Consider the following 105,314-nt stretch of genomic DNA (forward strand, 5'->3'; position numbering starts at 1 on the left):
TTACCTGGAGCTGTAAACTAAGGTCGGAAAGGCGTTTTACTTCCTCCTGAACAAAACTCAGGTGGCCTTCGCGTTCCAGCGCTTCCTCCTTCATTTGAGCAATTATGACCGAGTACCACTCGGTCAATTCCGCTTTTCCTTCCGCATTTAAGCTTTCTTCGGGGATATTCTTTACCACATGGTTCTCAATCTTTTGAATATCGAACTCAAAATTTCGAACCAACATTTCGGTTTGGTACATGTAAACGATGTATTCCGATAGGTTCTGTCTCTTTTTCTTGTCTGCCAATAACATAGTGCAAAATTAATGGTTATCCCCACAAAGCAAATGCATCATAATTTTCTATTTTTGCACTTCTTTTAAAAACTATGGAGAGAATCAGGAATTTCTGTATTATCGCACACATCGACCACGGTAAGAGTACTTTGGCCGATCGTCTACTTCAGTTCACTGGAACGGTTGGCGATCGCGACATGCAGAATCAGTTGTTGGACAACATGGACTTGGAACGTGAACGTGGTATTACTATCAAGAGTCACGCTATCCAAATGAAATATATGCATAAGGGCGAGGAATATACCCTCAACCTTATCGACACCCCCGGACACGTGGATTTTTCATATGAAGTATCTCGATCAATTGCTGCCTGCGAAGGCGCATTGCTAATTGTAGATGCTTCTCAGGGTGTGGAGGCGCAAACCATTTCTAACCTTTATTTGGCTTTGAATCACGACCTGGAAATTATTCCAGTGCTCAATAAAATAGATTTGCCGGGCGCTATGCCGGAAGAAATGACGGATCAGGTGGTAGAACTAATCGGCTGCGACCCTGAAGACGTTATTAGAGCCAGTGGAAAAGAAGGGTTGGGTATTGAAGATATTCTAACGGCCATTTGTGAGAAAATTCCAGCGCCAAAAGGTGATCCTACAGCACCTTTGAGAGCGATGATCTTCGATTCAGTGTTCAACTCTTTTAGGGGTATCGAAGTAATTTTCCGTGTGTTTGATGGTACCATCAAAAAGGGAGATAAGATTAAATTCGTAAATACGGATAGGGTTTATAATGCTGATGAAATTGGTATTCTGAAGCTGAAACAACAACCCGAAAAAGAAATTAGCGCAGGAAATGTGGGTTACCTCATTTCAGGAATTAAAGTGGCCAAAGAGGTGAAAGTGGGTGATACCATTACACACCCAGATCGACCAACCACCAATATCATTAAAGGTTTTGAAGATGTAAAGCCAATGGTTTTTGCAGGTATTTATCCTGTAGAAACTTCTGAATTCGAAGAGTTGAGGGCTTCTATGGAGAAACTTCAATTGAATGATGCTTCATTAGTTTGGGAACCTGAAACTTCTGCCGCTTTGGGCTTTGGCTTCCGTTGTGGTTTCTTGGGAATGCTCCATTTAGAGATTATTCAAGAAAGATTGGAGCGTGAATTTGACATGACGGTAATTACTACCGTTCCTTCGGTTCAGTTTCACGCAGTAAGAACAGATGGGTCTATTCTTAAAATTAATGCTCCGTCTGAAATGCCTGACCCTTCTTCTATTTCGCATTTAGAAGAGCCGTTTATTCGCGCTCAAATTATTTCTAAGTCGGAGTATGTAGGCGGAATTATTGGCCTGTGTATGGATAAGCGTGGAATCATCAAAAACCAAGTTTACCTCACAAGCGACAGAGTAGAACTAACTTTCGAAATGCCTTTGGCTGAAATCGTTTTCGATTTCTTTGATAAGCTAAAGACCATTTCTCGTGGTTATGCATCGCTCGATTATGAGTTGATTGGCTTCCGTCAGTCTACCATGGTGAAATTAGATATTCAATTGAATGGTGAAAAAGTAGATGCACTTTCGGCCATCGTTCACCGTGATAAAGCCTACGAATGGGGAAAGAGGCTGTGCGAGAAATTGCAGGAGCTTATTCCACGTCAAATGTTTGAAATCGCTATTCAGGCATCAATCGGTACTAAAATTATTGCCAGAGAAACCGTGAAAGCTTTGCGTAAAAACGTTTTGGCGAAATGTTATGGTGGTGATATTTCGAGAAAAAGAAAATTACTCGAAAAGCAGAAAAAAGGTAAGAAAAGAATGCGTCAGGTAGGTAATGTGGAAATTCCACAAGAGGCCTTTATGGCGGTTCTTAAGTTAGACTAGTAGTTTATAGTTTATAGTGCTCGGTGCTCAGTTATGGGGAATGAGAACAGACAATATTATGATTTAGATGTTTGGAAAGAAGCTCGAAAGCTTGTTTCTGTTATCTATGATTTGTCTAGGCTATTTCCTGATGAAGAAAAGTATGCACTGACTTCGCAAATAAGAAGAGCGGCAATATCCGTTCCTTCTAATATAGCCGAAGGGATTGGAAGACAACATACAACCGAGCGAATTCAATATATGTATATTTCTCGTGGCTCATTATATGAGATAGAAACACAGTTGTTTCTGGCACTAGATCAAAATTATATTGTTCAACAAGATTTGGATACATTGATAACTCAAATCACAAGTTGTAAGAAGCTTATACAAGGCTACATTAATTATTTGAAGAAGTAAACCGTGCACTGAGCACAAAAAACCATTTACCAGATGCAATTATTGGATGGAAAAGGCACAGCTCAATCCATAAAAGATGAGTTGAAAAATAAAGTAGCACAGATAAAAGCTGAAGGAGGGAAAACCCCTCATTTGGCTGCTGTTTTGGTGGGTAATGATGGCGCAAGCCAAACTTACGTGAACGCCAAAGTAAAAGCCTGCGAGCAAATTGGCTTTGGCTCTACTTTGATTCATCTACCTGAAGAAACTTCTGAAGTTGAGGTGTTGGCCACTGTTCAGAAATTGAATGAAGACCCTGAAATTGATGGCTTTATCGTTCAAGTGCCACTTCCAAAACAAATTGATGAGCAAAAAGTAGTGGAGGCTATTCTTCCAAATAAAGATGTGGATGGATTCCACCCGGTGAATTTGGGTAAAATGCTTTTGGGTTTACCAACACTTTTGCCTGCCACACCAAAAGGAATGATGCTTTTGCTAGAACGCAACGGCATTGAAACTTCTGGTAAACATTGCGTTGTCATTGGCCGAAGCAATACTGTGGGTACGCCTATCAGCGTATTGATGTCTAGAAACGGCAACCCGGGAAATGCAACAGTAACCCTCTGCCACAGCCGAACCAAAAACTTAGCTGAAATCACTAAGCAAGCCGATATTCTTATCGTTGCTATTGGTAAGGAAGGTTTTGTTTCTGCCGATATGGTAAAAGAAGGAGCAACCGTAATTGATGTTGGAATTCATAGAGTTCCGTCTGATCAAACCAAGTCGGGCTTTAAATTAAAGGGTGATGTAAAGTTTGATGAAGTAGCACCAAAGTGTGAGTTCATTACACCAGTACCAGGTGGTGTTGGTCCAATGACCATCGCGTCATTACTTTGGAACACTTACCTTACTTCACAAAAATTAGTTTAACCGCTTTAAGTCATCCTGTCCCGAGTGTTCGGGTTCAGGATCTGTCAAATAGGCTCGCAGTTTCAACACCCTGCTTTAAAAAATTGAGATGTCAAAAACGATGAAAACCACACAGTTTCCTGTAATGGAAGCTTTTTATACCATTCAAGGAGAAGGTCATTTCTCTGGTAATTCAGCATATTTTATTCGATTGGGCGGCTGCGATGTCGGTTGCGTTTGGTGCGATGTGAAAGACTCTTGGGATGCCAGCCAATGGCCAAAAGAATCGGTCGAGGAAATTGTTGCTAAAGCTTCGGTTCATCCGGGGCGTTTGGCCGTGGTGACAGGCGGTGAGCCTTTGATGTACGATATGACCGACCTAACGAATCAACTTCACGCAGCAGGGTTTCAAACGAATATTGAAACTTCTGGTGCACATCCGCTTTCAGGCAATTGGGATTGGTTGTGTTTTTCGCCCAAGAAATTTAAAGCTCCAAAAGAAGAGTTTTATGCTGCTGCTGATGAGCTCAAAGTCATTATTTACAATAAAAGCGACTTTAAATGGGCCGAAGCACATGCTGCAAAAATGAGTGAAAATAGTTTGCTATACATGCAGCCAGAATGGGATCAGTCGGAAAAAATGCTGCCCGAAATCATTGAGTATGTAAAAAATAACCCCAAGTGGAAAATATCCTTACAAACTCATAAGTTTATGAATATACCGTAGTTTAGCTATTTGAGGTTTTTCATTACCATATCCCTACTGTTTTGTGTTCTTCTGGCCAACGGCCAAGAAGTAGATAAACTTCATACCCGAAACAAAAAAGCCATTGAGCTGTACAAAGAGGCACAATCGCTAGATCACGTTGGCAATTACTATAAATCTTATAATCTCTTACTCGATGCCTTAAAGCGTGATGATAGTTTTGACGAAGCCATTTTGCTGACACATCAGATTTTGATTAAGAGGGGAGAGCTTGAGAAAGCGCTTCAACTTTACGATGAATATGTGGAAGAGGTGGATCAACAGTTCAAAAACAGAATGTTGGCCGATGCCGCTTATGCCTTATTTTCTGAAGGAAAATATGAGCAAGCCAAAAACCTGAAAGATCAAATCGAAGGGCGTGTTGTGGGCTTAGATGCTGCTTTGTTTGAAATCGTCACTTCCTCCATTGATTATGCCCTTGAAGGAAGCGCCAACCCGCGAAATATTGATTTTGAAAAGCTTCCAGCCCCACTCAATAATCGACCACAACAGTATTTCCCTTCCATTACGGCTTCGGGTCTTTTGGTTTACACCGTTCGTTATAATCAGGGTAGAGGCGATGAAAACCTTTTCTTTAGCCAGAAGGATGGAGAGACTTGGAGCCAACCGCTAGAGATTTCTGAAAAAATTAATACCGATAGAAACGAAGGAACAGCCTCAATTTCGGCTGACGGAAACACTTTGGTGTACACAGGTTGTAATGCGCCAGACGGCCTTGGAAGTTGCGATTTGTACATCAGTTATAGAGAAGGAAGTGATTGGTCGAAACCCAGAAATTTAGGAAAGGCAGTGAACACAATTCATTGGGAATCTCAGCCTTCGCTTTCTCAAGATGGCCGTGAGCTTTACTTTGTCAGTGCCCGGCCTAATGGTGAAGGCGGACAAGACATTTATAAATCAACAAAACAGAATGGGAAATGGATGGAGGCTGTGAATTTAGGCCCCAGTATCAACACCCGTTTCGATGATTGTTCGCCTTATATACATCCCAATGGAGTTAATTTATTCTTTGCCTCACGCGGCAGATTGGGCTTTGGAGGCTATGATTTATACGAAACAGAACAACTTGGCCAAGGCGAATGGTCGGAACCAAAGAATTTGGGCTACCCGATCAACAACCACAGAAATCAGGTGGGCTACACCATCAGCATTGACGGCTGGGCCTATTACAGCGACAACCATTTCGATGGCTCTTCGAGCTTGTATCGGTTTAAATTGCCTGACGATTTAATCCCGAAACAGTTAGTTGATTATAAGCAAGGGTTGGTGCTCAGTGCTGCCGACAGCACTCCACTTTTCTCTGAAATTTATGTAGCCGATATCGCCAAAGACTCCATTCGCTCACGCACTTATTCCGACTTTGAGGGTGGTCGTTTTAACTTGGTGCTGCCCAAAGTAGAAGATGCCAACCTGTATGTAAAAAAGCGAGGTTACTTGCTGTATAAAGAAGAAGTTGATGTTTTGTGGGAAAACGGGAATGAAGCCACCATTTACCTTCAGCCCATTAAGAAAGGCGAAAAGTTGATTTTAAATGATATTCTATTCGAACTGAATAGTGCCGAACTCAGCAAAAAGGCCACTAAGGAACTGGATATTGTGGTTGATTTTCTCAAAGACAATCCCGAGCTACTCATTGAGATTGGCGGCCATACCGACACTTCTGGAGAGGAAGCCTATAATTTGAATCTCTCTACCGAAAGGGCAAAGTCAGTGCTCAATTACTTTGTCAACAAAGGCTTGCCAAAAGAGACTTTTGTTTATAAAGGCTATGGAGAAACTATGCCCATTGAAGAAGGCATTTCTCCCAAAAACAGAAGAATCGAAGTGTCTATTCTAGACATTAAGTAGTTCAGGCTGAGTAAGTGACTTTTCGTAAAATAAGTCCGCCATTTACTATTTTGAACCTTCAGCTTATTATTAACTTTGAACATGCAAGAATTGAAAATCGGAATCATTAAAGAAGGTAAAGTGCCAGTAGACAGGCGCGTACCGGTTACTCCAACTCAAGTTGAAACGCTGTTAAATACTTATGATAATGTGACTGTACATTGTCAGCGAAGCGATATTCGTTGTTTCGAAGATTCGGAATATCAACAAGCGGGAGCCATTTTGGTGGATGATGTTTCTGATTGCGATATTATTTTGGGTGTAAAAGAAGTGCCCATTAATATGTTGGCCGATGGAAAAACCCATTTCTTTTTCTCGCATACCATAAAAAAACAAGAGTATAATCGAGGCTTGCTTCAAACCATTCTTGAAAAACAAATCCGACTGATTGACTGGGAATGCCTGACCAACCTGCAACATCAAAGGTTAATCGCTTTTGGTCGTTATGCGGGTATTGTTGGGGCTTATAACGGAATTCTGACTTTCGGAAAACGCTATAACCTTTTCCACTTGCGTCCGGCCAACGAATGCTTCGATATGGAAGACATGCAGAAGGAATACAGCAAGGTAAAACTGCCAGCCATTAAAATTGCGCTTACTGGTGGTGGACGTGTTTCTAAAGGTGCTATGGAAGTGCTTACTGGTATGAAAATCAGAAAAGTGAGTCCTGTTGAATTCTTGACCGAATACTTCAACGAGCCTGTATATACCCAACTCAATACCAGGGATTATAACCAGCGCATTGGTGGCGGTTCTTTTAGCCGAGATGAGTTTTATCAGAACCCAGCAAATTATGAATCTAGTTTTGGGCAGTATGCTAAAAAGGCTGATATACTGATTGCTGGTGCTTTTTGGGATCCCAAAGCACCTGTACTTTTTACCAAGGAAGATGCCAACAGAAGCGAATTTAAGATTCGTGTAATTGCAGATATAACCTGTGATATTGAAGGTTCAATTCCTTCTACCATTCGCCCAAGTACAATTGCGGACCCTGTTTACGATTATAACCCAAGCGATAATAAGGAAGAATCTGCCTTTGCTGATGAGGGAAATATTACCGTGATGGCAGTGGATAATTTGCCTTGCGAATTGCCTAGAAATGCTTCTGAAGATTTCGGGAAGGAATTTCTCAAACACATTTTGCCAAACCTTGTGGGCGAAGACAAAGATCAGATTATTGAAAGGGCTACTATTTGCCAGAATGGTAAACTGATGCCTGATTATGCTTACCTCCAAGATTTTGTAGATGGACATTAATCATTACCTAGAGCACACTAACCTTAAGCCAACCATTACCGCAAACGACATTGATCGGTTGGTGGCTGAGGCTAAAGCGCATCAGTTGTTTGGGGTTTGTGTTCCTCCGTTTTGGGTGAAGAAAGCTGCTAGAGAAATTGGTACTGCCGACATTCAGTTGGTGACGGTGATTGGTTTTCCTTTAGGTTACCAAATGACAGAAGCCAAAGTAACCGAAATTGAAAAAGCCATTGAAGATGGTGCCAATGAGCTGGATATCGTAATGAACATTTCGGCCTTCAAAACAGGTTTGCCTTGGACGAAAATAGAACTGGCCAGGTGTGCTAAAATCATTCATGAGGCCGATTGCCTGATGAAGGTGATCATTGAAACGTCTTACTTGACCGATGAAGAAATTGTATTGGCCTCTAAACTTTGTGCCGATGCTGGAACCGACTTTGTGAAAACCTCTACGGGTTTTTCAGGCGCAGGCGCAAAAGTAGAACACATTGAACTGATGCGTAAAAGTTTGCCCTCAAACGTAGGGTTAAAAGCTTCTGGTGGGATTAAAACCTTGGCAGACGCTCAAGCCCTTATTAATGCCGGAGCCGATAGACTAGGCGTTTCCTCAGCAGTTTCCATTATGGAAGAATACTATGCAAGCCAAAAGAATTAAGGTAAGGGGGAAAGTTCAAGGTGTCTATTTTCGAGCGTCAACTCAAGAACAAGCAAGGCGGCTTGGCATCAAAGGTTGGTGTAAGAATGAGCCAGACGGATCTGTTTTAATTATAGCCGAGGGTTCTGAAGAAAACTTGAATGCTTTGGTGAACTGGTGCCATCATGGACCATCCAATGCCAGCGTTGAAAAAGTACTTGTGGAGAGTATTGAAGCGAGTGGATTTGAGGGCTTTGAAATAAAGCGATAAACTTCCTCCACTCACTGGTCGTGGCGTCTCGCTGCGACTCTTTGATAAATTCTGGTTTTTACTTTTTAAGTTCATCTATGTTCAGGTTGTCAGGAGTTTTTTCTATTAATGTTCCGTTGAATCTTACGACAAAATCTCTTGATATGTCGGACGGATAAGGCTCGACCAAAAAGAGATGCTTGTTTTTAAAATCAAAGCATTTTTCAATAAGACGATTGATTTCTATGTCTCCGCAACCGTACCCAATAATAATTAGTTCTTCAGAGTTCTTTAGATTTCCCTCAAAGTGCGTAAAAACCTTGTCGTAGTACCATGGTTCTCTATATCGAAGTATTTTTGAGGTAGTTCCTGAAAGGAAGTCTGGATGGTAATTAATCCAATCATTAATGTATTTTAATTTTCCTTCTTCTTTAATTTCTTTAAACAGGTCGCTTGTGCCAATTCCTAGTTTTACTTTGACATATGTATCAATTCCTTCATTTTGGATATGAAAAGGAAATTGGTCAACGCTTCCGTGCAACTTGTAAAGTCTAAACTTCTTGTCAAAATGATTGGTAAATCTAGGCAATCTTACTTTGTAATTTTCTTTGAAATCCCCGTAGTAAGAAGAACCGATTTCTTCAAAACCATCTGATAGTTCTCCTTGAACCCAATCTGACGACTTAAAGGTCTCAAAAAATAAGTCATGGTTTAAGGTGTGAATGTGTACTATTGAATTTTCACCCCAATGTTCGAGACAATTTAAAAAACCACTATAACCTGGGTAAATTGGTTTGCAATGATGAACAGGGCTGTAAAACTTATTTCCGTCTCGATCGACAAGAAAAATTGAGATAAGCTGATTCAAGATGTTGTTTGTTCTTGAAATCAAATTGGTGTTATTGGTTTCAAGTTTAAATTCAGTCCTAAACGAATTACACAATCCTTCAAATTCTGGACTTTCCCTTTCACCTCTATAAATTTCATTATAGAAGTCATAAAACTCTTCGTAATTAAAACTTCCATTTTCAAGGTCTCGGTAAAGCTGAATAAGTTTTATTACAAAATGCTTGTGTCTTGCGTCATCAGAATACCAACAAGGGTCATCTTCATCCTTATTCTTTCTAACCACAGTCCCTGCCGTATGTACCCAGAAATCTTCAGCGTCAAGGTTGACTAAAATCTCGTTCAGTTGATTTGCAGTCGGATAACCTCTGTTAACGGAAAAACCTGCACCTAAAAGTATTGATGTTTGTGTCATTTTTAGCTTGTGCTATACGCAGCTTTAAAACAAGTTATAAGTTTAGCGAAATTAACATTAGAACAGTAACATTCGTTGGTGATTTAGTATTTAACAACTAAGAAAGCTCAAGCGAGTAAGCTAGCCAATCGGAGCGTCATTGCGAGAAATAAGTGTTGCGCTAGCAAGGCTTATGACGAAGCAATCTTGAGTGTCGGTTAATTGAGCGGTGAGATTGCTTCACGTCAGTATCATCACTTTTAAAGACTTCAGCAGGTTCGCAATGGCGGGAAAATAAGGCTTTCACAGCAATTTTTAGTATTTGGGCACTAGTCGTGGCGTCTTGCTGTGATCTCTCGTTTAAAGTTTTCGATAGCTCACTTTATTCTATTTGAACTTGATAGAAACTAACACTGGATTTTCGGAAGACTCAATTTCTTCTAGTGTAGTACCTTCGGTAAAGGAATATTGTTCAGGATCAAGCTGTTCTAAAAGGTGGGTAAGATGGCTCGATCTTAAAGAAATTAGAAATTCATCCCCGTACCAGTCGATTGTGTAAAAATCTAACTTCTTATTAGGCGAAATTCTCCAATCAATGCTTGTACTTCGCTTGGTCTCTCTATCAATAAGGAAATCATAGTCCATCTGGGGACCTAAGGTGGTGTATAAGTAAATGTGGCTCTCACCTATATTGTTAAGCACAAACCAAACTTGTTCCTTTCTATTTGATTTTTCATAAAACCTAGATTCTACCTCAACATCTGGTTTGAAGTACCAATCCTCCTGAAAGTCATAGTGAATGAATGGCACAGCTGAATCAGCGGTTATTCTATAGACAGTATCACTCATACTATGTAGGTAAAACAAATCATCATCTAAAGTGAAAAATGAATTAAGGAATTGAGGATTTCGAAAACCTGGGTACTTCTCAAATGGTAAAAGAGTCTTGTCGAGTTTCATCTCATTATCCACCGTAACAAGAGAATATTTAAGTGAATCCTGGGTGTATACTAAATGCATATCTAGTGCATAGCCTGATTTGTATGGGTACACATATTCAGCTCGTTCGTTCAGTCGATCTCGACAAATGAAATTGCCTTCTAAATCATATCGATTGATGGATTTACCATAGATATAAATGCCTATTAAACCGTTCTCAAGCCAAGCATTAGTCCACCTTGAGTATTCCTCTGGACCCTCCCCTTTTCGGTTAAATTTATTTAAAAACTCACCTGTTTTTGAATAGATGTAAATGGTTCCGTCATTACTAGGGCTAAGGATTATCATCTTATCCTCATGAAATTCGACTTGACCAACAGCCTTCAGCAGAGATTCTTCCGTTTCTTCTAACCGAGTAATTTTTATGGATTGAATTAGATCGGTAACTGGTATTTTATCTTCCCTGATATCCAATTTATAGGATTGAAGTCCGCCTGTAGGAACGGATTCGGTTTCTTTTACTTCTGTTTTGCTACCACAACCTAGGCAACACACCACTAAGATTAAGAGGGTGTAATAGGGGATTTGCGTTCTGACCTTGTTCATGACTTTTTGTTTTGACCAATTTCAATCTACATACAAATGTGATAATGAACCAAGCGACTAACTGAGGAATAGATGATTTTCCTCCACTGGCTGCAGTATTGTGGAAATGGTAATGTATTAAATCAGCCAAACAAAGCGTTAAGGTTACGCGCTTTTGCTCTCGTATTTCTGAATGCCTTTGTATTTGTAGATTTTAAGACCAAAGTGTTCGTAGATACAAACCTTCATTCGGTTTTGGGCCAGTTCTAACCTTCGCTCTGGCGAATGAAAAACCGTTAGTTCTAAGCCTGCTAAAATAAAGTTCTTCTTTTGGCATAGCTCAGTCAAATAAGCCTGAAAGCCCGCTTTCCAGTCATCCAAATATTTGTCGTAATGGCTTCTTCCGTCAAACAATAACTCTAACTGATTTCCTTCTACCTGGTAGCGGTAAATGCCAGCTAAGTTGGCGTATAATTCATCAAAAAAGGAAAGGTCAGTAGGTTCAAAATTTTCTACTTTTTCAGAGAGGTCGTCTATCAGCCTTAGGGGATTAAACAATTTGAAATAGCCTTGTTTAATTTGAACCACAAGTTCCACCTGAAGGCTATGCTTCATGTCTTCCTGTACTTGCTTAAGGATGTAGTTTTTGTCGAGAAGAAAAAGTCTCTGGTTCAAAGGGAATGATTTTGACAAAAATAATACTTTTTCTAAAATGATTGTCGGAAAACTTGAATAAGGTGGCTTTCTTGAGGCCACCTTATTCAAGCCGTAAACTAAGGTTATTTACTTTGCTGCAGATGAGTTTACGATTCTACCAAAGAAAATAGCGTTCATCATCAGCTTGTTTGTTCCATACCAAAATGCTCTAAAATTAGGGTCGTCTACCAAAGAAACGATTCGTCCTTGCCCAAATGCGCTTACTCTTATGGTGGAAGTGCCTTTTAGAGCCTCAAGGTTTGGCTTGTTAATCCAGCCACTGCGTAGTGGGTCTTCGGTGTATAGCCCAGGGTTCGAGAATTTATTTTCCGAAGCTTCAATCATCAAGTTGCCTCTTCGCATGGTGGGGAGTTCCTTATTGTAATAACCATAAGCCATTGGGTGCGACAATTCGAGTTCGCTCATATAAACCCCACCAGGAATAGACTGCCCTCTTTGGTAGTTGGAGATTTGATCGTAGGTGATTTTTTCACCAGTGTATTGTTCCACATCTACAAATTTGAGCTGTGTCAGTTTGTTTCTGGCTGCCCATGCCGTGGCACTACTGTTACTGGCTACTAATGTGCCTCCATTTCTGATCCATTGTTTGAGGTTTTCCATACCAGACTCTGATAGATCAACACCTCCTGTAATCACAATAGTATTGTAACGGCTAATGGCCGAAGAGCCAAGCCTGTCGGCTGGTAATTTGGTGACACGCATATTCATTCGGGTGTCTAGCAAATGCCAAACTTCACCGGCATCGGCACTGCTTCCCGATTCCACTACCAAAGCCACCTCAGGCTTATCGATAGTTATAAAAGCATTACTACCCAATGAAACGCCCTCTGTGAGTCCAGTATTCATGGCGTAAACGTCAATGCCGTCCGTATTGGCAATGGTTTGCATTTCCATATATAGCTCACGGGCCGAAAGTTTCTGATTGCTTACGGGCACTAAAATGGTTCCGTAGTCAAAGGTTAAATCTTTGCCATCACCAAATTTACTGGTGGCTACTTTAATCCTAATTCCTTTTTCCAGTAAACGATTGGCCGCTCGCGGAGCATAATAGCCATGCCATTCAAAAGCATAGGCGTAAGTGCTTTGTCCGCCAATAACGCTTCCTTTAGGGAACTGAGGCTTCATTACTTTGTCGCCCAATTGGTTTCGGCCATAATCTCGGCTGCTCAGCTCGCTATATTCAAGGTCAAAAGCGAGCGGGTACGTCCAACCAGAAATATCGTAGAAGAGGCTATCCTGAAAAGTGGTTCTTTTTTCAAACATGCCTTTAATCAGCTTGTAGTTACGCTGCTTTAAAGGAATGATGTAACTGTTTTCTGGTGTGTATTCTTCATTATTGAATTTTAGTTTTCTAGAAGGGCGATAAAAGTCAATTTCCTGTTGGTCTAAAATGTCAGCCAAATGATACGATCTGGCAGGGTCTTTTTCTGCCTTGAAAATGTAGGCTTTAACATCATCGCTATCCGCATCTCTCAATACACGTTTGTAAAAGTCTCTTTGATACTCGAGTAACTCTACTCGCATGTCTACAGTGGCTTTCCAAGTAGAGAGGGCCGTAGTGAACTGGTTTTTTATGGTGAAAGGAAATTCTAAAATGCCATTGTCACTTTCTTGAGCATGGCCTCTAGAGCTTGCCTGCTCAAACAAAATACCTATTCCTCCATTGATGTCAGGAAAAGTTGAGCCCTTTCCGTAGTAGAAGTCATCATAGCCTTCTTTGGTGAAATAGAGGGAACCAATATTGTCTAAGGCCTCTGCATGAAACTGGCCAATTTTTTCAGTCAATTCTTGATTTCCTTTTGGAGTAAGCGGATGTGTTCTGGCGGGAACACCCGGCTGGAAAAAGAATGTAGAATTGGTACCCATTTCGTGATGATCCGTAAAAACGTTGGGCTTCCATAAATGGTATTTAGCAACTCTGTTTTGCGACTCTGGTTGTTGCACAGGAAGCCAGTCGCGGTTCAGATCAAACCAATAGTGGTTGGTTCTGGCGCCCGGCCAAACCTCATTGTATTCCCTATCATTTGGGTCGGGGTTTATGTTTTTTGATTTATGAATGTTTGCCCAAGTAGAAAAGCGGTTTAGTCCATCGGGGTTAAGCGAAGGATCAAGCAGAACTACGGTGTTTCTAAGGGCATCTTCAATTTCTGGGCCTTGCGCTGCTGCCATATAATAAGCCACTAGCATAGCCGCATTAGAACCGGAAGACTCATTTCCATGAATGCTGAAGCCCATAGAAATAACAGCGGGCATTTTTTTAATGTCGAATTTGTCCGATTCGTTTGGGTAAGTAAGCCAAACATGGTCTGTCCTTATTTTTTCTATCCCTGCCTGGTTATTAGGATGAGTTATAGTAAGCATTACCTGCGGCCGACCCTCATGTGTGAGGCCAATATCTTCAATAGTAATTCGGTCCGAAGCTTCAGCGAGGGTACGCATGTATAACACCAGCTTATCATGAGTTATATGCCATTCACCAACCTCATGCCTAATGACCGATTTAGGCGTAGGAATGTTCGGGTTATAAATAACATTGGCAGGTAAATAATAACTTAAATCCTTTTGCGCATTAGCAGAAAAAGAAAGGCTCATTAAGGCCAACAGGGAAAATAGAGGAGCAAAAACCTTCATAATTCACTTTGTAGTGTCATTTTAATCGAATATAGCGATCGGATTGGGGAAGAAAAAATAGACTAATCTTTTTTACTTTCCCTCTGCTAGAACGCTTCATTTTTTTGAACGGTTGTAAATAATTATGAAAGGAAAATTTACTTTACATTTTTTAACATTTAACTTTGTATCGCAAAACAATAAAGTATGGTTTCAGATTCTAATTTATCAAATGCAGATTTTGGTGTTTTGTATAGAACAAATGGTTGGTGTAAAAGCTTTTAGCCTTATTTTGTTTGGTGAAACTGCTAAAAGGTAGAATCTAAAAATGAATATTAAGTTAACGTTAAGTATGGTTGTCATTCATAGCGAAACGTTAACATTTGTTAAAAAGCCTCAGCGTTTCTAATATGTTACTTTTGCCTTGAAAAACAAGTACGATTTCTAATATCTAATCTAATCTATATTTAAAATTTCGTTTATGAGACAATTTTTACTAAGTGTGGTGCTTATACTGGCATCTCAAGCAGCATTCGCTCAGATAACCGGAAAGGTTATTGACGCGGAATCAAAAGACCCATTACAGGGTGCTACAATAGTTATTAAAGGGACTCAAACAGGAACTATTTCTGGTTTTGATGGCTCTTTCAAATTACAAGGTGCTAGTGCAGGAGAAACTTTGCAGATATCATTTATTGGCTTTGAGACCATGGAAATGGTAGCAAAAGAAGGAATGATAGTAGCGCTTGTTCCAAAAGCTAACCTTTTAGGTGAAATTGTTATTACGTCTAACGTGATTGACGTTGCGAAAGAGAGAGAAACTCCTGTAGCAATTACAACTATTGCTCCTTCTGAAATTACTTTAAAGGTAGGTAACATGGAGTTTCCTGAGATTATGAACAGAACTCCTGGTGTTTATACCACAAAAGAAGGTGGAGGATACGGTGACTCAAGATTGTCTTTGAGAGGTTTTACCCAAAGCAATACTTCTTTCTTGATCAACGGACAACCAGTGAACGACATGGAGAACGGTTGGGTTTATTGGAGTAACTGGCAAGGAATGACTGACGTTGCTTCTGGTATCCAAATCCAAAGAGGTCTTGGTGCTTCAAGATTAGCTGTTCCATCTGTAGGAGGAACTGTTTCTATCTTTACTAAAGCTGCGGAAGTTGAAGAAGGAGGAACGCTTACTCAAGGTATTGGTAACGATGGTTATGTAAAAACTTCAGCGTCTTACAACACTGGTAAAAATGATAGAGGATGGGCAAGCTCATTCTTATTGAGCAGATGGTCTGGTAACGGTTATGTGAACGGAACTTCTGGTGAAGGTTGGAATTACTTTGCGGCAGTTGGTTATGCTCCAGAAGGATCAAGCCATGCCCTTAACCTTTCAGTTTTAGGAGCTGGTCAGTGGCACCACCAAAGAAGTAGCTGGGTATCTATCCGTGACTACATTAATTTTGGTGAGTCAGGTGTTGACAGAAAGTGGAATACGGATGCTGGTGAGCTAGGTGGTGAAGAATTCAACATGAGAAGAAACTTCTATAACAAGCCTTTAGCAACTTTTAACTGGGATTGGGATATTTCTAATGATGTAACATTAGCAACATCACTTTACGGTTCTGCCGGTAGAGGAGGAGGAACTGGACCAAGAGGAAATAACTTCCGTAACTCAGATATCGACCTATACCCTTTCAATATTGATTTAACTCAACACTTACTAGAAGATGGCAAAGGTGCTGCTTCAAGAAACCCTGACGGTTCTATCGACTTTGATAATGTAATTGCAGTAAACAGAGGTACTACATCTCCTTATACAGGTTCAATTTCTGGTTTCCAAGGTCAGTTAATTGGTTCTAATGGTTTTAGAAATGATGGAGTAAATAGAGCTGTACTAGTAAGAAGAGCTTCAATGAACTCACACAACTGGGTAGGCGGTATTTCTACTTTAGATATTACAAAAGACAACTGGAGATATTCTGTAGGTGTTGATTTAAGAAGCTACACTGGTTTCCACTACAGATCTCTTGAGAATTTAATGGGTCTTGATGGATATTACTCAACTGGTAACGCTAACTCTGCTGGTCAAATCCAAAACGTAACTATTTCTGCTTCTCCATTCAGAAACACTGGTTTAGAAAGAGAAAAAATCGACTACTTCAACACTGGTAAAGTGGGATGGCAAGGTTTTAACGGTTTGATTGAATATAATAATCAGTCTTCTGTTACTGCTGTATTACAAGCTGGATATTCTAACCAATCATTCAGAAGAGAAGATTTCTTTGATCAACCAGCAAACCCAATTTCTGAAAAGAAAAACATTGGTGGTGGATATGTTAAAGGTGGTGCGAACTATAACCTTGATGAAAGATCTAACTTTTTCTTCAATGCGGGTTACATCTCTAGACAACCATTGTTCGATGCAGTATTCCCTGGCTTTGCTAATGACGTAAATACTGATCTTCAAAATGAAGAGATCACTTCTCTTGAGTTGGGTTATGGTTTTGTGAACAATAACTTGAAAATCAATGTGAATGCTTACTCTACTAACTGGGGTAACAGATTTATTTCACAAGGAGTATCACTTCCAGGTGGTATTGACGGAACTGCTCAATTCAAAGATGTTGACGTTCGTCACATGGGTCTTGAGCTTGAGGCAGAGTACAGATATAACAGCCAATTGAAATTCAAAGGTATGGTGTCTGCAGGTGATTGGAAATACACAAAGGACTTTAACGCCACAGTATTCAACGATCAAAATCAGTCAGTTGGTAACGCTACGCTTTATGTAAAAGATGCTAAAGTTGGTGATGCCGCTCAGTTTACTTCATACTTTGAGGCTGAATACAAAATTGGAAAATTGAACTTTGATTTAGCTTACCGCTTTGTTGATGGTCTTTATGCTGACTACTCAATTAACAATACTGACTTCTTACAACCAAATAACAAAGGAGCACTTAAGTTGCCTTCTTACGGATTAGTAGACTTAGGTAGTACAGTAAGATTTGATTTGTTAGGTAACTCATCTTCTTTCAGAGTGAACGTTAACAACTTATTCAACACACTTTACATCTCTGAATCAAATACTAACATCCACAGAGCTGATGAATCTGCTCCTGCATGGAAAGGAATCGACTATGGAAACTCAGTATGGTTTGGTTTTGGAACAACATGGAATGCTACTTTGAGAATTAACTTCTAAGAGTAAATTTCTAAGAATAATAAAGAGGCCATCTCGGGGTAACCTGAGATGGCTTTTTTGTTTAATCGGAAGGGGATTGTTTGCTCACTTCTTCGATAAAAGTAACTGATCTAAGATGCTTTAAACTGGTAGTTTTAGGTTTGAACCTTTAAGTTTTTCAAACGGTTAAACAAAAATTAAACCTTTAGGTTAGTTTTGCCTCTAATTGCGAAGCCTTGCTATATTATAAAACATATCGAAATAATCAATCTGATGAATGGGTAGCTTTTATCCATGGTGCCGGGGGGAGTTCTTCCATTTGGTTTCGTCAGATAAAAAGCTTTAAAAGCGAGTTTAATGTGCTCTTGATCGATTTAAGAGGGCATGGTAAATCTCAAGAAGCTTTTCAGCGTTACTTTACCAACGACCATAACTTTGAGAATATCAGTAAAGATATTATCGAAGTATTAGATCATCTCAAAATCAAAAGCGCCCACTTCGTTGGTATATCACTGGGTACAATAATTATTCGAACACTTTGTGAAATTGCCCCCGAAAGGGTGAAGTCTCTTGTTTTGGGAGGAGCTGTAACGCGTTTAAATGTTAGGTCTAAATTTTTAGTGGGCGTGGGTAACGCTTTAAAAAGATTTGTGCCTTTTATTTGGCTCTACAAACTTTTTGCTTGGATTATTATGCCAAGAAAGCGAAATGCCGAATCCAGAGATCTATTTATTGGACAGGCCAAAAGGCTGTGTCAGCATGAGTTTATGAAATGGTTTAAGTTGACAAATAACATTAATCCATTACTAAAATATTTTAACGAGAAGGAAACAACAGCTCCAACCCTTTATTTAATGGGTGATGAAGACTATATGTTCCTTCCACAAGTGCTCAAGTTAGTTTCACATCATAAAAATGCGTGGTTAAATATATTGAATAACTGCGGGCATGTATGCAACGTTGAGCAACCCGATGAATTTAATAAGCTTTCAATAGCATTTATAAGAACACATTCCTTATCCTAACTATTTATTACAATGAGTAAAACATCAAGAATAATTCTAGTCTTGATAATCATTTTGGCGGTTGCAGCATGGGCGGTTTACCCTCGATTTGATGAAATTACTGGCAGTAGCGCAAATACCGAAGCCTCAGCGCAAAATACGTCAAGGGCTAAATCGGCACTTCCGGTGAGTGGTGTAGTGGTTACACCAAAACTTTTAGAAAATAAAATTAAGGTTACAGGTTCAATTTTGCCTAACGAATCTATTGAACTTAAAAGTGAAGTTTCTGGCTTGGTCACCAAGGTTCATTTTAAGGAAGGCCAAAAGGTAAAAAAGGGCACCTTATTGGTGAGTCTGAAAGACGATGAACTTCAGGCGCAATTGGAAAAACTGCGTTTCAGTAAAAAGCTGGCTGTAGATAGTGAAAACAGACAAAAACTATTGTTGGACAAAGAAGCCATTAGCCAAGAGGAATACGATATTTCATTAACCAATCTAAATACGCTCGAAGCTGACATTAAGGTGATAGAAGCACAATTAGCGAAAACTTCCATCATAGCTCCTTTTGACGGTATTCTAGGCTTAAGAGAAATCAGTGAAGGAGCCTATATTACAAACAGTACAAACATCACGAGTTTTTACAGTATAGACCCTGTTAAGATTGACTTTGCCATACCAGGTAAATATGCTTCTATCGTAAGTGTAGGCGATGTAATCCAATTTGAAACCGAAACATCAACAGAGATTTTTAAAGGAACAGTTTACGCTTTCGAACCACAAATCGATCAGAACACCCGAACCCTAAGAATGAGGGCTATTTCGAGTAATGAAGATGGAAAGCTTTTGCCAGGGCAATTTGCTAAAATTGAATTGATCATGTCGTCTGTAAATGACGCCTTAATGGTTCCTGCTATTTCTGTAATTCCTGAATTGAATGGCCATATGTTATTTGTAGCTAAGGGAGGAAAAGCGCAGTCGGTGCCAGTGAAAATTGGTCTTAGAACTGAAAGTTCTGTTCAGATTTTAGAAGGACTAAGTCCACAGGATACAGTAATCACCTCTGGATTATTAGAGATAAGACAAGGTTCTGCTATTTCTATTTCATCTTTAACTCAATAAAGCATGTCTAGTTTATCAACCATCAGTATCAAGCGCCCCGTACTTGCCATGGTGATGAATATCATCATCGTGATTTTTGGGGTAATTGGTTTTAGCTATTTGGGAGTACGTGAGTTTCCTAGTGTGGATCCTCCTGTAATTTCCGTTTCTACGAGTTATGCTGGCGCCAATGCTCAAATTATTGAAGCTCAAATTACCGAGCCAATTGAAGAAGCGCTCAACAGTATTGCGGGTATTAAAACCCTAACTTCAACAAGCCGTGATGGTGGAAGTTCAATTTCTGCTGAATTCGACTTAGGCGTTGATTTGGAAGCTGCAACTAACGATGTAAGGGATAAAGTAGCTGGAGTAGTAAGGCGGTTGCCTCCCGATGTAGAGCCGCCAACGGTACGAAAGGCCGATGCAGATGCCAGCCCAATTATCTTTTTGAATATATCGAGTAAAGAGAGAAATCTGCTCGACCTTACACTTCTGGCAGAAAACATTTTTAAAGAACGAGTTCAGACCATTCAGGGTATTAGCTCAGTTCAGGTTTGGGGCTCAAAGCGTTATTCAATGCGCTTATGGATGGATCCAGATAAATTGGCCGCCTACCAACTTACCCCATTAGATGTTCAAAATGCCGTAGGCCGTGATAACGTTGAGTTACCCTCAGGCGCGGTGGAAGGAAATAGTACCGAAATCGCAGTTCGTACCATCGGTAGAATTAACTCTCCTGAGGAGTTTAACAACCTAATTGTAAAAGAAGAAGGCGGAACCATTGTTCGTTTTAGAGATATTGGCCGGGCTGAACTTGCCCCAGAAAATGATAGAACAATTCTGAAAAGAAATGGTGTGCCAATGGTGGGTATTGCAGTAGTAACCCAGCCGGGCTCTAATAGTATCGAGATTGCAGACAATTTTTATGAAAGAATAGAACTGATAAAGAAAGACCTTCCTGCAGATATTGAACTAGGGATAGGTTTTGACAATACCGAATATATTCGAGAATCAATTAGTGAAGTACAGCAAACCATTATTGTTGCCTTTGCACTGGTAGTGGTTATTATCTTCCTCTTTTTACGAGATTGGAGAACAACCCTGATTCCTGTATTGACCATCCCAATTTCATTGATTGGAGCCTTTTTCGTAATGTACATTTTTGGGTTCTCCATTAACGTTCTTACCCTTTTAGGAATCGTTTTGGCCATTGGATTGGTGGTAGATGATACCATTGTGGTGCTTGAAAATATCTACTCCAAAATTGAAGGAGGAATGGAGCCTGAAGAGGCTGGTATTAAAGGAACGAACGAGATTTTCTTTGCTGTAATTTCTACTACAGTAGCCTTGGTAGCGGTGTTTATGCCTGTGATTTTCCTTCAGGGCCTTACCGGTCGACTCTTTAGAGAATTTGGGCTGGTAGTGGCAGGGGCAGTGGTAATTTCGTCATTTGTGGCACTTACGCTTACTCCAATGATGAGTTCTAAACTTCTGAGGAAATCAGAGAAAAAGAACTGGTTCTACCGTAAAACCGAGCCATTCTTTGTAAGTCTCAACCGAGCTTACAATAATTCACTGGATGGCTTTATGAATATGAGGTGGATGGCATTCGTAATTATTTTGCTATCTGCAGGAATGATTGTTTTCTTTTTGTCTGGAAATAGAATACCAGAAGAGATTGCACCTTTAGAAGATAGAAGCTCGTTAAGTGCCAATGCAACAGGTCCAGAAGGAGCCACTTTTGAGTACATGGATAGATATGTTGACAGCATTATCAGTGCTGTAGACAAACATATTCCGGAAAAGGAGGCCTTGATTACGATTACCTCGCCTGGTTTTGGAAACAGTTCTATGAACTCCGCTAGAATTACGATTATGCTGAAAGATCCTTCGGAACGAGAAAGGAGTCAACAGCAAATTATGGATGACTTTACTCCAATTTTAGCACAATATACCGAGGCCAGAACCTCACTTTCTCAGCCAGCGACTATTGGTGGTAGAAGAAGTAGCGGATTCCCTGTACAGTACGTAATACAAGCTCCAAATTTGGAAAAGCTGAAGGAAGTGCTGCCAGAATTTATGGCCAAAGCGCAAGATTCTCCAGAGTTTACTTTTGTGAACTTGAATTTGAAATTTACTAAACCGGAAATCACTATCGAAATTGATAGAGAAAAGGCTCGAACGCTAGGGATTTCGGTAAGAGATGTGGCTCAAACTTTACAGTTAGGTTTAGCGGGTCAAAGGTTTGGTTTCTTTATTTTAGACGGAAAGCAATATCAAATTATTGGGCAAGTAGATAGAGACAACCGAAATGATCCTTTGGATTTAAAGGCATTGTACGTTAGGTCATCTGATGGACGATTGATTCAGTTGGATAACCTTGTGAGTCTTGAAGAGAATAGTTCGCCACCGCAACTGTATCGTTTCAATAGATTTGCTGCAGCAACAATCTCGGCCAGTTTGGCGCCAAAGGTAACCACAGGGCAAGGAATTGACGTAATGGATGCCATTGCTAAAGAGGTATTAGATGAATCTTTTACTACGGATTTGGCAGGAACATCTCGTGAATTTAGAGATAGCGCAGACAGCCTTTACTTTGCATTCGGATTTGCCTTGATTTTGATCTACTTGGTATTATCTGCTCAGTTCGAAAGCTTTGTGGATCCTCTGATCATCATGTTTACGGTGCCTCTCGCCTTAGCTGGAGCCTTGCTTGTAATCTGGAGGTACGAAGAGTCACTAAACATCTTTAGCCAAATTGGTATCATTATGTTGGTGGGGCTCGTGTCTAAAAACGGAATCTTAATTGTAGAATTTGCCAATCAAAGAAAAGCCGATGGATTAAGTGTTCGCGATGCTGTTTTAGATGCCGCAAAATCACGTTTCCGACCTATTTTGATGACCTCTCTTTCTACCATTTTAGGAATTTTACCAATAGCCTTAGCGCTTGGCGCTGGTGCCGAAAGTAGGGTTTCTATGGGTGTGGCCATTGTTGGTGGGTTGATTTTCTCTACAATATTAACTCTCTATGTGATTCCAGCGATCTATACTTATTTCACCAGTAAAAAAAGTAGACTTTCAAGAACGACTGCCTAATTATGAAAATGAAAATAGCATTAGTACTCTTCTTTTTCGCTTTAGTAAAAGTAAGTGCACAAGAACCGCTAACCATTACCGAGGCCGTACAGTTGGGTCTTGAACATAACTTGTCGATTAAAATTTCAAAGAAATCAGCAGAAACAAGTGCCAACAACTCTGATATGAGCTATGGTGCATTGTTGCCTACTTTCGGAATTTCTGCGAATAAATCGTACAGTAATACAGATGTAACCCAGCAATTGGCGAACAGTAACGAAACCAGAGAGATTAAGGATGCCAAGACCAATAACTTGAATATTTCTCCGACCCTAAACTGGACAGTTTTTGATGGTTTGGGAATGTTTCATACCCGCGATCGACTGAAAGCACAAGCCCAATTGGGGGAAGATGATTTACAAATTCAGATAGAAAATAACATTGCACTTATCTCTAACGCCTATTACAGAGTGGTGTTGGAGCAAGAAAGAGCTCGAGTATTTCAAGATGCCTTAGATTTAAGTAAGCAGCGTTTAGAGTTGGCTTATACCCGATACGAAGTGGGTAAGGCTTCAAAATTAGTTTACCTTCAGGCACAAGTAGATTATAACTCCGACTCATCTAGCTTTCTGATTCAGCAAGAATTAATTAATAATGTGAAATTAGAACTCAACAGGTTATTGGGACAAGACTTAGAAAGCGAGTTTGAAATCACTTCTGGCTTTTCTTTTGACAGCTCAATTCAGTTAGAAGATGTACTGGCTGAGGCCAACCTTAATAGCCCTGCTGTGGTAAGAGCACAGAGAAGTCGTGAGGTAAATTATTTACAGATTAAAGAATTGAATGCTGAGAAATACCCTACGGTTAGCGTCAATTTTGGCTATACTTATAACGATAGAAACTCTGATGCGGGAGCTGTTTTAAGTAACCTTTCCACGGGTTTTAACTATGGTGCTGGCATTAACTTCAATATATTTAATGGCTTTGATTTAAAGCGTAGAGAACAGAATGCCAAGATTCAATTAGAGGTGGCTGAACTTCAAATCCGTGATCTAACGCAGTCATTAGAGTCCGATGTGCGTAAAGTTTATGGAAATTACAGAAACAACATCCGCTTATATCAGCTTGAGGAACTGAACTTAGAAGTCGCCAAAGAGAACTATGATATTGCCCTTGAAAGATTCAAAGTAGGAAACTCAACTGCAATTGAATTACGCGAAGCGCAGATTAATTTGGTTCAGGCAGAAATCAGAAAAATTACCACTCAATACAACGTTAAGCTATCAGAAATTGAGCTTAAAAGGCTTTCTGGCGGAAATGTAAATAGACAATAAGGTTCAGCTTATTTTGATCTGTCCGATTTGTTGACTATTTTATCTTATTGAATTTGAACGATTTGCCCCTTTGGCTGGTTTAAGTTCTTGCTCACCATCAGGAGAGAATATGATAAAAAGAAAGTCGTTAGTGATTTTTATAGCCCTGTTTTCAGGGCTCCTTCTATTTTCATCGTGTCGAAAAAGTGCTACTACAAGCAATGGTCAACAGGCTATGCCCGAGTTGCGCGCTGAACCAGTCAACCTTGGATTTAACGATATTAAGGAACGCGGTACGCTCACAGCGGTAGTCGACAATAGCTCTACCGGATATTTTATTTACAGAGGTCAGCCTATGGGCTATGAATATGACCTTTTGTCGCGAATGGCCTCAGATTTAGGACTTTCTCTTAAAATTAAGCTTACATCGGATATTGAAGAAGCATTTTTTATGCTCAATACAGGAGCAGCCGATGTAATGGCCTACCATTTAACAGTAACCAAGGAACGTACGGAACGGGTAGCGTTTACAGAGAGTCATACCGAGGTAAGGCAAGTGTTGGTACAGCGTAAACCCGAGGGCTGGAGAAATATGAAGCTTCATGACATTGAAGAAAGCATGATCAGAAACCCACTTGATTTGGGTGGGAAAGAGGTGCATACGCGAAAGGGTTCTTCTTTCTCTGAAAGACTCAAAAACTTATCGAATGAAATTGGTGAAGACATAATAATCCTTGAAGATATTGGTGTAATGGATACCGAAGCGTTGATTAAAAAGGTGGCAGAAGGAGAAATTCAATATACCATTGCCGATGAAGATATCGCGATGATTAATGCTACTTACTATCCAGATTTGGATGTGGAAACAGCCATTAGTTTTCCTCAGAAAATTGCTTGGGCAGTGCGTAAAAATGCGCCTATTTTAAAAGATACAATAGATTATTGGTTGGGGGAGGTGAAAGCAACACCCGATTTTAACATGATCTACGACCGCTATTTTAAATATAGAAAGTCGCAGAATCTAAGGGCACAAAGTGACTTTAGCTCAGTAGGAGGTTCGATGATTTCGCCTTTCGATGATTTGTTTAAATCGGCTGCCAAAAACCTTTCTGTAGACTGGGTGATGTTGGCTTCTTTAGCCTATCAAGAATCAAAGTTTGATCCGGAGGTAGAGTCATGGGCTGGGGCAAAAGGGCTATTACAACTTACGGATATTTCCATTGAGCAGTTCAACGTAAAAAATCCTTTCGACCCAGAGGAAAGTATAGAGGCTGGAACTGAGTTTTTAGAATGGCTGGAAGATTATTGGGCTGATAAAGTGTCAGATCCTAAGGAGCGATTGAAGTTCGTTCTAGGTTCATATAATGTAGGACAAGGCCATGTGATGGATGCCGTAAAGTTGACCAAAAAGTATGGGGGTGACCCCGAAGTTTGGGACGGTAATGTAGCGGATTATTTGATTGCTAAATCAACCGAAAAATATTACACCGACCCGGTAGTTCAATTTGGCTATTGTCGAGGCGATGAACCCGTAAACTACGTCAAGAAAATTTTTGAGCGATACGACCAATACAAAACCTTGTTTGCCAAGAACCTAGAAGAACAGTCAGACTCTACTTTGGTTACCTCGCGTTAACTACTCAAAATTATCGGCTACAATTTTGGCGGATAATAGGCATAACGGAATTCCTCCGCCAGGATGAACACTTCCGCCACAGAAATACAAGCCCTTTATTCTGCTCGAGAAATTAGGGTGCCTTAAAAAAGCAGCATACTTGTTATTTGAGCTATTTCCATAAAGTGCACCTTGAGTAGATGAGGTCCTAACCTCAATTTTTATAGGGTCTAAAATGTCTTCTACCTCAATCAACGGCTCAATATCTTCGCCTAACTGGGTAGAGAGTTTTTTCAGTATGTTTTTTCTAGCTTCTTTAATTACCTCATCCCAGTCTTGCCCTTGGTTATTAGGTACATTAATCATCGTAAACCAGTTTTGGCAACCTTCTGGGGCATCGTCTGGTTTTTGAGTAGAAGTAATGTTGATATAAACCGTTGGGTCTTCGTAAACGCTTCCTTTGTTGAAGATGTGCTCAAATTCTTTTTCATAATCATTAGAAAAGAAAATGTTATGAAGATCGAGTTGTTGAAAATCTTTCTTGATTCCCCAATAAAAAATAAGGGCAGAACTTGATTTCGGTTGATTAATGAGCTTAGTGGGCTTCCGTTCACCTTTCAGTAGCCTTTCATAAGTTCCAACAATATCCATGTTGCTAACTATTCTATCTGTTTTATGAAAGCCGTATTTGGTTACTATCCCTTTGGCTTTGCCTTCGTGTAAAGTGATTTTGCTCACTGAGGTATTGAAGTGAAACTTAACACCTACTTTCAACGCAAGCTGATACAAGCTTTGGGTGATGTCATGCATTCCCTTGGTAGGGAAATAGGCGCCTATTCCAAACTCTAAATGTGGAATGATATTCATTGTACCCGGTGCTTGATATGGGTTTGAGCCGTTATAGGTAGCGTACCGGTCAAAAAGTTGCACAACTTTTTCGTTCTCAAATCGTGCTTGATTGACCTGATGCATGCTGCGATTGAAATTGAACTTGGATAATTTTCCGTACGATCGGAAGGCATTTTTACTCACCCATGTACTTAACTTATGCAGTGATTTGTGCATAAATAATGGTGCGAGAAATTCATAAAGGAAGGAGCTTTTTCTTAAAGCCTTTTCAATATTCTTTTTTGGTTCTCCTGTTTTTTGATGGACTTCTTCTTTAAACGCTTCTATATCAGCTGCCGCATTAATTTCAGTGCCATCGGGGTAAAAGTATTTACAGGTAGAATGAAGTTTTTTGTAATCAAAATAAGCCTTTGCATCTAAACCATGTAACTCATAAAGTGCTTCAACCTCTTCTGGTAAAGTAAATAATGAGGGCCCAGCATCAAAGCGGTAATCGCCCAACTTAATTTCTGTTAGTTTTCCTCCAGGATAGGAATTTGCTTCAAAAACAGTTACAATGTGCCCTTTCTTCGCCAAGCGAATAGCACAAGCCAAACCAGCCACACCCGAACCAATAATTGCTACGGTTTTTCCCATAGGTTTCTCTTTAAATACGGAGTACTATGATGGCTATTAAATGTTTTGAGGAGGTGATTTGTTGTACTTAAGTAAATACGAAGTGAAACAATAGACTTTTCATCATAATTCCAAATACATTCCCTTGAAAGGCTATTTTTTAGTTGTATATTCTTATTTCATCAAATGTTTGAAAGGAAAACTTTTTTTAGGCAAAGCGCTCAACTTCCAGAAGATGAGAAACAATAGTTGGTTTATTACCCAAAATTTCCTCAGAAAGCATATGTCCTGTGATTGGGCCTAAAGTGAAGCCCAGCATGGCATGGCCGGTGCCTACGAGTAGGTTTTTATACTTTTTTGTTCGTCCAATATAAGGCAGTCCATCGGGGGTGCACGGACGCAAACCTGCCCAAGTTTCAATTTGAGAGAAATCTTGTGCTTCAAACTGAGGCATAAACTCTTTTACGGATTTAATGATGCCTTGCACCCTGCGCTCATTAATGTTCAAACCAGTACCTGCAATTTCCATGGTGCCCGCAATTCTAAGTCCGTGCATCATTGGGGTGGTGGCTACTCTTCCTTCCACCAAAATTGAGGGAAGTTTTGGCATAGCAACAGGGCTAGGAAGCGTGAAGCTATAGCCTTTTCCAGCTTGTAATGGAATGTCTACTTTCAGTTGCTTCATCAATATTGGCGACCATGAGCCAGCTGCTAATACATATTCATCAGCAGAAAATTCTCCTTTTGAAGTGATAATTTTATCAATCTTTCCTGCTTTATGAATGATTCGGTCGAGTTGTGTATTGTACTGAAACTTGACCCCAATTTGCTCTAACTTCTGTTTGAATTCACGCATAAAAACGTTGGGTGTCATCCAGGCATCGCAACCAAAATACACCGAACCTGCCATATTGTATTGCACATTTGGCTCCATGGTTTCGGTTTCAGTACGACTCAAAACCTCGGCTTCAAGCCCAAAAGATTTAGCCAGTTCCACCAATTCAATTTCGTGGTGAAGGGCAGTTTCGGTTTTGCAGATCATTAAAAGCCCCGGCTTTTTATAACCAGCTTCAATACCCTCTTCCCCCATGATTTTTTCATAAAGGTTCTGGCTTTGAACGGTCATATCGTAAAGCACTTTTGCTGCGGCATCTACTTTGCTAGGTGTAGCCGATTTCTTAAAAAGAAGTCCCCATTTTATCAGGTCGCGATTGAGGCGTGGTTTAATATAAAACGGACTCTCAGAGTTGAGCATCCATTTAAGGCCTTGACTAATAATGCCGGGTGAAGCAAGCGGAATGAGGTGACTGGGAGAAACGTATCCAGCATTTCCGGTTGAGCAGTTGCTATTACCATCGGTATTGTCAATTACGGTGACTTCCACCCCTTGTTTACGAAGGAAATAGGCAGTGCTTAGGCCCACAATGCCTGCACCAATCACAATTACTTTTTTTGTTTCCATCTACTAAATCACCTGAAAACCATAGGCGTATGGATCTTCGTCATCAATTACTATTGTATTGTATCCCGTAATTCTGGCCCAGCCTTCAATGCTCGGAGTAATACCCAAATACGCGCCTAATTTAACTACATCTTCGACTTTTCCAGTAAACTGACTGCCAATAATACTTTCGTGAACGAATTGATCGCCTTTCTGAAGTTTTCCTTTGGCCGCCCATTGCGCCATTCGTGCTGAAGTGCCTGTGCCACAAGGGGATCGGTCTATGGCTTTGTCTCCGTAAAATACTGCATTTCTTGCCGTAGAATTAGGTTGAACAGGAGCGCCTGTCCAAAGTACATGGCTTAAACCACCAATGGTGTCGTTTTCGGGGTGACTGAAGCTGTGCTCTGCATTAATGCGTTCTCTGATCTTCAAACTCCAACCAATCAGTTGCATGGCTGTGTAATCGGCCATGTCTCTATAATTTTCCTGAGGGTCGACAATGGCGTAATAGTTTCCGCCATAGGCCACATCCACTTTAAGCATTCCTAAATCAGGACATTCAACTTCGATATTCTCTTTCGCCAAATAAGCGGGCACGTTGGTTAGCTTTACCGAAGTGACTCTTTTCCCTTCCTGCTGATATTCAATTTTCACCAAACCCGCTGGAGTTTCTAACCTCAAGTGCCCAGGTTTTTTAGGTTGAACCAAACCTTCCTCAATCATAATCGTCACCGTACCAATAGTACCATGACCACACATGGGCAGGCAACCACTGGTTTCGATAAACAGTACCCCAATGTCGTTTGCAGGATCAGAGGGCGGATAAAGAATACTCCCGGACATCATATCGTGTCCGCGTGGTTCGAACATCAATCCCTTTCGAATCCAGTCGAATTCTCGAAGGAAATGCTGTCGCTTTTCACTCATATTAGCACCTTCTAGAATAGGGCCGCCCCCAGCTACCAGTCTTACTGGATTGCCGCAAGTATGGGCATCGATGCAGAAAAAACGCTTACTCATACTAATGAATTAATGAAAGAAGGGGATAATGAAATAATGGGTTCATGAGATAATGAATAAATGGATTAGTGAGTTAATGATTCAATGTTTTAACGGTTGGTGTTTTTTCTGGCTTTAGAGACCACTTTGACTATTTCTAATGCCTCGCTTTTGAATGGCGCTATTTGTTCTGGTTGTGCTAAATCTGCTTCCTCCATTACTTCCAACCAAAAGAGCGTTTCATCGGCTTCTTCGTTTACAATTGACATTTTAGCGAAAAACTCAGCTTGAGAGCGAGCAATACAGGCGGCTCTATAATTTGCTGCGGTCGATGTCACTGAACGTACAAGCTGTTTTCCAACAATGTATGTAGCGTCTGTCTTTTTTAACTTACCGTAAAACTTGATTATTCCTACTGCTAGTTTTTTAGTTCTTACTTTAAATGCTTCAATAAATTCTACCTTTTCCATAACCTTTTTTTAATGAATTAAGGGAATAATGAAGTAATGAGGAAATAAACGAAGGAATAAATAAGTTAATTATCCATTGTTTTCTGATCATAATAAGTAGTGGTTTTGTGTCTTAACTACATTCCTTGATTCATTATTCTACTATCTCATTAATCCCTTATCTCATTAATTCCCTATTTCATTCTTTCCTTAATTCCCTAACTCATTAATCCCTTACCTCCTTAACTCATTGTCTACCTTTCTCCAAATACCCATCGGGTTTTCAGCTTTCAATTCTATTGGTAACATTTGATCAGGCCAATTTTGGAAGCAGATGGAACGGGTGAAACGATAGATAGCATCCGTACCCACAGAAGTATATTTTCCATTCGTGCTGGCAGGGAATGGGCCTCCGTGGTGCATGGCTGGACAAACTTCAACCCCAGTTGGCATTCCGTTAAAAAGAATTCTACCTACTTTTTGAGCAAGTGCGTCTACTGTCTCAATGTTTTGAGTCATATCACTTTCGGTGGCCAGTAAAGTGCCTGTCAATTGCCCTTGAAGTGATTCAGCTACTTTCTTCATTTCACTTTCATTTTCGCAGATCACCAATAATGTAAATGGCCCGAAAATCTCTTCGTGAAGTTTTGTGTTTTTTAGAAATTCAGAAGCAGGAACAGTTGCGGTTAAGCCTTGCCCACGGTTGCCTTCAGTTTCTGTCGTGTTTCCATTTAAGGTTACTCCTTTTTGTTCTAACAGCGCTTTTCTGTTGGCGTAATAGCTTTCAGCGATACCTTTATTCAGCATTGTGGATGGTTCAGTTTCGGCCATTGCTTGTGAAAGCGCAGCAGAAAAAACCTCCAATTCTGGCGATTGAATCCCCACCAATAAACCAGGATTGGTACAGAACTGACCTACCCCCATGCTGACCGATGCGGCTACGGTCTTTCCCAAATCGGCTGGGTTTTCTTTTAGCTTGTTAGGGAAAATAAATGTTGGGTTGATGCTCCCCATTTCTGCATATACTGGAATAGGCTCGTCTCTTTGGTTGGCCAAATCGAAAAGGGCTTTTCCTCCTCTAAATGAGCCCGTAAAACCTACCGCCTTGATTTGAGGATGCTTGACCAGTTGCTGACCCACAGGGATTCCGCCATTCACCATGGAGAAAACGCCTTCAGGCATTCCCGTTTTTTGTGCAGCTTTCAGAATCGCTTGCGACACCATTTCATTCGTGCCCAAATGTGATTCGTGTCCCTTTACTATTACCGGGTTTCCAGCGGCCAAAGCCGAAGCAGTATCGCCACCGGCCGTTGAAAATGCCAACGGAAAATTACTCGCACCAAAAATGGCAACAGGCCCAATGGCGATTTCCATTTTGCGCAAATCAGGCTTTGGCACTGGTGCTCTGTCTGGAATTGCGGTGTCGATGGTGGCATTTACCCATGAGCCTTCGCGCACCAAATTGGCAAACATCTTCAACTGATTACAGGTACGACCTCTTTCTCCTTGAATTCTACCCTCAGGCAAACCCGATTCTCCACAAGCTCTTGCTATCAAGGCATCACCCAAAGCCATGATCTCATCCGCTATTGCATCTAAGAAGTCTGCTTTTTTTGCAGGTGCTATGCTTTTGTAGATTTGAAAAGCTTGCGTTGCTTTGGTTACTGCTTCATCAATTTCAGAAGTGGTAGCCACCGAAAACGATTCAGGGAAGGCCTCGCCATTGGCAGGGTTGTATGCAAAGAGTTGTGCTGTGTCTTCTTTCGAAGGGGTTGATCCTATAAAGTTTGTTCCTTTAATCATGTTGTGTTTTTTGCTGCGCGAATAATTGACTTCAATTTACAAATTCAAATAGTCTGGCAATTCAGGTCGGGTTTTAATTCCTGTTTCGATAATCTGAAGTACGTGCTTTCTTTCTGCACCTGAAAGTGCCAGCCTTGGTGCACGAACATTTTCGGTACCAATGCCAGTGGCTACTTCTGCCAGTTTAATATTTTGAACCAGTTTAGGGTTAATATCAAGCTCCAATAGCGGCAAGAACCAACGGTAGATTTTCAAAGCTTCCTCGTGTCTTCCAGCTTTCTGAAGTCTGTAAATAGCAACGGTTTCTTTTGGGAAAGCGCACACCAAACCAGCTACCCAGCCATTGGCACCCATGAATAAACTTTCTAAGGCGAGGGTGTCAACGCCAGAAAGAATTTTGAAACGATCGCCAAAACGATTGATCATTCGGGTGATGTTTGAAATATCGCGGGTAGATTCTTTTACCGACTGGATGTTATCGCATTCGGCCAGTTGCTCGAACATGTCTAAAGTCACCTCTATTTTATAATCTACTGGGTTGTTATACACCATGATGGGCAAATCGGTAGAGTTAGCCACCGCTTTATAATAAGTTACTGTCTCATGATCGTCAGCTTTATAGCGCATCGGAGGCAGCATCATTAAACCACTGGCTCCGTTCTTTTTGGCTTTTTCCGCAGCAATAATGGCGGCTTTCGTGGTTTGTTCCGCAATGTTCATAATCACAGGAACTTTGCCTGCTACCATATCAACAGTGGCGCTCACTAAGGTGTCTTTTTCATCTTCCAATAGTGCACTGGCTTCACCTAAAGTGCCACCTAAAATAATGCCGTCAACACCAGCGGCCAATTGCGCTTGAATGTTGGTTTCGAACATTTTTAAATCAAGCTTATCGTCATTTGTAAACTTTGTGGTTACCGCTGGGTAAACGCCTTGCCATGCTACTTTCATCGTGTTGTTTTTTTTGGCTAAGGTAGGAGAGTCTTTGCTGCACAACTTTGCGAAAATTCACCAATACTAATATGATATTTGCTAATTGGGTAACTTTGGTTTATTTTTAGGCTTAAATAATACAGGTGAAAGTACTTCCCTTTAAAATCCCTAAAACTGAAGCTTCATCGCTTTACTTGCAAACTGATGACGAACAGTATTTCTATGACATGCTGCATCAGCATTCTGAAATACAAATTACGTGGATTATTTCAGGGGAAGGAACGCTGATTCATGGCGATCATTTAGGGAGTTTTAAACCGGACCAAATCTTTGTGATGGGCTCCAACGTTCCTCACGTTTTTCGTTGCGACAAAAAATATTACGAACAGGAAATGCGGGTCTTGTCGAAGTCTATTTTCTTTCGTGCCGAACATTTAAGAGAAACTTCAAAGCTGTTTCCTGAAATAAGAGAACTGCTCCAGTTTATTCAGAATGCGGAAAGAGGTATTCGGGTGAAGGATGATTTTTCAACCCAAATGCTCAATGCTTTTGAAAAGGTATTTGAAACTAATGGCTTAAAACGGTTGAATGCATTTTTTGAATTACTCCATTTGTTCGGGCACGAGGAAAGCATCGCTTACCTGAACGAGTTGCCCCAAAAATCTGTGAAAGAAGCAGAGGGAAGGCGACTAGATGATATCTTCCGCTTCACCCTAGAAAACTTTGGCAGACGCATTACTCTGGAAGAAGTAGCTGAAGTGGCCAATATGAACAAGGCCTCTTTTTGCCGCTATTTCAAGCAACACACCCGCAAAACCTATATTGACTTTCTAAACGATTACCGCATAGGACAAGCCTGCAAACTCCTACTCAATAAGGACAATACCATTTCCCAAGTCTGTTACGAATCTGGCTTTAGCAACCTCTCCAACTTCAACCGAAAATTTAAAGAAGTAACAGGCAAAACCCCGAGGGAATATAGAAGTTAGAAGTTTTGAAAATGCCTGTTCTACCGCCATTCTGAGTTTGCTTTTGGGCAAACGAAAGAATCTGTTTGCTATTCCTTAATTAGGCTTTAGTTAATTACAACCTCCCCACAATCTCATCAAAATCTAAACCTTCCCAATTCTCCTCAATATTCGGTTGGGCTAGCACTTGGTCCATAATGGCTTGTTGTTTTTTGCCTAGGGCATGGGCTTCGGAATAGCGGAAATCGCTAAAAGTAACCATGGTGTAGAGCGGCACCCATTTTTTGGGAAAAAGTTCGTTGAGGCGTTTTTCAATCTTCTTTTGCAGCACAAACATTGGGTCGGCTACTTTGTCGCGCATTTCTATAAAGTTATAGAGCGCCAAATCAGCAATAGCGTTTCCGTCAGGAATTCGCAAGGCCTCATATTCTGCAAGTAGGGCAGGATTGATTGCTCCGTGCTTTTCCAGCAATTCATTAAAAACAAAACAATCTTCAAAACCAGCATTCATGCCTTGGCCATAAAACGGCACTAGTGCATGGGCGGCATCGCCAATCAATGCCGTATTCCCTTTTACCCAAGGTTTGCACCTTACGGTAATCAGGCTCGAAGTAGGGTTTTCGAAAAACTCGGTTTTCAATTCAGGAAGAAAAGGCAGTGCATCTTTGAATTTGCTTTCGAAGAATTGCTGAACATCATCTTCTGTCTTAATTGCTTCAAAAGATATTTTCCCTTCAAAAGGAAAGAAAAGGGTACAGGTGAAACTCTTGTCTAAATTGGGCAAGGCAATGAGCATATATTCGCCTCTTGGCCAAATGTGAAGTGCATTGGGGTCTAAAGCAAAATCGCCATTGGCCGTGGGGGGCATGGTCAGTTCTTTGTAGCCAGCCGAAATATATTCTTGCGTGTAATTAAATCGATCCGTTTTTTGCATGGCCGAACGTAAAGCGGAAAATGCACCGTCTGCCCCAAAGAGAAAATCGGCACTTACCTTTTCACCATTTTCAAAATGAGCGGTGGCGGTATCAAAATCTACTTCTTCACATTTATGATTAAAGCGAATTTCAACGCCATGCGCTTCGGCTTCGCTCATCAATAACTCATTCAGGCCACCTCGTGAAACTGAATTAATAAATTGGCCTTCTTTTCCATAAGGTTGAAAGCTTAGATTTCCTTCCAAATCATGAATCATTCGGCCAGGCATCGGAATGCAGCTTTCCTGTACTTTTTCTTTAAGCCCAACGGCTTCCAGAGCTTTCAATCCACGCCTGCTTAAGGCGAGGTTAATAGAGCGCCCGCCTATGGCACCCGCTTTACGCATGTCGCTTCTACGTTCAAAAATGGTGACAGAATAGCCCTTCTTCGCTAAGAAAATTGAAAGTAAAGAGCCTACAAGACCCGCCCCCAAAATTGATATTCTTTGCTTCTGGCTATCCATGATTATTTCATTTAGAGGTTTTTCTTTAGAAGATGAGCAAACTGATATACGTCTTCGAAACAGTTGTAAAGCGGAACTGGCGCAATACGGATTACATTGGGTTCGCGCCAATCTGCTATCACTCCTGCAGCAGCCAGTGCATCAAAAAGTCTGCGGCCATCTTTATGGAAGAAAATGGAGAGCTGACATCCGCGTTGCTCAGGATCTGAAGGCGTGATGATTTCGAAAATACCAGAATCACCCGCAATGTCTTTGATCAAAAACTCAAGATAGCCCGTGAGTTTCAGGCTTTTCTTCCTTAGTTTTTCGATACCAACTTCATCAAACAATTCCAAAGCGGCCAAATGAGACGCGGTAGAAATTACGTTTACATTGCTCAGTTGCCAACCGTCTGCACCGGGCATGGGCTGGAAACCCTTTTTCATTTTAAACCTTTCCTTTTCATCGTGACCCCACCAGCCCGCAAATCGGTCGAGTGAACTGTCGTTGGCATATCGTTCATGAACAAAAATTCCTGAAACGTTTCCTGGGCCAGAGTTTAAGTATTTGTACGAACACCAAGTAGCGAAATCCACATTCCAGTCGTGCAATTGCAAAGGCACATTGCCAAAGGCATGCGCCAAGTCAAACCCAACTTTAGCTCCCACTTTTTGACCTGCTTCAGTAATCGCTTTCATATCGAATAACTGACCTGTATAGTACTGAACGCCACCAATAAGTACCAAAGCCAATTCATCACCGACTTCAGCTATTTTGCTTAAAATGTCTTCATTGCGCACCGTATGCTCACCCGTTCTCGGTTTGAGCTCAATCAGCGCTTCACCAGGGTTGAGTGCATGAAATTTAAGCTGCGTTTCGAACATGTATTGATCGGAAGGAAAGGCACCAGCTTCGCAAATGATTTTGTAGCGCGTTTTGGTAGGCTTGAAAAACGATACCATCAACAAATGAAGGTTCACCGAAAGGTTGTTCATAGAAACCACTTCGATTGGTTTTGCCCCAACAATTCTGGCCAAAGCGTCCTTGCTGAATTTATGGTATTCCATCCAAGGCCTTTTGCTCGATGCAAAATGTCCTTCTACGCCCAAGGTTTCCCAACCTTTCATTTCTTCTTCAATATAAGTTCTGGCGGTTTTGGGTTGAAGGCCAAGTGAGTTTCCAGTAAAGTAATAGCTGTCTTTGCCATTCACTTTTGGAATATGAAAACGATCACGGTAATCTCTTAACGGATCGTTTTTGTCTAAATACTGTGCGTATGCTAAAGTGTTCTCGTAAGTCATTAAAATAAACTGGTTTGTGCCATTCCAGGCATGCTCTTTTCGTGTTTTAATAGCCAAGCTTTTTTGTCGAGCCCACCTGCATAGCCCGTCAAACTTCCATCCGACCCAATGATTCTGTGGCAAGGGATAATGATGGCAATTGGGTTTTTACCATTGGCGGTTCCAACGGCTCTAATCTTTTTAATGTCACCCAATTTAACAGCTTGCTTTGCATAAGTGCTGGTTACTCCAAAAGGAATGTCTTGCAAATTTTGCCAAACTTGTTGTTGAAAATCGGTGCCTTCTGGCGCTACAGGAATGTTGAATTGCTTGCGCTGCCCAACGAAATATTCATGAAGCTGTTTTTTGCATTTACGCACTACCAACGGAATAATCCCTTCGTTCTCTTCTCCTATTTCATCCACAAAAACCACCATCTTAATGGCGTTTGCGTCTCCCACTATTTTGATGGCGCCCAAGGGCGAATCCATGTACGTGATTGCTGTATTTTTCAATGCTTAGTTTAAAAATTGTTCTTTAGATAAGTTTAACCACTCCAAAGTGGCATTGCAGAATATATCTTCCACCACTTCGTTCGATAAGCCCATTTTCTCAATAAAGGCCCCAATTTCAAGGTCGCCTAAAGGGAAAGGATAATCAGAACCAAGGGTGATTCTTTTAGAGCCCTGCATCTCTAAAATGTATTTCATCATTAATGGGTCGTGGGTGATAGAATCTACCCAAAACTTCCCAATGTATTCTCGTGGGTTTACGGTATTGTCAATGGCCACTAAATCTGGGCGGCAGTTAAAACCGTGCTCAATTCGGCCAATGGTGGGTAAGAATGAACCTCCCGCATGAGAGAAATTAAACCTTAGGTTCGGAAGTCGCTCCAAAACACCTCCAAAAATAAGTGAGCAAGCGGCCCTTGAGGTTTCAGCAGGCATGCCCACCAGCCAAGGCAGCCAGTAACGTTCAATGCTATGGAAGCCCATCATGTTCCAGGGGTGAATCATCACAGCCATGTCCAATTCTTCGCAAGCTTTAAAGATTTGGAAGAAGCGTTCGCTGCTTAAGTTTTTGTCATTTATGTTCGAGCCAATCTGAATGCCCGGCAGGTTCAATTCATGTTTACAACGGTGTAATTCCTGAATGGCCAAGTCTTCATCCTGCATGGGAATAGTGGCTAGTCCGATGTAATTCTTAGGGTAGTCTCGACAGATGTCGGCAATATGGTCGTTCAAAAACCGACTGATTTCCAGACCGTCATGTGGCTGAGCATCATAAGAAAACATAACTGGAATTGTAGAAATAACCTGCACTTGTGTTCCAAACTGCGCATATTCCTCCATTCTGATTTTTGGATTCCAACAATTGGATTGGATTTCACGGAAGAATTTACTGCCTTTCATCATCATGGCGGCCCCCTCTTTGTGGTGGTGCAAATGAATGAAATCACCATAACCAAACTTCTCTGTCCATTTGGGCAGATGTTCCGGAATGATGTGGGTGTGCATGTCTATCTTCAACATAAAGTGTATTGGTTATTAGTAATTAGTTATCAGGGACCTGATCACTCTTAACTCATTTTCTCTTAACTATTTACGAATCTTGGATCCGTTTCCATCACATGTCCGCAACTATTACAAGTTCTAAGTTCTTCTGAACCGTAGAATTCGTGGAAGCGCGGAAGAAAGTCTTTTTCAATATTGGTAAGTTTAAAATAGGTGTCGTAGAGTTTGTTGTTGCAGTTATCGCAAAACCACATCAGTCCATCGGTATGCTCTGGTTTTCTAACCCGCTCGATGACCAAACCAATTGAACCTTCTGAACGCATAGGAGAGTGGGGGACTTTGGCTGGGTGTAAATACATGTCACCCGCTTTTAGAGGGATATCTACTGCTTTTCCATCTTCCTGAATTCTTACCGTTATTTCACCTTCCAGCTGATAAAAAAGCTCTTCGGTTTCGTTGTAATGGTAATCTTTTCGGGCATTTGGCCCGCCTACAATCATCACAATATAGTCGGTGCCTTCGGGGTAAAGGTTTTTATTTCCAACGGGTGGCTTTAGCAAGTCACGGTTTTCATCAATCCATTTTTGCAAGTTGAAAGGTCGTTTTACTCCCATGGTCTGTTCAATTTAGTTCTTGGCGAATTTAACGAAATTCGGGAAAGGCTAATTCCAATTTTGTAACTTTACTCAATACACAATTGCTATGAATTTAAATTTAAAAGGAAAACGAGCATTGGTTTGCGGAAGCACCCAAGGAATTGGTAAAGCTGTGGCCGAAGAATTGGCCAATTTGGGCGTTAATGTAACCTTGTTGGCTAGAAATACTGAAAAACTTAACGAGGTAAAAGATTCCCTTTTTTCTTCTGGTGGACAAAATCATCAAATCCTTACTGCGGATTTCACCAAAGTTGACGAACTGAAGAACATTATTGATGCCCATATTGCGGAAGGGAATGTGTATCATATTCTGATTAATAACACGGGTGGTCCTGCTGGTGGCCCTGCTTTAAATGCAGATGTAGATGAATTTAGAAATGCATTTGAGCAGCATTTGGTGTGTAATCACATACTAACCCAAGCTTTGGTGGACGGAATGAAACACCAGACTTACGGCCGAATTATCAATATCATTTCAACCTCCGTAAAGATGCCCATTCCTGGCTTAGGAGTGTCGAATACTATTCGCGGAGCTGTTGCCAATTGGTCTAAAACTTTGGCGGGTGAGTTGGGTAAATATGGCATTACCGTAAATAATGTGTTGCCGGGTGCAACCGCTACGCAAAGACTTTCTTCAATTATTGAGAATAAAGCAAAGAAATTAGGCAAGAGCGCGGAGGAAGTGGAAGAAGAAATGAAACGAGAAATTCCTGCCCATCGTTTTGCAGAAGCTTCCGAAATAGCGGCAGCGGTAGCCTTTTTAGCCACCCCAGCAGCAGGCTATATCAATGGAATCAATGTGCCAGTAGATGGCGGAAGAACGGGCTGCCTTTAAGTAGAAGCAATGGAAAGAATTCTGAATTATATCAATGGCCAATTAGTTGAGCCGGTCTCTAAAAGCTATTTAGAAAACATCGACCCTTCACGGGGGAAGGTGTATGGTGAAATTCCGGACTCCGATGAGCGCGATGTGCAATTGGCGACTCAAGCGGCTAAGGATGCCTTTCCAACATGGTCTGCAACTCCGCGAGAAGAGCGCTCGCGTTTGATGCTCAAAGTGGCAGACCTGATTGATGCTAATTTAGAAAAGCTGGCCAAGGCAGAATCAAAAGATAATGGGAAGCCAGTGAAATTGGCCACGAGGGTAGATATTCCACGGGCATCATCCAATTTTAGATTTTTCGCTACAGCTATTCTTCATGAAAACACGGAGGCCCATCAAACCGATGGACTGGCTTTTAATTATACTGAAAGGTCACCTGTTGGGGTTGCGGGCTGTGTTTCGCCTTGGAATTTGCCTTTGTATTTGTTCACTTGGAAAATTGCTCCAGCATTGGCTGCTGGTAATACGGTGGTGGCAAAGCCTTCAGAAATTACGCCTATGACGGCCTTTTTGCTTTCAGAATTATGCATTGAAGCGGGTTTGCCTAAAGGCGTTTTAAATATCGTTCATGGTTTAGGGCCAAAAGTAGGGCAAGCCATTTCAGAACATCCCGATATTCCTTTGATTTCATTTACAGGAGGAACAGCCACAGGAAAACAAATTGCCGCTACAGCAGCTCCTATGTTTAAAAAGCTATCGCTGGAATTAGGAGGGAAAAATCCTAATATCATATTTGCAGATTGCAACTTTGAAGAAGCGCTTAAAACTACGGTTCATTCAAGCTTTGCCAACCAAGGCCAAATTTGCCTTTGCGGTTCTCGAGTTTTTATTGAACGACCTATTTATGAGAAATTTAAGCAGGCATTAGTCAAAAAAACGAATGAATTGAAAGTAGGTGATCCCGCTGATGAGTTTATTAACCTAGGAGCGGTAGTTTCAGAAGGGCATATGAAGAAAGTGCTTTCTTATATTGATTTGGCCAAGTCGGAAGGAGGAACAGTTTTAGCAGGAGGCAAACAAGTAAAACTTGATGGTGAACTTTCAGAAGGCTATTATATTCAACCCACTATTATCGAAGGGTTAAGTTTTGATTGTAGAACCAATCAAGAAGAAATCTTTGGCCCAGTAATCACCCTTACTGCTTTCGATACAGAAGAAGAAGTTTTAGCCATGGCCAATAGCACACAGTATGGTTTGGCGGCTACCGTGTGGACGAGTAATTTGAACCGAGCACATTCGGTATCTTCTCAACTCAATTCTGGTATCGTTTGGGTTAATTGTTGGCTGCTCCGTGACCTCAGAACCCCCTTCGGAGGAGTCAAAAATAGTGGTGTTGGAAGAGAGGGCGGATGGGATGCATTGCAATTCTTCTCGCAAAAGAAAAATGTATGTATTAAACTTCCATAATAATGTATAGTGCAAAAGCTTGTATTTGAACAGCATTACTCGATTGTTGATAAAATGTGCATAAGTTTTTGCCTTTATGCATAAGTTAAATTTTAATTAACAAAAAATCCTATTATGTTTGTTTAACTGTTGAGCAATTATAAGTGCTCAAAGTTTTGGTCGAGGAGAGGTTCAATCTTCTGTGGGTCTAGTAAAATTCAAGAAGATTTTAATAAGAAATAATGTTTACCGAAAGGTAGATTAAAGATAAGTCTGGGTATAGGAATCGTGAGATTCGCTATGAGTAGTTAGTTACCCAGGTGTTTAGGTGAAAGGGAGTCGCTCCAACGGGGGTGACTCTTTTTTTTTGTCTATTCCAATAGACAAGCTAGAGTAAATACTTTTCTGTGGTTTGGGTTGTATTATCAAAGATCAATAGACCTTCATTTACCTCATTCAGCTCACATATCATTTCTCCTTCTTTGTTCCACGCAGCGGTTTTACCTGCACACTCTTCACCATCCGACATCCCAATGCAATTTGCCATTAAAATATTCATGGAATAGCGTTTGGCAATATTGGCCAATTCTGTTCTAGCTTTGTTAATTCCGCTCTTGAATTTGGCTACGCTGGCTATGTAAAGTCTGGCCCCATTTTGAAAAGCCTTTTCAGAATGCTCAGGAATTGAAATTTCATAGCAAATGGCCAATGCGATCTTTTGGCTATTAAGCTGTAGTATCAATGAGTTATTGCCAGAAATGAAATAAGGTAATTCATCAGCATGTAAATGGCCTTTAGAGTAAACTTGAATAGATTGATTCGGTTGGAATAGAATCATACTAATAGCGATGCCTTGGCTAGTTTTAATCGGTGCGCCAACTCCAATGGTAATGTTTTTTTCGCTGCTGGCTTCTTGAAAGACGGTCAGTCGAGCATCGTCTTTTGAAATTGCTAGAGTATTGGCTAGGGTGGGTTCGTAACCTGTAAGTGAAAGCTCTGGAAATATGATAAGTTCTACGCCTTGTTCAATTGCCAGGCTGACCAGTTTTAGGTGCTGGATAATATTCTTTTCTATAGTGCCCGTAAAGGGTTTTGTTTGGGCAACGCAAATTTTCATTGTTCGGAACCGGGAGCCGGGAGTTGTGAAACCTGATTCAATATAGTGTTTCAGATCATTCTTTCAGTGCTTTGCTAGGGAACAAATCTTCAGAAAGAGGGGTTTTGAACATGACAAAAGAAGCGATATTATGAAAGGGGAATTTGAAAGTCTAGTATCACAAGATACTCCTGTATTGGTAGATTTTTATGCAGATTGGTGTGGGCCTTGTCAGGCCATGGCGCCAGTTTTAAAAGAGGTAGCAAAGGAACACGAAGGGAAAGTTAAAATCATAAAAATTGATGTAGACAAAAACCAACCTTTGGCCCAAAAATTTGGTGTTAGAAGTATACCTACTTTTATTCTTTTTAAAAATGGAGAACTGATCTGGCGAAAAGGGGGTATGATGACAAGTAGAGAGTTGTCTAGTCTTATTTTGAAGGAAGCTTAAACCTGAATTTTTTGTCAATTTCGGCTTTGAAAACAGCAAAATGAATTTGCTTAATTTTAAATATAATCTAGTTTGTACGGGATTATTTTAGCTTTAAATGGATGTATCATTTTTAAGTGTATTTAATTTGAACGGAATCTAACATTAGTGACTGAGCCATTTTCTGGTTTTTAATATGGTAAATGTATTTTAATGTCTGCTATATGGTATTCGACAGCTAAAAAATTCGTAGCTTAGGCGATAACCGTTGCTTCGGGGACTTAACTAAACTATATGTCCGACAACTCTCCGGTCTAGCCTAGAGATTAAATTAGCCTATGAATCCAAATGCCTCAGAGCACAATACTGCCCCTCCTAAAAAAAAGTTTCAGAAAGTAATCTTCGATAAATTAACCCAAGAGGGTTTTCAAAAGGATGTTAGTGATCGAGTAGATAATTATTTTTCCACGAATGAGATATCTAAAAATGCGAATAGCGAAATGGTTTTTAAAACCATTTGGATTTTAGCAGGCTGGATAGCTACCTATGCTTTGGTAGTCTCGGGCTTAGTGAGTCCTATTGGCATGCTCCTTTTGGCTTTAGCGCATGGTTTCTTTTCTGCCATGATCGGTTTAAACATTGCTCATGATGCGATTCATGGATCTTATACAAGTAACCAAAAATTGAATGAACGTTTAGGTTTAACATTCAATTTCATTGGTGCTAATGATTATGTTTGGAAGATCAGTCATAATATTGTGCATCATACTTACACGAACATTCCTGAACATGATGGAGATATTGAGCAACCCCCAATTTTAAGACTTCAACCTAATCAAGACTTATGGTGGGTACATCGCTTTCAACACATTTATGCCTATTTCTTATATAGTTTGGCTACGGTGTCTTGGTTTTTCGTGAAAGATTATAAGAAGTTTTTTCAGCACCAGATCGGGGGACATTACCGAAAGACTTTTCCTAAAAAGGAGATTTTCAGATTGTTTTTTTATAAGGCATTATACTATACTGTGTTTCTTGTGATTCCAATTATAGTAATTGATTTGCCTTGGTACTGGGTTGTTTTCGGTTTTATTGCCGGACGTTTATTAGAAGGCTTTACAGTGGCGGTAATCTTTATGCTGGCGCATATTATTGAAGGAACTTCTTTTCCTGAGCCTAAGAAGGATGGGAAAATTGGAATGTCATGGGCTGATTTACAAATGCATACGACAGCAAATTTTGCCATTAAAAATAGGGTGGTAAACTACCTTTTCGGAGGATTGAACTTCCAAATTGAACATCACCTCTTCCCGAAAGTCTGTCATGTACATTACCCTAAAATCGCTGAAATCGTAAAACAAACAGCAAAGGAGCATAACCTTCCTTATGTAGAGCATGAAACTTTCTTCGGTGCTGTAGCTTCTCATACCCGTTTTTTAAAGCAATTTGGTACCACCCCAAAGGGTGTTTTAGTACCTAGAGTGATGAATGCCTAAGCTTTAGATTAAAGAATTTTTGAACCTCGTTAGTCATTTTGGTTATCGGGGTTTTTTGTTTTCAATCAATGATTGTTGATTCATTGAAAATTGATTTTGCTGCTCTACATTTGCATATAATTAAACCTCCTTAGCTCATTTAATTGTGCCCGAAGAATCCTCCAATCCATGCCAAGAAATCATTGATATTTCTGATGCCCCTGAGTTATTTTTTGAAATGCTTCCTGACGATTGGAAGTTAGAATTAAAATCGAACTGGGAAGAATTTAGGCCAGCAGTGAAGATATATGACATTAAGCAGGGTGAAGAGCTAATTGGTGGGGGCTTGGTTTTTTCTGCTCATACCTCAGAAACAGACAACTACCCTCCAATAGCTGAATACTATTTCGATAATGGATATTTATACATTGGATACCTTTGGGTAGCTGAGAAATTTAGGGGGCGAAGCCTCGGTGATTTTTGGCTGAAATCTATTTTTGAAATGTATCCTAACAATCCATTTTGGCTTTCCATAGAAGACGCTGGGCTGGCTAGATTCTATTTAAAAAACGGATTCACGCTTGAAAGAGAAGTGATCTACTCAGGAGGAAAGGATTGGATATATGTCAGGAAATCGGATTCTGAAGTGATATAATATCTTGCCCAAAAGCAGGAGTCTCCTGCCTTTGTTGGGGTTGTCCCTAATAAGCCGGATACGCTTAAAAACATCCTTTTCTTACTTAAAGAAGCTCAGTGGCTAGTACTGAAAGTCCAAAGTTGGAGTGTCTATCTGGTTTCAAACGGAATCAACAACCCGTCTTTTGTGAGGGTTTTCATAATCTTTCTAGCCGTGGTTGTTTTGCCATAACCATCCTTTAGTCCGCCTATTGTTATACCGTTACCCGAAGATAATTTCATTGTACTAGTCCAAATCGTGCTCATAGTTCGGTAATCTGTAAGTGTCAACTCTAGCTCTAGTTTTGTTTGACTTGCACTTATTGTTCCGCCTACCCACATTGAGCCGTTATAGGTTGGTGGAGAGCTAAAAGAAGGAGTATCATATGCGCGAGTTTGTCTAATCTCCAAAAGCCAATCTGTATCAAAATTTTTGTTCAAGTACTTGAGCATTGAAGTGTCTCTTTTAGCCGGAGATGGAAACGAAAACTTAGATTTGAGGTGAATGTTTCTTAATCCGAACTCCTTATATAGTTCTTCCGATAGTCCTTCTGAGAATGCCTTAAAAGGAACCTCTGATTCGATGATGAGTAATATTCTATTTATCTCACCTGTATAATTATTTATGATAGTACTTTTTGTGTTGGTGCCGACACAACTTAGAGTTAGTAGACAAGAGAAGAGCAGGAGAAAAAAATGAAATTTGGGTTTATTGTGTAACATATTTTTTTTAAAGGATATTGAAATAGGGGTTGCTCCTATGACTGCGTCACTTTTCAAAAGTAAGTATATTATACTAATAGATTCTATTTTGTGTTATAATAGTTCTCTATAAATGTATTATACGGGTATGACTGTTGAATTCATATCATTAACGTATCTTAATCTATCTATTTATGCCCATGTTGGGGTTGTCTCCAGCAAGGAGGATGGGGTCAAAACAGCCTTTTATTACCAATAGAAAGCTCTTTGCCCAGTACTGAAAGTCCAAAGCCCTAGGCGGTTTGTGGCTGATAACACCCACAAAGGCAGAGGGTAGCTCATCGAAAAGGGAGCTAAAATTAACCTTCTCCCTTAAAAAGATTTACCGTTACCGTAGCTAAATCGGAATTCGGGAATTTCCTGAATTTTGAAGGGTCTTGGTATAAACCAGCCTCGGCTAATATTTTAACAAACACATCAACCTCAACGATGTATTGGTCTGAAAAACCGTGTGTGGCATCATAGGCCGTGGCAGAAGTCCTACCTAAGTTCTTAGCTACTAAATCCGGAGCAACAGTGTGTAATTCGATTAATAACAGACCAAATTTTTCTACGTAAGGTGTCCATTTGGTGAAGTGCTCTAATAGTGAGTCTTCCACCAAATTATTGTTGATGCGTTTTCCTTCAAAAGCAAAAGCTCCTGTCGAGTTGCTGACCCTATTTTTGTTAATGTGGGTTGGCATTTCCCAAATTCTGTTGTGGTCTAAGAATGTTCTCATATTCAAAAGTTCGCCAAGATCAACCCCGTAATTTTCTTTTAGGTCTTTGGCCAGTAATGCCGGTTGACCAATATCTCCCCAAATTACTTTTGCCCAAATATCCGCTTGAATTAGATTGGCCTTCGTAATTTTTAATGCCGCTTCATTATAATCTACCCCAACCAGAATGAGTGGGTGTTCATCGAGCATTTTACCCCTTAGGGTTTGTTGCTCAATTACATCAAATAAGTGCTGAAGGAAGGCGCCATTTCCACAGCCCATATCTAGAATACCTTTCGGCTGCTGCTCAATAGGTTTGTTGAATAGCTCAACAATAATTTCGTCAACCACTTTGAAATAACCCGAATGCGCACCACCACTGCCCCAAACATTCATGGCGCGGTCTACATGGTTTTCAGGCTCGCCTGGTTTAGTTTCCTTGAGCACTTTTGGGTTCCCGAAAATCAAGTCTTCCAATTTCCTGAAAGTAGGAATGTAGGATACTGTAACACCATAGGCACTTGCCCTTTTGGCATAGAAGAGGCCCGTTTCGGTGAATTCGTAATTACCATTGACTTCTGTAAACCAGCCTAAATAGGTAAAGATATCGAGGAGCTTCTTGAAGTTTTTAGTGTCTTTATGGAATTCCTCAGGTCTAAATTTCGCCTCCATAAAGTACTTATGGAACATGCCGTTCATACTCATATGCACAATGCTTGGCCCGATCAAAATACCTTCAATATGAGCTAGAATCTGCTCTTGAACAGCTTTTTCTATTGGGTACTCAGAAAATCTGATGTCGTAATTTTGCTTAAAATTCTCAAAAATCTTCTCCAGCAATCGGAACGGTTCCACCTCAAATTTTCTAGGGTGAAAGTTCTCTGAAAACTTCAAAAGCTCAACTACTTCTTTGTAGAGGTCGATATAAGGAAATGCCAGAACTCCTTTATCGGTAATAGCATAAGTGATTTTATCTTTTGCGTTATCCACCGTTTGGGTTAACCAGCCTTGCGAAGCCAGAAGCCGAAGCCCAACATTCAAATAACCTTCGTTTGCCTTAAACCTTTGGGTAAGTTTTTCCAGCGATGCTTCTTTATGCTCTAGAAAGTATTGAAGCACTCCTTTCTCTTTTAACACATAGGCGGTTGGGGCTGTGCCGATACCATCTAAATGTTGAAATAATCTGCTGCGTAATTGATTTTGAGATTCTTTAGAGAGCATAGTTGAAGCTTTTTCTTTTGTTCACGAAGATACATTTCTATCTGTATTTGGCGTGTTTTGAGGTTGTTTTATTTCCCCTTCTTCTTGGTAGTTTCACCAAAACAACGAGATACTTCATTTCAACAAATGATGGACTAACAGCTAATAGTAAGAGAAAGTGTAAAGAAGTTTCAATGGCTAATCTCATCATAGTAGGCTATCATCTTAATCAAGTCAGCTTTCTTTCTGAAGCTTAGCAGATTGCTTTTAATGTACTTTTTTAATTCATCCTTTTTATCCGAATGTATCTCATAGAAGGTCCCTTTAGTCAAAGGGACGATATTACCTTCATAGTCAATCATCAAGAAGAAGCTGGTTTTTCTTGATGATCGTTTTTGCATTGGGTCTTCTACTGATACAAAGGAGTCACTATTTAAATTTGGCTTGTATTTAACTTTTGTTTGAATAGGAATGTCATATCCGGTCAAAGTTGGAGGGCCTACTCCCATGGGAACCATAGGGCTAACGTTATAGCTAGTGCCCTCAGTTATGGCTTTATGTCTTATGAACAAGCTGTAGTGGTTGTTACTTTGGTAAAGTAACTCAGCAAGAATAACCTTTACACCAGTATGTTGAGATTTAATAGCTACTAGCCTGAAATCATGTTCAAGTTGGCCTTTTTTCAAAAGCATACTCTGAATTTTATTTTCTAAAAAGGTTTCAACCTTGTCTCCTACTTTTACCTGAATCACTCCATAACGAGTATTGTAGTTTGCTGTTCCTACAATTTCTCGCCCATCAAGAAACTTGACCTTGGCATCATACCATACGTTTTCTTCCTGTCCATTGACTTTGAATATAAAACAGAGAATAATAATTAAAGTTAGCGCGCTTCTTTCCATAAGGGTATTAATTTTTCGTAAAATATTGTTTCCTAATGAAGGGTTCAACAGAATTGATCACTTATTCACCATATGCTGTGCAGCGCATATGTATTTACAGAAAGCGTCTGATCTGTTGAGTAATCAACTTATTTTCAGTGCAAGGATAGCGGTCGTATGTCCTTTTAATTAACGAGAGTATTTGATAGGGTCTAGGCCTTCTTTATACTTCATGATTTAATAATGATCGTACTATGAAAAGTTGATTTGAAAAATGTTGTCCGAAATATTTATTCAGTATATATTTAGCGAAATTATATTATACATGAAAAAAAATCAACTTTTCGTATTGTTAAATTTGCTTGTTACGATCACGGCATTTTCTTTTCTCTTTTTTAATGGCAATGATCAATTGGTATATGTGGATTCTAATAAACTGCTTTCAGAATACCAAGGAATGGTTGACGCTCAAAATGATTATAAAAAGCTCTCTTTAGAATGGCAAGCAAGAATTGATACGCTAACAATGGACGTTCAGAATGAACTGAAAAGACACGAAAAAGAAGTTTCTAAAATGACAACAAAGGAAAAGGGTTTGTCGGAGCAGCTAATTAGATCAAAACAACAACAATTGATTACATATCAAAAGGCCATTCAAGAAAAGGCTGCGCAAGAGGATTCTCAGCGCACCCAGGCGGTAATAGAAGAAGTAAATGCCTATATAGAAGAATTTGGAAAAAAAAGATCCTATAAAATCATTCTAGGGGCAACTAGTATGGGTAATATATTATATGCTCAAGAAGGAATTGATATTACAGATGAGGTGGTAGAGGGGCTTAATCGCAGGTATCGTGGTGAATAGCATCAGATTACTTTTAGTATTTGTGTTGTTGAATATGGTTTCGTCATGCAAACCTCAATCTTATGACGCTGCTGGTTTGAAATCGTTTGTGTTAAAAGAGGATCATGGACTGATGAGGCAGCATGAAAGGAAGGGTTATAAACTAATGCTGTATAACAGGCCCACTGATTTATGGGTAGCCCAAGAGTTAAGAGATGACCTACCTACTGATTCTTTAATAACTGTTTTGAGAAAGAAGTATGACAACTACTTATATTTTATGTTGAATATTTCAATGGAGGGAAAAGAAGCTCTTTATGCCTCGGAGAACTTCGGCACTTTTAGTAATGTACTTCAGAATTTATCCTTTCGAATGGGAGGCTTTACAGAAATGGTGACTTCTCAGAAAGATACTATTCCTGTTGCCGATTCGCATTATGATAGGCTCTATGGGCAATCTGGAAACACTTCTGTAATGATTGCCTTTCATAAAGACCAAATAAAAGACACGGATTGGGTGCAGATTAATATTAAAGATATAGGCTTAGGAACTGGTAGAACTACCTACCGTTTTCAGACCAAGAATTTACTTTCAGTGCCTCAGATAGATTTTTTAAGAAATAGTATAACGCAATAAATTATGCTTCACATTTCCCGAATTAAAAGAACCATTGCCATATTTTTATTATTCAATATGGTGTTCTATATTTTTTCACCTTTAGTGGCCTATGCCTCATTAACCGCAGGCCCTACGGCTCCTGAATACACAAGTTTTGAGCCAGTAGATACCACCGACATGGTGAATCTGGCTACAGGAGATTTTACTTACAATATTCCATTATTGGAAGTGCCTGGGCCTGAAGGGGGTTATTCTATGTCGTTATCATATCATGCTGGCCCTCAGCCAGGTCAAGAAGCTTCTTGGGTTGGGTTGGGTTGGACGCTCAATCCAGGTGCTATTAACAGGTATGTAGACGGTTACCCTGACGACTACTTAAGAAAAAGCAAGTTCACGAGACAGTATATTGATGGAGGAACTACAACCTCATATGATTTTGGTATTTCAGCTGGTATTGGTGACGCAGCCTCTGTTAGATTTGGATTGAGTGTCGATGCTAAAGAAAATGGAGGGTTTGGTGGAGCAAATTTTTACGGTGGAGCCTCTCTTGGGTTTGCTAAAGTTAATTTTAGCCAAGGAAAGACTAATGTTGGTTTAGATCTACAGCAAGGACTATCAACTTTAACAATGAGTAAATCATCTTCAGAATCTAATAAAGTGAAAAAGGATGGGGGAATGCCTGAAGGATTGAAAAGCCAATCATCCAAAGTAAGTGCTCGTGTTAAAATGTCTGAGTTTAATTCTTCAGTTTCTATATCAGGCGTTTGGCATGTTTCTGAGGAGTCTCAGGGTATAAGTCTTGGTCTTGGTGGAAAAAACAATGGAATCACGTTTAATTTTGCTAAGTCTAAAAGGCATAGTTACTTTGATGAAATTGATAGGACAGACATTATTGGCCCGTTACACTTTGATGATATACAGACTTCGGAAGCAACTTCATCCTCATTTACATCTCTGGATTCTGGTCCAATAAACAGTTCATATGGAGTTGCTAATGATGTGCATGCTAACAGAATGCAGATTGGTTCTGTTCCTAATAAGGATTTATTTCAAGTGAGTGCACAAGGTCTTAATGGCAATATGTCGATTCAAAATTATTCTAATGGAAGTCTTTTTCGCAAGGGTGTCTCTCCTCAGCCCAATACAAGCGTTTATGGTTTCGACTATAAGTACAAATATTCTCATGGGACATCCAGCTTTCGTTTTGATAGTGAGTTCTCCAATAAATACTCTATTGATGATAATGCTAAGATTGAAGACGTTTCAGGGAGTTTTGACTTTAATCGTGTTGATTATTCGGTTGATGTGAACACGGATTATTTTAAAGATAATATGTTGGCAGGGTCGAGACATGTGGAATGGTATTCTAACTCTCAACTATCAGCAAATCAACCTGCGTCTTACGGATTTCTAAAAGTTGAAGGTTTTGATTACGATGCCCCCATTTCGAGCATTACGGGCTATGATCTTTCTGACCAAATTGGAGGGTTTATGATCACCAATAAGGATGGTTATACTTATCATTATGCCCTCCCTGTCTACATACTTAATGAGTATAGTAAAGTGGGGAAAATAGATGAACCATTGGACTCTTTTCAAGAACATTTGAACCTGAACCCTTATGCTTATACATGGCTACTTACGGCTGTTACAGGTCCTGATTTTGTGGATAGAGGTGGAGCTAGTGGTGCCGCGAATGGCGTTTTGGATGATAGTGACTGGGGATATTGGGTCAAATTCGATTATGGGAAGTGGAATGATGACTATAAATGGCGTAATCCTGTCCAAGGAAAACATATAGATACTGATGCAGGGACTGAAGTTTTTTCCTATGGTGAAAAACAGCAGTATTATCTGGATTTTTTAAGGACTAGAACTCATACTGCGCTCTTCTTTAAAGAGCTAAGAAGAGATGGGAAAGGGGTTGCCGACTTTGAAACTGGAGAAATGGGTTTTCGAATTAACTCTAAGAGGAATGTTAATACCTCACTTTATTCTTGGAGTGATGTTAGCGAAGAGGATTATTCGGAATTTTCATTAAGATTGAACGAGGTCTACGTGGTGCAGAACAAAGATATCTCACCTACAGAAACATTTGATTGGTGGCGGACTAGGAATCTTGACCCTATAAATGAGGTGATTGATGAGTATATTAACTACCCATTTGTTCAATATGAAGGTACTGAGCTCGCAGAAATAACAGCAAATAGCCCTGGTGCAATACCATATGGTGGATATGGTTATTTTAATAAGGTTTTAGATGTTTATGACCAGATTAAGACCGATGTAAAGGCGAGGTCAATTCGTGGAGTTAAATTCTCTTATGAGAACAACTTAGGTCAAGATGTAAAAAATTCCTTTTTAGTATCTAGAAACCTTGATAATAGTTATACGTATGGGGCTGGTTATTTAAGTCGTAAACTTAGCCTTAAATCTGTAGAACATTTAGGGATTGAAGGAGCAAATGTATTTCCCTCAATAGATTTTGACTATTATAATAAAGCTTCAAATTTTGCAGATGTAGAGTTCGATTTTGTAGATAATTGGGGGGATTTTAAATTGGATTATGACCCTTCAAAGGATCAATACTTTAGAGCAATAACCACACCTATTTCCGCCCAAGATGTTAAGGCTTGGTCTTTAAAGAAGATTGGCACCCCCTTAGGAAGTACTATAGAAATTGAGTACGAATCCGATGATTATTCAAGAGCGGCATTTCATAAACTAAGGCCAATACCTGTTAAAGAAGGTGAGTTTCTTTCGGATAGATTCAGATTGAGTTTTGTTGATTTGGAAAGTTCATTTCCCTTAAACCAATTAACCGAGGGGAGTATAGTTTCAATTAAGAGTATATTTGAAATAACAACTGTAGAGCCTGACCCAAACTCAGGAGATCCAAATGACTATATATTTGAAAAATCGCTAGGTATAGATTCTCACTTTAATTGTCAAGTTAAGGAGGTAGGTAACGATTACATCGATCTTGAACTCAATGCCTATTTCAACGAATTTGAGGCTTTTGATTTATCTTCACTAGGAGAATTTGAAACACTTCCTCATGGCTTTATAGTTGATAAGAACCTTGATTGGGGTGTTATTTTTATCGAGGATAATGAAGTAAATATCCCTGGGGGAGGTCTGAGAGTAAAATCTATTCTTAACTCTTCCGACACTGGAGATGGGACAAAAATAGCGTATGAATACACCCATCCAAATTCAAATATCTCGTCAGGAGTTACTTCTTATGAACCCTTTAATTTCTATGCTGAAATTCCATTTTTATCTTCCTTGAAAAAGGCTTTTACTAAACAGATTAGGGAAGAGTATTATACCCCCATAGGTTTAAGAGAGTTTCTTCCTGCTCCTAGTGTAAATTATGAATATGTTACTGTAAAAAGCTTTGAAAATAAGCCTGATGGCAGTTATGAGACACCAGGAAAAGTGGTTTACCATTTCAAACCGCTGCAAAATGATATGATTCAAACAATTATCCCTGTTGAAACCACTGTTAATAGTAAAAAAAGATGGTCGCCATTTGTGTTGAAAGACTTTACCTCAAGTGCTGGTAATTTGATGTCCGTTTCAGAGTATGGTGCTAATAACGAATTAATTTCGAGTCGTACCAGTACTTATCTAAGTGATATTGTAGGCTGGGAGGACTATTCAGCTGAACTAAATAACTTGTATAAAGGTCAAGGAATATTTCAAGAAATGTATAATGAAAGTCGTAAGGGATTTCAGCTTGATGTGGATGGGCGACATTTAGATGAGAATAATTTAGAATATATAAAAACACTTTTTAAAACTGAGGTGTATCCCTCCATTTTGGTGTCTGAGACTTCATTTAGCTCTAAAACAAACATAACTGTTGAGAAAAGAAATGTTGAATATGATTTTATTTCCGGAAATAGCATAAAAGAGATGTCTACTGATGGTTATGGAAATAAATATATGCGGGTGACGATACCAGCATATCATCGCTATAGCGGTATGGGGCTTAAAATAGAAAATAGGACAAATAAAAATATGCTTAACGCAGTGACTGGTGCTTATATACTGAGAGTAGAGCAAGACAATACCGACAAATATATTTATAAAGGATTGGCTTCTGCTACAGTGCAAGACTGGAGTAATAGTTTTGTGCCTTTAGGGCAAGTTTCTGCCCAAAACTCAGTCTTTAGACCTTCCACCACCAGAGTTTGGGTTGGTCAACCTACCGATATTCTTGACGCCCATGGCTTATTTCCTGTAGAGAGCTTTGTAAACGCTTTTGAAGACTATTTCTATGAAGATGATCCAAATAATCCAAGTAATACGTATGCAGAGGTTGGTGATTGGCAAACAGTTTCAGAAATCACTTTATATGATGTTTATTCGCATGCCAGAGAGGTAAAGGATATTAACGAACAATATGCAGCTACCTTGATGGATAAGGAGTATAAAAGAGTTACTGCCACCGCTGCATTGTCCAAACATACCGAGCTTTATTATACGGGTGTAGAAGAGGCAACAACTGAAGGGTTCTGGGATGCAGGAAAAATTGAAATAGTTGATGGTACAATAGACAATACAGTGTTTCATACTGGGGTTAATTCTATTTATGCCGCTTCACGTTACTCACACCCATATGTAATTCCGGCAACGGCACTAAGGTTGGAGTTAAATAATTCAGAGTTTGTTGCGGGTAAATCTTATCGAGCCAGCATTTGGATGAAGCCTTCTCCAGGGGCTCAGTTAAGTGATGCTCAGCTTAATTACTTTATTGATGGAAGCTTTGTGGCAACAGCAACACCAAACATTAATAAAAAGGCTGGAGATTGGTATTTAGTGAATTTGGATGTTACTGTACCATCGAATGCAACTTCGTTAAAAATTGAAGCTATAATAGATGGCGTGGGGGCTTCGTCCGCTTACTTTGACGACTTCCGATTCCATCCATTAGAGAGTGCAATGACCTCCTATGTATATAATCAATGGGGTGAGTTGAGCCATATACTAGATGCCAATAATTTATTTACTGAATATGAATATGATGCTGCAGGTAGATTGAAGGCAGTGTATAGAGAACGATTGGGGCCAGGGCGAATAAAGCTTACAGAGCAGGAAATGATCTATCAAAAGTCAACCAATTAATCGCCAAGCCTGAGAAACTATGAAAGGTATATTCAACTTGATCAATCGAACGGTATTTGTTTTCACTTTGGCTTTGGTGGCGTTTGTAACACATGCCCAGCAAAACTCAACAAAGAGTACGGCTTATGTATACGATGCCAGTGGCAACTTAAAGCTTGATGGAAATGGTCAGCCAATTACAATTGAATCAGTAAGCTATTTTGACCAACGGGGTAAATTACTGCAATCTCAATCTAGGGTTAATAGCGTGGGAACTGGTGGAACAATACTGGCCACGCAGCCTATTTACGATCGTTTTGGAAGAGCAGTGCTGAATACACTGGCGGCTCCAATTGCGGATGGCTCTACTGGCTTTGGTTATAATCCGAATTTTGTTCTCTTTGACAATACAACACCTTATTCATATGCTCATTTCGATGCAGCACCTAGTGGAACTAATGCAGCTGGAGAGGCTTTTAATCCAGAGGAAGTAGGTGGGCAGAGTATCTCCAATACATTAGGCTGGTATTATGGAGACGCTAGTCCAGAAAGGATGGCGGTAACCAAATATCCTTATACAAGAATAGCTTATGCCGATGATGGCTCTAATGAAGTACGTTATTCAACCATGCCGGGCGAGAGCCATCGTTTAGGGCAAGACCATGAAATAGTTACTGAAGTTCGACAGCTCACCGATCAACTCGATGAATATATGGAGTTACGCCAGCTATTTGTTCCTATGGACGAGTTGATTAAGGCCAAGGCTATTCAAGATAACCATATCTCAGATGCACAAACTAGATCAGATGTTATTACGGCAGATGAAGTGGTACATATTGCCCCTACTGGCTCGCTTACTTTGGAGCCAGGCTTCGATACAAACGGATTTAGTTTTGAAATAAATTATAAAAACGTTGCCTACTATGTAAGCTTACGAGAGCAAGGTTCTTACGATTATGTGCGTGACCCAAATGGCAAAGAAAGCCATAGCTTTAAAGACTTAAGTGGAAATGTGGTGGCTTCTGCTTATTCTTCAGTAACCGACCCAACACTAAAAGGTTGGGCTTACAATATCTACAATGACCGTCAACAATTGATTGCTTCAATTTCACCCAATGGAGTGGAGCAATGGCGTAATGAAGTAGATATATCAGAAATTGACAAAACTACTTACAATTATAATTTTAGGGGATGGTTATTGAGCATGACCGAAACCGATGCAGGCACAACTACTTATAAATACCGTAAGGATGGCACGCTAAGATTCTCTCAAAATGCACAACAAAAACTTGATGGCACCTTCTCTTATACCAACTATGACAATGCTGGCCGACCGATAGAATCAGGAGAATATACTGGAATTTTAGATTACGATAATGACTTAAATGCCCTATTGGAAGTAAAAGGATATGACGGAGGGCTTAGTTTAGATGTAATAAGTAATACCAATCGCAAGGATTGGCTCAGAACCTATTATGATATCACTGCTCAGAATATTGAAGCCGAAACCGCATTGAGCAGTACTTATACACAAGATTTTTTAATGGGGGCGGTGTCATATTCCGAAAATGAGCATATGACAACTTGGTACAGCTATGATGATGCAGGTCAAGTTACATGGGTTTTACAAAAACCTAAGGTACTTGATAAGGCCTTTGCCAATGAATATACCTATGATTATAACGGTAATGTGCTGCAAACGGCATTCAAAGAGTATGATGTGATTAGTAACGCTGCCACATTAGTAAATACCTTTGAACATCAGTACAATTATGATGATGACCTACGGCTGAAGAAGGTGAAAACTAGGCTCAATCAGGCTGCAACTTGGGAGCCTCAGGTAAAATACGAATATTATACCCACGGGCCATTGAAGAGGGTGAATTTGACCGAAAATTTACAAGGTATTGACTACACCTATACTGCTCAAGGTTGGCTCAAGTCCATCAATCATCCCGATGTAGATCCAGGTGGGGATAACGGAGATGGGACTACTTCAACACCTTATAAAGATGCTTTCGGAATGACCTTGGAGTATTTTGATGGAGACTATTCCCGTAACTTTTCTACCAACGAAAGTATTGATTTAGGAAGCGCACCTCCTCAACTTTTTGACGGCAACATCAGGGCAATCTCATGGAAAGGCCCTATGAATAAGTTTGTGACCGGAAGCAATACTGATGTATATGCTTTTCTCTATGACGATAAATATCAATTAAAGAAAGCGAGGTCTGGCTATTTTAACGCTATTACTCAAATATTTGTCCTTAACGGAAACGCACTTCAAGTATCAGGGATCAACTACGACTCCAATGGAAATATTTTAAATCTAGACAGATATAGTGCGGCAAGTACACTAGTAGATGATTTTGATTACAGCTATGCCGCCAATCAAAACAAGCTAAACAGTGTTAGCAACTATGCTACCTATCAATACAATGCCATAGGGCAAATGACCAGTGAAGCAAAGACTGGAGCAAGTGATGAGCAAAACCTGACTTACGATGTAGCTGGTAAAGTCACCGAAGTACGTGATGAGAGCAACAAGCTTAAGGTCAGTTTTGATTATGATGACCGAGGTTTTAGACTGACCAAAACGGTATATGATGAGAACGAAGCCCCTGAGTTTATCACTTGGTATATCCGTGATGCTTCCGGAAACCTACAGGCCACTTACGATAATAAAACTGATGACACTTTTGAGAGCGAGGTTACACTCAAAGAACTCCCAATATACGGATCAGGGAAAGTAGGTATGCTTTACCCTGAAAAGGAAGAAAGTCTATATGAGCTTACCGACCATTTGGGGAATGTGCGCGCCACTGTGGCCAAGCCCAAAGATGTTATCTATGGCCCTGCCACCTTCGAAGATGGCGCATGGGACCCTTCTGAGCTCAAGGATTTTGATTTTGCCACCCATGTACGTGATATAATTCCAAATAGTGTTGGGGATAATAAAGTAGCCCGTGTTGGGGCGGGCGCCAATGGTTTAATGGGGCCTTCAAAAATGCTGATGGTAATGCCCGGTGACGCCATAGACATTACGGTACAAGGTGCCATTACAAGCGGCAGTAACGATATAAGCTATGGGGCTGTTCAAGATGTATTGGCTTCTATTTTAGGAACACTTACTACACCGAGTATGGCAGAAGCATTTGGTCTTAGTATCCAGAGTGCCAGCCCTTCTGGAAGTGCAGTAGCTGCTTTTCAGAGTTCCCCTCCTGCTTTGGCGTCCTATGTTAATTATCTTTATTTTGATGCTGATTTTAACTATAAAAGTGGCGACTATACCCCAGTGCCCACGGGTACTATAGATGCCCTTAGCCCCTTAACGCTTAATGTTACGGATGCTGTAATTGACGAGCCTGGCTTTGTATTTATATACCTTACCAATGAAAGTACCCAAGCTTCTGAGGCCTACTTTGATGATTTTAAAATTATCCATAAGCAGGGTATAGTAAGAAGTACAGCCGACTATTACCCTTTTGGTTCTGAAATTACCGAACGATCTTTCTCCAATATTAGCCCCAACGATTACCGTTTTGGCTACCAAGGCCAATTTGCCGAAAAAGACAAAGAAACAGGCTGGAATGCTTTTGAAGCAAGAATGTGGGACTCAAATATTGGGCGCTGGGCTGCAGTTGATCCCAGCAGGCAATTTTGGTCAGGGTATTTGGGGTTAGGAAACAATCCGATTAATGGCATTGACCCCGATGGGAGGTTTAAGAGGAAATGGCAAGCCTATACTGCTTGGGCTCTTACTGGGTTTAGAGGGTGGATTGATTTTGCCGAAGGAGGGGATCGTGCTGGAGAGTGGTATATCGGAGAGAATTTTAATGTTGATGGAGGGGTAGGAACACGAAGAACCTTTGATTACGGAAATGGAAATAAGAGCTTTGGTGAGTATGTATGGAATACTCCATTAGCCCGTTACTACTTTCCTGACTTTGTAAATGCTGGTGTGGGATTCAACGGAATTCTGGGCCTTGGTGGGTATACCAATTTTGATCTACAGTGGGTAACCAGAGGCCCTGAAGCATCACTTTATCCTGCAGTCACCGTTACACAGGCTGTAGGTATTGGTTTTTCTGTGGATGCTACATTAAATGTTGGAGGCACCAATTATCTAGGTAGCGTTCAGGATATTAGAAGAAATATGATGCAAACAAGTATAGCTGATGGGCAGGTCACTTATTGGGGGTCTGCTGGGTTGACTGCTGGTGGTAAACTTGGGATTGAAGGTTCATACACTCCTACCAAAACAGGTTATGGTTTAGTTGGTAGACAATTAATTATTGGTGGTGGGCTTCCGTTGGGTCCCTTGCCTTTTAATGCAGCAGGAGGAGTAAGTAACACATTCATCATTCACGATTTTCACCATGGACGATAAATTTTTGGTTGGATGGAGTAAATTTGGCAAGATGGCTTTTGGTATTTTTATAGCTGTTTTGGTTATAGGGGCAGTATTCCAATCTACTTATGTGAAGAAGAAAGGGAAAAGAGAATTTGGTTATTTTTATAAGACAGCTATTGTAGGTACTATTTCATGTGGCCCGAGTGGAAGTTCCGCTGGAACGTATTTTTGTGTTGATGATAAGCGTTTCAATTTTAACCCCTATACTTCTAATATTAACAAATATAAGATTTTCAGCTATTTAGCTGAATTGGGCGATTCCATTTACAAACCTGCTTATTCAGATACGTTGACACTGATAAAGGAAGGCGAGAAGTATCGCTATACTTTTTTAAAAATCGAATAAATTCCCGCCCTTGTTGGAGTTATCTCCAACAAGCAGATGAGGCTAAAAACAGCTTTTCTTACCAACAAATAGTGTTCTGGCTAGTGCTAAACGTTCACTGTCCTAGGTGGTTTGTGGGTGATAACACCCGCAAAGGCAGAAGCCCCATCTATTCCGAAGCTTCGGAATAGGGATGCTCAAGAGTCAATGCCAAATATCCCGCCCTTGTTGGAGTTTTCGCCCTTGTTGGTGTTCTTGAGGCTGACCGAGAATTTTCCGCCTATGTAGGTGTTCTTCCCTTTTGCCCTTGTTGGAGTTGTCTCCAACAAGCAGATGAAGCTTAGAACATCCTTTTCTTACCAACAAATAGTGTCCTGGCCAGTGCTAAAAGTGCAATGTCCTAGGTGGTTTGCGGGTGCTAACACCCGCAAAGGCAAGTAGGCCATTTGAATTTTATAGGAAATCCTCGTGCTTTGAAGAGAGGAGATGTTTTAGGGAGGACTTATTCCGTTTCTGGAGATGCAGTATTTGGGCTAGGTTTCGCCCTTGTTGGAGTTGTCTCCAACAAGCAGATGAAGCCTAGAACATCCTTTTCTTACCAACAAATAGTGTTCTGGCTAGTGCTAAACGTTCACTGTCCTAGGTGGTTTGTGGGTGACAATATCCACAAAGGCAAGCAGCTTAGATGGTTCCTGATTTTCATTAAATTGAATTATGGAAAATCATCATGTTCAGTTTTTCACGGCAACAATCCTTAAATGGATTCCAATCCTAAAAAATGATGAGTTAAAGCAAATAATAGTGAACTCAATGGCTTTTTTGGTAGAAGACAAACGCTGCGATATTTATGGGTTCGTAATAATGCCCAATCATATTCATATGATCTGGAAAATAGGAGATGGACATTTGCTTTCGAATGTCCAAAGAGATTTTTTAAAATTCACCAGTCAGCAAATCAGGTTTTATCTACGAGACAACTTTCCTGAATCCTTAACCAAGTTTGAAGTAAACCTGAAGGATAGAAAGTATCAGATTTGGCAGCGTAATGCATTGTCCGTTGATTTGTTCAGTCGTAAAGTAATAGAGCAAAAGCTGGATTATATTCACGCTAACCTAGTAGCAGGTAAGTGGCAGCTTGCCGAAGACTTTGTGAGTTATAAATATTCATCAGCCTCATTTTATGAGGATGGGAAAAGTCATTTTACTTTCTTAAAGCACTATATGGAATATTTTGGTGCTTGAGATTTATAGACAAATTTGGGGTTGACAACACCCACCAAGGCAAAAAGAAACAAGGTATATGCTTACTTTTGATATAATGGCCAAAAATAGTTGGTAATTCAGTGACTGATCGACTGTATTGTATTGAATAATGAATAACAGATAGTTGCATGTTGTTTTAAAATGGCTTATTGAAACGCGTTTCAATAAGCCATTTTTGTATCTATGAATAGTTCAAAAAAAGCGTTGCTGGGCCTGTGGTTTTCTGGCCAGTATAAAATGGGGTTACCAGGCAGGCAAACAACGTTATAAATGCAATAACTGTGGCATTCTTTTTACTTCAAGTAATAAGGCGGTTAGCAATTCCAACAGGTTTGTTTGGTTTGAAAAATGGGTTTTAGAGCGTAGGACAATCGAGGAACTATCGTTGTCTAGCGGTTATTCGGCTCGCACATTAAGGCGTTATTTCTATGAATATCTATCCAAACCACCTGTTTTGAGTGTTTATCCTTCCCGACAAGTAAACCTATTGATAGATGGCACTTACTTTAAAGATGGTCTTTGCTTGATACTTTATCGGGACAATACAATTAAGTACACCCAGCTTTATCGGTTGACTGATGGTGAGTGGTTTGAAGAGTTAGCCGAAGATCTTTCTAACTTATTAAAGTTGGGTGTACAGGTTGAAAGTATCACCAGTGATGGCCATAAAGCTTTACTCAAGGCAATCAAACTGGTTTGTCCTAAAGTACCTACCCAAAGGTGCGTGGTTCATATACAGCGCATGTGTCGGATATGGTTATCCAATAAACCAAAGAGCGATGCTGGTAAAAAATTGAGGCTTATAGTGTCTAAAATTCATCTGATCACATCGCCTCAAGAAAGAGACTATTGGCTTGTTGAGCTAGTTCAATGGTATGAGGTATATAAAGACTTTGTGAATCAAAAGACCATCAATCCTGATACTGGCAGATACTGGTTTACTCACAAAATGGTAAGACGATCATTCATGGTGATCAGGAATGCTTTGCCTGATATGTTCCACTATTTGTACAACCCAAGAATACCTAAATCAACAAATGGGTTGGAGTCATTCTTTGGTCATCTAAAAGGACACCTCAATGTGCATAGAGGGCTTTCCTATCAACACAAAAGGCAGTTCATCCAATGGTATTTGTACTTCAAAAATCAGCGCTCAGGTTTTCTTTAGCCATATGACAAGATGAATAAAAAAACCTCCCAAAATAGGGAGGCTATTCTACTTGGTAAACCCTATTGCTGGCAAGTTGCTCCTCAGCAGAGCTCGCTTCCTCTTTAGGCTTACGATGTCAATATAATGCAAATTTCAACGCAAAGTCACCAACTATTTTTGGCCACATTACCTTACTTTTTAAGTGGAGGTATCAGTCCGTCTTCTTCTAATCTTTTAATAATTTTTCGGACTGTTTGTTTATGCCCCATTCCATCTTTCAAATCCCCAAATGTACCCGCATTCCGCCCTTGTTGGAGTTGTCTCCAACAAGCAGATGAGGCTTAATAACAGCCTTTTCTTACCAACATATAGCGTCCTGGTCGGTACTAAAGACCGAACTCCCTAGGTGGTTTGTGGGTGACAATACCCACAAAAGCAAGTTGGGTGATAGCACACAAAGGCAGAGAAGTCATAGTAAAAAGAAACAAGGTAGATGCTTACTTTTTAAGCAGAGGTATAAGTCCGTCTTCTTCTAATCTTTTAATAATCTTTCGGGCTGTTTGTTTATGCCCCATACCATCTTTCAAATCCCCAAACGCACCGGCATTAGATTTTGCTTCTAGTCCCCCTATCCATATGGTAGTTGGTTTTTTGATTTCTTTAATAAGTATATCAAGCTCTAAGCTTACCTTATGTATGTAGTTGCCCCCCGTCCATCCATTTGGAGTATAAAAGGAGGGGGTGTATCCACTATAATTAGATTGCCCTGCTTGAGTAATCACAAAAAGCAGTTCTGGTTTAATGGAGAGGCTGTCTTGCTCCTTCATCCGCTTGCTTGTTCTTCCGTCATTTGGAGTTTGTTCTTTGAACTCATAGTCTGAAGCTATTCCTCTTGCAGCAAGGGCTATGCGTAATTCATTTACTACGCTGCCTACGAAGTGCTGAAAATCACGCTCTGTATGAATGCTAAAACGGATATTGTTGAAATCTCCATCATAGTCTCTAACTGTTGATCTTTTAACCTTTGTGCTTGTACAGCCCTGAAATAAAAGTATGATTACTAAAAGTGAAAGTGCTTTTTTGTTGATCATGTTTTTAATAACTGTTTTTGGAAAAGAAAATTAATAACCTTGAGTGGCAAGTACCCTTACTCTAGCCCCGGGTTTGCCTTCCAGTAGCGCACCAATGCCTTGGATGTCGATTTTTTCAACTACGTCCAAACCTCCGCTAATAACTTTTAATCCAGAGCTTAACTCTGGGTCAGAATTGATAATAAAAACCTTATTCGCTCCAATATGAGAATTGATTTCAACATTATGATCCTTGATGTACACATTGGTAATATTACAAGGAATTACAGAAAGCGGTGCTCCACCTTCGGTAGCAGACCAAATGCTTGGGTCATTCCAGTTGCCTGAAGCTATGGCCCAAAGCTCTGTGACACAAGAGGCCGCAGAAACCACATTTATATTAGCAATGGCCTCGGTAGTATTTCCAGATTGGTCAATTACGGTAATAATAACTTGATTCATCCCAAGATCACTTGTCGTAAAATCTGTCTTGGACATACTTGTGTCTGTTATCTCAACATTGTCATAGGTGCAGCCCACGCCATCAAAGGAATAAGCTGGAGGACTAAAGAAAGGTGTAGATCCATCAGGTTCCCAACCCCAACCCCCTCCCCAATCACCAGGGTCTGGAATAGTCACATTTTCGCAAGGGTTCATTAGCTCGTCATAAGTGAGTGTATAATTTCCGGACTCATCCAAAACAATTTGTTTTGAAAGAGGAAATACAACAGGAGAGATGGAGTCCACAACATTGATGTTAATAATATCAGTATCCATTTTTGAATTACTGTCCTCGATGATATACGTGATACTGTTCTGTCCAAGATCATTTTTATCAAAAACACTTTTATTTAGTGAGCTCACAAAGTCACTACCAGAACAGCCCGCAGTCGATCCGTTATCCACCCACATAGGATTTACTTGTGCAATGCCATCTTTGTCTAAATACACAGTGATATTCTTAGCTTTTGCAACAGGTTCGGTGTCGTCTATAACATATACCAATGCAATACCTGTGGTTTCATTTCCGCTTGTATCCCAGATGGTTACCGTAACTTCGTTCGTGCCGACATCAGTACAGTTAAAACTGGATTTACTTATAGAGGCTCCACCTAATTTAACATTATCTTTAGTGTAAGCGCTCCTATATTCAAAAACCTCAATACCATCTCCAGGTACTGGGTTTGGTGCTGGAACAGAAGTACCTCCTGGTGAATAATATTTTATTAGATCATCAGGAGAAACATAGTTCGAGTGTGTGCCTGAATTATATCTTACTATATTTTTAGTAACCAATGTTGGGGGGATTGTGTCTACCAAATTTACTATGGCAGTACCGTAATATATTGAGTCATTGTCGTCTATTCCCTGTATGGTTACATAATTTTTACCAATATCAAACTCGGAAGAGCCTAGCGCTGGAAAAAAGACGGTTGTTGTGCAATTGCCAGTGGGACAAGGCCAAGAAGAACAACTACTATCTATGAGGGAGTCTATTTCAACATTCAACTGACCGTCAATTCCAACATACTCTGTATATGTATCAATACATGCAGAGTCTATATAGTTCTGAAACCTCAAAGTGAAAATGTTAGTGTAGGTAGGGATGTCAACATTTAAATAGTATGTAACACCTGCTTGCAAATTATCAATGAATAGTTCTTTGGGAGTAGTTGTGTTAGCTGCGTTTACCCAGTGCTTACTGCCCATCTCTCCCCCAAGACTGTCGGTCACCACAGCCTGTATCAAATCACCATATTGACCTGAGCTTGATAATTCGATTGAAATACTCAAAGTATCGGAGGTAGGGGCAACGAACTTGAACCATATGTTTTTTTCTGGGGTATAGAGCCAGTTGCTATATTTTATTCCGTCACCAGAAGCACCCGAAACAGTAAATCCATTTATGTCCGAGAAATAATGCCCCGTACCGTCAAGGGTAATCTCGTATGCAGTACTTAAAGAATCATTGGGGTGGTTTTGAAAGGATAAAGCTATATTAGGAAATAAATAGAGTAAAATCAGAATAATTAGACCACTTCTTTTAAAAATCAATGAACGTACCATTACTTTTATATTATCAATATGTGTGTATAATTAATGTTTTTTGTATTTAAGCTATATTTTATCAAAAATAGCTATAATCTTGTTAGATAGTAAAGTAGTGGTATTGATTTTTGAAAGAAATTTATGGTTATTTCACAGTATGATTATTTTTTACTTTATTTGACGGTGCAGGCTTATGATTCAAACATACCCTTTGTATAATTTTGCTGATTCTATTAATGCCATTTAAACATATGCTGAAAATGGGCCGTTTGTTTTTTTGTGTTTGGCTATGCTTATTTTACACAATACCAGTGTTATCTCAGAATACTAATAGACCAGAGCTTTCTAAAAGAGAAATTAGAAAGTTGAATAAGAATCTTGATAAGCTTAGCAAGAGCCTTGATAAGCACACTTCTAAACTCAAGGTTTTATTAAAATTAAAACAAGAGAATCTTACATTTCAGGTGGATGTACTTCAGGATGCAGATAAGGATGTTGTTCTTGAAATTGACTCCATTAAGAGAGGTGTTGACAAAAAGTTAGAAGGTTTTCAATCTGAAATTTTCGATGTTGATTCCATAACTATTCCACAAGGGCTTCGCGATGAAATAGCTCGTTTGAAAAAGGAGCTAAAAGTTGGAATGCAGTTATCCAAAAGTGATCCTAAATTGACCAACCAGCTTCAAGATTCTTTTATTAAACTTTCTGGAGCTGAATATGATTTGAAAGAAGCAGAAGATTTATTTCCGGATTTAAATAAATTGAAAATAAACCAAGAGACAATAAATGAATATATAGAGCCCATTTCTTCAGATTTTGCCTTATTGAGAGATCAAATTCAGTCTTTTCAGTCTTCAATTGACAGATATAAAGCTGAATTAACCGATTGGGATAAAACGCTCGAAAGTCAGATCATGAAGTTAGAGGATGTAAACGGTCTCAGTCAGTTTAGAAATAATTCTCTTGACCCTTCGTCTGAAACCTCAAGAATGCAGAATGAATTGGAGGGATATCAGAGTAAGTCCTTTGTCCAAAAGCAGATGGAAGAGAGGTTTTCTAAAATGTTAGAGGAAGATGGGCAAGATGCTTTAGTGAAGAGGCTAACGGAGGGGCGTGAAAAAATTGCCGAGGCTAAGGAGAAATATACAAAGGTTCAAGACTTAAATAACCCAGATCAGAAACGAAATAATCCATTAAAGGGTAAGTCGTTTATAGAAAGATTGTCTTTTGGTGGAAATCTACAAGTCAATCGTGTGGAGCCTATATCTTTAGATGTAGGCGGAGAGTTGGCATATCAAATATCCCCTAAGTCTGAGCTAGGTGCTGGGTCGGCTTATCGATTAAGACTTCAGAAAAAGATACTAGCTGGAGTCTCATCGGATAACTTTAATGTTCGTGGATTTTATAATCATGTTATTTGGAGAAACATAAGACTTCAGGGTAATTATGAGCTTGACTATCTTGTTCTCAATAACCCGCAGGCAGATAGTGAAATAAAAGATTGGGTTCAGTCCGGTCTTATTGGGTTCAAACAGGAGCAGCCCTTCTTTAAAAAAATTAAAGGGTATATGACTGTTCAGTATGATTTTTTACATAGTGCAGAAAGTGCTAACTCTCGTTGGGTTGTAAGGTTTGGATTTAGGTTTAAATAGAGCTTAAGATTTTCACCTATTAATCATATGCTGAGCTGCGCCATACACATATTCCCAGAAGGCATCTTTTTCGGGTTCGGGGAAGGTGGCTTTTTCTAGTGCCGCATGCATGTGCTTGAGCCAGTGCGTTGCTTCTTGGGTTCCAATTTTCCACTGAAAATGTCTCCGCCTCAGTATCGGATGTCCACGCTCATCAGTATAGGTTTGTCTGCCACCCAGCGCTTGAATAAAGAACAACTTGAGTCGATTTTTAGCAGGTAGCAGATCTTCAGGATACATCTTTCTGATCAGCTCGTCCTGCTCCAATTCAGCATAGAAATCATCCACCAGTTTCAGAATGTTTTCTTCGCCAATGCGTTCGTACAGCGTTTGACCTTTTTCTGTCATTATACTTTTTCAAAAGCTTGTGCGAAATCTTTTAAAAGGTCGTCTGGGTTTTCTATCCCTGTCGAAATTCTAACCATGCTTGGCGTAATGCCCACGGCTTCACGATCGGCTAAAGTCATATTAGAACTGCTCATGGTAAAAGGATGAGAGGTTAGTGTTTCTGTGCTGCCCAAACTCACGGCCAGCTTGGCCAATTTTACCGCATTTAAAAAACGGAAAGCTTCGGCTTCACCACCGACTACATCGAAGGCCAACATCGCACCGCCAGAAGTCATTTGTCTTTTGGCCAGCTCATACTGTTTGTGTCCTTCGGCAATGTTCCCAACATAATATACCTTGGCCACCTTCGGGTGATCGCGTAAGAAATCCGCCAACTTTGCTGCGTTCGAAGCTTGTTTTTCCATACGTAAGGAAATGGTTTCCAAGCTTCGGCTGATCAGCCAAGAGGTCCAGGGAGAAGCCATACAGCCCAAGCCGCTGCGTACTTTCTTAATACGTGAAACCAAGGCACTGCTTCCAGAAATGGCGCCAGCAATCAAGTCGCTATGGCCACCAATATATTTTGTAGCCGAGTACATGATTAGATCGGCTCCATGATTGATGGGTTTTTGCCAAAGCGGTCCCATATAGGTGTTGTCTACAGCTACAATGGTTTTCTTGTCTTGATTTGAAAAACGAGCCGCAATGCGCACTGTCATTTCAATGTCAATTAAGGTATTGGTGGGGTTGGCTGGTGTTTCTACATAAATACAAGCCAGTCGATTTTTTCTTGGGTGCGCCTCAATTAAGCTTACGATTTCTTCTTCCGTCATACCTGGGTCAAAAGCCAACGACTGGATATCGAATTTTGGAAGGAAGTTTTTGATAAAAGCATCGGTGCCACCATAAATAGGGAAGGACATCAGCACCAAATCACCAGCTTTACAAATTTCTAAAAGCGAGGTAGTAATAGCGGCCATTCCACTTTCAAAAAATGCCGATTCTTCTGCTTCATCCAATAAAGAAAGTCGCTTCTCAGCGGTGACTAAATTAGGGTGATTCAGTCGGGTGTAGATCAAACTTTTGCTCGATTCGTCTGCACCGGCTCCGCCATACACTTTTTCGAAATAGGCTTTTCCTTCTTCGGCAGTAGCAAACTCAAAAGTTGAGGTTTGAAATATTGGGTTTTTGATTGAATTTCTAACCAATGAAGGTTCATGTCCGAAGCTCATCATTAAACTTTCGGGACTAAATTCAGCGTGATTGTCGCTCATACTTTTTTCGATCTAACTTTTAAGGAGGTTCCTTCTTGGCTAATTACCGTTATTTTTTCGCCCTTTTCAACATATTCTCCACGAGTGTAGGCATCATATATTTCACCATTGATTTCTACCCTACCGCTGGGTCTTAAGGTGGAGAAAACAATTCCTTCTTTTCCCATTAAATCCGCAGTGTAGAAGGAAGAAGTGTAGCCATCTGATTTGCGCTGCTCACCCATCAAGGCCACTTTGCTAAACATTTTGGATTCGGTAAATCGGTAGCCGAGACTGAATATAAGCACCATGGCGCCCAGCATTCCAGCAAAAACCACCACTGCTGCGGTGCCTAGTTCACCAGAAGGCACATAGTCAAAATTAAAGAAGTCGTTATCAATCATCACGAAAATGAGCGCCATGACTACACAGGAGATACCAGCGATACCCGCCACACCAAAACCGGGAATCACAAAGACTTCAAGTGCGATGAGGACAATCCCGATAAACAACACTGCAATTTCCCAATTGGCGGCAAGTCCATTGAGGTAGTAAGGGGTAAGGTAGAAGACTAAAGCGATGCCCGCTGCTGCCAATGGAAAGCCCACCCCCGGTGTTTGAAGCTCAAAATACAGTCCGCCTACAATCACCAAAATCAATATGCCACTCACAAAAGGGTTGAGGAAAAAGGCAATAATCTTTTCCGAAGCAGCCAATTCGTAATTGATAAGCTCATAATTATCAATGTTGTTTTTGGCAAGTATGTCTTCAATGCTGGTGACCTGCATTTCGCAAAAACCATTTTTAATGGCTTCGGAAGTAGTAAACGTAATGGTTTTTCCTGCTTCGGTAACGCCTTCAATTTCGATTCGGTCGTCCACCATGCCTTCTGCAATATTAGGGTCACGATTCGTTTGCTCGGCTGTAGAGCGCATAATCGATCGCATGTAAGACTGATATTTGTCTGGCGCTTGACTTCCATCTTCCCCATTGACCACCGTAGCTGCACCAATGTTAGCGCCCGGCACCATGTAAATACTGTCGCAGGCAATTGAAATCAGTGCACCAGCCGAGGCTGCATCGTTATTGATAAATACCCAAACCGGCTTTTCGTACTCTAAAATTCGGGTACGAATATCGTTAGCATCGTTTACCGCACCGCCATAGGTGTCCATATCGATAATCACGATATCGGCATTTTCTTCAGTGGCTTGGTCGAGTGCCAAATCCACATAACGGTTCATCCGTGGGTCAATATCATTACGGATTTCCATCACGAAAATCCTTTTTTTGGCGGGATCTTGGAAAGGATTCCATTCCGCAAAAAGCCCCGCGCAAAACAAAATGGCGAGGAAAATCAACCCTATTCTTCTTACAAATTTCAACATCGCTTTGATAGGCTATTTTTTATAAAGATAGATAAACATGGAGTTCAGAGAAAAGAAAAAATTAATAACAAAATGATATGTTTTATGCTCTTTAATTAATTATTGAAATGTATATTTAAGCATCAGTTGATATCTGTAGTCATGTTGAACCATTGATAAATTCTAATGAGGGGTTATTTTTTTAGTGTTACTTTTATTTTTTTATTTTTTTATTCATTCAATTTATTTTCTCAGGTACCTGCTAATGATGATAAAGTAAATGCGCTTGAGCTTACTTTAGACACTATAGGTGGTTTTCTCAGCAGCGGAGCACCTTATAGTAACTACAATGCTACGGTAGATGGTGTAAGGCCTACTAACTGGCAAGTAGGACCGAATAAGAACATATGGTTTAAGTTTAAGCCAGGCCCTAGCGGTATTGGAAATATTACTGTGAGAAGAGGTACTATTAAAGGTGCTATGTTGGCCCTTTATGACAGCAGTATGAACGAGGTGGGTAGCAAAGGTAAAGAACCTAACTTATGGACCAATAACGGTCTTGTAGTAGAAGGACTTGATACTGCGCAGTATTATTACCTAACTATAGACAGTTATCAAGGCGGTACATTTGATTTATTTATTCGGGGTTCAATAGACAATGATTACAAGGAGGGTGCTTTAGAGCTTACCTTAGATGCTAACGGAGACTTTTACAGTAGTGGAGCCCCTTATAGTAACTATAGTGCGACAGCCGATGGAGATAGACCTTCAAATTGGCAGAGCGGCCCCAGCAAGAACATATGGTTTAAGTTCAAGCCAGGCCCCAGCGGCATCGCGAACATTACTGTAAGGAGAGGTAATATTAAAGGCTCCATGTTGGCACTTTATGACAGTAATATGAACGAGGTAGGCAGTAAAGGCAGCGACCCTAACTATTGGACGAACAACGGTTTGGTTTTGAAAGAGCTTGATTCTGCTCAGTATTATTACCTAGCGGTCGACAGTTATGTTTATTCAAGTTATCAAGGCGGTACATTTGATCTATATATTCGGGGTTCAATAGACAACGATTACAAGGAGGGTGCTTTAGAGCTTACCTTAGATGCTAACGGAGACTTTTACAGTAGTGGAGCGCCATATAACAACTATAGTGCGACAGCCGATGGAGATAGACCTTCAAATTGGCAGAGCGGCCCCAGCAAGAACATATGGTTTAAGTTCAAGCCAGGCCCCAGCGGCATCGCTAACATTATTGTAAGGAGAGGAGGTTTGCAAGGTGCAATGTTGGCACTTTATGACAGTAGTATGAACGAGGTGGGCAGTAAAGGCAGCGACCCTAACTATTGGACGAACAACGGTTTGGTTTTGAAAGAGCTTGATTCTGCCCAGTATTATTACCTATCGGTCGACAGTTATGTCTACTCAAGTTATCAAGGCGGCACATTTGATCTATATATTCAGGGTTCAATAGACAACGATTACAAGGAGGGTGCTTTAGAACTTACCTTAGATGCTAACGGAGACTTTTATAGTAGCGGAGCCCCTTATAACAACTATAATGCGACAGCCGATGGGGATAGGCCTTCAAATTGGCAGGGTGGCCCGAGTAAGAACATATGGTTTAAGTTCAAGCCTGGGACTAGTGGTATTGCGAATATTACTGTTAAAAGGGGAGGAGTATATGGTGCAATGTTGGCGCTTTATGACAGCAATATGAACGAGGTGGGTAGCAAAGGCAATGAGTCCAATCTATGGAACAACAATGGTCTTGTAGTAGAAGGGCTTGATTCTACCCAATATTATTACCTATCGGTTGACAGTTATGTTTATTCAAGTTATCAAGGCGGTACATTTGATCTATATATTCAGGGTTCAATAGACAACGATTACAAGGAGGGTGCTTTAGAACTTACCTTAGATGCAAACGGAGACTTTTACAGTAGCGGAGCCCCTTATAACAACTCTAGCGCGACAGCCGATGGGGATAGGCCTTCAAATTGGCAAGAAGGTCCGAACAAGAACATATGGTTTAAAGTATGGATTCCAGAAGACGGTAGTATGGACTTTGAGATTAACCGAGGGAGCATTAAACGTATAATGTATGCTTTGTACGATAGTCAAGATAGCTTGATTGCAAGTGATGGTTATATAGGAAATTTCGATTCTAGAAACTTTAATGTTCAGTCTCTAAAAGGTAACCAGTTTTATTACTTGACTGTTGATAGTTATCTCTACTCTGGTTGGTTTGGTGGTTCTTTCGGTATTTCTGTCAGCTTTCAAAAACAGGTCAATTGCACGAATGAACTCTGGGCCATTTCTTCAGGCGCTTGGGATGACCCCAACACTTGGTCAGACACAGAAGGAGGACAGCCGGTTTCGGCAATACCCTGTGAAGAAACTGTGGTTTATATAAAGGGGTTTGATGTGTCTTTTAATACAACCGAAACAGTAGTAGCTAAAAGGTTGGAGTTGATTGGTACAAGTAGCTCGGTAATGACAAGGTTGAATGTTCAGACAGGTGAGCTTAATGTAGTCGAAAAAATAGTAACCAGTGGAGCGGGAGCTAAATTACAGAGTTCCACCAATTCGACAATAAAAGTTATTGGTGCAGGTGGAGGTTAGTTGTCATTGAATGACTGGCCAAATCAAATTTCAACATCGCTTTGATAGGCCTTTTTTAAATATAAACAGACAAATAGCTATATGGAAAAGAAGATACAATATCAAAATAATGTGTTCATTGCTCTTTTATTGACTGTTCAACTGTATATTTAGAGTCAGTTTATGTGTGTGGACATGTTAAGTCATTAATAAGTGCTAAATGAGGATTTGTTTTTTAAGCATTGCTTCTATTTTTTTATTTCTTTCTTCGTTTAGCTTGTTCTCCCAAGTACCCGCTAATGACGATAGAATTAATGCAGAGGAGTTGGTGTTAGATGCTCAAGGCAACTTTGAGACAGCGAATAATGCCTATTCACTGGTTGGTGCGACAGCCGATGGTGCTACCCCGCCAAACTGGTACTATGGGGTCAATCATAATGTTTGGTTCAAGTTCAGGCCCACGGTGCCATTGGTCAATTTTGTTTTGAAGGGGACTGTTAATAAAATGGCGGCCTTATATGATAGTGCAGGCAATGTCCTTCAGAGCAAGATGGGGCCATATGATGGTTATCTAGGTATGATCTTCGAGGAACTGGACACGCTTCAAGAGTATTATCTAAATATAGATGGCAGAACCGCTTCTGGTTTTGGCATCAAAATGAGTTCTGAAATAGGATTTGATTACAAGAGCCATGCAGAGGAGTTGGTGTTAGATGCTCAAGGCAACTTTGAGACAGCGAATAATGCCTATTCACTGGTTGGTGCGACAGCCGATGGCGCTACCCCGCCAAACTGGTACTATGGGGTCAATCATAATGTTTGGTTCAAGTTCAGGCCCACGGTTCCGCTGGTCAACTTTGTTTTGAAGGGGACTGTTAATAAAATGGCGGCCTTATATGATAGTGCAGGCAATGTCCTTCAGAGCAAGACGGGGCCATATGATGGGTACTTGGAAATGATCTTTGAAGGGCTCGACCCCCTCCAAGAGTACTATCTGAATATAGACGGTAGGACTGCTTCGAGTTTTGGTATAGAGGTTAAACCTGGTTTGTACTGTAAAAATGAACTTTGGGCCATTTCTTCAGGGGCTTGGAATGACCCAAGCACATGGTCTGACACAGAAGGAGGGCAGCCTGTTTCGGCAATACCCTGTGAAGAAACTGTGGTTTATATAAAGGGGTTTGATGTGTCCTTTAATTCAACTGGGACAGTAGTGGCTAAAAGATTGGAGCTGATTGGTACAAGTAGCTCTGTAATGACAAGGTTGAATGTTCAGACAGGTGAGCTTAATGTAGTCGAAAAAATAATAACCAGTGGGGCAGGGGTCAAATTACAGAGTTCAACCAGTTCAACAATAAAAGTTATTGGTGCTGGGGGAGGTTAGTTGTCATTGAATGACTGGCGAAATCAAATTTCAACATCGCTTTGATAGGCCTTTGAATAGGCTATTTTTGTGTCAAAATACAAAGAAACGCATTGCCAAAGCAACTTCACTTACAGTTTTCGGAAGTATTCCCTACAGATATTTGGGAAACCGCCCTTTCCAGCGATCGGTTGCTGATTAGTTGCCGAAATGGAGATGCTATGGAAGCTACTTTTTCACTCTTCAACCTAAATAACCACCAGTTTGAATGGAAGGCTTTGGGTTTTGATGAAAATTGGTGGGTAACGGTCTATGCTTTTGTGGGTGAGATTATCGTTTTTCAGATTTTTAATGACTCCCAAAATATAGATGAACGTTCTGTTTTTGGCTTTGATATCAATACTCAAGAGGCCCTGTGGTCGGTAGATGATATTAATGTTCGGGGTTTGAATGGCTTTGCGCTTTCTTTAAAAACCAAAGATAAAGAAGCTGAAGTTTTTACGATTGATATTCGCTCAGGTAACGAGATTTTAGAAACGGAAGAAGATTTTTCTGTCAAATCTATGTCGGGAAACCTAATTCTTCCGTTCCATTACACGGGCGACAGTAACTACTTTGCTACAGTAGTTCGTTTTTTAAAGGAATTTGCAGCGGTAGATTTGGTGGGGGCTTGCGATTATTTAGAGTACGAAGGCCTGATTTTTATTTCGGCACACGAAAAGCTGGAACAGAATTTGACCAATAGGCTTTATGTTTTTAATGCAAATGGCGAACTTGTTTTGACGGAAGTTTTAGCGCAACATAGTAAAGGACTGGCCTCAGATACTTTTTATATCGTTAATGAACAGCTTATATTTGTCAAAGAAAAGCGTGAGGTCAAATGCTATTTAATCAAGGATTTATGAGAAAGTTTTTGTTGAGTTTGATGGTGTTAGTATTGGCGGCAACGTCAAGCTTTAGTCAGGCAGACTCGCTAGGAATAAAAAAAGAAGGTGATAAATACTTTGTAATCCATAAAGTGATGTCTGGCCAAACACTTTATTCATTGGCACGCAGGTATGGAACCACCGTAACTGAAATAAAGGCAAAGAATGCCGAACTGGTGAATGATTTGAAAGTAGGGCAAACCATTAATATTCCTTATGGAAAACCTATGGGGCAAGCAGAAATCCCAATCAAAACTTCTGTTCAAGCAAGTAAAACGCATACGGTTGCAGCTGGTGAAACCCTTTTTGCGATTTCACAGAAATACGGTGTAGATGTAAACGAAATTAAAAAACTGAATGGCCTAACTTCCAATGCCTTGGCGGTAGGTCAAACGCTTAAAATTTCTGTAGCTGCCAAAACTACCCAAGAAGTAACACTGCCAACGACCACTCCCACGGAAAAGTCAGTTACAAAGCCAATTGAGAAACCAAAAGTGGTGGATACCACTCAGAAAGTTACTAACCCTGTAAATACTGGGGCGGAAGAAATAACCAATGAATCGTACAATGGGAGTCCTTTCAATGAAATTATTGAAGAAGGTCAGGCTGAGCTTATTATTGAAGATGAATCGTCTACTAAGTTTTTAGCCTTGCATAAAACGGCTAAAGTAGGCACGGTGATTAAGGTAAAAAACCGCATGAATAACCTTACGGTGTATGTGCGTGTGGTGGGTGAAATTCCTGATACTGCGGACAATCAAAATATTTTGATTAAACTCAATAAGCGAGCTTACGATCAGCTAAAGGCTTTGGATAATCGTTTTCTAGTAGAACTGAGTTATTTTCAATAGTATATGAGGGAATTCTATGCCAAACTGATCTTTATCTTTTTGGCTTTTCTTATCCTGAAAAGTCAGGTTTTTGCTTTTCAAATTCCTGCAAACGATACCCGTCAAACTGCTTTTCAACTTCCTTTAGGCCCCAACGGAAATTTCTTTTCTAAAGAAGGTCAGTTTAATGCCAATGGCGCATCGGGTGACGGAACTTACTATAGCCGCTGGGGAAGTAGGGCCAGCAGAAGCGTTTGGTTTAAGTTTAAAGCGCCCGCTTCCGATAAAATTGTTGTTACCGTTGAAGGACAAGAATCCTACATTCAGTTGGCTTTGGTGAACTCGAACGATGAAGAGTTGGCGAGTTCAGCTTCTGGCTACCCTGTAAAGTCAGAGCAATTACTGTACACAGGTTTGCGAGAAGGAGAGGAGTATTTCCTTGTGGTCGACAATCCTATTGAAGGAAAGTCGATGGGGCAATTCACTCTCAAGTTTCAGAATTATTTAATGACAACTTGCACGCAGCCTTATGTTTTGGCACTGGATGCTAATGGAAAAGGCAGTGTAAAAATGAGTGATTTATTAAGTGAGGACTGTTATTGGCCTTGTGCTGGAGTTGAATGCTCACGAGAATTGACAAAATCAAACTTCAATTGTAATGACTTAGGTGAAAATTATGTAACCATTAAAGGAACTGGGGCAAACGGAAACACTTATTATGGAACCACCTTGGTGAAGGTAGTAGATAACATACCTCCGACCATCGCAGTCCGAAATATTCGGGCAAATATTACAAATGGGGAATTTGTTAAAGTTGATCCCAAAAACGTAATTCTTTGGCGGTGTGGAAAGATTGACTCTAGCCCAAGCCCAAGTCCAGTGCCTGGAGCAGGTGAATCTCTGTTTTTTCAAGAGCAACCTTGTGCAAAAGATAATTGTGGAATCGCACTTTTCGAATTAAGCAAAACCACATTTACCTGCGATGACTTGGGTGAAAATGAGGTGACTGCGCGTGTGGTTGATAAAAGCGGCAACGAGGCAACTACAAAAGTAATCATCACGATTTATGATTTGACAGTTCCAGTAGCGAAAGCAAAAAATGCTACGGTGTATTTAGCGGAAAATGGTTTGGTAAAGGCTGACGCTTACCTGATGGATGATGGCTCGACAGCTGGCTGTTCTAGCTATGACGTATCTCTCAATAAGTCTATTTTTGATTATAATGATTTGGGCGAAAACAAAGTGGCCTTTATTGTGAAAGATGACCGTGGTAATTTAGCTTCTACAATGGTGAACATCACGGTTGAAGATACTTTAAAGCCAGTAATTGTAAGTCAGCCAGCTAAAATGTATTTAGATAAAAATGACAAGTTAGAAGTTCGCGATGCTAAGGCACTGGCCAAACTTTGTAGCGATGCAGTGATTGTTGTGAGAGAAAATTGGTTGGGTTTTGAACCAGACGGTAGCCGTGAAGATGAGTTTTTCCAGATGTTCTCAAAACAAGAAGGCTGCACGAAGGATAATGCTCAAATTAGCGAGTTTTGGACAGAGCCGAGGGAGTTTACTTCTGCAAATTTGGGTGAAAATGAAGTAGACCTTTTTGTGTCAGATATGTCTGGGAATTATACTTCTACCAAAGCCAAACTGACGATTCTTCCATTTGACACATCTTGTAAAAAAGAGCTTTGGGCGGTTAAATCAGGCGATTGGAACGACCCAAATATTTGGTCGAACAAGGAAAATGGAGATGCAATTGGTGTGGTGCCTTGCGAAAGTTCTACCGTGAATATTAAAGGGCAAAAAGTGAATTTTGTGATTGAAGGGGAGGTTGCCGTAAAAACTGTTAACCTTTTAGAAGGTAGCGACCCCACAGAATTATACATTCAAGTGGGTAGTTTGAAAGTGAAAGAAGCGATAAGCGAAAAAGGAAAAGTGACCCTGAAGCAAAGTGAAATAGGAAAACTGGAAGTGATAAAGAAGTAGTTTTAAACCACCAGACCCAATACTCAGTTGATTTCCGATAAACTCAAAGATTTTTTAGACGCTAAAGTTGAGCAGTTCAATCAATCCAATTTTATTGAGAACGACCCAATTGTAATTCCTCACCAGTTTTCGAAAAAGGAAGACATAGAAATTACTGGTTTTTGGGCCTCTATATTGGCTTGGGGGCAACGCATTACAATTATTAATAAATGCAATGAGCTATTTGGCTTGATGGACAATGCTCCACATGATTTTATAATCAATCATAAGGAGTCTGATTTAAAGCATTTGTTGAATTTCAAACATCGTACTTTTAACACCACCGACACACTTTATTTTATCGAATTCTTTAAGGATTTCTACAGCCAACATGATTCACTTGAACAAGCTTTTTTGGCAGGAATAAAACCGGGAGATACCGATATGTCCAATAGCCTTATCCAGTTTCATAATTCCTTTTTTGCTTTGCCCGATGCCCCTGAACGCACTCGAAAACACATTGCTACTCCTGCCAGAAAATCAGCTTGTAAAAGGCTGAATATGTACCTGAGGTGGATGGTGCGACAAGACGATAAAGGAGTCGATTTTGGGATATGGAAGAATATTTCACCAAGCCAATTGGTATGTCCTTGCGATGTTCATGTGGATAGAATCGCTAGAAAATTAGGGCTAATCACCAGAAAGCAAACTGATTGGCGAACCGCCATTGAACTTACCGAAAACCTTAAAGAGCTTGACCCGAATGATCCTGTGAAATATGATTTCGCACTTTTTGGTTTGGGGGTAATCGAAGGTTTTGAGCATGAGGTGATGTCGTTTTAAGTCGATTTTGGATTTATGTGAGCTTAGTTTTGAACTTAGCTAAGTTTCTTATTGCGCCCTAATTTTAGGATACCGCAATTAATATTTACTATTTTTGCACCATGTCTGAAGAAGCTGTGAACAAAGAAAATCAGGGGACGCAAAGACAGAAATACAGCGAGAAAGAAGCCGCTCGTGTTTTTGATCAGGAATTCATGCCACATGTTAATTCCATGTACAATTTTGCGTATCGACTTACATTCGATGAGGATGATGCTAAAGACCTAGTACAAGATACTTATTTAAAGGCTTTTAGGTTTATCAACTCATTCGAGCAAGGAACTAATGCCAAAGCGTGGTTGTTCCGCATTTTGAAAAACAGCTTTATTAACGAGTTCCGTAAAAAGAGCAAGCAGCCCGCTAAGGTTGATTATAATGAAGTTGAGTCATACTACAATTCTGATGATGTAGATGAAAGCATCACCACCGATTTAAGGGTTGAAACTGTTCAACACATGATTGGTGATGAAATCACACTGGCAATGAACAGCATTCCAGTAGATTTTAGAACAGTGATTATTCTAAGCGATTTAGAAGGGTTTACCTACGAGGAGATGTCTAAGATTTTGGATATTCCAATTGGAACCGTTCGTTCTAGGTTGCATAGGGCAAGAAACATGCTGAAGGAAAAACTTTCTTCGTACGCAAAAGAAATGGGATATAACAAATAAAATGATAGCCATGAGTGAGTTCTCAGACTGGTTCAAAAATAGTTTCAAAGAGTGTTATTGTGACAGGGGTAACTTGGTGGATGAAAAGAGATTTTCTGAAATTATTCAGTTAGTGCTAGATAACGAGGCAGACGAAGAGTCGCGCGCCATCTTTGAAGAAAAAATTAGAACCTGTGTTAAATCAAACGGTAATTACGAAAGGGAAAAATGTGTGCAAGAAACCATAAAGCAAAAGCTTTGTGAACACAAGCAGGAAATCCCTGAAGACCTTGCCAATACCATAAAAAAGAGCATCGGGCTGTAACATGGGCAAAGGAAAAGCATTCATCTTCACCGCACCTTCTGGGTCGGGTAAAACTACCATTGTAAAGCACCTACTTGCAACTAACCCACAACTAGGTTTCTCAATATCGGCCAGTACACGCGATAAACGCGGCCGTTCCGAAGAAAACGGAAAGGACTATTACTTCCTCAGCAAAGAAGAATTTCGCCAGAAGATTGAAGACGATGCTTTTGTGGAATGGGAAGAAGTGTATACCGGCAACTATTACGGCACTTTAAAATCAGAAGTAGAGCGCATTTGGGCCGAAGGTCGTCATGTGGTTTTTGATGTTGAAGTGAAAGGAGCCTTAAAACTGAAGCAATATTTTGGCGATGACGCCCTAGCCGTTTTTGTTAAAGTGCCTTCTATGGAAGAACTTAAAAGACGATTAACAGGCAGAGGTACTGAATCGGCCGAAAGTCTTTCGCAGCGGTTTTATCGTGCGGAATTCGAAATGACATTTGAAAACAAATTTGATGTTACTTTAGTCAATGAAAACTTAGAAGAATCTTTTGCAAACGCAGAGATTTTAGTTTCTGACTTCCTAAACAAATAAGATTTTGCGCATCGGTCTCTTTTTTGGTTCATTCAACCCTATTCATATTGGTCATTTGGTAATTGCCGATGTTATGGCTGACCAGACCGATTTGGGTCAGGTGTGGTTTGTGGTAAGTCCGCAAAACCCTTTCAAAAGCTCCAAAACCCTGCTCCACGAATTCGATCGATTAAAAATGGTAGAATTGGCCGTGGCCGATAATTACAAATTCAGGGCTTCCGATGTGGAGTTTCACATGCCCAAACCTAGTTATACAGCCGATACTCTCGCTTATCTTTCCGACAAACACCCCGAACACGAGTTTGTGTTAATTATTGGTGAAGACAACTTAGTGCATTTTCACAAGTGGAAAAACTATCAGGCCATTTTAGACAATTACGGCCTTTATGTGTATCCACGTCCGCAAGTAGATCGCTCTAAAATTAAAGTAGCGCACGAAAATATTAAGTATGTGGAATCGCCAATGCTAGACATTTCCGCTACATTTATTCGCGATGCCATTCGCAACGAACACTCCGTTCAATACCTTCTGCCAGAAAACGTAGCCGACTACATTCGCTTCAAAAAATTCTATCAATAAGGATTAGGGAAATGGGTTTAAGATTTTTTTTCAAACCCAGACGCCAAACTTGTTGTTCTTCACGTCTATTAACAAAGTAGATAATGTACCTAAGAAAAAGAGGTACTTTATTTGTAGGTCAACACAAAACTCAAACCATGTTAAAACAACAATTTTTTGTAGCCTTACTGCTGCTATTTTCATTCCCGGCAATGGCGCAAGGCATTAAAGGAACTATTAAAGACGATAACGGAGAAGCACTTCCCTTTGCTTCCATTTATGTGAAAGAAGCCGGTTCAGGCACCTCAGCTAACCTCGATGGCTTCTATGAATACCGACTTCAGCCAGGAAATTATCAAGTTACCTATCAGTTCATGGGTTATGCTACCGTAATCAAGAATATAAAGGTCGGTTCTGGTTTCGAGCCGGTCGATATCGTTATGAAACCACAGGTCATCAACTTGGCATCGGTTACCGTGGAGGCTAAAGCAGAAGATCCTTCTTACACGATTATGCGCAAGGCCATTGCCAAAGCGGAATATCATTTATTGCAAAACGACAGTTATTCGGCAGAGGTGTATATGAAGGGAACAGGCCAAATCACCAAAGTGCCCTGGCTTTTGAGAAAGACTTTTGAGAAAGAAGGAATTGATACCTCGCAAGTTTACACGTCCGAATCGGTTAGCGAAATCTATTTCGAAAGGCCTAATACATTTAAGGAAAAGGTAATATCAGTAAGAACGACTGGTCAAGAAAGTGATAACGCTAATCCAAACGCCTACATCAACAGCAGTTTTTATTTGCCAGATGTAGTGAATGCAGTTTCACCTTTAAGTCCACGTGCTTTTTCCTATTACAAGTTTAAATATGAAGGCAGCTTTAGAGAACGCGGCTATGAAATTAATAAGATTAGAGTAACGCCACGTTCCAAAGGCGATGACTTGTTCGAAGGAGTAATTTACATAAGAGAAGACTTTTGGAACATTCATTCCCTCGATTTAACCACCAGCTTAATGGGCTTTCAAATTCGAATTGAGCAAATTTTCGCGCCCATAAAAGGCGAAATATGGATGCCTGTTACACAGAAGTTTGAATTTTCGGGTTCTATTTTTGGCTTGGCCGGAAGTTATAACTACTTGGCTTCGGTAAGTGATTATACCGTAACCGAAAATGAAGATTTAGACCCTTCGGTAATTCTTATCGATGAGAAAATAGAGGCTGCTCCAGAAGAAATCAAAGCCATTAAATCGGGTAATGTAGAAGAGGGCGTAAATCAGGTATTCAAAGAAGATCAAGAAGTTTCGCGCAAGCAGTTTAAAAAACTGATGAAGGAATACGACAAGGAAGAGCGCAAAGAAGCCGGTGAGGTAGATGTAGTTTCTGATTACTACTTCAACATCGACTCTTTAGCCACCAAAAAAGATTCGTTGTATTGGGTAACCAGAAGGCCAGTGCCCTTAACGAAAAAAGAAATTGTGGGCTATCAGCGCGAAGACAGCACCTATTTTGCAGACAAAGCTAAAGCAGAAGCGGATACACTCCGATTGAAAAACGGAGCTAAATTTCAAGCCAAGGACATCTTATTTGGCAGCTATTACAAATTGGGCGATCGATTGAGGTTTGATTTTGCGGGTTTTGTACCAAGACTTCGCTTTAATACCGTGGAGGGATTGAACCTAGATTTCACAGGTACATTTTCATGGCGACAAGATACAACAGCCCGTTTGAGAATCTCGCCTTTTGTACGCTATGGTTTTTCTGGAGAACAGCTTTATACCAAGGTAGAAAGCGTTTTTGGAATTGGTAAAAATGAACAGCGTGGTACTTTCAGAGTGCAAGGTGGAAATTACATTGAGCAGTTTAACCCTACTGCCATTGATGATTTGAGTAATTCGCTCTATAGCCTTTTGGCTGAAAAGAACTTTGCCAAATACTACGAGAAAACTTACGCAAATGTCAGTTTTGCCAAGCGTTTCCGTTTCCGTTATACGGTTGGCGCTAAGTTAGAATGGGCCAGTAGAAGCGAACTTTTCAATACCACCGATTACAGCATTTTTGATGTAGAAAACCGCGAATATAAAACCAATCAGCCTGCCAATAATGAAACCTTTGTGGGCGGTTTTGTAGACAGTAAAGCCCTGATCTCTAGTTTTGCATTTACCGTAAAACCTTGGTTGAAATTCAGAAAATATAATGGCCGATTGATTCCTTTAGAGGATTCTTCACCAACCTTTAGGCTTTCGTACAAAAAAGCATTTAACGATGTTTTGGGTAGCAACACACAGTTCGATCAGGTAGAATTTGGCTTAAAAACCACCTTCGATTTAGGGGTAAGAGCAAAAATTGACATCGAAGGAGAGGCGGGTAAATTCTTCAATACCTCTCAAATGATTTTTACAGATTTTAAGCATTTTCAAGGCAACAGGCTTCCTTTTAGCCCTATGAGTGTTACTGGAGGCTATCGACTGCTCGATTATTATAAATACAGCACTTCAGATGATTACGCTTCTATTTTTACACACATCAGATTTAGAAAATTTGTGTTTACGCAGTTGCCAATGCTCAGGTTAAGTGGGCTGAAAGAGAACTTGTTTGTAAACTATTTAGCCACGCCAACTTCTGATAATTACACCGAACTGGGTTATACCATCGATAATATTTTCAGGGTATTGCGGGTTGAGTTCGTTCAGTCATTTCAGGGTTGGAAGGCCAAAGACTTTGGTGTGCGCATAGGAGTAGCGGCAATTATCGGAAACAATAATGACTAGTGGACGATTTCACTGGAACCCTCCAAAAGCTTTTTCGTCATTAAATTAATCAGGGAATGGCTGATTTAGGTAAATCAACTTTTGGAGGGTTTTTCTATTATAGAATTGTTTGAAAGCAAAAATGAAAAGGGCATTATCTATGTAAAAAACCTTTTTCTAACCCCCTAAACTTCGTAGTTTCGGCACCATAATAAAAAATCATGAAAGGACTATTAATAGCATTATTGTTGACAGTAGGAGTAGGATCGGCTTTTGGTCAGTATCAGGAAAAAGTACATTACACAGTGGTATCTGAAACCGCTACCGCTGCCCCAACAGTAACCGAGTTTTTCTCAATGTATTGCGGTCACTGTTTTCAGTTTGAACCTATGATGCCCCAACTGAAAGCGGGTTTGAAAATGGGTACAAAATTCGAAAAATCGCATGTTGATTACATCCCACATGATAACCCAACAATGCAAGCAGGAATTGTTCAGGCATTTGTAATTATGGAGAATATGGGTGCCAAGGGCGCAGAATTACTTCAGTATTTTTTTGATCAAATTCATGTTAAAATGAGAACGGTTGACGACATGAGCACCCTTAAAAAGATGTTTGAAGAAAAGGGCGTGAGCAAGGCTGAAGTGGATAAATACTTTGCCGATAAAACCTTACAAGCCAAAGCCAAAAAAATGGCTAGAGAATGGGAAGCCAAAGGTATTGGCAGCGTACCATCTTTAGTAGTAAATGGAAAATACTTGGTGAATATGGGGAGCGTAAAAAGCCTTCCAGAATTACTGGCCCTTGTAAACTACTTGGTAGATAAAAAATAATTAGTAAGTCGTTAAGGTTTACTTGATAAGATTAGCATCGGGTCTCTTTTAAAAAAAGGAGACCCGATCTTTGTTCATAGTCCACCCACAAAAATACACTTGCACAATTCCTCAGCATGTTTCATCTTTCTTCAAACCTTACAACCATGAAGAAACTCCTTTTTCTATTATTCATTTCATTCCTTTATTCCTGTCAGTCCAAGGCTACTGATGAGGTAAGTCAGTGGGAAGCTCAGGCAGAGAATGTCACCATTATTCGTGACGATTTTGGTGTGCCACATATTTACGGTAAAACCGATGCAGATGCTGTTTTTGGTTTGCTATACGCCCAATGCGAAGATGATTTTGCGCGTGTAGAACGTAACTACGTTTGGGCCACTGGCCGTTTGGCCGAAATGGAAGGCGAAGACGCGCTTTACAGCGACTTACGCGCCAGACTGTACATGACAGTGGAAGAGGCCAAAGCAGCTTATGACGCTTCTCCAAAATGGCTTCAGGAACTTTGCGATGCTTATGCAGACGGAATCAATTATTACTTACATACGCACCCAGAAGTGCAGCCTAAAGTGCTTACGCGTTTCGAACCGTGGTTTCCGATGTTCTTTAGCGAAGGTTCTATTGGTGGCGATATCGAAAGTATTTCTACCCGCAGGGTGAAATCGTTTTACGAAAATGACCAGTCTTTGGCACTTACCGAATTTGGCGATGGCCTTACACACCCCGATCCTTATGAAGAACCAAAAGGATCGAATGGTTTTGCGATTGCTGGCGAACATACCGCTTCGGGCGATGCCATGCTATTGATCAATCCGCACACTTCTTTTTACTTCCGTCCCGAAGTACATGTGGTGAGCGAAGAAGGCTTGAATGCTTATGGGGCAGTAACCTGGGGGCAGTTTTTTGTGTACCAAGGTTTCAATGAAAGAATGGGTTGGATGCATACTTCCACCGCGGTTGATTTTATTGATGAATTTGTAGAAGAGGTTTCTGAAGTAGATGGCAAGCTGAAGTACAAATACGGGGAAGAAATGCGCGATGTAGAGGTTTCTGAAGTAACCTTGAAATACAAAGAAGGTAACGAAATGAAGGAAAGAACTTTCCCGATGTACCGAACCCATCATGGGCCAGTTACCCATAAGCTAGACGACAAATGGGTAGTGACCAAAATCAATTGGGATCCTGTGAACGCACTTACACAGAGTTATACCCGCACCAAATTGAAAACCAATGAGGAGTTCAGAAAAATGATGGACATCAGAACTAACTCTTCCAACAATACAGTCTATGCCGATGCCGATGGAAACATTGCTTATTATCACGGCAACTTTATTCCAAAAAGAGACCCTCAATTTGATTATTCTAAACCGGTAGACGGAAGTAACCCAGCTACCGACTGGCAAGGAAAACATACTGTTGACGAGGTAATTACAATTTTCAATCCTGCTAATGGTTGGATTCAGAATTGTAATTCTACACCTTTTACTGCTGCACTAGAGTTCAGCCCTAAAAAGGAAGATTACCCAGTGTATATGGCACCAGACGAGGAAAATTTTAGAGGGGTGCATGCCGTAAAAGTATTGAAGGAAGCGAAAAATCTAACCTTAGATGGCTTAATCGAATTGGCTTACGATCCTTACTTACCAGCTTTTGAAAAACTGATTCCGGGTTTGGTAGAAGCTTATGATAAGAGCGCAAATAAGAACCCAGACTTAAAACCTGCCATTGAGGTGTTGAGAAACTGGGATTTAAGAACTTCAAAGGAATCTGTGGCCATGTCTATGGCCTATTACTATGGTTCGCTTTACAGCAGAATGGGCAAAAACCCTGAGCGTTTAAGCGGAAATGAGCGCGTGGATTATTACGGAACGGGTTCACCATATAGCGAAAGGCTTGAGATTTTTGAAGCTTCTATCAAAGAGTTGGAGGCAGATTTCGGAACATGGAATACACCTTGGGGCGAAATCAACAGGTTCCAGCGCTTAAATGGCGACATCGACTTGAAGTACGATGATAACAAAGAAAGCATTGCCATTGGTATGGCTTCCGCCCGATGGGGAGCGTTGGCTTCTTTTGGGGCAAGCAAAAAGGCGGGTACGAATCGTATCTATGGTTCTTCGGGCAATAGCTTTGTGGCCGTGGTAGAATTTGGCGACAAAGTAAAAGCCAAGAGCATATTGGCAGGTGGTCAAAGTGGCGATCCAGCATCTCCGCATTTCTACGATCAAGCCCAGCGCTATGCCGATGCCGAGTTTAAAGATGTAGCCTATTACAAAGAAGATGTAGAAGCCCGCGCAGCAGAAACCTACAAGCCAGGCAAAAGAAAATAGATTTGAATTTAGATGGATGAGATGAAAAGGAGCTGAAGCAATTCAGCTCTTTTTTTGTGGGTGAAGAGCACGAACAGAGGCGGAGCTAACCGGTTAGAAACCGACCTATCAATTCTCCTCGATACAATCGAGGAGAAGTTGGGCAAAAGTGCAGCTTTGGTGGGAAGCAAACCCAGGTGCTTCTACAGCACCATTAGTCCATTGTGTTTAAGGTTAATCGTAGTTGATTAATTTATTCAGAAATTTAACGTATTTGTTAATCCCATCAACAGAGTCTTCCACAGTATAGAATCTTATGATGATCTCAGAGCTTGATCTTTTTATCCATCCAAAATTTGAATATTGGTTTACATTTAAATCGATGAGTTTATCTAATTGCTCCTTAGAATTTCCGTAGTAGATAAAACCTTTAGTGACCGCAGTTTTTTTATAGCCATTAAAGAGTCTAAACAGAACTCTTACCCAGTTCCGAGACCTCACCTTAAACTGCCTTTGCAATTTCATGCAGGGCTTGTCAATCTTGATAGTAGTAGAATAAGTATATGTATCGTTCATCAGATTTCCTGCATTTACATCAGTTAGTCTTTTCAAAGTTTCAAATGATACTTCATAAGACTTCAATGAAATGTTAGATTCTAATTGAATCCCATAAGCGCTTAACTTTCCTGTTACGTTGCCACCATGTTTCTGTGTAAATAGCTCCCAAGCGCTACCTATTTTGATGAAACTTTGAACCCATTCTGTATCAAATGGAGTCTCAGGTGCCACTTCGATGAATTTTAAATTGTGTTTATCCAATTTCTGATTGAGTGAGATTTGTATGGTCTTGTCATTACAACAACAGTTAATATATGAAAAATAGGCTGTTTTTAGCCCTTGTTGGTTTGTCTCCAACAAGCTGATACAGCTTAAAATGGCCTTTTTTATACACTAAGGGAAATGAAAAGTCAGATTATAGCCTGACAAAATTAAGTTGAAAGTAAGGATATAGCCTGACTTTGTTAAGGATTTATTCAGATGCTAGCTCGCCAAAATATAGAAAGCGATTTTTAATTTTTATCATTGGGCTTGAAAGGCCTGTCGGTGAAGAGTACCAAATAGGGATGGTAGTTATTTGCAGTTTTTATCAATTAGATTATTGACATCTTCAAACCCTAGATTACTTGCTAAGTGCCAATCCTTGCAAGCAGATTCTACGTTTCCAATTTCATAATAACACAAGCCTCTGAAAGCATATATTGATGATAGGAAAAGTTCACGATTAACTAGCTTACTGGAATTATCAATGATAACTGAAAAATCCCTTATTGCCCCATTGTAGTCTTCTCGGGCATTGTATAGAAATTCCCCTCGTGAAAAATAGGTTCTTAAATATTCTGGATTTATAAATATGGCCTTGTCAAAATCAGCCATAGCTAAATCAATTTCGTTAATTTGAAGGTATGTTTTTGCCCTACCTTCAAAAGCAATCTCCGCATTCTCTGCATTTAATATGGATAGATTATGATAGAATAAAGAAGAGTCTATCATGCCTAAATCGTAAAGAATTTCTGCCTTCATTAGATATTCCAAATTAATTGAGTTTGTGTACTTTATAGCTGTATTAATTGATTCGAGAGCCTGCTCAAATTTATTGGTTTCCTGAAGGAGCGTTGATTTTTTGTAGTGTAGTCTGCTGTTGTGGGGCGTAATTTCAATTGCATTCTCAAGGTATGATAGAGCTTCATCAGGTTTAAATTCATCTGCTGCTTCATCAGCAAGAGCTTCCCAAGTTCTAGCTCTTCGAGCTGAACAAGAACATATACTAAATACTAATACCAGTACTAATAATTTATTTAGAGTCATGGTTGTTTTATTCTTGACAAAAAAATGAGCTGATGTTTATTATTGAGCCTCTGAGGTCTGTTGGTGAAGAACTCCAACTGGGGAGGGAATATGTTTGTTCGCTTGTTTCTGTCATTATGATTTACCATTCATTATTTGCTCAACATATTTTCTGTGATTTTTAAATCCATTTGTCTCTGGTTTTTCCAAGTCAACCATTCCGTCAATTCCAGAGTCATAAATTTGCCAATTATGTTTTTTAGCTAATTCAATAAGGGCATAAATTCCATTTTCTCCATACAGCGATAGCATAAAGTTACTCGAATGCATATCGTCTGTAAAAAAGTTAATTGTAAAGTCAGTTCCGACTATCTCTCTATGATTGTCTTTTTTGTTCACTCGCTCAAAAGAAGATTCTAAAATTTCGCTAAAATCAGTTGATTCCAATTGAATCTCGTCTAGTTCTGCAACAGAGATAATCTTTTGTTTTGAATTAAAAAGTATAATATCCCAACTCATTTTTTCGGTTTTCTTATATGGTGTACAACGTCTTGGCTATTCTCAGTCTCCCAAAGGCCATTGCGTATAGGTTTTGTGTTTGCCTTAAATAGTAAATGTAGTTAATAGAGTGAAAAAGTTTGACTTCAGAGGCCTGATGGTGAAGACTATCGACAGTGGCGGGAGGATTAGCCCTTTTTCTTTTTACCCCAAGTTATTGAACCGCATCCGAAAAACAGTTCTTCGTAGTGGCTTTCTAGTCCTTCGTTAAGCAACATTGAATGAAAACTTTTTGAGTTACCGAATTTTGAAGTGTAAGTGCCCAGCATTTTGTAGTCTTGCGAGTTTCCTTGAAACAGATAGCCTACAACTGGAATGATCTTCGTCAAATAAAACATATAGAAGAACTTAAGAAAGCTACTATTCGGAACAGAGATTTCAACAAAAGAATACGATCCTTCAGGCTTCAGAAGCCTATTCAATTCATGGGCAAGTTCAGTGAGTTGCTTTGTATTAAATGTTTTCAGACCAAATGATGAAACAACATGATCAGCCGAGTTTGACTCAATGTCATTTTTAAGAATATCCTGTTCTAGAATGTTTATTTGGCCACTGACACTCTTTTTATTCTTACGGGCAATGCTGTTCATATTTGGAGAGATATCAACAGCATTTATTTCATGAACATTGAGCTTCGAATGTTTTATTGAAGGCCATAGCTCTCCCATTCCACTCATTAAGTCATAAATAACCACAGGCTTTTCTGTAGGTTTAATTTTATTGATACAAGCTTTCCTCCAACGTTCTGTAAACCCAAAAGACGATATGTAGTTGGTTAGTCCGTATGTCGAAGACATAGAGTCAAAAAGTTTACTTACGAATTCGGGGTTGTAAATTGATTCCTTCTGCATTTCAACGATTATCACCAACGCGCTGGCTAATATAGAAAAGCTTATTTCATTATTAGTTTTTAGCAGCCTTTTCGTGAAAACAGCTTAGCGCATAAACCAAATAACCACCATGTTCTACAAACCAACCCTGCCTGTTTTCCTTACTTGAGGTTACACTAGCATTGGCAGAGTATTACAAGTGAGTTTCAGAGCCCCGTTGTTGAAGAACATCAACAGGGGCTCTCACCTTTTTTTGCAGCGTACTTCTTGGCCTGCTCTATGACTTCCTTGTTTAGTGTAAGTGTTAAATTGGTTTTCATGGAACAGGTTGTTATTTATTTCTGGGTCTTATGAGGCTATTAGTGAAGAATAATTAGAGGGGCGAAGTATGAGTTCTGGGCTTTACTTTATTACTTATCAACTAATTTTTTGCAGTATTCAATTTGTCCTTTGAAATCCTTTTCAATGTGTTGAATTATTGTTTCGCAAACTTCCAAATAATCTTCGTCATTAATTGGGGATTGCTCGCTTCTCCAACCTCCATGTGACAAATCATTTATCAGGGTGTAAGATTTGGTTTCATTCGGAATATTCTTCCTTATATATTGAGCAACCCCATCTTTTGAAATATCAATATTTTGAAATTTAGTTAGAGTTTCAATTATATGTCTAATAGAATTTGCAGTGGTGTGATTTGCGATATCCCCCTTTCTAGCAATACAGTAAACATCAACCAAATGGTTTATGTACGGTACTGTTAAGTTATTATTGAAATCCTTGAGTTCTCCCTTCTTGAGAAGTAATTTCTTATCAACAATGTTATTCGAAGAAAGAACTCTCATAAAATCATTGTTATGTGTGAAAATGAAAATTCTCTCTCTCTTTAATTTATCAATGATTTTGGCGATATCTCTGATTACGCCACAGAGAGTATAAACATGAGAAAAGTCCATACTTGAAATTGGGTCATCAATAATGAAGAATAGCTTCTCATAATCTTCCTCACTTTTAACTTTTAAATGTGTGTCTCCAATGAAGTATGCGAATGCTACTATGTTTTTTTCTCCTTCACTCAATACGTCTTTGGCTTGATTCTTCTCAAGGGTATTTTGATAAAAGATAAGTCTAAAACTCTCTTCATCTAGAGTGTACTTGTCGGAAAAAAAGTAGTTGAGAACAGACTTAATTGTTGAGGCTACTTTTGCTCTTTTACTGACCCTTTGTTGCTCCTTCTTTTTCTTGATTTCATCATTTAGTGTTTTCCACTGCTTGCGCAAAGTGAGTACTGACTGAATATTTGTCTTATGTTGATCTATTAAATCGTTATAAGTGCATTTACAAATTTCTTTTCGAGTTGCCTTATTTTCTTCACCTAATCTATTTTTTTTAGAATTGATGATCTCAATTTTTTGATTGTTGCTATCTATCGTTTTGTTTACGAGAGCTTGTTGTTTCTCAATGTTTTCAAGCAACGTTAACTCAATTATAACTGATTGACTTATATCCTTAAGTTTAGTGTCAATTTTGTCAATAATTGATTGAATAGCCTTTTCAAGAGGGTCAATATTTAGTTTACCTAACTCTACACCTGCGCTCGATGGTATATATTTAGTCTTGTATTCGTTAAAAAGGTTGACTCTCTTAGAATTTACATTTTCAACTGTTTTAAGATTGGTAATGTGATTTTCTAAAACCTCAGAATACTCTTTAAAAAGCTTGATGGTTTTGGCCTCAGTATCTGTTAAATACCTTGTGTAATCATCAATTAGATGTATAGCTTTTGCTTCAAGTTGTTGTTCACAGAACGGACAAGCGGTGCTTTCAGAAGCTTGCAATAATTGCATGCCTGTCTCAACGAATATTTGTTTACTCTTAATTTTCCTTTTAAAGTCTTCTGCCAATGAACTTAACGAGTATTCTTTTTCAGAATTTTCTTCAATCTCTTTTAATAAGTTAAAATCAATATTAACTCGATTAACAGGTTTTATATCATCTAAATTTTCTGGGACTGATTTAATCTTGTTGTAATCTTCAATTAGTTTATGAAAAGATTTGGATACTCCGAACCTTTTGTTATCCACGCCCTGGAATATACTTGAAGGAGTGAGTAAACTATACTCAGTTAGTCTTTTTATATTCTGAATGTTGCTGATGTTTTCCTTCACATATGCGTTAATTTCAGTTTCAACTTGCTCAGCTAGTTCCTTTCCTTCTTTCTCAACTTTCGCAAGTTCATCTTCATCATCTTTTAAATCGATATTTACTTTCCCTAAAATAAAACCTTCAATTTCACTATCCTTTTCGTAGCTCAATGCACGAATGTTCTGTTCTACATAGTCTTGGTTAAAAGTGTGATACAAATAATTAGTTCTTGGGATTGTTGGAATTTGACCCTTCGTTAGAGAGATGCTAAAGTCATCTTTAACATTCCCATCTTTATCCGTGATATTCAATGAAAAGCTCCCAGAAGTTTCCCCTAATGTTAAAAGTTTATCTGTTGGGCTTTTTCCTTCTTCGTCCAGTTCTAATTCCTCTTGAGTTTCTGTTAGTCTGAAAAGCCGACTAATAAATGTTTTCCCACTTCCATTATTGGCAAAGACACCAATTTTAAGTGAACTTGATTTAATCTCCTTTGACAAGTTCTCAATTGGTGCAATGTTCTGGCACTTAATTACCGTTTTTATTTTATCATCTGCCATTGTTGTGATTGTCGGGTTTACAGAATTTGTACATTACACTATGTATACACCGCAATCGTGGCGCATATATCTAATATTATTCACTAAAACCTCCTTATGGCAGCCGAATAATGATTGCTATAAGGAAGTTTCTGTCTATCGGAAATCAATATAGAGAATTACAATTTAAGTATCATATAATCCTGAAGTGGCTTGGCTAAAAATTAATCTACTAAATAATTAGTTGTAAATAAGAAAGTGCTTACGTAAATTGGCTTTTGGTTTAAAATCTCAAAATATGAAAGCATTCATTTCACTTAGTTTTATAGGCATATTGTTGATGGCTTCTCCCAAAGAAATCGTGATGCGGCATGATGTAGACGATTCAGAATACGTGGCCCTAGGCATAAAGTATGGCGGTTCGACCGTGCGTTTAAATGCAGGTTGCGGCACATTTATTCAACCCAATTGGATACTTACCGCAGGTCATGTTTTGGAAAGCCCAAGGGTAGGGGAAGATGTTACTGTAAACGGAGTAAAATACGCCATCAAAAGAAAAATCATTCATCCTGATTATAACCTCAGGGGAGCGGTAAATCATGACATTGCGCTGATAGAGCTGGAAGAAAAAGTACCCAATGTAGAATTGGCCATGCTTTATGAAAAGTCGGATGAAGTAGGCAAGGAAATCATTTTTGCAGGCACGGGTTGGGCAGGCACAGGCGATAAAGGCATGGTAGACGGAGCCATAAACAAAGACCGAAAACTCAGGGCAGCCCAAAACTTAATTGATGGCACCAAACCTAGCTATATCCGCTTCACTTTTGATGCGCCAGATTCAGGAAATGCACTGCCACTAGAAGGCATCAGCGGCCCAGGCGATAGCGGAGGCCCTGCCCTTTGGTTCGATGGCGATCAGACCTATATCATGGGCGTAAGTTCCCATCAAGACGGTCGTAATACAGGAAAACCCGAAGGGGTGTATGGCGTGTATGAGTATTACACCCGAGTAAGCGAATACCTACCGTGGATCAACGAGGTAATGGGGAATTGATTTAAGTTTTCTATATGCCTCGTCCTGAAATAGGTTGACAGGTTTAACATTTATTTCTGTTTCTGGTCAATCCCCCTCCAACCTCCCCCAGGGGAGGACAGGATACCGCCTGCTTGACCACTAATGTACAAACACCCAACACTCATTACTTCTAAGCCACTCCCCTTAACTCTTAACCCTTAACTCCTAACTAATAACTAATCCCTCTTAACTAATCATTTTGCTTAACAACCCATAAAACCCTAATTTCCACACGTTAAATTCAACGAATCCTAAGCCCCAAGCCCAATGCATATCAATTCAAAATTACCCAATGTAGGTACTACCATTTTCGCTACCATGTCTAAAATGGCGAAGGACTATAATGCTTTGAATCTGTCGCAGGGTTTTCCCGATTTCCCAGTGTCGCCCGAATTGATTGAGGGCGTTTATCATTATATGAAGGCAGGCTTTAACCAATACCCACCCATGACGGGCATGCCGCAGCTGCGCGAAAGAATCGCTGAGAAAATCGAAAAGTCATATGGAGCCAAGGTCAATGTGGAAACAGAAATCACTTTGACCGCTGGCGCCATAGAAGCAATAAATGCTACCATTACCTCTTTAGTGAATAAGAGTGATGAAGTGATTATTATGGATCCGGCTTATGATGCTTACGAGCCAATAATTGCCCTGAATGGTGGTGTCACAATTCCTGTTTCGTTAATGCAACCCAACTTTGCCATTGACTGGGAAACCGTAAAGGAGAAGGTGAATGCTAAAACAAGGATGATTATTATCAATTCTCCTCATAACCCCACTGGCGCTATGATTGAGGCGAATGATTTGGCCATTTTAGCCGAGATTACGCGAGACACCAATATTATCGTGCTGTCAGATGAAGTCTATGAGCATATTGTATTTGATGGGAGAGCACACGAATCGGTTTTAAAGCATGAAGAACTGAGGCAGCGGTCTGTAGCTACTTTTTCTTTCGGAAAAACCTTCCATGCTACAGGCTGGCGTATTGGCTATATGGTGGCGCCCGATTGGATTTCTGCCGAGGTAAGAAAAGTACATCAGTACATGGCTTTTACGGTGCACACCCCCAGCCAATTGGCCATTGCCGATTATTTGGAAAACGCTGATCATTACAATAACCTTGGCGCTTTTTATCAGCAAAAACGCGACTTGTTTTTAGATTTGATCAAAGATTCTCGCTTTGAATCGCTGCCCTCAAATGGCACCTATTTTCAGTTGTTGAGTTATAAAAACATTTCAGAGAAGCCAGATTTAGAAATGGCCGAATGGCTGACCAAAGAAAAAGGCATCGCCTCCATTCCAATTTCAGTTTTTTACGACACTAAAGAAGACAATAAAATGCTCAGGTTCTGCTTTGCGAAAAGCGAGGAAACCTTGACAAAAGCGGCAGAAATACTCTGTGCTATTTAGTATAGGATTCTTACTCGGGTTGTGAAAGTTGTGTACTTGATTGATAACGGCCGAATTTTCTGCTTCGGAGAAAGTGTCTATGCCCCTGAAACTTCGGGGCTTTCTTTCCCTGAGGTTACGAAGGGTCTAGAGTTTAATTATAGTTCCTTCGCTGTGTTTAGGATAGAAAACTATGAAGCAGTTTTCAGTTGATCAATGTGTGATTAACACAATTAAAGTGCTTTAAATTTTGGATTATTAATCGGTTCTATTAACTAAACTCCCCTTAACTTAGCCCCATGCAAGATCTACGAATTTCCCTTGTTCAAAGCGATGTCCACTGGCACGAAATAGGCGCCAACTTAGCGATGTACGAAGAGAAAATCTGGAGCCTAAAAGGCAAAACTGATTTGGTTTTACTTCCAGAAATGTTCCAGACGGGTTTTTCAATGCAAAACACTGAGCTAGCAGAACCCATGAATTTCACCACCTTTAAATGGATGAAGCAAATGGCATTGCAGATTGATGCGGTTATTGCGGGTTCCTTTATGGTGAGGGAAGAGGGCGGAGTGTTCAATCGTTTGATATGGATGCAGCCCAATGGTGAGTGGCAAAAATACGACAAACGCCATTTGTTCCGAATGGCCGATGAACACGATCATTTTGATTTTGGTACTGAACGCCTTATCGTAGAATGGCGGGGCTGGAAGATTTGCCCGATGGTTTGTTATGATTTGCGTTTTCCGGTTTGGTCCAGAAACAGAAATTTAGAATACGATTTACTCCTCTATGTAGCCAATTGGCCTGCGGTTCGCGTCAATGCTTGGGATGCTTTGCTGAAAGCCAGAGCGATAGAAAACGTAAGCTATACTGCTGGGCTCAATCGAGTAGGAACAGATGGAAAAGGAATCGAATACAACGGTCATTCAGGTGTTTATTCACCTAAAGGCGAAACCTTGGCTTTCTCTGACTCGGAAGAAGAGATTGTAACCCTGAGCTTAAGTCGAGAAGACTTGGATCATTTCCGAACCAAATTCCCCGCACACCTAGATGCCGATGATTTCGAAATCAAGAAAACAGGGGAGTAGAAAAGGGAATGTATCTATGAAACACTTCTTTCCCTGAGTTCGCGAAGGATCTAGAATTAATTCATAGTTCCTTCTCCCGAAGCTTCGGGATCAGGATAGAAAGCAATCAAACAGTCCTTATCTGTTAATCTATTGTTTAAGAATAGGAAGTCCATATCTGTGGTACATTAGAGGACTGTTTTAATTAAGAAACCGACTAATTTGAACTAACGATTCCTCCACACTTTCATACCTAAAAACCTCTTTTTTCATCATTTTCGCCATTTTCTCAAACATTACATTCTGCCCCTGGATCAGAATAAAAGGGGCAATGGCTTTGTCCCGAAGCACTTTTTCAATCAAGGGAGCACAAGCACCAAGCTTCTCGTTTTCATCGGAATCTAAGAATAAAACGACCTTTTCAGCTTCTTTCAGAAATGAAACTCCTTGGCTGATAACAAAAGGTTCGGAGTGCGAATCGGCTTCGAAAATCAGCGCATCGGGAAATTCCGTTTTCATGATTCCCACCCATTCGTTGCTGAATTGAATTTGCTCAATGGGCTTTATTTGAAGGTGAATGAATAGGGTCATTTCTGAATTAAAATGCGTTGCACTGTTGGTTTATTGGTTCCATTTGAAACCCGAATAAGGTAAACACCAGCGGCCAATGGTTCCGTGTTGATTTCTTTTGAAAGCCCCGCTGAGATGGGCAGGTTAGAGAAAATCATTTCGCCTTTAATGCTGTACATTTCGGCCAGTGCATTGGTGTCTGTTCTAATATAAAAGCTGCTTGTTGTTGGGTTCGGAAAGAGTGTAAGCCGAATCGCATTGCTTTCCGATCCGTTCTCGGCAATACTTTCATTTTTCAATACAGAAATTCCCCCTCGGTTATTTCCAATAAATAAAGTGGGCTTCCCGTCACCAAAAAGGTCGGCTGTAGTCATCCACGAAATTTGGCCAATGGCAGTAGTTGTTTTGTCATTCAGCAGGTCGTTGCTCAATATGTTTTTTGTGACTGAACTGGGAATAAAATCGGTATTGATTGTTCCTGAAAGAATACTGATTTGACCCGAAACATCAGTTTTGATCAATTCTGTTTCGCCATTATTATCGAGGTCGGTGATGATTATATTGGGGTATAAAGCTTCAAAATTTGCGGCAATGCCAGCGTAGTTTTGAATTACATCATCAAAAATGAAATTGCCCTTATTTATGTAGAGATTTAAAGCGCCAAAACGCGTGCCCAGCAGTAAATCTAAATTTCCATTCTTGTTGATATCATAAAAATAAGCGTTGTCATTTTCACCAATTGAAATCGAAATATCTACGGCACTGGCAAAGGAGAAATTACCTTCGTTCAATCGGTACTGAAGTTTGGCTTCGTTACTCGCGGTGGTCGATTGATAAATAAGATCCTGTGTTCCGTTTCCATCAATATCTGCAAACTGAATTTTGATGTTTCTGAGGTTCTGAGCTTTCAAGCCAAGAAAGTCATCGTCTATCAATTCAAAAGCAGGAGCAAATTTTCCCCCTACATTTTCAAATAAGGAAATTGAAGCGATAAAACCATTTGGAGTCACTTGGCCTCTGTTGCTGATAAAGAGATCGTAGTCACCATCGCCATCATAATCTGCAAAAGCAGGGTAGGTGTTTTCGCCCAAATCGAGCATTTCGTTTTGCAAGAACGGCACTGAATTTCCAGAAAAATTGGGCTGCAGGTTTGTACCTAAATTGGAATAGACTTTAGAAGTATTGCTGAAATCTACACTGTTCAGTACGTTGCCATCCGCATTGCTCGAAATCAACAAATCTTTATTTCCATCAAAGTCAATATCCTCTAGAAATGCATTGGGGAAGATTTGAAAGCCAGCAGGATTGGGAGCCGGGTAGCTGCTGAAGGAAGTCATTAAGGCATTTTGGGCATCGCCAACATTCTCCATATAATAGAGTGTTTGGCAGAACTCGTCAGAGGTGATCAGGTCTAAGTCGCCATCTCCTTCTGCATCGAATAGTAGAATGGTTTTTCCACCTGCATGTTCCAATTCTGCAGGACTATTGATGTTATAACTCGTATTGGCTGCTCCACCAAAATTGCATGGAGCGCCAGAAAAGGCAAAATTATTACACGTGCATTCTGCGAATTCGCCCCATCTTCTGGTTTCCCTTGTGAAAGTAAGCTCATCGCAATTATTATTGATTTCCATACTCGTGTTTTTATAGAAATCAATAGTGCTGGCCGTGGTAAAGCGGTAAGAAAGAATGTCAAGATCACCATCACCATCTACATCGGCTATGCCCGGAATATCGGAAGCGTTTACTTGAATGTTGATGCCAGCATCGAAGCGAAGAAAGTCCACTGCCTGTTCCCATTCTGGAAGATTTCCTGAACTAATATTTTTGAAAACGGTGATTCCCTGAGGCACAGAAGTGAAAATATCCATTTTGCCATCGCAATTATAATCGGCCAAAATAAGCCAATGACTAATTTCGGTAGGGAAGAGGCTTTTGTATTCTGGAGCCCAAACAAATTCGTTGTTCTTGGCCAAGTAGGTTGTCAGTTCGCCCGACATTCTGTGGTAAACAATGAGGTCTTCAATGCCGTCACCATCCAAATCCATTTTTTGAAACTGAGCAGAATTAATTCCTCCTTCCCAAGCGCGGTCTAATGTTTCTCCATTTATGGTTAAAGGAATGTCATTTTCATAGCGAAATGAAAACTGCGCAAACAGATTTAAGCTGAAGAATAATAAAATTGCTGAAAAGAGAAATTTCATATCAAGGGTACTGCAAAGTTAAAGATTTCAACGATTGCTAGTGTAGGAACGGCATAGCTCGTCAATCTGTATTATCTTGTCGTGCAATTTGACTGACAAAGATTTCAAAACCTATGAACATCGCTTCACTTTACGAAAAATTTAAGACCTCCAATGGCATCTGTACCGATACAAGGAAAATTGGAAAGGGTAATCTCTTTTTTGCGCTGAAAGGCCCCAACTTCAACGCAAATAAATTGGCTGAGCAAGCGCTAGAGCTAGGAGCGTCTGCTGCTGTAATTGACGATGCTGAATATAATACAGACTCCCGCTGTGTGTTGGTAGACGATGCTTTGGAAGCGCTTCAGGCCTTGGCCAATTATCATAGGAAGCAGCTGAATATTCCTATTATCGCCATTACGGGTTCTAACGGAAAAACGACCACTAAAGAGCTTACAAGAAACGTGTTGGCCACCAAATATAGTGTTTCGGCCACAATCGGAAACCTGAATAACCACATTGGTGTGCCGCTTACTTTACTGGGTATTGGGCCTGACATTGAGGTTGCTATTGTTGAAATGGGTGCGAATCATGTGGGTGAAATTGCGGCCTTGTGCAAAATAGCCGAACCCACTCACGGTTTAATTACTAATATTGGGAAGGCGCATTTAGAGGGTTTCGGAGGTTTTGAAGGAGTGATTCGCGGGAAGACTGAAATGTATCATTGGCTGATTGAAAATGGCGGAACCATCTTTGTGAATTCTCAGAATGAAATTCTTTCGAACATTGCGCAACGAAGGATTAAATCGCCTATCTATTACCCTGCTAAAGGTGATTATTTAGAGTTGAGTTTAATCGAAGCCAAACCAAATATTGTTTTTGAAGATGCCAAAGGTGAGCGAACTACCACAACATTAAGTGGTGCGTATAACTTTGAAAATATTGCTACTGCGCTTTGTGTGGGAAAATTCTTTGAAGTAGATATGACCAAAGCCACAAACGCAGTAGCCAATTATACCCCAGATAATAATCGGTCTCAAATTTTAGAAAAGGGAAGCAATACCATTATTATGGATGCTTACAATGCCAATCCTACCTCTATGAAAGCCGCACTAGAAAATTTGAGTTTATTGGGTGCTGATAACAAAATGGCCATTTTGGGTGATATGCTAGAGCTAGGTGAAACTAGTGAAGCAGAACATTTTGCTATAGGAACCTTATCTGCTCAATTGGAAATACAAGAAGTGGTTTTTTGCGGCCCACACATGAAAGCTGCTAAGAGAGCAAATCCAAAGGCTATGTATTTCGAAACAAAGGCTGCATTAAATGACTATCTGATGGCCAATACAATTGAAAACAGAACTATTCTTTTGAAAGGGTCTAGAGGAATGGGGCTGGAATCCTTGTTAGATTTTATTGAGTAAAAAAATAGAGGAACGGCACCACCCGTTCCTCAACCTCAACCTAAGAAACTAGTGGCATATAGCTTAACCATCTAATAGTGCCACTTGTTAACATTCAGCGTTTAAACACTAAGGTGTCTGAACGCCTCCACTCATTATCTTTACTTTCTTCTCTTCAATTTTGAAGTTGAGTCCCATTGGGCTACAAACTAATTGAAGCGCTTCAGTTAAATTTTTATTGTTGAAATAGCCTGTATAAGGCCTGTCTTGAATATCGTTTAAGTCAAATTCAAGATTTACATCATATTGTCTTTCTAATTCTTCAAAAACCTCCGATAGCATTACACTTTCAAAGTCGAAGTCGCCCGTTCTCCAATTATCTATATAAGAAAGAGAAATAGGTGCAACATTCTTAATTTCACCGCTTTTGGTGGTCAGAATTTGACCTGGGGTAAGTATTCGAGATTCTCCGCTAGGCTTGATAGTCACCTTTACTTTACCTGTTTTACAAGCTACCTCAAGAATATCTTTCCTTTCTCTAATATTAAAGCTGGTTCCTAAAACCACTACATCGCCAAGGCTAGTTTCAACGGTAAATTCACTTCCTTTTTTCACTTCGAAAAAGGCTTCCCCACTTAACTCTAAAGTTCGTTCCTCCTGCCATTGCCTTTCCGAGAATGAAATTTTTGAGCCCGCGTTCAAGTAAACGATTGAACTGTCGGGCAAGTAAACGGTTTGCACCTCAGCAAGTGAGGTTGCTATAATTGTTTGATTGGTACTTGTTGATGATTGTTTGAAAATGAAAAATGCGCCAATGGCTAAGATTAATGAAGCGGCAATTCCCATCCAGTACGATCTGTAAAGAGGAACTACTTTTTGAGATTTTTCTTCTGAAATCTTTTTTTCAAGTTCAGCCCAAGCGTCATGCTTGGTCTTTTTACTAGGTGCATCAAAACCACTCGTTTTACTCAAAGCTTTGAGTAAAACCGAATCTGAGTCAATTGAATGTGCTTTCTGAAGAAATTCCTCTGAAGAAATTTCACCATTAAGCCACGCTGACTCGTGTTGATTAGTGTTTTGGTTTTGGTGCATTTGGGGATAATACACGTGTATAAACACATACCCTACCTTAAGGTCTAGAAAAAATTAAAAATAAAGGTTGAGGAATATCGATGGGGTAAAATCAAGTAATACGATATCCCTATAAAGCTCACTTGGTTCTTCTCCGTTGTTAATTGCGCGTTCTATAGCACTAACATTTAACCTTCGGTTCTGAATGTTTTTATGGTTGTAGGCATTGAGTATTGAAATACCGAAGTCGCCTCTAACGTCTTCATTTTCAAACTTCAAGGCCGCTGAAATATCTAGCCTATGGTAAGTTGGTAGTCGTTCTACTGTTTTATTCAGGTTTAGTATTTCGTAATTAATTACTGTGCCCCCGTTGTCTCGAATAAAGTTGAGTTCAGGTTTGAAAAAAGGCCTTCCGCTACCATATAGAAAAGTAGCAGACACATTGAATTTCTGAAACTCCAACACGTGAACAAATTTTGCCTCGTTACGCTGGTCTAACCTAGATGGAATACTTTGCCCATCATTAATCTGAGGATAAATACTGCTCGATTTACTACGCGTATAGGATAACCAGCCGTGGTATGGCCCAATTTTTTTCTGGATCAGTACATCAAGGCCTCTGATTTTTTCTTCACCAACAGATTCTGTCACTAAGGGTTGAGTATCATTTGGCGTGCTTTGGTCAAGCATGTGTGAAACCGTAAACTCCACCAAGCCAGAAACATTTTTTTGATAATACTCCATGTCCACCATAAAACCATTCTTCGAATAGTTTACTCCTCCAATCAAGTGTTCAGAGTTTAAGGCGCCAAATGCAGTGTTGCATGCTAAATTCCATCCATCCTGAAGGTTAGAGCGAGGGTCGTCATAGAGTACTTGTCTGGCCAATTGATAATACTGACCATTAGAAAATTTTAGCTTTATTGAAGGAGTAAGCTGATAGGTTAAGCCTAGTCGTCTGCCAAAATAGTTCTTGTCAGTCAGGTTTGTTGCTGTATATCTGAAGCCCGCATTAAGTCTCGTTTTTTTGTTAATCCGCAATTCATCGGAGGCGTAAAGTGCGAAAATGCCACCAGATTGCTCACGTTCACCCAAAGGGAGCTGTATTTGTTCATCAATGGTTACATCATTAATGGTGGTTATAGTCGACACGTTAAGGCCAAAATCGAGCTGATGTCTTTCTTTGTACTTAAGTTCATTTTTATAATTGATTTGAAAATCAGATACATCATTGAGTCGTGTGGCACTATAAGTATTTGTAACCTGACTGTTTTCATTTCGCTCTTCGCTTTCAAAAAGATAATCGAAATTATGTCCTGAGTATGCCACCTGAAAACTTGAGTAATAATTTTTGCTCCAATTTCTAGACCAAATACCGCCAATACCAAGGTTTCCCCATTCTGCGATTTCGTCTGTGTTTTCCGTTATCATGCTCGTTCCTGAACCTGTAATTTGATCGAAGTCGGTATAGAGTTCATCTCTGCCCCAATACAACGAAAAACTGGCAATATCTCTTTTTGAGACGTTGTAGGTAGTTTTCAGGTTGACATCATAAAAATGAAAATTCGGTCTAAGAGAATTGTCATTTCCTTGGTCATCTACTTGGTTTGAGTTTTCTCGGTAGTTTTTGTAAAGCTTCTTAAAAAGGCTACTTCTAATCACATCAGTATAGGCTCTTCTTGTGCTAAAGTGTATGGCACCTTTGCCTTGATTTAAAGGAGCGTTTATGCTCATTCTCGCACTTAAAAGGTTAATTCCGAAAGAATATTCTGGTTTATTAAAGTTTCCAGATTTGCCTGTGATGTCTACCACTCCAGAAATTCGGCCGCCATACTTTGATCCAAATCCACCTTTGTATACTTGGATGTCACGTACGGCATCAGGGTTAATGGCGCTAAATACCCCAAAAAAATGATCGAGTCGATAAATAGTAAATCCGTCTAATAACACAAGATTTTGGCTTGAAGGGCTATTTCGAATGCTAAGTTCAGATGAAGTTTCATCTGTGCCACTAATTCCTGGCAACAGTTGCAATGATCTGAAAATATCTAGTTCACCTAAACTCGGTAGCGATGAGAGACTGTTTGGATCTATAGAGATTTGACTGGTTTCTTCTCCATACTGAATTGTGTTGTCAGACCTAAGGTCAACCACCGTAAACTCAGCTAAATCTACAGTGTTTTCGGCCATAGAAATACGGAGTGTCTGTTTGGATTTATTAGGGTCTAGTTTTACCGTATTTTTTTTGTAGCCCAAGTAAGTCACCTCTATTGTCGAGGTGTCGGTAGGTACCTGACTCAAAGAGAAAAAACCATCTTTGTTCGATATTGTCCCTCTGTTTTCTCCCGCTACTCTAATTAAGGCATTAGGCAACATCTCACCAGTTTGAGCATCTTGAATCATTCCAAAAACGGTCAGGTCGAATAGGCTTGGTGTTTGAAGGTCAATATTAATTTGACCAGGTGTGAGAATTATTTTACCATTAAGTACTTGATAGTTTATTCCTTTTGAAGGAAGGATTTCATCAAGGAAAGCAGATAATGATTTGTTGGTGAACTGGCCATCTATCGTAATTCCAGTAACAAGAGCGTCATCATATGCAATTTTAACATCGTACTTATTTTTTAAAATGCGAATAACCTTGGATAATGAAGTCTGTTTGAATGTTTCATTAATAGAAATATCTGGTAGGGCTTGCGAGTAAAGCAGGCTATTTGCAAATAGAAATAGAAGGAGGTAGATTATTTTTCGCACTACTTATTGTACAGTTACCTCTTTGTTGTTAATCTCGAAATCTAAACCCATTGGTACAAAAACCAACTGAAGGGCTTCTTTTAAGTTTGTTCGACTAAAGAATCCGCTATAATATCTTTCCTCAATATTTGTTTTCACTCTTATTTTTATGTCAAACTGCCTCTCCATTTCTTCAATAACTTTTTTAAGAGGAGTAGTGTCGAAATAAAAATCACCTGATCTCCAAGTAGCAATTTTGTCAATATTGAATTCGCTTCTGATTAGCTTTTTATCTTTCAGGGTTACTTTTTGACCAGGCATTAGCTCAACTTGCTGGCCATTTGAAGTGACTAAAACCATACCCGTAGAGCACTCTACACTAAAATCCTGACCTCTGGAAAATACATTGAAACTAGTCCCTAGTACTTGAACAGTGCCATTACTGGTCTCTACTAAAAATTCAGATCCTTCCGTAACCTCGAAAAAGGCTTCCCCTTCGAGCTTTACAACTCGTTTGTCGTACCAAGTTTGAGGATCGTAAGTAGAGGATGAGGAGGAATTTAATGTTAAGCTCGATCCAATAGGTAGAATGAATTTTTCCACTGTCCCTAGTTCTGCTTTGTTGCGAACCATTTGGTCTTCACCCAATGGATTATAAAATGTGAGATAGCCAGCAATCAACATGGCGGCAACACCGGTTAACCATGCAACCCACTGACTTACTTTTTCCCTTTGCGGAATTAGAATGCGTTCCTTATTTTCCTTTTGTTCTTCAATGTTGCCTAATAACTGATCCCAAGCTTGATCTTTTGACTTCCCAATAGGCACAGCAAGATTTGAGGAAAAAGCCATCGCTTTTTCCAATTCTTCTCGTTCTTGGTCAGATGTTTTGGTGTAAAACCAATCCTCTATCGGGTCGTTGTGCTTCACTTATTCAATATAGTTAAATTTTGTGATTCACTTTATCTCGAAGAAAAGATAGTGCGCCATGCATTCGTTTTTCAACGGCTTTCACGCTTAGCTCTAATCTTTCGGCAATTTCTTTGTAGGTCAATTCATCAATGCGGTTCATTAAAAAAACATTCCTTTGTTTTTCGGGCATGGCCGCAATGGTTTGTTCGAGCTGTTGTTTAAACTCTTTTTCTTCTAACGCATATTGGGGTGATTGTTCATTAAAGCGGTCCTTGTTCTTTTCAGCGAAAGTATATACCACTTTGTCATGACGAAACTTGTTGAGCAGCATATTGCTCGCAATGGTATAGAGATAGCTTTTTACGGTTTCCTGATTGATCTCTTCGCGCTTGTCCCAAAGCTTCATAAAGACATCCTGAGTAAGGTCTTCAGCCAAATCAACATCTCCCGACTTGTAGTACAGGAAATTCTTGATCGGGGTGTAATAGAGATCGAATATTTGTTTGAACTCTACAAGCGTCATGTTTTGGTGCGTTCTAGTTAAGACCCGTGCGAAGTTAATTAAAATATGTGTTTTAAGGTGTTTAAGCCAGTTTTTTGATAGAATGAAAAATATTTCAATTTTATTTTGCGCTAGTGTTTGCAATAATGAAAACCCGTATTACCTTTGCATTCCCAATTAGGAAGGGCGCTTAGCTCAGTTGGTTCAGAGCACCTCGTTTACACCGAGGGGGTCGGGGGTTCGAATCCCTCAGCGCCCACCAAAAGACAGTCAGAAATGGCTGTCTTTTTTTGTTTTTATGCACTGTGTTTATATTCTATATTCCCCTTCGGTAAACCGCTACTATGTTGGCGAAACTGCTTTTGTATCAGGTCGTTTGGAGCAGCATAACTCTGATTTTTACAAAAATTCAAGCACTAAGTCTGCCTCGG

Annotated in this window: 83 protein-coding genes and 1 tRNA gene (1 of these 84 cut by a window edge); 47 read left to right on the plus strand and 37 right to left on the minus strand. The window is 39.9% G+C overall.

Annotated features, from left to right (window positions below):
• A protein-coding gene (locus MB14_RS04605; protein ID WP_062589287.1) for a DUF4924 family protein crosses the window boundary here: on the minus strand, positions 1-295 show its 5' portion. It extends 227 nt beyond the left edge of the window; 295 of the gene's 522 nt are visible here — the first part of the coding sequence; its start codon is at positions 293-295; the stop codon falls past the left edge of the window.
• Between the two features lie 74 nt (positions 296-369).
• Here MB14_RS04605 and lepA point away from each other — a divergent pair, with 74 nt between their 5' ends.
• The 8 genes from lepA to MB14_RS04645 all read left to right on the plus strand — a co-directional run bounded on the left by lepA (position 370) and on the right by MB14_RS04645 (position 8,259).
• On the plus strand, positions 370-2,157 hold the full coding sequence (lepA, locus tag MB14_RS04610; protein ID WP_062299614.1) for a translation elongation factor 4: 1,788 nt from the start codon (positions 370-372) through the stop codon (positions 2,155-2,157).
• 33 nt (positions 2,158-2,190) lie between these two features.
• Positions 2,191-2,556, plus strand: a complete 366-nt coding sequence (locus MB14_RS04615) for a four helix bundle protein (RefSeq protein WP_062589289.1) — start codon at positions 2,191-2,193, stop codon at positions 2,554-2,556.
• A gap of 33 nt (positions 2,557-2,589) precedes the next feature.
• A complete protein-coding gene (gene folD / locus MB14_RS04620; RefSeq protein WP_062589291.1) occupies positions 2,590-3,465 on the plus strand; it encodes a bifunctional methylenetetrahydrofolate dehydrogenase/methenyltetrahydrofolate cyclohydrolase FolD in 876 nt (291 codons plus the stop codon).
• Positions 3,466-3,553: 88 nt separating this feature from the next.
• Positions 3,554-4,171, plus strand: a complete 618-nt coding sequence (locus tag MB14_RS04625) for a 7-carboxy-7-deazaguanine synthase QueE (RefSeq protein WP_062589293.1) — start codon at positions 3,554-3,556, stop codon at positions 4,169-4,171.
• A gap of 9 nt (positions 4,172-4,180) precedes the next feature.
• Positions 4,181-6,058: an OmpA family protein gene (locus tag MB14_RS04630; protein ID WP_062589329.1), complete on the plus strand. Its 1,878-nt coding sequence runs from the start codon at positions 4,181-4,183 to the stop codon at positions 6,056-6,058.
• A gap of 81 nt (positions 6,059-6,139) precedes the next feature.
• The gene (locus MB14_RS04635) at positions 6,140-7,354 is read left to right on the plus strand and encodes an NAD(P)-dependent oxidoreductase (RefSeq protein WP_062589330.1); all 1,215 of its coding nucleotides are present in this window, start codon (positions 6,140-6,142) and stop codon (positions 7,352-7,354) included.
• Entirely contained in the window at positions 7,344-8,009 is a 666-nt protein-coding gene (deoC, locus tag MB14_RS04640) for a deoxyribose-phosphate aldolase (protein WP_062589353.1), read from the plus strand. Before MB14_RS04635 ends, deoC begins: the two co-directional genes overlap by 11 nt.
• Positions 7,990-8,259, plus strand: a complete 270-nt coding sequence (locus MB14_RS04645; protein ID WP_062589381.1) for an acylphosphatase — start codon at positions 7,990-7,992, stop codon at positions 8,257-8,259. The genes deoC and MB14_RS04645 overlap by 20 nt, the downstream gene beginning before the upstream one ends.
• Before the next feature lie 58 nt (positions 8,260-8,317).
• On the opposite strand, the gene MB14_RS04650 is transcribed toward MB14_RS04645, so the two are convergent.
• The 4 genes from MB14_RS04650 to MB14_RS04665 all read right to left on the minus strand — a co-directional run bounded on the left by MB14_RS04650 (position 8,318) and on the right by MB14_RS04665 (position 14,350).
• Entirely contained in the window at positions 8,318-9,499 is a 1,182-nt protein-coding gene (locus MB14_RS04650) for an SIR2 family protein (RefSeq protein ID WP_062589383.1), read from the minus strand.
• Between the two features lie 366 nt (positions 9,500-9,865).
• Entirely contained in the window at positions 9,866-11,023 is a 1,158-nt protein-coding gene (locus MB14_RS04655; RefSeq protein WP_062589384.1) for a DUF4934 domain-containing protein, read from the minus strand.
• A 144-nt stretch (positions 11,024-11,167) separates the two neighbouring features.
• Positions 11,168-11,677: a hypothetical protein gene (locus tag MB14_RS04660; RefSeq protein ID WP_132644109.1), complete on the minus strand. Its 510-nt coding sequence runs from the start codon at positions 11,675-11,677 to the stop codon at positions 11,168-11,170.
• A 108-nt stretch (positions 11,678-11,785) separates the two neighbouring features.
• Complete coding sequence (locus MB14_RS04665) at positions 11,786-14,350, minus strand: M14 family metallopeptidase (RefSeq protein WP_062589386.1); 2,565 nt, start codon at positions 14,348-14,350, stop codon at positions 11,786-11,788.
• 460 nt (positions 14,351-14,810) lie between these two features.
• On the opposite strand from MB14_RS04665, the gene MB14_RS04670 reads away from it, so the two are divergent.
• From MB14_RS04670 to MB14_RS04695, 6 genes are all read left to right on the plus strand, one after another.
• Positions 14,811-17,531, plus strand: a complete 2,721-nt coding sequence (locus MB14_RS04670) for a TonB-dependent receptor (protein ID WP_062589387.1) — start codon at positions 14,811-14,813, stop codon at positions 17,529-17,531.
• A gap of 215 nt (positions 17,532-17,746) precedes the next feature.
• Positions 17,747-18,535, plus strand: a complete 789-nt coding sequence (locus tag MB14_RS04675) for an alpha/beta fold hydrolase (protein WP_062589389.1) — start codon at positions 17,747-17,749, stop codon at positions 18,533-18,535.
• 12 nt (positions 18,536-18,547) lie between these two features.
• On the plus strand, positions 18,548-19,633 hold the full coding sequence (locus MB14_RS04680) for an efflux RND transporter periplasmic adaptor subunit (protein WP_062589451.1): 1,086 nt from the start codon (positions 18,548-18,550) through the stop codon (positions 19,631-19,633).
• A gap of 3 nt (positions 19,634-19,636) precedes the next feature.
• Positions 19,637-22,708, plus strand: coding sequence for an efflux RND transporter permease subunit (locus MB14_RS04685; RefSeq protein WP_062589488.1), 3,072 nt, complete (start codon positions 19,637-19,639; stop codon positions 22,706-22,708).
• Positions 22,709-22,716: 8 nt separating this feature from the next.
• On the plus strand, positions 22,717-24,021 hold the full coding sequence (locus MB14_RS04690) for a TolC family protein (protein WP_165899491.1): 1,305 nt from the start codon (positions 22,717-22,719) through the stop codon (positions 24,019-24,021).
• A 214-nt stretch (positions 24,022-24,235) separates the two neighbouring features.
• Entirely contained in the window at positions 24,236-25,636 is a 1,401-nt protein-coding gene (locus MB14_RS04695) for an MltF family protein (protein ID WP_165899492.1), read from the plus strand.
• Here MB14_RS04695 and crtD read toward each other — a convergent pair whose 3' ends face one another.
• The 6 genes from crtD to MB14_RS04725 form a co-directional block, all read right to left on the minus strand.
• Positions 25,637-27,100, minus strand: a complete 1,464-nt coding sequence (crtD, locus tag MB14_RS04700; RefSeq protein WP_062589507.1) for a 1-hydroxycarotenoid 3,4-desaturase CrtD — start codon at positions 27,098-27,100, stop codon at positions 25,637-25,639.
• A gap of 187 nt (positions 27,101-27,287) precedes the next feature.
• Entirely contained in the window at positions 27,288-28,541 is a 1,254-nt protein-coding gene (locus MB14_RS04705) for an NAD(P)/FAD-dependent oxidoreductase (RefSeq protein ID WP_062589562.1), read from the minus strand.
• Positions 28,542-28,544: 3 nt separating this feature from the next.
• Positions 28,545-29,543: a 4-hydroxyproline epimerase gene (locus tag MB14_RS04710; protein ID WP_062589600.1), complete on the minus strand. Its 999-nt coding sequence runs from the start codon at positions 29,541-29,543 to the stop codon at positions 28,545-28,547.
• Between the two features lie 89 nt (positions 29,544-29,632).
• Positions 29,633-29,992: a four helix bundle protein gene (locus MB14_RS04715; RefSeq protein ID WP_062589620.1), complete on the minus strand. Its 360-nt coding sequence runs from the start codon at positions 29,990-29,992 to the stop codon at positions 29,633-29,635.
• 213 nt (positions 29,993-30,205) lie between these two features.
• Positions 30,206-31,774: an aldehyde dehydrogenase (NADP(+)) gene (locus MB14_RS04720; RefSeq protein WP_062589622.1), complete on the minus strand. Its 1,569-nt coding sequence runs from the start codon at positions 31,772-31,774 to the stop codon at positions 30,206-30,208.
• Between the two features lie 36 nt (positions 31,775-31,810).
• Positions 31,811-32,725, minus strand: a complete 915-nt coding sequence (locus MB14_RS04725; RefSeq protein WP_062590138.1) for a dihydrodipicolinate synthase family protein — start codon at positions 32,723-32,725, stop codon at positions 31,811-31,813.
• 125 nt (positions 32,726-32,850) lie between these two features.
• Here MB14_RS04725 and MB14_RS04730 point away from each other — a divergent pair, with 125 nt between their 5' ends.
• Entirely contained in the window at positions 32,851-33,696 is an 846-nt protein-coding gene (locus tag MB14_RS04730) for a helix-turn-helix domain-containing protein (protein WP_062589624.1), read from the plus strand.
• Between the two features lie 94 nt (positions 33,697-33,790).
• Here MB14_RS04730 and MB14_RS04735 read toward each other — a convergent pair whose 3' ends face one another.
• The 5 genes from MB14_RS04735 to MB14_RS04755 all read right to left on the minus strand — a co-directional run bounded on the left by MB14_RS04735 (position 33,791) and on the right by MB14_RS04755 (position 38,500).
• Positions 33,791-35,113, minus strand: coding sequence for an FAD-dependent oxidoreductase (locus tag MB14_RS04735; RefSeq protein ID WP_062589626.1), 1,323 nt, complete (start codon positions 35,111-35,113; stop codon positions 33,791-33,793).
• Between the two features lie 11 nt (positions 35,114-35,124).
• Positions 35,125-36,393 carry a kynureninase gene (gene kynU, locus MB14_RS04740; RefSeq protein WP_062589628.1) on the minus strand — a complete coding sequence of 423 codons (1,269 nt, stop codon included), beginning with the start codon at positions 36,391-36,393 and terminating at the stop codon, positions 35,125-35,127.
• On the minus strand, positions 36,393-36,887 hold the full coding sequence (locus MB14_RS04745) for a methylated-DNA--[protein]-cysteine S-methyltransferase (RefSeq protein ID WP_246032638.1): 495 nt from the start codon (positions 36,885-36,887) through the stop codon (positions 36,393-36,395). The genes kynU and MB14_RS04745 overlap by 1 nt, the downstream gene beginning before the upstream one ends.
• 3 nt (positions 36,888-36,890) lie before the next feature.
• Complete coding sequence (locus MB14_RS04750; RefSeq protein ID WP_246032639.1) at positions 36,891-37,904, minus strand: amidohydrolase family protein; 1,014 nt, start codon at positions 37,902-37,904, stop codon at positions 36,891-36,893.
• Positions 37,905-37,966: 62 nt separating this feature from the next.
• Positions 37,967-38,500 (minus strand): 3-hydroxyanthranilate 3,4-dioxygenase, encoded by a 534-nt coding sequence (locus tag MB14_RS04755; RefSeq protein ID WP_062589633.1) that lies wholly within the window; start codon positions 38,498-38,500, stop codon positions 37,967-37,969.
• 88 nt (positions 38,501-38,588) lie between these two features.
• On the opposite strand from MB14_RS04755, the gene MB14_RS04760 reads away from it, so the two are divergent.
• Together MB14_RS04760 and MB14_RS04765 are read left to right on the plus strand one after the other, a co-directional pair.
• Positions 38,589-39,377: an SDR family oxidoreductase gene (locus MB14_RS04760; RefSeq protein ID WP_062589635.1), complete on the plus strand. Its 789-nt coding sequence runs from the start codon at positions 38,589-38,591 to the stop codon at positions 39,375-39,377.
• A 9-nt stretch (positions 39,378-39,386) separates the two neighbouring features.
• Positions 39,387-40,832 carry an aldehyde dehydrogenase gene (locus MB14_RS04765; protein ID WP_062589637.1) on the plus strand — a complete coding sequence of 482 codons (1,446 nt, stop codon included), beginning with the start codon at positions 39,387-39,389 and terminating at the stop codon, positions 40,830-40,832.
• A 367-nt stretch (positions 40,833-41,199) separates the two neighbouring features.
• On the opposite strand, the gene MB14_RS04770 is transcribed toward MB14_RS04765, so the two are convergent.
• Positions 41,200-41,928 carry a carbon-nitrogen hydrolase family protein gene (locus tag MB14_RS04770; RefSeq protein ID WP_062589639.1) on the minus strand — a complete coding sequence of 243 codons (729 nt, stop codon included), beginning with the start codon at positions 41,926-41,928 and terminating at the stop codon, positions 41,200-41,202.
• A 130-nt stretch (positions 41,929-42,058) separates the two neighbouring features.
• On the opposite strand from MB14_RS04770, the gene trxA reads away from it, so the two are divergent.
• From trxA to MB14_RS04785, 3 genes are all read left to right on the plus strand, one after another.
• Entirely contained in the window at positions 42,059-42,358 is a 300-nt protein-coding gene (trxA, locus tag MB14_RS04775; protein ID WP_062589676.1) for a thioredoxin, read from the plus strand.
• 317 nt (positions 42,359-42,675) lie between these two features.
• Entirely contained in the window at positions 42,676-43,833 is a 1,158-nt protein-coding gene (locus tag MB14_RS04780; protein WP_062589679.1) for a fatty acid desaturase family protein, read from the plus strand.
• A 145-nt stretch (positions 43,834-43,978) separates the two neighbouring features.
• Positions 43,979-44,467, plus strand: coding sequence for a GNAT family N-acetyltransferase (locus MB14_RS04785; protein WP_062589681.1), 489 nt, complete (start codon positions 43,979-43,981; stop codon positions 44,465-44,467).
• Positions 44,468-44,598: 131 nt separating this feature from the next.
• Here MB14_RS04785 and MB14_RS18920 read toward each other — a convergent pair whose 3' ends face one another.
• The 3 genes from MB14_RS18920 to MB14_RS04800 form a co-directional block, all read right to left on the minus strand.
• Entirely contained in the window at positions 44,599-44,940 is a 342-nt protein-coding gene (locus MB14_RS18920; RefSeq protein ID WP_132644110.1) for a hypothetical protein, read from the minus strand.
• A gap of 608 nt (positions 44,941-45,548) precedes the next feature.
• Positions 45,549-47,168, minus strand: coding sequence for a class I SAM-dependent methyltransferase (locus MB14_RS04795; RefSeq protein WP_062589684.1), 1,620 nt, complete (start codon positions 47,166-47,168; stop codon positions 45,549-45,551).
• 170 nt (positions 47,169-47,338) lie between these two features.
• Positions 47,339-48,049: a hypothetical protein gene (locus tag MB14_RS04800; protein ID WP_062589686.1), complete on the minus strand. Its 711-nt coding sequence runs from the start codon at positions 48,047-48,049 to the stop codon at positions 47,339-47,341.
• Positions 48,050-48,353: 304 nt separating this feature from the next.
• Between MB14_RS04800 and MB14_RS04805 the strand changes: the two genes are divergently transcribed.
• From MB14_RS04805 to MB14_RS04835, 7 genes are all read left to right on the plus strand, one after another.
• Positions 48,354-48,890 carry an OmpH/Skp family outer membrane protein gene (locus MB14_RS04805; RefSeq protein ID WP_157716540.1) on the plus strand — a complete coding sequence of 179 codons (537 nt, stop codon included), beginning with the start codon at positions 48,354-48,356 and terminating at the stop codon, positions 48,888-48,890.
• Positions 48,883-49,506, plus strand: a complete 624-nt coding sequence (locus MB14_RS04810) for a hypothetical protein (RefSeq protein WP_132644111.1) — start codon at positions 48,883-48,885, stop codon at positions 49,504-49,506. Before MB14_RS04805 ends, MB14_RS04810 begins: the two co-directional genes overlap by 8 nt.
• A 3-nt stretch (positions 49,507-49,509) precedes the next feature.
• Positions 49,510-54,621, plus strand: coding sequence for an RHS repeat protein (locus MB14_RS04815; protein ID WP_062589692.1), 5,112 nt, complete (start codon positions 49,510-49,512; stop codon positions 54,619-54,621).
• A 19-nt stretch (positions 54,622-54,640) separates the two neighbouring features.
• On the plus strand, positions 54,641-58,990 hold the full coding sequence (locus MB14_RS04820; protein ID WP_062589694.1) for an RHS repeat-associated core domain-containing protein: 4,350 nt from the start codon (positions 54,641-54,643) through the stop codon (positions 58,988-58,990).
• Positions 58,980-59,360 (plus strand): hypothetical protein, encoded by a 381-nt coding sequence (locus MB14_RS04825; RefSeq protein ID WP_062589695.1) that lies wholly within the window; start codon positions 58,980-58,982, stop codon positions 59,358-59,360. The genes MB14_RS04820 and MB14_RS04825 overlap by 11 nt, the downstream gene beginning before the upstream one ends.
• Before the next feature lie 693 nt (positions 59,361-60,053).
• The gene (locus MB14_RS04830) at positions 60,054-60,581 is read left to right on the plus strand and encodes a transposase (protein WP_062589697.1); all 528 of its coding nucleotides are present in this window, start codon (positions 60,054-60,056) and stop codon (positions 60,579-60,581) included.
• 253 nt (positions 60,582-60,834) lie between these two features.
• The gene (locus MB14_RS04835) at positions 60,835-61,770 is read left to right on the plus strand and encodes an IS256 family transposase, variant Zn-binding type (RefSeq protein ID WP_425466534.1); all 936 of its coding nucleotides are present in this window, start codon (positions 60,835-60,837) and stop codon (positions 61,768-61,770) included.
• 479 nt (positions 61,771-62,249) lie between these two features.
• Here the strand turns inward: MB14_RS04835 and MB14_RS04840 are convergent, their stop codons facing one another.
• Positions 62,250-62,843 (minus strand): hypothetical protein, encoded by a 594-nt coding sequence (locus MB14_RS04840; protein ID WP_062589700.1) that lies wholly within the window; start codon positions 62,841-62,843, stop codon positions 62,250-62,252.
• A 30-nt stretch (positions 62,844-62,873) separates the two neighbouring features.
• Positions 62,874-64,889, minus strand: a complete 2,016-nt coding sequence (locus MB14_RS04845) for a hypothetical protein (protein ID WP_062589702.1) — start codon at positions 64,887-64,889, stop codon at positions 62,874-62,876.
• A 347-nt stretch (positions 64,890-65,236) separates the two neighbouring features.
• Between MB14_RS04845 and MB14_RS04850 the strand changes: the two genes are divergently transcribed.
• Complete coding sequence (locus MB14_RS04850; RefSeq protein WP_132644112.1) at positions 65,237-66,523, plus strand: YhgE/Pip domain-containing protein; 1,287 nt, start codon at positions 65,237-65,239, stop codon at positions 66,521-66,523.
• A gap of 12 nt (positions 66,524-66,535) precedes the next feature.
• On the opposite strand, the gene MB14_RS04855 is transcribed toward MB14_RS04850, so the two are convergent.
• From MB14_RS04855 to MB14_RS04865, 3 genes are read right to left on the minus strand one after another with little or no spacing between them, the layout of a single operon-like run.
• Positions 66,536-66,910: a globin domain-containing protein gene (locus tag MB14_RS04855; protein WP_062589706.1), complete on the minus strand. Its 375-nt coding sequence runs from the start codon at positions 66,908-66,910 to the stop codon at positions 66,536-66,538.
• Positions 66,910-68,163: an aminotransferase class I/II-fold pyridoxal phosphate-dependent enzyme gene (locus MB14_RS04860; RefSeq protein WP_062589708.1), complete on the minus strand. Its 1,254-nt coding sequence runs from the start codon at positions 68,161-68,163 to the stop codon at positions 66,910-66,912. Before MB14_RS04860 ends, MB14_RS04855 begins: the two co-directional genes overlap by 1 nt.
• Positions 68,160-69,530 (minus strand): NfeD family protein, encoded by a 1,371-nt coding sequence (locus MB14_RS04865; RefSeq protein ID WP_172796098.1) that lies wholly within the window; start codon positions 69,528-69,530, stop codon positions 68,160-68,162. The genes MB14_RS04860 and MB14_RS04865 overlap by 4 nt, the downstream gene beginning before the upstream one ends.
• A gap of 165 nt (positions 69,531-69,695) precedes the next feature.
• Between MB14_RS04865 and MB14_RS04870 the strand changes: the two genes are divergently transcribed.
• The 13 genes from MB14_RS04870 (at position 69,696) to MB14_RS04930 (ending at position 86,088) form a co-directional block, all read left to right on the plus strand.
• Positions 69,696-72,131: a hypothetical protein gene (locus MB14_RS04870; RefSeq protein WP_062589710.1), complete on the plus strand. Its 2,436-nt coding sequence runs from the start codon at positions 69,696-69,698 to the stop codon at positions 72,129-72,131.
• Between the two features lie 199 nt (positions 72,132-72,330).
• On the plus strand, positions 72,331-73,494 hold the full coding sequence (locus tag MB14_RS04875; RefSeq protein WP_062589713.1) for a hypothetical protein: 1,164 nt from the start codon (positions 72,331-72,333) through the stop codon (positions 73,492-73,494).
• Between the two features lie 92 nt (positions 73,495-73,586).
• On the plus strand, positions 73,587-74,378 hold the full coding sequence (locus MB14_RS04880; RefSeq protein ID WP_062589715.1) for a DUF4905 domain-containing protein: 792 nt from the start codon (positions 73,587-73,589) through the stop codon (positions 74,376-74,378).
• Positions 74,375-75,250 carry a LysM peptidoglycan-binding domain-containing protein gene (locus MB14_RS04885; protein ID WP_165899494.1) on the plus strand — a complete coding sequence of 292 codons (876 nt, stop codon included), beginning with the start codon at positions 74,375-74,377 and terminating at the stop codon, positions 75,248-75,250. The genes MB14_RS04880 and MB14_RS04885 overlap by 4 nt, the downstream gene beginning before the upstream one ends.
• A gap of 3 nt (positions 75,251-75,253) precedes the next feature.
• Positions 75,254-77,212 (plus strand): hypothetical protein, encoded by a 1,959-nt coding sequence (locus MB14_RS04890; RefSeq protein ID WP_062589718.1) that lies wholly within the window; start codon positions 75,254-75,256, stop codon positions 77,210-77,212.
• Between the two features lie 27 nt (positions 77,213-77,239).
• Positions 77,240-78,034, plus strand: coding sequence for a TIGR02757 family protein (locus tag MB14_RS04895; RefSeq protein ID WP_375596893.1), 795 nt, complete (start codon positions 77,240-77,242; stop codon positions 78,032-78,034).
• 101 nt (positions 78,035-78,135) lie between these two features.
• Entirely contained in the window at positions 78,136-78,744 is a 609-nt protein-coding gene (locus MB14_RS04900; protein WP_053224980.1) for a sigma-70 family RNA polymerase sigma factor, read from the plus strand.
• Between the two features lie 10 nt (positions 78,745-78,754).
• Complete coding sequence (locus MB14_RS04905; RefSeq protein WP_132644114.1) at positions 78,755-79,048, plus strand: hypothetical protein; 294 nt, start codon at positions 78,755-78,757, stop codon at positions 79,046-79,048.
• 1 nt (position 79,049) lies between these two features.
• Positions 79,050-79,622: a guanylate kinase gene (gene gmk, locus MB14_RS04910; protein ID WP_053224978.1), complete on the plus strand. Its 573-nt coding sequence runs from the start codon at positions 79,050-79,052 to the stop codon at positions 79,620-79,622.
• Positions 79,623-79,626: 4 nt separating this feature from the next.
• Positions 79,627-80,202, plus strand: a complete 576-nt coding sequence (gene nadD / locus MB14_RS04915) for a nicotinate (nicotinamide) nucleotide adenylyltransferase (protein WP_062589720.1) — start codon at positions 79,627-79,629, stop codon at positions 80,200-80,202.
• A 137-nt stretch (positions 80,203-80,339) separates the two neighbouring features.
• Positions 80,340-82,949 (plus strand): DUF5686 and carboxypeptidase regulatory-like domain-containing protein, encoded by a 2,610-nt coding sequence (locus tag MB14_RS04920; RefSeq protein WP_157716542.1) that lies wholly within the window; start codon positions 80,340-80,342, stop codon positions 82,947-82,949.
• A gap of 200 nt (positions 82,950-83,149) precedes the next feature.
• Positions 83,150-83,761, plus strand: a complete 612-nt coding sequence (locus MB14_RS04925; protein ID WP_062589758.1) for a thiol:disulfide interchange protein DsbA/DsbL — start codon at positions 83,150-83,152, stop codon at positions 83,759-83,761.
• A 146-nt stretch (positions 83,762-83,907) separates the two neighbouring features.
• Positions 83,908-86,088: an acylase gene (locus MB14_RS04930; protein ID WP_062590147.1), complete on the plus strand. Its 2,181-nt coding sequence runs from the start codon at positions 83,908-83,910 to the stop codon at positions 86,086-86,088.
• Positions 86,089-86,301: 213 nt separating this feature from the next.
• Here the strand turns inward: MB14_RS04930 and MB14_RS04935 are convergent, their stop codons facing one another.
• The 6 genes from MB14_RS04935 to MB14_RS04955 all read right to left on the minus strand — a co-directional run bounded on the left by MB14_RS04935 (position 86,302) and on the right by MB14_RS04955 (position 91,999).
• Positions 86,302-86,856, minus strand: a complete 555-nt coding sequence (locus tag MB14_RS04935; protein WP_132644115.1) for a hypothetical protein — start codon at positions 86,854-86,856, stop codon at positions 86,302-86,304.
• Positions 86,857-87,198: 342 nt separating this feature from the next.
• Positions 87,199-87,933 carry a tetratricopeptide repeat protein gene (locus MB14_RS04940; protein WP_062589812.1) on the minus strand — a complete coding sequence of 245 codons (735 nt, stop codon included), beginning with the start codon at positions 87,931-87,933 and terminating at the stop codon, positions 87,199-87,201.
• 114 nt (positions 87,934-88,047) lie between these two features.
• Positions 88,048-88,431 carry a hypothetical protein gene (locus tag MB14_RS04945; protein ID WP_062589814.1) on the minus strand — a complete coding sequence of 128 codons (384 nt, stop codon included), beginning with the start codon at positions 88,429-88,431 and terminating at the stop codon, positions 88,048-88,050.
• 167 nt (positions 88,432-88,598) lie between these two features.
• Positions 88,599-89,321 carry a class I SAM-dependent methyltransferase gene (locus MB14_RS04950; RefSeq protein ID WP_062589816.1) on the minus strand — a complete coding sequence of 241 codons (723 nt, stop codon included), beginning with the start codon at positions 89,319-89,321 and terminating at the stop codon, positions 88,599-88,601.
• Between the two features lie 209 nt (positions 89,322-89,530).
• The gene (locus MB14_RS19095; protein ID WP_221405459.1) at positions 89,531-89,620 is read right to left on the minus strand and encodes a DUF6364 family protein; all 90 of its coding nucleotides are present in this window, start codon (positions 89,618-89,620) and stop codon (positions 89,531-89,533) included.
• Between the two features lie 90 nt (positions 89,621-89,710).
• Complete coding sequence (locus tag MB14_RS04955; protein WP_062589818.1) at positions 89,711-91,999, minus strand: AAA family ATPase; 2,289 nt, start codon at positions 91,997-91,999, stop codon at positions 89,711-89,713.
• Positions 92,000-92,276: 277 nt separating this feature from the next.
• Here MB14_RS04955 and MB14_RS04960 point away from each other — a divergent pair, with 277 nt between their 5' ends.
• The 3 genes from MB14_RS04960 to MB14_RS04970 all read left to right on the plus strand — a co-directional run bounded on the left by MB14_RS04960 (position 92,277) and on the right by MB14_RS04970 (position 95,530).
• Positions 92,277-93,032, plus strand: coding sequence for a S1 family peptidase (locus MB14_RS04960; RefSeq protein WP_062589865.1), 756 nt, complete (start codon positions 92,277-92,279; stop codon positions 93,030-93,032).
• Positions 93,033-93,320: 288 nt separating this feature from the next.
• Complete coding sequence (locus MB14_RS04965) at positions 93,321-94,463, plus strand: methionine aminotransferase (RefSeq protein ID WP_062589934.1); 1,143 nt, start codon at positions 93,321-93,323, stop codon at positions 94,461-94,463.
• A 278-nt stretch (positions 94,464-94,741) separates the two neighbouring features.
• Positions 94,742-95,530, plus strand: a complete 789-nt coding sequence (locus MB14_RS04970) for an amidohydrolase (RefSeq protein WP_062589994.1) — start codon at positions 94,742-94,744, stop codon at positions 95,528-95,530.
• A 180-nt stretch (positions 95,531-95,710) separates the two neighbouring features.
• On the opposite strand, the gene MB14_RS04975 is transcribed toward MB14_RS04970, so the two are convergent.
• The gene (locus MB14_RS04975; protein ID WP_062590014.1) at positions 95,711-96,100 is read right to left on the minus strand and encodes a hypothetical protein; all 390 of its coding nucleotides are present in this window, start codon (positions 96,098-96,100) and stop codon (positions 95,711-95,713) included.
• Positions 96,097-98,283: an FG-GAP-like repeat-containing protein gene (locus tag MB14_RS04980; protein WP_062590016.1), complete on the minus strand. Its 2,187-nt coding sequence runs from the start codon at positions 98,281-98,283 to the stop codon at positions 96,097-96,099. The genes MB14_RS04975 and MB14_RS04980 overlap by 4 nt, the downstream gene beginning before the upstream one ends.
• 113 nt (positions 98,284-98,396) lie before the next feature.
• On the opposite strand from MB14_RS04980, the gene MB14_RS04985 reads away from it, so the two are divergent.
• A complete protein-coding gene (locus MB14_RS04985) occupies positions 98,397-99,686 on the plus strand; it encodes a UDP-N-acetylmuramoyl-tripeptide--D-alanyl-D-alanine ligase (RefSeq protein ID WP_062590018.1) in 1,290 nt (429 codons plus the stop codon).
• Between the two features lie 108 nt (positions 99,687-99,794).
• Here MB14_RS04985 and MB14_RS04990 read toward each other — a convergent pair whose 3' ends face one another.
• Genes MB14_RS04990 through MB14_RS05005 form a run of 4 tightly spaced genes read right to left on the minus strand, consistent with a single transcriptional unit; the run spans position 99,795 to position 104,904 of the window.
• Positions 99,795-100,757, minus strand: coding sequence for a FecR family protein (locus MB14_RS04990; RefSeq protein WP_062590020.1), 963 nt, complete (start codon positions 100,755-100,757; stop codon positions 99,795-99,797).
• A 54-nt stretch (positions 100,758-100,811) separates the two neighbouring features.
• On the minus strand, positions 100,812-103,490 hold the full coding sequence (locus MB14_RS04995) for a carboxypeptidase-like regulatory domain-containing protein (protein WP_062590022.1): 2,679 nt from the start codon (positions 103,488-103,490) through the stop codon (positions 100,812-100,814).
• Positions 103,491-103,493: 3 nt separating this feature from the next.
• The gene (locus MB14_RS05000) at positions 103,494-104,399 is read right to left on the minus strand and encodes a FecR family protein (protein WP_062590024.1); all 906 of its coding nucleotides are present in this window, start codon (positions 104,397-104,399) and stop codon (positions 103,494-103,496) included.
• A 13-nt stretch (positions 104,400-104,412) separates the two neighbouring features.
• Complete coding sequence (locus MB14_RS05005) at positions 104,413-104,904, minus strand: RNA polymerase sigma-70 factor (RefSeq protein WP_062590026.1); 492 nt, start codon at positions 104,902-104,904, stop codon at positions 104,413-104,415.
• A 163-nt stretch (positions 104,905-105,067) separates the two neighbouring features.
• Here MB14_RS05005 and MB14_RS05010 point away from each other — a divergent pair.
• Positions 105,068-105,145 (plus strand) — tRNA-Val (locus tag MB14_RS05010).
• Between the two features lie 36 nt (positions 105,146-105,181).
• The coding region (locus MB14_RS19215; protein WP_172796099.1) for a GIY-YIG nuclease family protein at positions 105,182-105,314 on the plus strand (133 nt) is incomplete at its 3' end.

It is taken from the genome of Roseivirga ehrenbergii, assembly GCF_001593005.1.
Lineage (GTDB): Bacteria > Bacteroidota > Bacteroidia > Cytophagales > Cyclobacteriaceae > Roseivirga > Roseivirga ehrenbergii.

What these genes read in the sequence shown, in the direction of transcription:
- MB14_RS04825 (WP_062589695.1), top strand. Translation starts at nt 58,980, where the DNA reads ATGGACGATAAATTTTTGGTTGGATGGAGTAAATTTGGCAAGATGGCT.
- MB14_RS04635 (WP_062589330.1), top strand. Translation starts at nt 6,140, where the DNA reads ATGCAAGAATTGAAAATCGGAATCATTAAAGAAGGTAAAGTGCCAGTA.
- MB14_RS04900 (WP_053224980.1), top strand. Translation starts at nt 78,136, where the DNA reads ATGTCTGAAGAAGCTGTGAACAAAGAAAATCAGGGGACGCAAAGACAG.
- deoC (WP_062589353.1), top strand. Translation starts at nt 7,344, where the DNA reads ATGGACATTAATCATTACCTAGAGCACACTAACCTTAAGCCAACCATT.
- MB14_RS04885 (WP_165899494.1), top strand. Translation starts at nt 74,375, where the DNA reads ATGAGAAAGTTTTTGTTGAGTTTGATGGTGTTAGTATTGGCGGCAACG.
- MB14_RS04875 (WP_062589713.1), top strand. Translation starts at nt 72,331, where the DNA reads ATGAGGATTTGTTTTTTAAGCATTGCTTCTATTTTTTTATTTCTTTCT.
- kynU (WP_062589628.1), bottom strand. Translation starts at nt 36,393, where the DNA reads ATGACTTACGAGAACACTTTAGCATACGCACAGTATTTAGACAAAAAC.
- MB14_RS19095 (WP_221405459.1), bottom strand. Translation starts at nt 89,620, where the DNA reads ATGAAAACCAATTTAACACTTACACTAAACAAGGAAGTCATAGAGCAG.
- MB14_RS04860 (WP_062589708.1), bottom strand. Translation starts at nt 68,163, where the DNA reads ATGAGCGACAATCACGCTGAATTTAGTCCCGAAAGTTTAATGATGAGC.
- MB14_RS04735 (WP_062589626.1), bottom strand. Translation starts at nt 35,113, where the DNA reads ATGGATAGCCAGAAGCAAAGAATATCAATTTTGGGGGCGGGTCTTGTA.
- MB14_RS04770 (WP_062589639.1), bottom strand. Translation starts at nt 41,928, where the DNA reads ATGAAAATTTGCGTTGCCCAAACAAAACCCTTTACGGGCACTATAGAA.
- MB14_RS04905 (WP_132644114.1), top strand. Translation starts at nt 78,755, where the DNA reads ATGAGTGAGTTCTCAGACTGGTTCAAAAATAGTTTCAAAGAGTGTTAT.
- trxA (WP_062589676.1), top strand. Translation starts at nt 42,059, where the DNA reads ATGAAAGGGGAATTTGAAAGTCTAGTATCACAAGATACTCCTGTATTG.
- MB14_RS04845 (WP_062589702.1), bottom strand. Translation starts at nt 64,889, where the DNA reads ATGGTACGTTCATTGATTTTTAAAAGAAGTGGTCTAATTATTCTGATT.
- MB14_RS04840 (WP_062589700.1), bottom strand. Translation starts at nt 62,843, where the DNA reads ATGATCAACAAAAAAGCACTTTCACTTTTAGTAATCATACTTTTATTT.
- MB14_RS04710 (WP_062589600.1), bottom strand. Translation starts at nt 29,543, where the DNA reads ATGAGTAAGCGTTTTTTCTGCATCGATGCCCATACTTGCGGCAATCCA.
- MB14_RS04645 (WP_062589381.1), top strand. Translation starts at nt 7,990, where the DNA reads ATGCAAGCCAAAAGAATTAAGGTAAGGGGGAAAGTTCAAGGTGTCTAT.
- MB14_RS04970 (WP_062589994.1), top strand. Translation starts at nt 94,742, where the DNA reads ATGCAAGATCTACGAATTTCCCTTGTTCAAAGCGATGTCCACTGGCAC.
- MB14_RS04965 (WP_062589934.1), top strand. Translation starts at nt 93,321, where the DNA reads ATGCATATCAATTCAAAATTACCCAATGTAGGTACTACCATTTTCGCT.
- MB14_RS04680 (WP_062589451.1), top strand. Translation starts at nt 18,548, where the DNA reads ATGAGTAAAACATCAAGAATAATTCTAGTCTTGATAATCATTTTGGCG.
- MB14_RS04765 (WP_062589637.1), top strand. Translation starts at nt 39,387, where the DNA reads ATGGAAAGAATTCTGAATTATATCAATGGCCAATTAGTTGAGCCGGTC.
- MB14_RS04920 (WP_157716542.1), top strand. Translation starts at nt 80,340, where the DNA reads ATGTTAAAACAACAATTTTTTGTAGCCTTACTGCTGCTATTTTCATTC.
- MB14_RS04720 (WP_062589622.1), bottom strand. Translation starts at nt 31,774, where the DNA reads ATGATTAAAGGAACAAACTTTATAGGATCAACCCCTTCGAAAGAAGAC.
- MB14_RS04670 (WP_062589387.1), top strand. Translation starts at nt 14,811, where the DNA reads ATGAGACAATTTTTACTAAGTGTGGTGCTTATACTGGCATCTCAAGCA.
- MB14_RS04750 (WP_246032639.1), bottom strand. Translation starts at nt 37,904, where the DNA reads ATGTTGAAGATAGACATGCACACCCACATCATTCCGGAACATCTGCCC.
- MB14_RS04830 (WP_062589697.1), top strand. Translation starts at nt 60,054, where the DNA reads ATGGAAAATCATCATGTTCAGTTTTTCACGGCAACAATCCTTAAATGG.
- MB14_RS04960 (WP_062589865.1), top strand. Translation starts at nt 92,277, where the DNA reads ATGAAAGCATTCATTTCACTTAGTTTTATAGGCATATTGTTGATGGCT.
- MB14_RS04800 (WP_062589686.1), bottom strand. Translation starts at nt 48,049, where the DNA reads ATGGAAAGAAGCGCGCTAACTTTAATTATTATTCTCTGTTTTATATTC.
- MB14_RS04725 (WP_062590138.1), bottom strand. Translation starts at nt 32,725, where the DNA reads ATGAAAGTAGCATGGCAAGGCGTTTACCCAGCGGTAACCACAAAGTTT.
- MB14_RS04695 (WP_165899492.1), top strand. Translation starts at nt 24,236, where the DNA reads ATGCCCGAGTTGCGCGCTGAACCAGTCAACCTTGGATTTAACGATATT.
- MB14_RS04950 (WP_062589816.1), bottom strand. Translation starts at nt 89,321, where the DNA reads ATGCAGAAGGAATCAATTTACAACCCCGAATTCGTAAGTAAACTTTTT.
- MB14_RS05005 (WP_062590026.1), bottom strand. Translation starts at nt 104,904, where the DNA reads ATGACGCTTGTAGAGTTCAAACAAATATTCGATCTCTATTACACCCCG.
- MB14_RS04890 (WP_062589718.1), top strand. Translation starts at nt 75,254, where the DNA reads ATGAGGGAATTCTATGCCAAACTGATCTTTATCTTTTTGGCTTTTCTT.
- MB14_RS04665 (WP_062589386.1), bottom strand. Translation starts at nt 14,350, where the DNA reads ATGAAGGTTTTTGCTCCTCTATTTTCCCTGTTGGCCTTAATGAGCCTT.
- MB14_RS04690 (WP_165899491.1), top strand. Translation starts at nt 22,717, where the DNA reads ATGAAAATAGCATTAGTACTCTTCTTTTTCGCTTTAGTAAAAGTAAGT.
- MB14_RS04870 (WP_062589710.1), top strand. Translation starts at nt 69,696, where the DNA reads ATGAGGGGTTATTTTTTTAGTGTTACTTTTATTTTTTTATTTTTTTAT.
- MB14_RS04805 (WP_157716540.1), top strand. Translation starts at nt 48,354, where the DNA reads ATGAAAAAAAATCAACTTTTCGTATTGTTAAATTTGCTTGTTACGATC.
- MB14_RS04715 (WP_062589620.1), bottom strand. Translation starts at nt 29,992, where the DNA reads ATGGAAAAGGTAGAATTTATTGAAGCATTTAAAGTAAGAACTAAAAAA.
- MB14_RS04985 (WP_062590018.1), top strand. Translation starts at nt 98,397, where the DNA reads ATGAACATCGCTTCACTTTACGAAAAATTTAAGACCTCCAATGGCATC.
- MB14_RS04975 (WP_062590014.1), bottom strand. Translation starts at nt 96,100, where the DNA reads ATGACCCTATTCATTCACCTTCAAATAAAGCCCATTGAGCAAATTCAA.
- MB14_RS04815 (WP_062589692.1), top strand. Translation starts at nt 49,510, where the DNA reads ATGCTTCACATTTCCCGAATTAAAAGAACCATTGCCATATTTTTATTA.
- MB14_RS04820 (WP_062589694.1), top strand. Translation starts at nt 54,641, where the DNA reads ATGAAAGGTATATTCAACTTGATCAATCGAACGGTATTTGTTTTCACT.
- crtD (WP_062589507.1), bottom strand. Translation starts at nt 27,100, where the DNA reads ATGGGAAAAACCGTAGCAATTATTGGTTCGGGTGTGGCTGGTTTGGCT.
- MB14_RS04855 (WP_062589706.1), bottom strand. Translation starts at nt 66,910, where the DNA reads ATGACAGAAAAAGGTCAAACGCTGTACGAACGCATTGGCGAAGAAAAC.
- MB14_RS04930 (WP_062590147.1), top strand. Translation starts at nt 83,908, where the DNA reads ATGAAGAAACTCCTTTTTCTATTATTCATTTCATTCCTTTATTCCTGT.
- MB14_RS04755 (WP_062589633.1), bottom strand. Translation starts at nt 38,500, where the DNA reads ATGGGAGTAAAACGACCTTTCAACTTGCAAAAATGGATTGATGAAAAC.
- MB14_RS04865 (WP_172796098.1), bottom strand. Translation starts at nt 69,530, where the DNA reads ATGTTGAAATTTGTAAGAAGAATAGGGTTGATTTTCCTCGCCATTTTG.
- MB14_RS18920 (WP_132644110.1), bottom strand. Translation starts at nt 44,940, where the DNA reads ATGCTCAAGTACTTGAACAAAAATTTTGATACAGATTGGCTTTTGGAG.
- MB14_RS04650 (WP_062589383.1), bottom strand. Translation starts at nt 9,499, where the DNA reads ATGACACAAACATCAATACTTTTAGGTGCAGGTTTTTCCGTTAACAGA.
- MB14_RS04795 (WP_062589684.1), bottom strand. Translation starts at nt 47,168, where the DNA reads ATGCTCTCTAAAGAATCTCAAAATCAATTACGCAGCAGATTATTTCAA.
- MB14_RS04760 (WP_062589635.1), top strand. Translation starts at nt 38,589, where the DNA reads ATGAATTTAAATTTAAAAGGAAAACGAGCATTGGTTTGCGGAAGCACC.
- MB14_RS04955 (WP_062589818.1), bottom strand. Translation starts at nt 91,999, where the DNA reads ATGGCAGATGATAAAATAAAAACGGTAATTAAGTGCCAGAACATTGCA.
- gmk (WP_053224978.1), top strand. Translation starts at nt 79,050, where the DNA reads ATGGGCAAAGGAAAAGCATTCATCTTCACCGCACCTTCTGGGTCGGGT.
- MB14_RS04685 (WP_062589488.1), top strand. Translation starts at nt 19,637, where the DNA reads ATGTCTAGTTTATCAACCATCAGTATCAAGCGCCCCGTACTTGCCATG.
- folD (WP_062589291.1), top strand. Translation starts at nt 2,590, where the DNA reads ATGCAATTATTGGATGGAAAAGGCACAGCTCAATCCATAAAAGATGAG.
- MB14_RS04615 (WP_062589289.1), top strand. Translation starts at nt 2,191, where the DNA reads ATGGGGAATGAGAACAGACAATATTATGATTTAGATGTTTGGAAAGAA.
- MB14_RS04705 (WP_062589562.1), bottom strand. Translation starts at nt 28,541, where the DNA reads ATGGAAACAAAAAAAGTAATTGTGATTGGTGCAGGCATTGTGGGCCTA.
- MB14_RS04945 (WP_062589814.1), bottom strand. Translation starts at nt 88,431, where the DNA reads ATGAGTTGGGATATTATACTTTTTAATTCAAAACAAAAGATTATCTCT.
- MB14_RS04990 (WP_062590020.1), bottom strand. Translation starts at nt 100,757, where the DNA reads ATGCACCAAAACCAAAACACTAATCAACACGAGTCAGCGTGGCTTAAT.
- MB14_RS04780 (WP_062589679.1), top strand. Translation starts at nt 42,676, where the DNA reads ATGAATCCAAATGCCTCAGAGCACAATACTGCCCCTCCTAAAAAAAAG.
- MB14_RS04980 (WP_062590016.1), bottom strand. Translation starts at nt 98,283, where the DNA reads ATGAAATTTCTCTTTTCAGCAATTTTATTATTCTTCAGCTTAAATCTG.
- MB14_RS04940 (WP_062589812.1), bottom strand. Translation starts at nt 87,933, where the DNA reads ATGACTCTAAATAAATTATTAGTACTGGTATTAGTATTTAGTATATGT.
- MB14_RS04625 (WP_062589293.1), top strand. Translation starts at nt 3,554, where the DNA reads ATGTCAAAAACGATGAAAACCACACAGTTTCCTGTAATGGAAGCTTTT.
- MB14_RS04925 (WP_062589758.1), top strand. Translation starts at nt 83,150, where the DNA reads ATGAAAGGACTATTAATAGCATTATTGTTGACAGTAGGAGTAGGATCG.
- MB14_RS04655 (WP_062589384.1), bottom strand. Translation starts at nt 11,023, where the DNA reads ATGAACAAGGTCAGAACGCAAATCCCCTATTACACCCTCTTAATCTTA.
- lepA (WP_062299614.1), top strand. Translation starts at nt 370, where the DNA reads ATGGAGAGAATCAGGAATTTCTGTATTATCGCACACATCGACCACGGT.